The organism is Agromyces kandeliae, assembly GCF_009674665.1.
Classification (GTDB): domain Bacteria; phylum Actinomycetota; class Actinomycetes; order Actinomycetales; family Microbacteriaceae; genus Agromyces; species Agromyces kandeliae.
In genome coordinates, this window is record NZ_WKJD01000006.1 from 1 (window position 1) to 113,669 (window position 113,669).

111 protein-coding genes (1 of these 111 running past the window's edge) are annotated in these 113,669 nt (G+C 72.5%); 28 read left to right on the plus strand and 83 right to left on the minus strand.

Annotated elements, in window-relative coordinates; genetic code table 11:
• Positions 1–307: 307 nt before the first annotated feature.
• Entirely contained in the window at positions 308–1,672 is a 1,365-nt protein-coding gene (locus GJR97_RS02360) for a CoA transferase (protein WP_154344951.1), read from the minus strand.
• 6 nt (positions 1,673–1,678) lie between these two features.
• Positions 1,679–2,980: a tyrosine--tRNA ligase gene (gene tyrS / locus GJR97_RS02365; RefSeq protein ID WP_324613042.1), complete on the minus strand. Its 1,302-nt coding sequence runs from the start codon at positions 2,978–2,980 to the stop codon at positions 1,679–1,681.
• 125 nt (positions 2,981–3,105) lie between these two features.
• Between tyrS and GJR97_RS02370 the strand changes: the two genes are divergently transcribed.
• A complete protein-coding gene (locus tag GJR97_RS02370) occupies positions 3,106–3,753 on the plus strand; it encodes a DNA-binding protein (protein WP_154344953.1) in 648 nt (215 codons plus the stop codon).
• 179 nt (positions 3,754–3,932) lie between these two features.
• Positions 3,933–4,529: a hypothetical protein gene (locus GJR97_RS02375; RefSeq protein WP_324613043.1), complete on the plus strand. Its 597-nt coding sequence runs from the start codon at positions 3,933–3,935 to the stop codon at positions 4,527–4,529.
• 46 nt (positions 4,530–4,575) lie between these two features.
• Here GJR97_RS02375 and GJR97_RS02380 read toward each other — a convergent pair whose 3' ends face one another.
• The 18 genes from GJR97_RS02380 to infC all read right to left on the minus strand — a co-directional run bounded on the left by GJR97_RS02380 (position 4,576) and on the right by infC (position 22,127).
• On the minus strand, positions 4,576–5,226 hold the full coding sequence (locus GJR97_RS02380; RefSeq protein WP_229275937.1) for a DNA-3-methyladenine glycosylase: 651 nt from the start codon (positions 5,224–5,226) through the stop codon (positions 4,576–4,578).
• A 14-nt stretch (positions 5,227–5,240) separates the two neighbouring features.
• The gene (gene argH / locus GJR97_RS02385) at positions 5,241–6,674 is read right to left on the minus strand and encodes an argininosuccinate lyase (RefSeq protein ID WP_154344954.1); all 1,434 of its coding nucleotides are present in this window, start codon (positions 6,672–6,674) and stop codon (positions 5,241–5,243) included.
• Between the two features lie 2 nt (positions 6,675–6,676).
• Positions 6,677–7,606 (minus strand): ornithine carbamoyltransferase, encoded by a 930-nt coding sequence (argF, locus tag GJR97_RS02390; protein WP_154344955.1) that lies wholly within the window; start codon positions 7,604–7,606, stop codon positions 6,677–6,679.
• 60 nt (positions 7,607–7,666) lie between these two features.
• Positions 7,667–8,866 (minus strand): acetylornithine transaminase, encoded by a 1,200-nt coding sequence (locus GJR97_RS02395; RefSeq protein WP_324613044.1) that lies wholly within the window; start codon positions 8,864–8,866, stop codon positions 7,667–7,669.
• Positions 8,863–9,822, minus strand: coding sequence for an acetylglutamate kinase (gene argB / locus GJR97_RS02400; RefSeq protein WP_154344956.1), 960 nt, complete (start codon positions 9,820–9,822; stop codon positions 8,863–8,865). The genes GJR97_RS02395 and argB overlap by 4 nt, the downstream gene beginning before the upstream one ends.
• Before the next feature lie 17 nt (positions 9,823–9,839).
• Entirely contained in the window at positions 9,840–10,997 is a 1,158-nt protein-coding gene (gene argJ, locus GJR97_RS02405; protein ID WP_324613045.1) for a bifunctional glutamate N-acetyltransferase/amino-acid acetyltransferase ArgJ, read from the minus strand.
• Entirely contained in the window at positions 10,994–12,037 is a 1,044-nt protein-coding gene (gene argC / locus GJR97_RS02410; protein ID WP_154344957.1) for an N-acetyl-gamma-glutamyl-phosphate reductase, read from the minus strand. Before argC ends, argJ begins: the two co-directional genes overlap by 4 nt.
• Positions 12,038–12,290: 253 nt before the next feature.
• Positions 12,291–12,704: a DUF1801 domain-containing protein gene (locus tag GJR97_RS02415; protein ID WP_154344958.1), complete on the minus strand. Its 414-nt coding sequence runs from the start codon at positions 12,702–12,704 to the stop codon at positions 12,291–12,293.
• 139 nt (positions 12,705–12,843) lie between these two features.
• Positions 12,844–15,369 (minus strand): phenylalanine--tRNA ligase subunit beta, encoded by a 2,526-nt coding sequence (pheT, locus tag GJR97_RS02420; protein ID WP_154344959.1) that lies wholly within the window; start codon positions 15,367–15,369, stop codon positions 12,844–12,846.
• Between the two features lie 3 nt (positions 15,370–15,372).
• A complete protein-coding gene (gene pheS / locus GJR97_RS02425) occupies positions 15,373–16,413 on the minus strand; it encodes a phenylalanine--tRNA ligase subunit alpha (protein ID WP_324613046.1) in 1,041 nt (346 codons plus the stop codon).
• A gap of 41 nt (positions 16,414–16,454) precedes the next feature.
• A complete protein-coding gene (locus GJR97_RS02430; protein ID WP_154344960.1) occupies positions 16,455–17,363 on the minus strand; it encodes an amino acid ABC transporter permease in 909 nt (302 codons plus the stop codon).
• The gene (locus GJR97_RS02435; RefSeq protein ID WP_324613047.1) at positions 17,360–18,007 is read right to left on the minus strand and encodes an amino acid ABC transporter permease; all 648 of its coding nucleotides are present in this window, start codon (positions 18,005–18,007) and stop codon (positions 17,360–17,362) included. Before GJR97_RS02435 ends, GJR97_RS02430 begins: the two co-directional genes overlap by 4 nt.
• 78 nt (positions 18,008–18,085) lie before the next feature.
• Entirely contained in the window at positions 18,086–18,961 is an 876-nt protein-coding gene (locus tag GJR97_RS02440; RefSeq protein ID WP_154344961.1) for a glutamate ABC transporter substrate-binding protein, read from the minus strand.
• Between the two features lie 55 nt (positions 18,962–19,016).
• Positions 19,017–19,802: an amino acid ABC transporter ATP-binding protein gene (locus tag GJR97_RS02445; RefSeq protein ID WP_154344962.1), complete on the minus strand. Its 786-nt coding sequence runs from the start codon at positions 19,800–19,802 to the stop codon at positions 19,017–19,019.
• 53 nt (positions 19,803–19,855) lie between these two features.
• Positions 19,856–20,671 carry a TrmH family RNA methyltransferase gene (locus GJR97_RS02450; RefSeq protein WP_324613048.1) on the minus strand — a complete coding sequence of 272 codons (816 nt, stop codon included), beginning with the start codon at positions 20,669–20,671 and terminating at the stop codon, positions 19,856–19,858.
• A 167-nt stretch (positions 20,672–20,838) separates the two neighbouring features.
• Positions 20,839–21,225: a 50S ribosomal protein L20 gene (gene rplT, locus GJR97_RS02455; protein ID WP_129234085.1), complete on the minus strand. Its 387-nt coding sequence runs from the start codon at positions 21,223–21,225 to the stop codon at positions 20,839–20,841.
• Between the two features lie 32 nt (positions 21,226–21,257).
• On the minus strand, positions 21,258–21,452 hold the full coding sequence (gene rpmI, locus GJR97_RS02460; RefSeq protein ID WP_067949205.1) for a 50S ribosomal protein L35: 195 nt from the start codon (positions 21,450–21,452) through the stop codon (positions 21,258–21,260).
• A 57-nt stretch (positions 21,453–21,509) separates the two neighbouring features.
• On the minus strand, positions 21,510–22,127 hold the full coding sequence (gene infC / locus GJR97_RS02465) for a translation initiation factor IF-3 (RefSeq protein ID WP_324613138.1): 618 nt from the start codon (positions 22,125–22,127) through the stop codon (positions 21,510–21,512).
• Between the two features lie 267 nt (positions 22,128–22,394).
• Between infC and GJR97_RS02470 the strand changes: the two genes are divergently transcribed.
• Positions 22,395–22,802, plus strand: a complete 408-nt coding sequence (locus tag GJR97_RS02470) for a DUF1844 domain-containing protein (protein ID WP_324613050.1) — start codon at positions 22,395–22,397, stop codon at positions 22,800–22,802.
• 31 nt (positions 22,803–22,833) lie between these two features.
• On the opposite strand, the gene GJR97_RS02475 is transcribed toward GJR97_RS02470, so the two are convergent.
• The 9 genes from GJR97_RS02475 to GJR97_RS02515 all read right to left on the minus strand — a co-directional run bounded on the left by GJR97_RS02475 (position 22,834) and on the right by GJR97_RS02515 (position 34,383).
• A complete protein-coding gene (locus tag GJR97_RS02475) occupies positions 22,834–23,610 on the minus strand; it encodes a DNA-formamidopyrimidine glycosylase family protein (protein ID WP_154344963.1) in 777 nt (258 codons plus the stop codon).
• Positions 23,610–28,283 (minus strand): Lhr family ATP-dependent helicase, encoded by a 4,674-nt coding sequence (locus GJR97_RS02480; RefSeq protein WP_154344964.1) that lies wholly within the window; start codon positions 28,281–28,283, stop codon positions 23,610–23,612. The genes GJR97_RS02475 and GJR97_RS02480 overlap by 1 nt, the downstream gene beginning before the upstream one ends.
• A 49-nt stretch (positions 28,284–28,332) precedes the next feature.
• Positions 28,333–29,757, minus strand: coding sequence for a pyridoxal phosphate-dependent decarboxylase family protein (locus tag GJR97_RS02485; RefSeq protein WP_154344965.1), 1,425 nt, complete (start codon positions 29,755–29,757; stop codon positions 28,333–28,335).
• Positions 29,758–29,873: 116 nt separating this feature from the next.
• Positions 29,874–30,710 (minus strand): SseB family protein, encoded by an 837-nt coding sequence (locus GJR97_RS02490; RefSeq protein WP_154344966.1) that lies wholly within the window; start codon positions 30,708–30,710, stop codon positions 29,874–29,876.
• Positions 30,694–31,440: a bifunctional 1-(5-phosphoribosyl)-5-((5-phosphoribosylamino)methylideneamino)imidazole-4-carboxamide isomerase/phosphoribosylanthranilate isomerase PriA gene (priA, locus tag GJR97_RS02495; RefSeq protein ID WP_154344967.1), complete on the minus strand. Its 747-nt coding sequence runs from the start codon at positions 31,438–31,440 to the stop codon at positions 30,694–30,696. Before priA ends, GJR97_RS02490 begins: the two co-directional genes overlap by 17 nt.
• A gap of 112 nt (positions 31,441–31,552) precedes the next feature.
• Positions 31,553–32,191 (minus strand): imidazole glycerol phosphate synthase subunit HisH, encoded by a 639-nt coding sequence (gene hisH, locus GJR97_RS02500; RefSeq protein ID WP_324613052.1) that lies wholly within the window; start codon positions 32,189–32,191, stop codon positions 31,553–31,555.
• Complete coding sequence (gene hisB / locus GJR97_RS02505; protein WP_154344968.1) at positions 32,188–32,802, minus strand: imidazoleglycerol-phosphate dehydratase HisB; 615 nt, start codon at positions 32,800–32,802, stop codon at positions 32,188–32,190. The genes hisH and hisB overlap by 4 nt, the downstream gene beginning before the upstream one ends.
• 44 nt (positions 32,803–32,846) lie before the next feature.
• Positions 32,847–33,941, minus strand: coding sequence for a histidinol-phosphate transaminase (locus tag GJR97_RS02510; protein ID WP_324613053.1), 1,095 nt, complete (start codon positions 33,939–33,941; stop codon positions 32,847–32,849).
• A 61-nt stretch (positions 33,942–34,002) separates the two neighbouring features.
• Positions 34,003–34,383, minus strand: coding sequence for a LysM peptidoglycan-binding domain-containing protein (locus tag GJR97_RS02515; RefSeq protein ID WP_154344969.1), 381 nt, complete (start codon positions 34,381–34,383; stop codon positions 34,003–34,005).
• Between the two features lie 271 nt (positions 34,384–34,654).
• On the opposite strand from GJR97_RS02515, the gene lexA reads away from it, so the two are divergent.
• Positions 34,655–35,332, plus strand: coding sequence for a transcriptional repressor LexA (lexA, locus tag GJR97_RS02520; protein WP_324613139.1), 678 nt, complete (start codon positions 34,655–34,657; stop codon positions 35,330–35,332).
• A gap of 89 nt (positions 35,333–35,421) precedes the next feature.
• Here lexA and metE read toward each other — a convergent pair whose 3' ends face one another.
• From metE to hflX, 3 genes are all read right to left on the minus strand, one after another.
• Positions 35,422–37,761 (minus strand): 5-methyltetrahydropteroyltriglutamate--homocysteine S-methyltransferase, encoded by a 2,340-nt coding sequence (metE, locus tag GJR97_RS02525; protein ID WP_154344971.1) that lies wholly within the window; start codon positions 37,759–37,761, stop codon positions 35,422–35,424.
• Positions 37,758–38,750 (minus strand): methylenetetrahydrofolate reductase, encoded by a 993-nt coding sequence (locus GJR97_RS02530; RefSeq protein ID WP_154344972.1) that lies wholly within the window; start codon positions 38,748–38,750, stop codon positions 37,758–37,760. Before GJR97_RS02530 ends, metE begins: the two co-directional genes overlap by 4 nt.
• Positions 38,751–39,009: 259 nt before the next feature.
• The gene (gene hflX, locus GJR97_RS02535; protein WP_154344973.1) at positions 39,010–40,539 is read right to left on the minus strand and encodes a GTPase HflX; all 1,530 of its coding nucleotides are present in this window, start codon (positions 40,537–40,539) and stop codon (positions 39,010–39,012) included.
• 40 nt (positions 40,540–40,579) lie between these two features.
• On the opposite strand from hflX, the gene GJR97_RS02540 reads away from it, so the two are divergent.
• Positions 40,580–41,191: a class I SAM-dependent methyltransferase gene (locus GJR97_RS02540; RefSeq protein WP_154344974.1), complete on the plus strand. Its 612-nt coding sequence runs from the start codon at positions 40,580–40,582 to the stop codon at positions 41,189–41,191.
• Positions 41,192–41,245: 54 nt separating this feature from the next.
• Here GJR97_RS02540 and dapF read toward each other — a convergent pair whose 3' ends face one another.
• The 10 genes from dapF to GJR97_RS02590 all read right to left on the minus strand — a co-directional run bounded on the left by dapF (position 41,246) and on the right by GJR97_RS02590 (position 50,669).
• Positions 41,246–42,127 (minus strand): diaminopimelate epimerase, encoded by an 882-nt coding sequence (dapF, locus tag GJR97_RS02545; protein WP_154344975.1) that lies wholly within the window; start codon positions 42,125–42,127, stop codon positions 41,246–41,248.
• A 28-nt stretch (positions 42,128–42,155) separates the two neighbouring features.
• Complete coding sequence (miaA, locus tag GJR97_RS02550) at positions 42,156–43,076, minus strand: tRNA (adenosine(37)-N6)-dimethylallyltransferase MiaA (RefSeq protein WP_324613055.1); 921 nt, start codon at positions 43,074–43,076, stop codon at positions 42,156–42,158.
• Between the two features lies 1 nt (position 43,077).
• Positions 43,078–44,664, minus strand: a complete 1,587-nt coding sequence (gene miaB / locus GJR97_RS02555; protein WP_229275954.1) for a tRNA (N6-isopentenyl adenosine(37)-C2)-methylthiotransferase MiaB — start codon at positions 44,662–44,664, stop codon at positions 43,078–43,080.
• Positions 44,665–44,707: 43 nt separating this feature from the next.
• Positions 44,708–45,328 carry a regulatory protein RecX gene (locus GJR97_RS02560; RefSeq protein WP_154344977.1) on the minus strand — a complete coding sequence of 207 codons (621 nt, stop codon included), beginning with the start codon at positions 45,326–45,328 and terminating at the stop codon, positions 44,708–44,710.
• A 13-nt stretch (positions 45,329–45,341) separates the two neighbouring features.
• The gene (recA, locus tag GJR97_RS02565; RefSeq protein WP_154344978.1) at positions 45,342–46,409 is read right to left on the minus strand and encodes a recombinase RecA; all 1,068 of its coding nucleotides are present in this window, start codon (positions 46,407–46,409) and stop codon (positions 45,342–45,344) included.
• 267 nt (positions 46,410–46,676) lie between these two features.
• Entirely contained in the window at positions 46,677–46,913 is a 237-nt protein-coding gene (locus GJR97_RS02570) for a DUF3046 domain-containing protein (protein ID WP_324613056.1), read from the minus strand.
• A 64-nt stretch (positions 46,914–46,977) separates the two neighbouring features.
• Entirely contained in the window at positions 46,978–47,292 is a 315-nt protein-coding gene (locus GJR97_RS02575; RefSeq protein WP_129235233.1) for a helix-turn-helix domain-containing protein, read from the minus strand.
• A gap of 146 nt (positions 47,293–47,438) precedes the next feature.
• Positions 47,439–49,040 carry a tripartite tricarboxylate transporter permease gene (locus tag GJR97_RS02580; RefSeq protein ID WP_154344979.1) on the minus strand — a complete coding sequence of 534 codons (1,602 nt, stop codon included), beginning with the start codon at positions 49,038–49,040 and terminating at the stop codon, positions 47,439–47,441.
• On the minus strand, positions 49,033–49,599 hold the full coding sequence (locus GJR97_RS02585) for a tripartite tricarboxylate transporter TctB family protein (RefSeq protein WP_324613057.1): 567 nt from the start codon (positions 49,597–49,599) through the stop codon (positions 49,033–49,035). Before GJR97_RS02585 ends, GJR97_RS02580 begins: the two co-directional genes overlap by 8 nt.
• Positions 49,596–50,669: a Bug family tripartite tricarboxylate transporter substrate binding protein gene (locus GJR97_RS02590; protein ID WP_154344980.1), complete on the minus strand. Its 1,074-nt coding sequence runs from the start codon at positions 50,667–50,669 to the stop codon at positions 49,596–49,598. The genes GJR97_RS02585 and GJR97_RS02590 overlap by 4 nt, the downstream gene beginning before the upstream one ends.
• Before the next feature lie 185 nt (positions 50,670–50,854).
• Here GJR97_RS02590 and GJR97_RS02595 point away from each other — a divergent pair, with 185 nt between their 5' ends.
• Complete coding sequence (locus GJR97_RS02595) at positions 50,855–52,489, plus strand: sensor histidine kinase (RefSeq protein WP_324613058.1); 1,635 nt, start codon at positions 50,855–50,857, stop codon at positions 52,487–52,489.
• Entirely contained in the window at positions 52,486–53,166 is a 681-nt protein-coding gene (locus tag GJR97_RS02600; RefSeq protein ID WP_324613059.1) for a response regulator, read from the plus strand. The genes GJR97_RS02595 and GJR97_RS02600 overlap by 4 nt, the downstream gene beginning before the upstream one ends.
• Positions 53,167–53,190: 24 nt before the next feature.
• Here GJR97_RS02600 and GJR97_RS02605 read toward each other — a convergent pair whose 3' ends face one another.
• The 9 genes from GJR97_RS02605 to GJR97_RS02645 all read right to left on the minus strand — a co-directional run bounded on the left by GJR97_RS02605 (position 53,191) and on the right by GJR97_RS02645 (position 63,279).
• On the minus strand, positions 53,191–53,730 hold the full coding sequence (locus GJR97_RS02605; RefSeq protein ID WP_324613060.1) for a CinA family protein: 540 nt from the start codon (positions 53,728–53,730) through the stop codon (positions 53,191–53,193).
• Entirely contained in the window at positions 53,727–54,329 is a 603-nt protein-coding gene (gene pgsA, locus GJR97_RS02610) for a CDP-diacylglycerol--glycerol-3-phosphate 3-phosphatidyltransferase (RefSeq protein WP_154344982.1), read from the minus strand. The genes GJR97_RS02605 and pgsA overlap by 4 nt, the downstream gene beginning before the upstream one ends.
• Positions 54,330–54,406: 77 nt before the next feature.
• Positions 54,407–57,298, minus strand: coding sequence for an FtsK/SpoIIIE family DNA translocase (locus tag GJR97_RS02615; RefSeq protein WP_154344983.1), 2,892 nt, complete (start codon positions 57,296–57,298; stop codon positions 54,407–54,409).
• 86 nt (positions 57,299–57,384) lie between these two features.
• On the minus strand, positions 57,385–57,876 hold the full coding sequence (locus GJR97_RS02620; protein ID WP_154344984.1) for a GNAT family N-acetyltransferase: 492 nt from the start codon (positions 57,874–57,876) through the stop codon (positions 57,385–57,387).
• A gap of 68 nt (positions 57,877–57,944) precedes the next feature.
• Positions 57,945–59,621 (minus strand): ribonuclease J, encoded by a 1,677-nt coding sequence (locus GJR97_RS02625; protein WP_154344985.1) that lies wholly within the window; start codon positions 59,619–59,621, stop codon positions 57,945–57,947.
• A gap of 129 nt (positions 59,622–59,750) precedes the next feature.
• The gene (gene dapA / locus GJR97_RS02630; protein ID WP_324613061.1) at positions 59,751–60,725 is read right to left on the minus strand and encodes a 4-hydroxy-tetrahydrodipicolinate synthase; all 975 of its coding nucleotides are present in this window, start codon (positions 60,723–60,725) and stop codon (positions 59,751–59,753) included.
• 124 nt (positions 60,726–60,849) lie between these two features.
• Complete coding sequence (locus GJR97_RS02635) at positions 60,850–61,752, minus strand: endonuclease domain-containing protein (RefSeq protein WP_324613062.1); 903 nt, start codon at positions 61,750–61,752, stop codon at positions 60,850–60,852.
• Between the two features lie 193 nt (positions 61,753–61,945).
• Complete coding sequence (locus GJR97_RS02640; protein ID WP_154344987.1) at positions 61,946–62,473, minus strand: dihydrofolate reductase; 528 nt, start codon at positions 62,471–62,473, stop codon at positions 61,946–61,948.
• A complete protein-coding gene (locus GJR97_RS02645) occupies positions 62,470–63,279 on the minus strand; it encodes a thymidylate synthase (protein ID WP_324613063.1) in 810 nt (269 codons plus the stop codon). Before GJR97_RS02645 ends, GJR97_RS02640 begins: the two co-directional genes overlap by 4 nt.
• Before the next feature lie 132 nt (positions 63,280–63,411).
• Here GJR97_RS02645 and GJR97_RS02650 point away from each other — a divergent pair, with 132 nt between their 5' ends.
• The 4 genes from GJR97_RS02650 to GJR97_RS02665 all read left to right on the plus strand — a co-directional run bounded on the left by GJR97_RS02650 (position 63,412) and on the right by GJR97_RS02665 (position 65,802).
• Complete coding sequence (locus tag GJR97_RS02650) at positions 63,412–63,915, plus strand: thioredoxin family protein (protein WP_154344988.1); 504 nt, start codon at positions 63,412–63,414, stop codon at positions 63,913–63,915.
• Positions 63,896–64,381 (plus strand): DUF4395 domain-containing protein, encoded by a 486-nt coding sequence (locus GJR97_RS02655; protein WP_324613064.1) that lies wholly within the window; start codon positions 63,896–63,898, stop codon positions 64,379–64,381. The genes GJR97_RS02650 and GJR97_RS02655 overlap by 20 nt, the downstream gene beginning before the upstream one ends.
• Before the next feature lie 87 nt (positions 64,382–64,468).
• Positions 64,469–64,894 carry an OsmC family peroxiredoxin gene (locus GJR97_RS02660; protein ID WP_154344989.1) on the plus strand — a complete coding sequence of 142 codons (426 nt, stop codon included), beginning with the start codon at positions 64,469–64,471 and terminating at the stop codon, positions 64,892–64,894.
• A gap of 2 nt (positions 64,895–64,896) precedes the next feature.
• Positions 64,897–65,802 carry a TIGR01777 family oxidoreductase gene (locus GJR97_RS02665; protein ID WP_324613065.1) on the plus strand — a complete coding sequence of 302 codons (906 nt, stop codon included), beginning with the start codon at positions 64,897–64,899 and terminating at the stop codon, positions 65,800–65,802.
• Here the strand turns inward: GJR97_RS02665 and GJR97_RS02670 are convergent.
• Positions 65,774–66,217 (minus strand): tetratricopeptide repeat protein, encoded by a 444-nt coding sequence (locus GJR97_RS02670; RefSeq protein ID WP_154344991.1) that lies wholly within the window; start codon positions 66,215–66,217, stop codon positions 65,774–65,776. The two genes, GJR97_RS02665 and GJR97_RS02670, sit on opposite strands and share 29 nt — an antisense overlap.
• A complete protein-coding gene (gene dapB, locus GJR97_RS02675; RefSeq protein WP_324613066.1) occupies positions 66,214–66,963 on the minus strand; it encodes a 4-hydroxy-tetrahydrodipicolinate reductase in 750 nt (249 codons plus the stop codon). The genes GJR97_RS02670 and dapB overlap by 4 nt, the downstream gene beginning before the upstream one ends.
• Positions 66,964–67,025: 62 nt before the next feature.
• On the opposite strand from dapB, the gene GJR97_RS02680 reads away from it, so the two are divergent.
• On the plus strand, positions 67,026–67,517 hold the full coding sequence (locus GJR97_RS02680) for a GNAT family N-acetyltransferase (protein WP_154344992.1): 492 nt from the start codon (positions 67,026–67,028) through the stop codon (positions 67,515–67,517).
• Between the two features lie 45 nt (positions 67,518–67,562).
• Here GJR97_RS02680 and GJR97_RS02685 read toward each other — a convergent pair whose 3' ends face one another.
• The 3 genes from GJR97_RS02685 to GJR97_RS02695 all read right to left on the minus strand — a co-directional run bounded on the left by GJR97_RS02685 (position 67,563) and on the right by GJR97_RS02695 (position 70,746).
• A complete protein-coding gene (locus GJR97_RS02685) occupies positions 67,563–68,168 on the minus strand; it encodes a histidine phosphatase family protein (RefSeq protein ID WP_324613067.1) in 606 nt (201 codons plus the stop codon).
• 24 nt (positions 68,169–68,192) lie between these two features.
• Complete coding sequence (locus GJR97_RS02690) at positions 68,193–69,578, minus strand: M16 family metallopeptidase (protein ID WP_324613068.1); 1,386 nt, start codon at positions 69,576–69,578, stop codon at positions 68,193–68,195.
• 61 nt (positions 69,579–69,639) lie between these two features.
• Positions 69,640–70,746, minus strand: coding sequence for an aldo/keto reductase (locus GJR97_RS02695; protein ID WP_324613069.1), 1,107 nt, complete (start codon positions 70,744–70,746; stop codon positions 69,640–69,642).
• Between the two features lie 187 nt (positions 70,747–70,933).
• Here GJR97_RS02695 and GJR97_RS02700 point away from each other — a divergent pair, with 187 nt between their 5' ends.
• From GJR97_RS02700 to GJR97_RS02710, 3 genes are read left to right on the plus strand one after another with little or no spacing between them, the layout of a single operon-like run.
• Complete coding sequence (locus GJR97_RS02700) at positions 70,934–71,686, plus strand: TetR family transcriptional regulator (protein WP_154344994.1); 753 nt, start codon at positions 70,934–70,936, stop codon at positions 71,684–71,686.
• 43 nt (positions 71,687–71,729) lie between these two features.
• Positions 71,730–72,704, plus strand: a complete 975-nt coding sequence (locus tag GJR97_RS02705; RefSeq protein WP_154344995.1) for an ABC transporter ATP-binding protein — start codon at positions 71,730–71,732, stop codon at positions 72,702–72,704.
• Entirely contained in the window at positions 72,701–73,498 is a 798-nt protein-coding gene (locus GJR97_RS02710) for an ABC transporter permease subunit (protein WP_154344996.1), read from the plus strand. The genes GJR97_RS02705 and GJR97_RS02710 overlap by 4 nt, the downstream gene beginning before the upstream one ends.
• 60 nt (positions 73,499–73,558) lie before the next feature.
• Here GJR97_RS02710 and GJR97_RS02715 read toward each other — a convergent pair whose 3' ends face one another.
• The 9 genes from GJR97_RS02715 to GJR97_RS02755 all read right to left on the minus strand — a co-directional run bounded on the left by GJR97_RS02715 (position 73,559) and on the right by GJR97_RS02755 (position 83,956).
• Positions 73,559–75,322: a cytochrome b/b6 domain-containing protein gene (locus GJR97_RS02715; protein ID WP_324613070.1), complete on the minus strand. Its 1,764-nt coding sequence runs from the start codon at positions 75,320–75,322 to the stop codon at positions 73,559–73,561.
• Positions 75,323–75,325: 3 nt separating this feature from the next.
• Positions 75,326–76,312 carry an electron transfer flavoprotein subunit alpha/FixB family protein gene (locus GJR97_RS02720; RefSeq protein ID WP_154344997.1) on the minus strand — a complete coding sequence of 329 codons (987 nt, stop codon included), beginning with the start codon at positions 76,310–76,312 and terminating at the stop codon, positions 75,326–75,328.
• A 10-nt stretch (positions 76,313–76,322) separates the two neighbouring features.
• Positions 76,323–77,099, minus strand: coding sequence for an electron transfer flavoprotein subunit beta/FixA family protein (locus tag GJR97_RS02725; protein WP_154344998.1), 777 nt, complete (start codon positions 77,097–77,099; stop codon positions 76,323–76,325).
• Positions 77,099–77,950 carry an HpcH/HpaI aldolase/citrate lyase family protein gene (locus tag GJR97_RS02730; RefSeq protein WP_154344999.1) on the minus strand — a complete coding sequence of 284 codons (852 nt, stop codon included), beginning with the start codon at positions 77,948–77,950 and terminating at the stop codon, positions 77,099–77,101. Before GJR97_RS02730 ends, GJR97_RS02725 begins: the two co-directional genes overlap by 1 nt.
• Positions 77,947–78,468, minus strand: coding sequence for a MaoC family dehydratase (locus tag GJR97_RS02735; protein WP_154345000.1), 522 nt, complete (start codon positions 78,466–78,468; stop codon positions 77,947–77,949). Before GJR97_RS02735 ends, GJR97_RS02730 begins: the two co-directional genes overlap by 4 nt.
• Before the next feature lie 31 nt (positions 78,469–78,499).
• Positions 78,500–79,663 (minus strand): acyl-CoA dehydrogenase family protein, encoded by a 1,164-nt coding sequence (locus GJR97_RS02740; protein ID WP_154345001.1) that lies wholly within the window; start codon positions 79,661–79,663, stop codon positions 78,500–78,502.
• Between the two features lie 8 nt (positions 79,664–79,671).
• Positions 79,672–81,666, minus strand: a complete 1,995-nt coding sequence (locus GJR97_RS02745; RefSeq protein ID WP_407643564.1) for an acetyl/propionyl/methylcrotonyl-CoA carboxylase subunit alpha — start codon at positions 81,664–81,666, stop codon at positions 79,672–79,674.
• 5 nt (positions 81,667–81,671) lie between these two features.
• Complete coding sequence (locus GJR97_RS02750; protein ID WP_154345003.1) at positions 81,672–83,279, minus strand: carboxyl transferase domain-containing protein; 1,608 nt, start codon at positions 83,277–83,279, stop codon at positions 81,672–81,674.
• A 110-nt stretch (positions 83,280–83,389) separates the two neighbouring features.
• Positions 83,390–83,956: a TetR/AcrR family transcriptional regulator gene (locus tag GJR97_RS02755; protein WP_154345004.1), complete on the minus strand. Its 567-nt coding sequence runs from the start codon at positions 83,954–83,956 to the stop codon at positions 83,390–83,392.
• A gap of 57 nt (positions 83,957–84,013) precedes the next feature.
• On the opposite strand from GJR97_RS02755, the gene GJR97_RS02760 reads away from it, so the two are divergent.
• The 3 genes from GJR97_RS02760 (at position 84,014) to GJR97_RS02770 (ending at position 85,916) form a co-directional block, all read left to right on the plus strand.
• A complete protein-coding gene (locus tag GJR97_RS02760) occupies positions 84,014–84,745 on the plus strand; it encodes an MBL fold metallo-hydrolase (protein ID WP_154345005.1) in 732 nt (243 codons plus the stop codon).
• Positions 84,746–84,840: 95 nt separating this feature from the next.
• A complete protein-coding gene (locus GJR97_RS02765; RefSeq protein ID WP_195760589.1) occupies positions 84,841–85,455 on the plus strand; it encodes an SACE_7040 family transcriptional regulator in 615 nt (204 codons plus the stop codon).
• A complete protein-coding gene (locus GJR97_RS02770) occupies positions 85,434–85,916 on the plus strand; it encodes a GNAT family N-acetyltransferase (RefSeq protein WP_154345006.1) in 483 nt (160 codons plus the stop codon). Before GJR97_RS02765 ends, GJR97_RS02770 begins: the two co-directional genes overlap by 22 nt.
• A 41-nt stretch (positions 85,917–85,957) precedes the next feature.
• Here GJR97_RS02770 and GJR97_RS02775 read toward each other — a convergent pair whose 3' ends face one another.
• The 5 genes from GJR97_RS02775 to pdhA form a co-directional block, all read right to left on the minus strand.
• Entirely contained in the window at positions 85,958–86,281 is a 324-nt protein-coding gene (locus GJR97_RS02775; RefSeq protein ID WP_154345007.1) for a histone-like nucleoid-structuring protein Lsr2, read from the minus strand.
• Between the two features lie 215 nt (positions 86,282–86,496).
• Positions 86,497–86,901 (minus strand): 4a-hydroxytetrahydrobiopterin dehydratase, encoded by a 405-nt coding sequence (locus tag GJR97_RS02780; RefSeq protein WP_154345008.1) that lies wholly within the window; start codon positions 86,899–86,901, stop codon positions 86,497–86,499.
• Positions 86,902–86,984: 83 nt separating this feature from the next.
• The gene (locus tag GJR97_RS02785) at positions 86,985–88,430 is read right to left on the minus strand and encodes a dihydrolipoamide acetyltransferase family protein (protein ID WP_324613071.1); all 1,446 of its coding nucleotides are present in this window, start codon (positions 88,428–88,430) and stop codon (positions 86,985–86,987) included.
• Complete coding sequence (locus tag GJR97_RS02790) at positions 88,427–89,446, minus strand: alpha-ketoacid dehydrogenase subunit beta (RefSeq protein WP_154345009.1); 1,020 nt, start codon at positions 89,444–89,446, stop codon at positions 88,427–88,429. The genes GJR97_RS02785 and GJR97_RS02790 overlap by 4 nt, the downstream gene beginning before the upstream one ends.
• Positions 89,443–90,564, minus strand: a complete 1,122-nt coding sequence (gene pdhA, locus GJR97_RS02795) for a pyruvate dehydrogenase (acetyl-transferring) E1 component subunit alpha (protein ID WP_154345010.1) — start codon at positions 90,562–90,564, stop codon at positions 89,443–89,445. Before pdhA ends, GJR97_RS02790 begins: the two co-directional genes overlap by 4 nt.
• A gap of 166 nt (positions 90,565–90,730) precedes the next feature.
• On the opposite strand from pdhA, the gene GJR97_RS02800 reads away from it, so the two are divergent.
• The 4 genes from GJR97_RS02800 to GJR97_RS02815 all read left to right on the plus strand — a co-directional run bounded on the left by GJR97_RS02800 (position 90,731) and on the right by GJR97_RS02815 (position 93,084).
• Positions 90,731–91,189, plus strand: a complete 459-nt coding sequence (locus tag GJR97_RS02800) for an Lrp/AsnC family transcriptional regulator (protein ID WP_154345011.1) — start codon at positions 90,731–90,733, stop codon at positions 91,187–91,189.
• A gap of 79 nt (positions 91,190–91,268) precedes the next feature.
• Positions 91,269–91,925: an ArsR/SmtB family transcription factor gene (locus GJR97_RS02805; protein ID WP_154345012.1), complete on the plus strand. Its 657-nt coding sequence runs from the start codon at positions 91,269–91,271 to the stop codon at positions 91,923–91,925.
• Complete coding sequence (locus GJR97_RS02810) at positions 91,922–92,134, plus strand: hypothetical protein (RefSeq protein WP_154345013.1); 213 nt, start codon at positions 91,922–91,924, stop codon at positions 92,132–92,134. The genes GJR97_RS02805 and GJR97_RS02810 overlap by 4 nt, the downstream gene beginning before the upstream one ends.
• 101 nt (positions 92,135–92,235) lie before the next feature.
• Positions 92,236–93,084 (plus strand): SDR family NAD(P)-dependent oxidoreductase, encoded by an 849-nt coding sequence (locus GJR97_RS02815; protein ID WP_154345014.1) that lies wholly within the window; start codon positions 92,236–92,238, stop codon positions 93,082–93,084.
• 113 nt (positions 93,085–93,197) lie between these two features.
• Here GJR97_RS02815 and GJR97_RS02820 read toward each other — a convergent pair whose 3' ends face one another.
• Together GJR97_RS02820 and GJR97_RS02825 are read right to left on the minus strand one after the other, a co-directional pair.
• On the minus strand, positions 93,198–95,480 hold the full coding sequence (locus GJR97_RS02820; protein ID WP_154345015.1) for a polyribonucleotide nucleotidyltransferase: 2,283 nt from the start codon (positions 95,478–95,480) through the stop codon (positions 93,198–93,200).
• A gap of 321 nt (positions 95,481–95,801) precedes the next feature.
• A complete protein-coding gene (locus GJR97_RS02825) occupies positions 95,802–97,880 on the minus strand; it encodes a glycosyltransferase (protein ID WP_324613072.1) in 2,079 nt (692 codons plus the stop codon).
• Positions 97,881–98,076: 196 nt separating this feature from the next.
• On the opposite strand from GJR97_RS02825, the gene GJR97_RS02830 reads away from it, so the two are divergent.
• Positions 98,077–98,283 (plus strand): dodecin family protein, encoded by a 207-nt coding sequence (locus GJR97_RS02830; protein ID WP_129233525.1) that lies wholly within the window; start codon positions 98,077–98,079, stop codon positions 98,281–98,283.
• Between the two features lie 78 nt (positions 98,284–98,361).
• Here GJR97_RS02830 and GJR97_RS02835 read toward each other — a convergent pair whose 3' ends face one another.
• The 3 genes from GJR97_RS02835 to GJR97_RS02845 form a co-directional block, all read right to left on the minus strand.
• Entirely contained in the window at positions 98,362–98,850 is a 489-nt protein-coding gene (locus GJR97_RS02835; RefSeq protein ID WP_154345016.1) for a hypothetical protein, read from the minus strand.
• A 270-nt stretch (positions 98,851–99,120) separates the two neighbouring features.
• Positions 99,121–99,750: a CE1759 family FMN reductase gene (locus GJR97_RS02840; RefSeq protein ID WP_154345017.1), complete on the minus strand. Its 630-nt coding sequence runs from the start codon at positions 99,748–99,750 to the stop codon at positions 99,121–99,123.
• A complete protein-coding gene (locus tag GJR97_RS02845) occupies positions 99,747–100,973 on the minus strand; it encodes an LLM class flavin-dependent oxidoreductase (RefSeq protein WP_154345018.1) in 1,227 nt (408 codons plus the stop codon). Before GJR97_RS02845 ends, GJR97_RS02840 begins: the two co-directional genes overlap by 4 nt.
• A 113-nt stretch (positions 100,974–101,086) precedes the next feature.
• Here GJR97_RS02845 and GJR97_RS02850 point away from each other — a divergent pair, with 113 nt between their 5' ends.
• A complete protein-coding gene (locus tag GJR97_RS02850; RefSeq protein ID WP_154345019.1) occupies positions 101,087–101,839 on the plus strand; it encodes a glycosyltransferase family 2 protein in 753 nt (250 codons plus the stop codon).
• Here GJR97_RS02850 and GJR97_RS02855 read toward each other — a convergent pair.
• From GJR97_RS02855 to GJR97_RS02875, 5 genes are all read right to left on the minus strand, one after another.
• Complete coding sequence (locus GJR97_RS02855) at positions 101,829–102,791, minus strand: alpha/beta fold hydrolase (RefSeq protein WP_324613073.1); 963 nt, start codon at positions 102,789–102,791, stop codon at positions 101,829–101,831. The genes GJR97_RS02850 and GJR97_RS02855 overlap by 11 nt on opposite strands.
• A gap of 89 nt (positions 102,792–102,880) precedes the next feature.
• Positions 102,881–104,533 carry a M28 family peptidase gene (locus tag GJR97_RS02860; protein WP_154345020.1) on the minus strand — a complete coding sequence of 551 codons (1,653 nt, stop codon included), beginning with the start codon at positions 104,531–104,533 and terminating at the stop codon, positions 102,881–102,883.
• 121 nt (positions 104,534–104,654) lie between these two features.
• The gene (locus GJR97_RS02865) at positions 104,655–105,290 is read right to left on the minus strand and encodes a hypothetical protein (protein ID WP_154345021.1); all 636 of its coding nucleotides are present in this window, start codon (positions 105,288–105,290) and stop codon (positions 104,655–104,657) included.
• A gap of 30 nt (positions 105,291–105,320) precedes the next feature.
• Entirely contained in the window at positions 105,321–106,208 is an 888-nt protein-coding gene (locus tag GJR97_RS02870; protein WP_154345022.1) for an LLM class flavin-dependent oxidoreductase, read from the minus strand.
• A gap of 9 nt (positions 106,209–106,217) precedes the next feature.
• Entirely contained in the window at positions 106,218–107,180 is a 963-nt protein-coding gene (locus GJR97_RS02875) for an EamA family transporter (RefSeq protein ID WP_195760590.1), read from the minus strand.
• 93 nt (positions 107,181–107,273) lie between these two features.
• Here GJR97_RS02875 and GJR97_RS02880 point away from each other — a divergent pair, with 93 nt between their 5' ends.
• Positions 107,274–107,822, plus strand: coding sequence for a CGNR zinc finger domain-containing protein (locus tag GJR97_RS02880; RefSeq protein WP_154345024.1), 549 nt, complete (start codon positions 107,274–107,276; stop codon positions 107,820–107,822).
• 78 nt (positions 107,823–107,900) lie between these two features.
• Here GJR97_RS02880 and GJR97_RS02885 read toward each other — a convergent pair whose 3' ends face one another.
• Both GJR97_RS02885 and rpsO read right to left on the minus strand, forming a co-directional pair.
• A complete protein-coding gene (locus GJR97_RS02885; RefSeq protein ID WP_154345025.1) occupies positions 107,901–109,034 on the minus strand; it encodes a M24 family metallopeptidase in 1,134 nt (377 codons plus the stop codon).
• A 217-nt stretch (positions 109,035–109,251) separates the two neighbouring features.
• A complete protein-coding gene (gene rpsO, locus GJR97_RS02890; RefSeq protein WP_129233514.1) occupies positions 109,252–109,521 on the minus strand; it encodes a 30S ribosomal protein S15 in 270 nt (89 codons plus the stop codon).
• Between the two features lie 214 nt (positions 109,522–109,735).
• Between rpsO and GJR97_RS18025 the strand changes: the two genes are divergently transcribed.
• From GJR97_RS18025 to GJR97_RS02900, 3 genes are all read left to right on the plus strand, one after another.
• Positions 109,736–110,608, plus strand: coding sequence for a hypothetical protein (locus GJR97_RS18025; protein ID WP_229275939.1), 873 nt, complete (start codon positions 109,736–109,738; stop codon positions 110,606–110,608).
• Between the two features lie 70 nt (positions 110,609–110,678).
• Entirely contained in the window at positions 110,679–111,773 is a 1,095-nt protein-coding gene (locus GJR97_RS02895) for an NAD(P)-binding domain-containing protein (RefSeq protein ID WP_324613074.1), read from the plus strand.
• Positions 111,774–111,833: 60 nt separating this feature from the next.
• Positions 111,834–112,202, plus strand: coding sequence for a DUF488 domain-containing protein (locus GJR97_RS02900; protein WP_154345027.1), 369 nt, complete (start codon positions 111,834–111,836; stop codon positions 112,200–112,202).
• Between the two features lie 15 nt (positions 112,203–112,217).
• Here GJR97_RS02900 and GJR97_RS02905 read toward each other — a convergent pair whose 3' ends face one another.
• Positions 112,218–113,669, minus strand: the 3' end of a protein-coding gene (locus tag GJR97_RS02905) for a DEAD/DEAH box helicase family protein (RefSeq protein WP_324613075.1). Its footprint extends 1,980 nt past the window's final position; the window shows 1,452 of its 3,432 coding nt (coding positions 1,981–3,432); its start codon lies off the right edge, out of view; the stop codon is at positions 112,218–112,220.

The window sequence follows — 113,669 nt, forward strand, 5'->3', positions numbered from 1 at the left end:
TTCAAATAAATTGGCATTGAACATAGTGCACGCTGTTGAGTTCTCAAGGAACGGACGCACCCGGTTTCACGGACCCGCACGCGAGCCGATCATCCGAAGCGATGTTCGTCATTCATCCGGCGATCCCGAGGGACCGGTTCGGACGCTTCGAACCCGGGATCCTCGGTGAGGATCAGGGGTTCGGGATCGTGCCGCTTGAGGAGGCGAAGCTTCTCGCTTCACTCGCTCCTGTGGGGCAACGAATGAATACTTTACGGAGATCAGCGAGGTGCCGCAACTCGGCCTCGCATCCCGGGCGTGTCGCGCCTCATCCCGCCCAGGACGGCCGGTCCGAGCCCCACTCATGCGGCGCCGACGGCCACTCCACGGCACGTCGCGGGGCGGCGATGGCAGGGCGGGCGATGCGCTGCTCCCCCGCGGGCCCGGACAGGGTCACGGCGTGCGACTCGCGGGTCGCATCGTCGAGCCCGACCCCGTCCGCTTCGGCACGTCGCGGCAGGCCGAGCAGCTCCGCGGCCGTGCGGCGCAGCGACATGCGTGCGAGCCAGGAGCCGCCGACGGTCGAGCGCCGCCGGAGCAGCGCGACCATCGCCGCGGCGATGAGGTAACCCGTCGCGTGATCGAGCGCCTGGGCCGGCAGCGCGCCGGGCGCGTCCGGCCCGCCCTCGACGAGCGCGATGCCCGAGGACGCCTGGACGAGGCTGTCGAATCCGCCCCGCTCCCCCGTCGTTCCGCCGAACCCCCAGGCGGCGAGTTGCCCGACGACCAGGCCCGGACGTCGGGCGGCGAGGCTCTCCGGATCGAGGCCGAGGCGCGCGAGCGACGCCGGCCGGTAGCCGAGGACGATCGCATCGGCGCCCGCGAGCAGTTCGTCGAACCGCGCGGCGCCGCCCTCGGTGCGGAGGTCGAGCAGCGCCGACCGCTTGCCCGGTCCGCTGTCGAGATGCTGCCAGCCGAGCTCGGCCGGCACCGGCGGATCGATGCGCAGCACGTCGGCGCCGAGCAGTGCGAGGGTGCGCGTGGCGACGGGCCCGGCGATCACGCGCGTGAGGTCGAGCACGCGGGCGCCCGCGAGCGGCCGCTCCGCATCGACCGCGAGCACACCGGATGCCTCGGCCTCGCCGAGCCGGACCACGTCGACGAGCGGATGCCGCCTGAGCTCGTCGTCCACGCGCGGATCCTCGCCCGCGACGGCGACGCACATGCCGCCCTCCCTGGTCACCGCGTCGGCGAGCTCGACGGCCGACCACCGGGCGACGGCGGCCCCGATCGCCGCGTCGTCGGCCCCGCCGTCGAGCGCGAGCACCCGCTGCAGCGCGCGGGCGTGATGCGGGTAGTTGCCGTGCGTGCGCACCCAGCCGTCGCGTGCTCGCCGGAACCCGGAGAGCGGCGACCACACCCGGGGCGCCTCGCCGTCGAATCGGGCGACGCGCTCGCTCTGGAAGGCCGTCGCGATGCGGGCTCCGTCGAGGCGGATGGATCCGGGGGCGGCATCCTCCGACCACGCGGCGACGCTCGCAGCGGCGACGGATGCCGCGGCCAACGCGGACACGTCGAGGCGCGCGGGCAGCGGCACGTCGGGCAGCGGCGCGAGCGTCGCGAACGCGGCGGGATCGAGCCCGAGCTCCGCGCGGACTCGTGCGAGGAGCCGATCAGCCGCCTCGCGAGTCATGGGCGCCTACCGGACGAACACGCCCGCGAGCGTCTTCTTGCCGCGACGGAGGACGGCCATGCCGCCTGCGTCGACGCGGCCGCCGATGAGCGCCGCGTCGTCCTCGACGCGCACGTTGTCGATCGAGACTCCGCCCTGGGCGATCGCCCGGCGACCCTCGCTGAGGCTCGCGACGAGTCCGGTGTCGACGAGCACCTGCACGACCGTGGCATCCGCCCCGGTCTCGGTGTGGGGCAGCTCGCGGAGCGCGGCCTCGAGCGTGCCGCGGTCGAGGCCGGCGAGGTCGCCCTGCCCGAACAGCGCCTGCGAGGCGGCGACGACGGAGGCCGTGGCATCGGCACCGTGCACCAGGGTCGTGACCTCGTGCGCGAGCACTCGCTGCGCCTCGCGCCGGAAGGGCTCGGTGGCGACCTTCTCGGCCAGTTCCTCGATGCGGTCGCGACTGAGGAACGTGAAGACCTTGAGACGGTCGATCACGTCGGAGTCGTCGGTGTTGAGCCAGAACTGGTAGAAGCGGTACGGGCTGCACATGTCGGCGTCCAGCCAGATCGCGTTGCCCTCGCTCTTGCCGAACTTCGTGCCGTCGGAGTTGGTGATCAGCGGCGTGCCGATCGCGTGCACGTGCACGCCCTCCACGCGGTGGATGAGGTCGGTGCCGCTCGTCAGGTTGCCCCACTGGTCGCTGCCGCCGGTCTGCAGGACGCAGCCGTACTGGCGGTAGAGCTCGAGGTAGTCGAAGCCCTGGAGGATCTGGTAGCTGAACTCGGTGTAGCTGATCCCGGCGTCGGAGTTGAGGCGCGAGGCGACCGCGTCCTTCTTGAGCATCGTCCCGACGCGGTAGTGCTTGCCGATGTCGCGGAGGAAGTCGATCGCGGAGAGCCCGGCGGTCCAGTCGAGGTTGTTGACCATCCGTACGGCGTTCTCGCCCTCTGCGGAGAGGAAGCGTCGCACCTGCTCGTCGAGCCGGCCGACCCATTCGGCGACCGTCTCCTTCGTGTTCAGCGTGCGCTCGGCCGTCGGGCGAGGATCGCCGATGAGGCCGGTGGAGCCGCCGACGAGGCCGAGCGGCTTGTGACCGGCGAGCTGCAGGCGGCGGAGCGTGAGGATCTGGACCAGGTTCCCCAGGTGCAGGCTCGGCGCGGTCGGGTCGAAGCCGCAGTAGTAGGTGATCGGCTCGCCTGCGAGGAGTCGCTTGAGTGCCGCCTCGTCGGTCGAGACGTGGACGAGTCCGCGCCAGCGGAGCTCCTCCCAGACGTCGTCGAACGAGGGGTCGTTCTGCTGCGTGGCGAGGATCGCGGGGTCGGACACGACTGCAAGGGTAGCAGCGGCGAAGCCCTGCACCCGGTGAAGTCGAGAGGCTTGATCATGCCGCTTGAAGTCTCTATACTTAATGCCAGCCAGTCAAGGCTCCACACTTGAGACGGAGGGCGCCGATGTACGTCGTCACCGCCGACCAGGTCGGCAGCCGCGCGGACGTCGACCGCTCGGCCGCGATGCAGCAGGAGCTCCAGGAGCGCTTCGGCGACCGCCTGGACCTGCCCGTCGACCAGACCGCCGGCGACGAGCTGCAGGCGCTCACCGGCGAGGCCGAGGCCGCCGCCGACCTCGTGCTGCACCTCGCGCGCGACGGGCACTGGAGCATCGGACTCGGAATCGGCGACGTGCGCGAGCCGCTCCCCGACGCCGTCCGCAAGGCGACCGGCGGCGCGTTCTTCGCGGCGCGCGAAGCGGTCGAGGCCGCGAAGCGCGCAGAGGCGCGCTTCGCGCTCCGGACGGACGGCGACGAGAGGGGGTTGCTCCCGGCGAACGAGGTCGAGGCGATCGTCCGACTGCTCCTGCTCCTCCGCGACCGTCGGACCCCGCAGGGCTGGGAGGCGGTCGACCTCGTGCGTTCGGGTCGGTCCCAGAAGCACGCGGCCGAGCTGCTCGGGATCTCGGATGCCGCGGTCAGCCAGCGCCTCCGGACCGCCATGTGGTCCGCCGACGACGATGCGCGCCCGGCCGTCGTCCGGCTGATCGCCTCGCTCGGAGACCGCGATGCGGAGGCGAGCGAGGCACCGGACGAGGAGCCGGATGCCTGAGGGCTCCGACGGACGTCATCGACCCTGAAGGGTTCGGACGTCACGACCATCGAGGCGGCGAGCGCGGACTCGCGGTGCGGTCCTCGGCGGTGACCGAGGCCGTCGATATGCTCGACCCCGACCGGGACCCGAACGCCCGGACCCGAACCCGGCCCCGGATCCGGGAGAGCGGAGGACCCGTGAACGTCGTCGGTGCGATGTCGGCCATCGGATGGGCGGTGATCGTCGTCGCGCTCGGCGCGTCGGCGGTGCTCTCCGTCCTGGCCTACCTCCGCCCCAGGCCCATCCACCTCTGGCCGGCGGCCGGCGCACTCGCACTCGCGATCGTCGCGGCCTCGACCGTGCCCGACGACGTGCCCATGGTCGCCGCGCCGCTCGTGGGCCTGCTCGGCATGGTCGTCGCGGTCTTCGGCGGCAGCCCCGCCGCGGCGACCGCGCTGCAGCTCGCGATGGGCTCGAGCACGCCGCCCGGCGCGCACGGCGGCATCCTCGTCGCGGTTCGATCGGACGAGCCGGCCCGGCCCGGCATCGCGCCGGCCCGGCGCGAGGTCCTTCGCGGCGGCCTCACGATCGGCGTGCTCGAACGGCTGGCCTCGGCGGGCACCATCATCGCGGGCTTCCCCGAAGGGCTCGCGATCGTCGTGGCGGTCAAGGGCGTGGGGCGGTTCACCGAACTCGAGGCGCCCGAGGCGCGGGAGCGCTTCATCATCGGCACGTTCGCCAGCCTCATCTGGGCGTGCGCCGCAGCCCTCGCCGTGCACCTCGCGATCCGCTGAGCGGCGCGGCGGGGGCACGGCCGCCGCCATCCGGGCGGCTGCCGGGTCAGTGCGACTTCGGATGCCGCCGGTAGACCGAGACGCCCGGATCCCCCGGCAGCCAGAACCGCCACGGGTACGACGCGGCGCCGCCCGCGCCGCTGATGCCGGTGCGCGGGCCGGTCGCATGCGCGAGCGGGCCGACACGGACCTCGAGCGAGAACGGCGGCGCCAGCAGATCCGAGCCGTTCGCCGCGAGCGGCACGCCGAGCGCCTGCGCGAGGCGCGCCGGTCCACGCGCGAGGTCGCGGTCCGTGGAGCGCGAGCGCCGCGACCGCGCCAGGTCGAGTCCGTCCGCGACGGTCCCCCCGCGCAGGAGGATGCCCGCCGACGTGCCCGGGGCACCGGCCACGACGTTGAGGCACACGTGCATGCCGTAGGTGAAGTACGCGTAGAGATGCCCGCCGTCGCCGAACATCACGGCATTGCGGGGGGTCCGCCCGCGGAACGCGTGCGACCCCGGATCGACGCCGACCCCACGGTAGGCCTCGACCTCGGAGAGGCGGACGGCGACGCGCCCCGCCTCGGAGTCGTAGGCGAGCACCGCGCCGAGGAGCAGCGGCGCGAGCTCGACGGGGTCGCGCCGGAACCACGCGCGATCCGGTCGCACGAGCTCGACGTGCGACGCCGGTCGCGGCATCCGCTCGCCCGCGCCCATCGCCGGATCGCGGCTCAGTCGTCCCCGCCGGGGAGGACCGACACGAGGTGCCGCACCCGGTCGGCGAGCGACGCGAACTGGCCGTCGACGCGCGCCGGCGCGGTACCGCCGATGCCGTCACGGCTCGCGACCGAACCCTCGATGGTCAGCACCTCGCGCACCTCGGGGACGAGGTGCGCCGAGATCGACGCGAGCGCCTCGTCGTCGACGTCATGCAGGTCGAGCCCGTGCGTCTCGGCGTATCGCACGAGCGAACCGGTGATCTCATGCGCGTCGCGGAACGGCACCCGCCGCTTCACGAGCCACTCGGCGACGTCCGTCGCGAGCGAGAAGCCCGCCGGCGCGAGCTCGGCCATGCGGTCGGTGTGGAACGTCAGGGTCGCGATCATCCCCGTGAAGGCGGGGAGGAGCACCTCGAGCGTCTCGACCGAGTCGAAGACGGGCTCCTTGTCCTCCTGGAGGTCGCGGTTGTACGCGAGGGGCAGCGCCTTGAGCGTCGCCAGCAGCCCCGTGAGGTTGCCGACGAGCCGACCCGACTTGCCGCGCGCGAGCTCGGCGATGTCGGGGTTCTTCTTCTGCGGCATGATCGACGACCCCGTCGAGTAGGCGTCGTCGAGCGTGACGAAGCCGAACTCGCGCGTGTTCCAGAGGATGACCTCCTCCGAGATGCGCGAGAGGTCGATGCCGATCATCGCGGCGACGAACGCGAACTCAGCGACGACATCGCGACTCGCGGTGCCGTCGATCGAGTTCTCGGCCGGGCTCGCGAGCCCGAGGTCGCGGGCGACGGATGCCGCGTCGAGCCCGAGCGTCGAGCCGGCGAGCGCGCCGCCGCCGTACGGCGAGACGTCCGCCCGCTTCATCCAGTCGACCAGCCGCTCGAGATCGCGCGAGAGCGCCCAGCCGTGCGCGAGCAGGTGGTGCGCGAGCAGCACGGGCTGCGCGTGCTGCAGGTGCGTGCGCCCGGGCATGATCGCGGTGCGGTGCGCGTCGGCCTGCGCGGAGAGCGCGTCGATGAGGTGGACGAGCATGCGCCCGATCGTGACGGCGTGGTCCTTCAGGTAGAGGCGCACGAGCGTGGCGATCTGGTCGTTGCGACTGCGACCCGCGCGCAGCTTGCCGCCGAGTTCGGGTCCGACCTCGGAGATGAGGGCGGCCTCGAGCGCGCCGTGCACGTCCTCGTCGGAGTCGGCAGCGACGAGCTCCCCGTCGACCACCCGCTGCTCGAGCGCGTCGAGGCCCGCGACCATCCGCTCGAGTTCGTCGGCCTCGAGGTACCCCGCCGCGGCGAGCGCGCGGGCGTGCGCGCGCGACCCGGCGAGGTCGTAGTGGGCGAGCTGCCAGTCGAAGTGCGTCGACTTCGACAGGCGCTGCAGCTCGGGCGACGGTCCGCCCGCGAACCGGGCGCCCCAGAGGGAGCCCTCGTTGGTGCCGTGCTGCTCCGACATGCTCACGCGTCCTTCCCGGCGAGGAGCCAGACGAGCAGCGCCTTCTGCGCGTGCAGCCGGTTCTCCGCCTCGTCCCAGATGATCGACTGCGGGCCGTCGATGACGTCGGCGCTCACCTCGTAGCCGCGGTCGGCGGGCAGGCAGTGCATGAAGACGGCGTCGGGCTTCGCGAGCGACATCAGCTCGGCGTCGACCGTGTAGGCCCCGAACGTCGCGACCCGGTGCGCCTTCTCGTCCTCCTTGCCCATCGACACCCAGGTGTCGGTGACGATCACGTCGGCGCCGGCCGCCGCCTCGGCGGCGTCGGTGTGCAGCACGACCGATCCGCCGGTGACGGCGGCGATGCGGTCGGCGTCGGCGACGACGGATGCCGCGGGCGCGAACTCCTCGGGCGACGCGACGCGCACGTGCATGCCCGCCGTCGCGCCCGCGAGCACGTACGACTGGGCCATGTTCGACGCGCCGTCACCGAGGAAGGCCACCGTGAGCCCGGCGAGCTCGCCCTTGTGCTCGCGGATGGTGAGCAGGTCGGCGAGCAGCTGGCACGGGTGGAAGTCGTCGGACAGCGCGTTCACGACCGGGACCGTGGTGCCCTCGGCCATCTCGTCGAGGCCGGACTGCGCGTAGGTGCGCCAGACGATGGCGGACACCATCCGCTCGAGCACACGCGCCGTGTCGGACGGCGTCTCCTTGCCGCCGAGCTGGCTGTTCGCGGTCGAGATGATGAGCGGCGAGCCGCCGAGGTCGGCGATGCCGACGGCGAACGACACGCGCGTGCGCGTCGAGGACTTGTCGAAGATGACGGCGACGGTCTGCGGGCCGGCGAGCGGCGTCTCCGCCCAGCGGTCGGCCTTGAGGCGCACCGCGAGGTCGAGGATCTCGGACTGCTCCGCGGGCGTGATGTCGTCGTCGCGGAGGAAGTGGCGGGTCATGGATGCTCCGTTCTGCACGTGGCGAGCGGGGTGGTCTTCGGGTGGTCTGGGACGTCGGGGTCAGCGCGCCGCGGCGACGGCGTCGAGTGCTCGGCCGAAGCGCACGGCGAACTCGTCGAGCTCGGCGTCGCCGATGATGAGCGGCGGTGCGATCCGGATGGTCGAGTCGTTCGCGGCGTTGACGATGAGGCCGGCCCGCATCGCCGCGCCGGAGAGCTCGGATGCGACCGGTTCGGTGAGCGCGACGCCCGCGAGCAGCCCGCGGCCGCGCATTCCCGCGACGAGCGGCGAGCCGAGGCCGAGCACGCGCTCCCGGAGCTCGGCACCGCGGCGCGCGGCGTTCTCGACGAGACCGGCGCGCTCGATCTCGGAGAGCACGGCGTTCGCGACGGCCGTGGAGAGCGGATTGCCGCCGTAGGTGGAGCCGTGCTGGCCTCGTGAGAACAGGTCGGACGCATGGCCGAACGTCACGAGTCCGCCGATCGGGATTCCCCCGCCCATGCCCTTCGCGACCGTGATGGCGTCGGGCAGGATCCCGGCGTGCTGGAAGGCGAACCACTCACCCGTGCGGCCTGCGCCGGTCTGCACCTCGTCGATGATGAGGAGCGCGCCGTGCCGGCGCGTGAGATCGCGCGCGGCCTGCAGGTAGCCGTCGGGCAGTTCGAGCACACCCGCCTCGCCCTTGATGGGTTCGAGGACCAGTGCCGCGACGGACTCGTCGAGTTCGGCCTCGAGCGCCTCGATCGTCGAGGGGATGTGCGTGACGCCGCCCGGGAGCGGCTCGAACGCGTCGCGCATCGCGGGCTTGCCGGTCAGCGCGAGCGACCCCATCGTCCGCCCGTGGAAGGCGTCGACCAGGGCGAGGACCCGCGTGCGGGCACCGCCCGAGTTGTTGAGTCGTGCGAGCTTGAACGCGGCCTCGTTCGCCTCGGCACCGGAGTTGCCGAACCACACGCGGCCGGACTCGCCCGCCCCGGAGAGGCGCGTGAGCCGATCGGCGAGCGCGAGCGCCGGCTCGGTCGCGAAGTAGTTCGACACGTGCGCGAGCTTCGCCGCCTGCTGCGACACGGCCTCGACGAACACGGGGTGCGCGTGGCCGAGGGAGTTCACCGCGATGCCGGCGAGGAAGTCGAGGTACCAGGTGCCCGCCTCGTCCTGCACCCAGGCGCCCTCACCGCGCTCGAGCTTCGCGAGGGGCATCCCGAGCGTCTTCATCATGCGACGCGAGTAGTGCTCGCGCCAGTCGTCGGCGTCCGTCACGGGGTCACCCCCGCGGCATCCGTCACGCCACGGACGACCTCGGTGCCGATGCCCTGCTGCGTGAAGATCTCGAGCAGGATCGAGTGCGGGACCCGGCCGTCGATGATCGCGGCCTTCGGCACGCCGCCCTCGACCGCCTCGAGGCACGCCGTCATCTTCGGGATCATGCCCGACTCGAGCGACGGCAGCAGCGCCTCGAGCTCGGGCACGTCGATCTCGGAGACGAGCGAGTCGCGGTTGGGCCAGTCGCGGTACAGCCCCGCGACGTCGGTGAGGATGACGAGCTTCGCCGCGCCCAGCGCGACCGCGAGCGACGCCGCGGCCGAGTCGGCGTTCACGTTGAGCGATTGCCCGGGCTGGTCGAGGTCGGGCGCGATCGACGACACGACCGGGATGCGGCCCGCGTCGACCTGCGCGTGCACGGCCTCCGGATCGACCTCGACGACGTCGCCGACGAGCCCGAGGTCGACCTCGACGCCGTCGACGACCGCACCGCGGCGGCGGCCGCGGAACAACCCCGCGTCCTCCCCGGAGAGGCCGGCCGCGAGCGGCCCGTGCTCGTTGATGAGGCTCACCAGCTCGCGGTTCACCTGCCCCGACAGCACCATCCGGACGACGTCCATCGTCTCGGGCGTCGTCACGCGATAGCCGCCGCGGAACTCGCTCGGGATGCCGAGGCGGTCGAGCATCGACGAGATCTGCGGTCCGCCGCCGTGCACGACGACCGGTCGGATGCCGGCGTAGCGCAGGTACACCATGTCCTCCGCGAAGGCGCGCTGCAGCTCGGGGCTCACCATGGCGTTGCCGCCGAACTTCACCACGATCGTCTCGCCGTGGAACCGCTTCAACCACGGCAGTGCCTCGATCAGGGTCCCGGCCTTGCGCGCGGCCGTCGCCGCGTCACCGCGCACGTCGCCGGTCGCGGTCGTATCGGACGCGCCTGGGTCGGACGTCATCTGCTCCTCGCTCATGCTCAACTCGAGTACGCGCTGTTCTCGTGCACGTAGTCGTGCGTGAGGTCGTTGGTCCAGATCGTGGCGGATGCCTCTCCCGCGTGCAGCTCGACGAGCACGCTCGTCGCGCGCGGCGTGAGGTCCACGTCCTCGCGCGGGCGGTCGGGTCGGCCCGCGTGGCAGACGCGGACGCCGTTCATCGTGACGTCGACGAGGTAGGGATCGAACGGCGCCGACGTCGTGCCGATCGCCGCGAGCACGCGGCCCCAGTTCGGGTCGTTGCCGAAGATCGCGGCCTTGAAGAGGTTGTTCCGGGCGATCGAGCGCCCCACCTCGACGGCGTCGTCCTCGGTGACGGCGCCGCGGACCTCGATCGCGATGTCGTGGCTCGCGCCCTCGGCGTCGGCCTGCAGCTGCAGGGCGAGGTCGCGGCACGCGGTCGTCAGCGCCTCGGTGAACGTCTCGGGGTCGGGCTCGACGCCCGAGGCCCCGGACGCGAGCAGCGTGACCTGGTCGTTCGTCGACATGCAGCCGTCGGAGTCGAGCCGGTCGAACGTCACGCGCGTCGCCCACCGGAGCGCCGCGTCGAGGCCCGCCGCGTCGACGACCGCGTCGGTCGTGAGCACGACGAGCATGGTCGCGAGGCCCGGCGCGAGCATGCCCGCGCCCTTCGCCATGCCGCCGATGCGCCATCCGTCGACGACGACCTCGACCGCCTTCGGCCTCGAGTCCGTCGTCATGATCGCGCGCGCCGCGTCGGCGCCGGCGGCCTCGTCGCCGGCGAGGCGGCTCGTCGCCGAGAGCACGCCCTCCTCGAGCACCTCGCCGTCGAGCTGGTCGCCGATGAGGCCCGTCGAGCAGACCACCACGTCGCCCGCCGAGACGCCGAGCGCGGATGCCGCAGCCTCCGCCGTACGGTGCGTGACCTGGAACCCCTCGGGCCCGGTGAAGCAGTTCGCGCCACCGGAGTTCAGGACGATCGCGGCGACCGTGCCGTCCTGCACGACCTGCTCGGACCACAGGATCGGGTTCGCCTTCGCCCGGTTCGACGTGAAGACGGCGGCGCCCGCCTGCAGCGGGCCGCGGTTCACGATGACGGCGAGGTCGAGGGCGCCGGAGCGCTTGATGCCGGCCGCGATGCCGGCGGCGTCGAATCCCTGGGGTGCGGTCACGCTCACGGTGCGACTCCGTTCACGGGGAGGCCGGTCGCCTCGGCGAGGCCGAGTGCGATGTTGGCGGATTGGATGGCGGCGCCGGCGGTGCCCTTCACGAGGTTGTCGACGGCGGTCACGACGACGACGCGGCCGGCGGCCTCGTCGACCGCGAGGCCGATGAGCGCCGTGTTCGCGCCGAGGACGTCGGCAGTCCGCGGGAACTGCCCCTCGGGCAGGACCTGCACGAACCGCTCCGCCGCGTAGGCGTCCTCCCAGGCGGCCCGCACCGCCGAGGCGTCCGTTCCCGGGACGATCCTCGCGGTCGAGGTCGCGAGGATGCCGCGAGACATCGGCACGATCACGGGCGTGAAGGAGATCGTCGGCGCGGCCGCACCGGCCCAGCGCAGTGCCTGCTGGACCTCGGGGATGTGGCGATGCGTGCCGCCGACGGCATACGGATTCGCGGAGCCGAGGATCTCCGACCCGAGGAGGTGCGCCTTCAGCGCGCGCCCGGCCCCCGACGGACCGACGGCGAGCACCGACACGAGGTCGGCGTCCTCGATGACACCGGCTCGGATGCCGGGTGCGAGCGAGAGCGCGACCGTCGACGCGTTGCAGCCGGGCGCGGCGATGCGCCGGGTACGCGCGAGCCTGGTGCGCTGCGTGCCCGACAGTCGAGGCAGTTCGGGCACGCCGTACTCCCACGCGCCGTGGAACTCACCTCCGTAGAACGCCGCCCAATCGTCGGCCTCCTCGAGCCGGTGGTCGGCGCCGCAGTCGATCACGAGGGTCTCGGCGGGCAGTTCGGCCGCGATCGCACCCGACGCGCCGTGCGGCAGGGCGAGGAAGACGACGTCGTGGCCGGAGAGGGTCTCGGCCGAGGTCTCCTTCAGGGTGAGGTGCGTGTAGCTGCGCAGGTGCGGCTGGACCGCGGTGAGCGGCTGGCCGGCGTTCGAGTGCGCGGTCACGGTCCTCACGTCGAACTCGGGATGGTCGGCGAGGAGGCGCAGCAGCTCCCCGCCCGCATAGCCGGACGCGCCGGAGACGGCGACGGTAAACGTCATGGAATCCACCTTATGGGCTGAACGATCGGGGATGACGGCTCCGGCGACGCCCAGGGCGGCAGGGTCAGGCCGCCGCGGGAGTCGCCTGGATTCGGCGCTCGCCCCGACGTCGGCCGCGCAGCACGACGGCACGCAGGACGCGTGCGGTCGGGGCGGGCCGGGCGGTGGACATGCGGTGACCCTAGCCGCCCGGGCGGGTGCGGGGCAAATCGCGTGACGGCGCTGGCCGGCGGATGACCCGATCCGAGGCCGATCAGACGTCGTCGCCGCGCGTGCGCACCCATGCCCGGTCGACGAGCGCCTCGAGCACGGAGAGATCGACGGTCGAGAGGCGGCCGACCCAGAGGCATCCGGCCCCGACCTTCACCTTGCCCAGCCGATCGATGAGCTCGTCGGCGCCCGGGGTCTGCAGGCCGTACAGGGAGATCGAGGCCTTCCGGGGCGAGAATCCGACGACGGCCGTGTCGCCCTCGTGACCCGAGTCGTACCGGTAGTGGTGCAGGCCGTAGCCGACGATCGACGGGCCCCACATGACGGCGTCGGTGTCGGTCACGCGATCGAAGAGCTCGCGGAGCACGAAGCCGTCCTCGCGGCGACCCGCGGGCTCGACCGACTCGAGGAACTCCGACACCGAGGCCCCAGTGGGAACCGTCTTCGCTTCGGCCATGGTCAACGGTACCGCCGTCGGGACGGCGCGGCGAGGGTCCGATGCGCGGGTCGACGCGCCGGACCCGCCCGCGAAGCACGAGGGCGCCCCGCCGGTGACCGGCGGGGCGCCCTCGTGACGTCGGAGTCGGCGGATGCCGCTACTCGCGGATCGCCGCACCGGTCCGCTCCGCTGCGAGCGCGGCCCCCGCGAGCTTCGCGTCGCTCGCCTCGGCGGCGGTGAGGGTGCGGTCGCCGGCCCGGAAGCGCAGCGCGAACGTCAGGCTCTTCGACCCCTCGGGAACACCCTGCCCGCGGTAGTCGTCGACGAGCTGGAGGTGCTCGAGCAACTCCCCCGCACCCTCGCGCACGGCGGCCTCGACGACCGCGGCGGGCACCTCGGCCGCGACGACGAGCGAGAGGTCCTGCGTCGCGGCGGGAAGGGTGCCGATGGGCTGCGCCTCGACGGAATCGCTCGCGAGCGCGATGATCGCGTCGAGGTCGACCTCGGCGACGGCGACCACGCGAGGCAGGTCGGCCTCGGCGGTGAGCCTCGGGTGCAGTTCGCCCGCGTAGCCGACGAGCCGCCCTCCGACGCGGACCTCCGCGGTCCGGCCGGGGTGCATCGCCTGGTGGGCGCCCTGCGCGAACTCGACCTCCGCGCCCGCGGCGTGCGCGATGCGCCGGACCGCGTCGAGCGCATCGGCGATGCCGGCGGGCTCGGCGGCCCGGCCCGGCTGCTTGGGCAGGACGTCGCCGGTCAGCAGGACCGCGACGTGCCGGGGCTGTGCCGGGATGCCGTCGTTGAGCTCGGCGAGGACGGCGTCGGACGGCCGCTCCCAGCCGATGGGCAGCTCAGCAGAGCCGTAGGCGCGATCAGCCCGGGGCAGGAACACGAGGCCGAGCTCGTAGACGTCGAGGTCGGTGAACCCGCGCGACAGGTTGCGACGCGCCACCCCGACGAGGCCCGGGATGAGCGAGCGGCGGAGGAACGGCACGGTCGCGTCGAGCGCGTTCGCGAGCCTGACGCTCGCGACCGGCGCGCCGTCGGCCGAGCCGTACACGGCGTTCTCGGCCGCGGTCACGAAGGGGAACGCGAGCACCTCGGTCGCGCCTGCGGCGGCCAACGCGTCGGCGACGCCGCGGCGCGCGCGCTGCGATCGGGTGAGGCCGCGGCCGGGCGGGGCGACGGGCAGCACGGACGGGATCCGGTCGTAGCCGAGCAGGCGCGCGACCTCCTCCGCCAGGTCGACGTTCGCCGTGAGGTCGGGACGCCACGACGGCGGGACGACATCGACGCCGCCGTCCACGCGCGTCACCACACCGCCGACCTCGGCGAGTGCGTCGTGCACCTCCTCGGCGGTGTACTCGACGCCGATGAGGCCGGTGACGAACCCGTCCGGCAGGTGGATCGCCTCACGCGCGGGTGCCTCGTGGATGAGGGAGCCCCGCTCGTCGGCGATGCCGCCCGCGAGGTCCACGAGGAGCTGCGCGACACGAGCGGCCGCCGCACCCGCGACGGCGGGGTCGACGCCCCGTTCGAAGCGCTTGGAGGCCTCGCTGGGCAGCTTGTGCCGGCGCGCGGTCCTGGCGATCGAGACGGGGTCGAAGTTCGCCGCCTCGATGAGCACGTTCGTCGTCGCGTCGCCGATCTCGGTCGACGCGCCGCCCATGACGCCCGCGAGTCCGATCGCACCCCGGTCGTCGGTGATGAGCAGGTCCTCGGCGTGGAGGGAGCGCACCTTGCCGTCGAGCGTCTCGAGGGTCTCGCCGGGCGCGGCACGCCGCACGACGATGCCGCCCTGCAGCGCATCCAGGTCGTAGCCGTGGATCGGCTGGCCGAGTTCGAGCATCACGTAGTTGGTGATGTCGACCGGGAGCGAGAGGGAGCGGATGCCGGCGAGCTTCAGCCGCGCGACCATCCACGCCGGTGTCGGCCGGGTCGGGTCGATGCCGCGCACGATCCGCGTCGCGAACACGCTCGCGCCGACGCGGCCGCGGATCGGCGCCTCGTCTCGGACCTCGACGGGGAACGCGTCGGCGGATGCCGCCGCCGCCGGCACCTGCGCGGCGGGGTCGCGGTACACCGCGCCCGTCGCGTGGGCGTACTCCCGGGCCACGCCGCGGATCGAGAACGCGTACCCGCGGTCAGGGGTGACGTTGATCTCGACGGCGGCGTCGTCGAGTCCGAGCAGCGCGATCGCGTCGGTGCCGACGGGCGCGTCGATCCCGAGCGTCGACAGGCGCAGGATGCCGTCGTGGTCCTCGCCGAGCCCGAGCTCGCGAGCCGAGGCGATCATGCCGTCGGAGACGTGGCCGTAGGTCTTCCGAGCCGCGATCGGGAACGGGCCGGGCAGCACCGCCCCGGGGAGGGTCACCGCGACCTTGTCGCCGACGAAGAAGTTCCGGGCCCCGCACACGATGCCGTGCACGGCGTCGCCGCCGTCGGCGGCCCGCTCGCCCTCGGGCGCGACGCGCACCTGACACCAGCGGATGGTCTTGCCGTTGGTCTGCGGCTCCTCGATGAACTCGAGGACCTCGCCAACGACGATCGGGCCCTGGAGGTCGAACGTGTGCACGTCCTCCTCCTCGAGCCCGACGCGCACGAGCGCGGCGTGCACGTCGTCGAGCGACGTGCCCGGCGGGAGATCGACGTACTCGGCGAGCCAGCTGAGAGGCACTCGCATGTCCTAGACCACCATTCCGAACTGCTGGGAGAAGCGGATGTCGCCCTCGGCCATGTCGCGCATGTCCTGGACGTCGTTGCGGAGCATGAGCCCGCGCTCGATGCCCATGCCGAAGGCGAACCCGGTGTAGACCTCGGGGTCGATGCCCGCGGCGCGGAGCACGTTGGGGTGCACCATGCCGCAGCCGCCCCACTCGATCCAGCGCGGGCCGTCCTTGAAGGTCGGGTGCCAGAAGTCGAGCTCGGCCGACGGCTCCGTGAACGGGAAGAAGCTCGGGCGCAGACGCACCTTCGCCTCGTCGCCGAAGATGGACTTCACGAAGTGGTCGAGCGTGCCGCGCAGGTGCGCCATCGTCAGGCCCTTGTCGACGGCGAGGCCCTCGAACTGCATGAAGACCGGCAGGTGCGTGGCGTCGAACTCGTCGGTGCGGTACACGCGGCCGGGCGCGAGCACGTAGATGGGGACCTCGCGCTCGAGCATCGAGCGCACCTGCACGGGGCTCGTGTGCGTGCGCATGACGAGGTGCGCCTCGGGCGGGTCGACGAAGAACGTGTCCTGCATCGCGCGCGCCGGGTGGTCGGCGTCGAAGTTGAGTGCGTCGAAGTTGAACCACTCGCTCTCGACCTCGGGACCCTCGGCGATCTCCCATCCCATGCCCGTGAAGACGTCGCACACGCGGTCCTGCAGCAGGGCGAGCGGATGCCGCGCGCCGGGCGTGAATCGCGACGGCAGCGCGGTGACGTCCACCGCCTCGGCGGCGAGCTGCGCCTCCGCCTCGGCGGCGACGATCTCGGCCTCGCGAGAGGCGAACGCCTGGTTCACCCGGCCGCGGGCGGAACCGACGAGCTTGCCGAGGGCGGCCTTCTGGTCGTTCGGGACGGAGCGCAGTGAGGCGTTCAACCGCGCGAGCGTCGACTTCTCGCCGGTGTGCTCGCTGCGGACGGCCTTCAGCGCGGCGGAGTCGGCGGCTGCGGCGATCGCGGCGAGGGCCGCGTCGACCGCGGCAGCGACGGCCGGTTCGGTGATCTGGAGGGGCTCGGACACGAGAGTCGAGTCTAGTCGGGGCGCGTGGTCCCCCGCGTCGGCTAGATCGAGCCCTGGCCCGTCTGGCGCGACTCAGCGTTCGCCTTGGCGATCCCCTTCAGCAGTTCCTCGTTCTCCTCGTCCGGGTTCGGCGTGGGACGCCCCGTCTTGCTCGCGGTGCGCCGGGACACCCACCGCGCGATCCAGGACAGTGACAGGTTCATCGCGAGGTACAGCACGAGCGTCACGATGAAGAACGAGAAGAGGTAGTAGTTGCCGTAGAAGCTCGCGAGCTGGTTCATGTTCACGCGCAGCAGTTCGACGTAGCCGACGATGTAGCCCAGCGAGGTGTCCTTCAGGAGCACGACGAGTTGGGCGATGATGATCGGCAGCATCTGGCGGAACGCCTGCGGGAACTCGATCAGCATCTTCGACTGCATGGGACGCATCCCCAGGCTGAGACCCGCCTCGCGCTGCCCCTTCGGCAGCGACGCGAGTCCCGCGCGCAGGGCCTCGCCGATGAGCGCGCCGTTGTAGAGCGTGAGTGCGGCCACGACCGCCCAGAACGAGCCGGTGTTCAGCACGAGCAGGATGAACAGCATCATCAGCAGCACCGGCATGCCGCGCACGAACTCGAGCACGATCGCGGTCGGGATGCGGATCCAGCTCGTCCGCGCGCTGCGCAGCAGCGAGAAGACGATGCCGAGCGCGACCGCGAAGACCGCGGCCGTGAGTGCGGCGCGCAGGGTGCCCCAGACGCCCGCGACGAAGATGTAGCGCCACACCGTGGGGTCGGCGAAGACGTCCCAGCGCGACGGGTCGAAGTACCCGGGCAGGTCGCCGCGCGGTGCGTTCAGCGTGAAGAAGATCCACACGAGCCCGCCGAGGATGGCGATGCCGCCCGCGATCGAGGCGATCAGTGAGTTGCGCCGGGCGACGGGACCCGGGGCATCGAAGAGGACGTTCGTCATCGCTGCACCACCCAACGTCGTTCGAGTCGCGCCGCGAGCAGGCCCAGCGGCACCGTGATGAGCAGGTAGAAGGCGGCGACGCCCAGCAGGACCGGGATCACCTGGTCGCCGCGCGCGTTGGCGACCGTGCGGCCCACGGCGAAGAGCTCGACGACGAAGAAGCCGCCTGCGACCGAGGTGTTCTTCGTGAGCGCGATGAACACGTTGATCAACGGCGGGATGGTCATGCGGAAGGCCTGCGGCAGCACGACGAGGCCGACGGTCTGGCGGAAACCGAACCCGACGCTGCGTGCGGCCTCCGCCTGGCCGATCGGGACTCCGTTGACGCCGGAGCGCAGCGCCTCGGCGACGAACGGCGACGTGTACACCGACAGCCCGATGATGGCGCGCGTCACGAAGTCGAGCCGGACGTCGAGCAGGGGAAGGACGAAGATGCAGAAGAAGAGGACGAGGGTCAGCGGCGTGTTGCGCACGAACTCGGTGTACACCGTCGCGAACCAGCGCAGCGACGCCACCGGTGAGATGCGCATCGCCGCGATGAGGGTGCCGATCACGAGCGCAGCGAGCCCGGAGACCACCAGGAGCAGCAGCGTCGTCCCGAATCCCTCCAGGTACAACGGCAGGTTGTCGATGATCGCGTCCACGCGCGTCCTTTCCGTACGGTCGGGTCGACGGACCCGGGAGGTCCGGGCGCCGCGCGGGCGCCCGGACCTCCGTGGGGATCAGTACCGGTCGACTGCCGGCGGCTCGCGGAACTCGAGCACCGTGCCCGCCGTGGCGTCCCACGCCGCCTCGTAGGAGCCGTCCTCGTAGGACTGCTCGAGGACGTCGTTGATCCACGAACGGAACTCGTCGTCGCCGAGCATGACGCCGATGCCGTACGGCTCCTCGGTGAACGGCTCGCCGACGACCTTGAATTCGCCCGGGTTCTGGTCGACCAGGCCGGCCAGGATCACGTTGTCGGTCGAGACCGCGACCGCCTCGCCCTCACGGAGCGGCTGGAGGCAGTTGCTGTAGGTGTCGGTCTCGATGACGTCGGCGCCGATGTCGCGGAGGTTCGCTGCGGGGGTCGAGCCGGTGACCGAGCACACGGGCTGCCCGACGAGGTCCTCCTCGCTCGTGATGTCCTCGTTGTCGGCGAGCACGAGGATCGACTGACCGGCCTCGAAGTACGGCCCGGCGAAGTCGACGACCTCCTTGCGAGCGTCGTTGATCGTGTACGTCGCGACGACGAAGTCGACCTGGCCGTTCTCGATGAACGGCTCGCGGTTCGCCGAGACCGTCTCGACCCACTCGATGTCCTCCGGCGCGATGCCGAGCTCGCCGGCGATGATCTTCGCGATCTCGACGTCGAACCCGACCGGAACGCCGTCGGGGCCGACCAGGCCGAAGAGCGGCTGGTCGAACTTGGTGCCGACCGTGACGGTGCCCGCCTCGGCGAGCGCGGCCATCGTCGTGCCCTCCTCGAACTCGGGCGCCTCCTCGACGCTCGGCTCGGCGCCGTCGTCACCGGGCGTCCCTGCATCGCCGGCGCAGCCGGCGAAGAGGAGCGCGCTCGCGGCCGCCGCGGCGACCAGGGCGATTCTGCTGCGTCTCATGTCGTGCCTCATCTCTCGTGTCGTTCGGGTCCCCGCCGCTCGTGGCAGCGGAGGTCTAGTGCGCGAGGATCTTCGACAGGAAGTCCTTCGCGCGATCGGTCTTGGGGTGGTCGAAGAACTCGGCCGGGGTCGCCTCCTCGACGATGGCGCCGTCCGCCATGAAGAGCACGCGGTCGGCGGCCTTGCGGGCGAAGCCCATCTCGTGGGTGACGACGATCATCGTCATGCCCTGTTCGGCGAGGCCGACCATCACGTCGAGGACCTCGTTGATCATCTCGGGGTCGAGGGCGCTCGTCGGCTCGTCCATGAGGATGAGCTTGGGGTTCATCGCGAGCGATCGGGCGATCGCGACGCGCTGCTGCTGGCCGCCGGAGAGCTGCGCGGGCATCTTCTTCGCCTGGTCGGCGACGCCGACCCGTTCGAGGAGGTCCATGGCCTTCGCATCGGCCTCCTTGCGCGACATCCGCTTGACCCTGATCGGCGCGATCGTCACGTTCTCGAGCACGGTCTTGTGCGCGAACAGGTTGAACGACTGGAAGACCATGCCGACGTCGGCGCGGAGCTTCGCGAGTGCCGCGCCCTCCTCGGGGAGGACGGCGCCGTCGATCGTGATGGTGCCCGAGTCGATCGTCTCGAGCCGATTGATCGCACGGCACAACGTGGACTTGCCCGAGCCCGAGGGCCCGATCACGACCACGACCTCGCCTCGGTTGACGACCGTGTTGATGTCGTTCAGCACGTGCAGGTCGCCGAAGTGCTTCTCGACGTGGTCGATCACGACGAGGGGCTCGCCCCGACGGACCGAGATGTTCGACGTACGAGGAGCGGTGTCGGCCGGCATATCCCCCAAACTAGGGCTCGGGGAGGTCCGCGGCCACCGCCCGGACTGCGGGTTTACCGTTCCGTTACCTCACTGCGCTGGGCGAAGGCGCTCTCGTAGAGGCAGACGGATGCCGCGGTCGCGAGGTTCATCGACTCGGCGTGCCCGTAGATCGGCACCGTGACGACCCGGTCCGCGAGGGTCAGCATCTCGTCGGGCAGGCCTCGGGCCTCGTTGCCGAACAGCCAGGCCGTCGGCCGCGACAGGACGCCGTCGCGACGGGCCTCGAGCAGGTCCTCGCCCTTGACGTCGGCGGCCAGGATCGTGAGGCCCGCCTCGCGGGCGCGGGCGAGCACGTCCTCGAGCTCGGCCCCGACGGCGACGGGGAGGTGGAAGATCGATCCCGTCGACGAGCGGACGACCTTCGGGTTGTAGAGGTCGACCGCTCGGCCGGTGAAGACGACCGCGTCGGCGCCGGCCGCGTCGGCCGCGCGGACGATGGTGCCCGCATTGCCCGGGTCGCGCACCTCCTCGAGGATCGCGACGAGCTTCGGCTGCGCCGAGAACACGTCCTTCACGGCGGTCGGGAACTGGTGGCAGACGGCCACGAACCCCTGCGGCGTGACCGTGTCGGCCATCGCGCCCAGGACCTCCTCGGTGACGTACTCGACGTCGACCCCCGCGTCGATCGCCGTGTCGCCGATGTCGGCGTACCGCTCGAGCGCGGTCGGCGTCGCGTAGAGCTCGACGACGAGCTGCGGCCGGAAGGTCAGTGCCTCGGCGACGGCCTGCGGCCCCTCGAGGAGGAACATGCCCGTCTCGACGCGCGCGGGCTTCTTCGCGAGCTTCGCGACGGCCCGCACCCTGGGCGACCTCGGGTTCTCCAGCACGCGTCCAGCCTAGCGACGGATGCCGCGGCGCCGCCGCTCCCCCGCCGTGCAGCGGCATCCGCCCCGCGCCGTGCCCCCGCCGGCCCGGCTCCCGCGCATGCCCCGCCCGGAGACGCGGAACGGCCCGGCACCACGAGGGTGCCGGGCCGTTCGGGCCGAAGCGGCGATCAGGCCGCGTTCTTCGGAGCGTTCACGTCGCTCGGGAGCGCCTTCTTCGCGGCCTCGACGAGGCCGGCGAAGGTCGCCGGCTCGTTGACCGCGAGGTCGGCGAGGATGCGACGGTCGACCTCGATGCCGGCGAGGCCGAGGCCCTGGATGAGGCGGTTGTACGTGATGCCGTTCTGGCGCGCAGCGGCGTTGATCCGCTGGATCCAGAGGCGACGGAAATCGCCCTTCTTCTTGCGGCGATCGTTGTACGAGTAGACGAGCGAGTGGGTGACCTGCTCCTTCGCCTTGCGGTAGAGGCGCGACCGCTGCCCGCGGTAGCCCTCGGCGCGCTCGAGGATGACCCGACGCTTCTTGTGCGCGTTGACTGCGCGCTTGACTCTTGCCATGACTCTGTCTCTTCCTTACCGGGACTCGTCGCTCAGCGACCGAGCAGCTTCTTGATGACCTTGGTGTCGGGCGCCGAGGCGACCTTGTCCTGGTTCAGGCGGCGGGTGCGCACCGAGGACTTGCCCTCGAGGTTGTGGCGCATACCGGCCTGCTGCTTCTTGATCTTGCCGCTGCCGGTGACCTTGAAGCGCTTCTTGGACCCGGAGTGGGTCTTCTGCTTCGGCATCTCTCGTCTCTCTCCTTGGTTCTGCCGCCACCGAGGTGGCGGACGTGTGGTGCTGGCCTAGGCCTCGTCGGCCTCGGCCGTCTGCGGCCCGTCGCCCGCGGCATCCGCCGCCGGGCGCTGCTTCGCCGCAGCACGCTGTGCATTCGCCTCGGCCTTGGCCTCGGACTTGTTCTTGAGGGGCGCGATGACCATGACCATGTTGCGACCGTCGATGGTCGGGTTGTGCTCGACGGTGCCGTACTCGGCGACGTCCTCCGCGAAGCGCTGCAGCAGGCGGACGCCCATCTCGGGACGCGACTGCTCGCGACCGCGGAAGAGGATCATGGCCTTGACCTTGTCGCCGGACTTCAGGAAGCCGACGGCGCGCTTCATCTTGGTCTCGTAGTCGTGCTTGTCGATCTTGAGGCGGAACCGAACCTCCTTGAGGATCGTGTTCGCCTGGTTGCGCCGGGCTTCCTTCGCCTTCTGCGCAGCCTCGTACTTGTACTTGCCGTAGTCCATGATCTTGACGACCGGCGGACGGGAGTTGGGCGCGACCTCGACGAGATCGAGGTCGGCCTCCTGCGCGAGCCGCAGTGCCACCTCGATCTTCACGACGCCGACCTGCTCTCCGCCTGGGCCCACGAGACGGACCTCGGGAACGCGGATACGGTCATTGGTACGCGGATCGCTGATGCGAGTCTCCTCTACTCGAACGGTGTTCCAGCCCTTCGGGAGACGGATGCCGCCCGAAGACGAGAGCGGAAATCCACGCGATGACGCCCCGCGGAATCTCACCGCGGGCTCATGCGGCACCCTTGCTCCTCCCCCGTCGGAACGGGGAAGGGGAGTGCGAACGACCCGGTAACCTTGATGAAGCGGTATGCGCGGGTGGGAGTCTCTCCACTTTCGTACCGGGGACTGGCCCCGGAGCCCGCAGTAGTCTAGCAGAGGAATCCCCCGGTGAGCGACACTTCGCCCGAGCCCACGCGTGCGCCCGAGCACGACCACCCCGAGACCGGTGCGCAGGCCGGCACCGACCAGGCCGTCGCCGACGCGACCCGCGACATCGCCGAGGTCCCCGCGGTCGAGGTCATCACGACGGCGGCCGTGCACCTCATGAGCGCCGCGGCGGTCAAGGTCGGGCTCGCCGACGATCCCGAGTCGCAGACCGATCTCGACGAGGCCCGCAAGCTCATCAACGCGCTCGCCGGTCTCATCACCGCCGGCGCACCCGAGATCAGCGACATGCACGCTCGGTCGCTCCGCGACGGGCTCCGGTCGCTGCAGCTGGCGTTCCGCGAGGCGTCGACGATCCCCGACGAGCTCGGCAAGGGCCCGGGCGAGAAATGGACCGGGCCGGTCTCCTAGGCGGGATGACCGCCTGCCCGAGGGCAGGCGGTCAGGGCTGGCAGTGCGGGCACCAGTACGTGTCGCGGAGCTCGACGTCGTTGCGTCCGAACCGACCGTGCTCGATGCGCGTGCCGCAGCGACGGCAGGGCTCGCCCGCGCGCCCGTAGACCCAGAGCCGCCGGCCGGGTCGCGTGTCGCCCGTGGTCGTCCGCTCCATGCGATCGCGGTTGGCGACGATGACCCGGCGCGCGAGATCGATCGTCGGGCGGAGCTCGACGTCGCCGATCGGGCGATCCGGGCGGATGCCGCGGAGGAAGCACACCTCGTTGACGAGCACGTTGCCGAGCCCCGCGAGGTTCCGCTGGTCGGCGAGCGCGACGACCGCGTGCACCCCGGGCTCGGCGGCGAGGCGTCGCGCCGCCTCCGCGGCGTCCCAGTCGGGACCGAGCAGGTCGGGTCCGAGGTACGCGAGCCGATCGGCCTCCTCGGCCGACGGGAAGACCTCCACGACCCCGAGGTCGAAGCCGACCGCGGTCGCTTCCGCCGTCTCGATGATCACGCGTGCGCGATGGGCCGGGCGGGGCCAGCGCCGGCCGGGTGGGATGACGCGCCACTCCCCCTCCATCTTGAGGTGCGTGTGCAGCACCACGTCGCCGACGCGCATGAGCAGGTGCTTGCCTCGGCTGGCGACCGAGTGGATCGTCTCGCCCGAGAGGTCGGCCGTCGCGAACGCCGGCACCCGGATGTCGCTGCGGAGCACGGTGCGCCCGGAGAGCGCGTCGTCGAGCCGGCGCGCCACGCGGAAGACGGTGTCGCCCTCGGGCATCAGCTCCTCGCCTCGAAGCGGAGGCCCTGCGGCGTCTCGCGGAAGCCCGCGCCGCGGAGGGGCGCGTCGAGTGCTGAGCCGAAGACGCCCGCACCGTTCACGGTCTCGACGCGGAACCGCGCGCCGCGCGCACGGGCGAGCGCAGCGGCGCCCTGTGCGAGCACGGCGTCGTCGTCGGTGAAGACGAGCGCGGTGCGGCCGCCGCGCTCGAGGTAGAACGCGGCCTCGCCGTCGACGATCGCGACGACGGCGCCGGCCTTGCGGGCGGGGCGATGCGCGAGCTCGACGGTCGGGTCGGGCCAGTCCAGGGCCCCGCCGAACGGGTTCGCCGGGTCGGTCGCGGCGAGCGCGAACGCCCCGCCCTGCGGCGCCTGCCGGAGGCGGTCGACGGCCGCGCTCGTGGCGAACTGCGCGCCGCCCTGGCCGTCGACGAAGTAGCCGCGGCGCACCCGCCCCGTCTCCTCGAATCCGGCGAGCGTGCGGTACGCGAGCGCGAAGCCGCCGAGGTGGTCCTCGGCGACGACCGAGCCTCGCGTCACGACGCCGTAGCGTTCGAGGAGTGTCTCGCCGAGCGCGTGCGCGCGCGGCGTCGCGGCGTCGCTCGGGACCGGGAGGACCGACCAGCGGCCGGCGGCACGCGGGGGTGCCGCGCGCGGCGAGCGAGCGCCCTCCGCCGCTGCGGCGGCCTGGGCGAGCACCCGGCGCGAGACGGCGCGCCCTCGGATGCGCGCGCGCGGCGTCGTCGCGCGGGTCCTGTGGGCACCGCCGCCGGTCAGGAGTCCTCGGATGGGGGCGAACGTGTCGTTCGTGACCAGGCCGGCCCACGCGAGCCGCCACAGCGCGTCGAGCAGCGGCGCGTCCTCCGTGGCCCCGACGGACTCGGCCAGCTGACGGTAGAAGTACGCACCGCCTCCGCCGAGCACCGCCAGGAGTTCGGTCTCGATCGCGTCGAGCGGCTGGTCGACCGGTGCGGGCATGGTGAGCTTGGCGGTGTCGGCGAGGTGGAGGCTCACCCAGCCGTCGTCCCCCGCGAGCGCGCCCTGGCCCGCCCACAGCACCTCGCCGCTCGCCGTGAGCTCGTCGAGGAACTCTGGGCGGTAGTCGCCGACGCGTGCCGGCAGGACGAGGGACTCCCAGGCCGAGGCGGGGATCCTGACGCCCTCGAGCTGCTCGATCACGGCGGCGACGCCGTCGACGCCGCGCAGGCGCCCGCCGACGTGCTGCCAGTCCGGCAGGAACCGGCCGAACTCGCGCGGCGCGACCGGTTCGACCTCCTCGCGGAGCGCGGCGAGCGACCGTCGGCGGAGCCGCCGGAGCACTTCGGCGTCGCACCATTCCGCACCGCTCCCGTGCGGAAGGAACGCGCCCTCGACGAGGCGGCGCTCTCCCGCGAGCCGGGCGAGCGCGGTGTGCGCGACGGCGGCGCCGATGCCGAACCGCTCGGCGACGGCGGTCGTCGTGAACGGACCGTGCGTTCGTGCGAATCGGCTGACCAGGTCGCCGAGCGGGTCGCGGACGGCCTCGCCGAACGCGTCGGGCAGGCCGGGCGGGATCGGCACGCCGAGTGCGTCCCGGAGCCGGCTGAGGTCCTCCACGGCCGCGATCCATTCGGTGCCCGCGAACCGCACGCGGGCGACGCGCCTGGCGGCGACCAGCGCGGTGACGGATGCCGCGGCGTCCGTCGCCTCGTCGACCCGCTCGCCGATCTCGGCGCCGGTCAGCGGTCCGAGTTCGCGCAGCAGGTCGGCGACGCCCTCCTCGCCCCGGGCGAGTCGGTCCGGATGGCGCCGCTGCAGCATCCGCTCGGTCTCGTCGACGACGGCGGGGTCGAGCAGCTCGCGCAGCTCGACCGTGCCGAGCAGCTCCGCGAGGAGGCCCGGGTCGAGCGACAGCGCGGCCGCGCGCCGCTCGGCGAGCGGGGCGTCGCCCTCGTACATGAAGGCGCCGACGTAGCCGAACAGCAGGCTCGCCGCGAACGGGCTGGCGGTCTCGGTCGCCACGTCGACGAACCGGACCCGGCGGGCGCGGATGCGCTCGGCGAGGGCGGTGAGGGCGGGCAGGTCGTAGACGTCCTGGAGGCACTCGCGCACGGCCTCGAGCACGACCGGGAAGTCCGGGTAGTCGCGTGCGACCTCGAGCAGCTGCGACGCCTTCTGCCGCTGCTGCCAGAGCGGCGAGCGGCGCCCCGGGTTCTGCCTGGGCAGGAGCAGGGCACGCGCGGCGCACTCGCGGAATCGCGAGGCGAAGAGCGCCGAGTCGCCGACGCGCTCGGTCGCGAGCTGCGCGAGCTCCTCCGGGTCGAATTCGAACAGCTCGCTTCCGGGGGGTTCGTCGGCCGCGTCCGGGATGCGCAGCACGATCCCGTCGTCGCTCGCGACGGCGTGCGCCTCGACGCCGAGGCGCTCCTGCACGCGCGCGTCGACGGCGAGCGCCCACGGGGCGTGCACGCGCATGCCGTACGGCGAGTGCAGCACGATCCGCCAGTCGCCGAGCTCGTCGCGGAAGCGCTCGACGACGAGGTGCTCGGCGTCGGGGACGACGCGCGTCGCCTCGCGCTGGTCGGCGATGAAGCGCACGAGGTTCGCACCCGCGCGCCCGTCGAGGCCCGCCGCAGCGGTGCGGGCCAGCGCGGTCGGCTCGTCGGCGGCCGCGAGCTCGCCGATGAACGCGCCGATCGCGGCGCCGAGCTCGGCGGGGCGGCCGATGCCGTCGCCCTTCCAGAACGGCAGGCGACCCGGCTCGCCGAACGCCGGGGAGACGAGCACGCGGTCGTGCGTGATCTCCTGGATGCGCCAGCTCGTCGCACCGAGCGCGAAGACGTCGCCGACGCGCGACTCGTAGACCATCTCCTCGTCGAGTTCGCCGACGCGTCGGCCCGGTCCCGCGTCGCCGATCATGAACACCCCGAACAGGCCGCGGTCCGGGATGGTGCCGCCGCTCGTGACGGCCAGTCGCTGCGCTCCGCGCCGGCCCGTGATCGTGCCGGCGTCGCGATCCCACACGATGCGCGGCCGCAGTTCGCCGAACCGGTCGGACGGGTATCGCCCCGCGAGGAGGTCGAGCGTCGCGTCGAACGCCGAGCGCGGGAGCGACCCGAACGGCGCCGCGCGCCGGACGACGTCGAACCAGTGCTCGACCTCCCACTCGTCGATCGCGGATGCGGCGACCGTCTGCTGCGCGAGCACGTCGAGGGGGTTCGCCGGGATCCGCAAGGGCTCGATCGCACCCTCGACCATGCGCTCGGCGACCACCGCGGAGTGCAGCAGGTCGGCGCGATGCTTCGGGAAGAGCACGCCCTTCGACACCTCGCCGACCTGGTGGCCGGCTCGGCCGATGCGCTGCAGGCCGCTCGCGACCGACGGCGGCGACTCGACCTGCATCACGAGGTCGACCGCGCCCATGTCGATGCCGAGCTCGAGGCTCGAGGTCGCGACGACGCACTTCAGGCGCCCGGCCTTCAGGTCGGCCTCGACGAGCGAGCGCTCCTCCTTGCTCACCGACCCGTGGTGCGAGCGGGCGATGATCGGCTCCGCGCCGGCCGTGATGCCGGACGCGCCGGGCAGTTCGGCGGGCGGGCGGCGACCGGCGGCTGCCGGCGGCGCGGTGCGCACGACGGCGGATGCCTCGGCCGGGGCTTCGACGGCGGCCCCCACGACCGCGACCTCCCCGGCCGGCGCGTCGGTGCCGCCGTCGGCGCCGACGGCGTCGGCGACGGCATCGACCTCGTCGGGCGCCGTCCGCTCGACCCACAGCTCGTTGAGCCGGGCGGTCAGACGCTCGGCGAGTCGCCGGGAGTTCGCGAACACGATGGTCGACCGGTGCGCGAGCACCTCGTCGAGGATCGCCTCCTCGACGTGGGGCCATACGGATCCACCGGCCTCGCCCGCGAGGTCGCCGAGGTCGTCGACGGGCACCGTCACGCGGAGGTCGAACCGCTTGCCCGACGGCGGCGCGACGATCGAGACCGGGCGGGTGCCGGCGAGGAACCGCGCCACCTCCTCGTGCGGCCGGACGGTCGCCGACAGCCCGATGCGTTGGACGGGCCGGGCGACCAGCTCGTCGAGCCGCTCGAGCGAGAGTGCGAGATGCGCTCCGCGCTTCGTTCCGGCGAGCGCGTGGATCTCGTCGACGATGACCGTCTCGACGCCTGCGAGCGTCTCGCGGGCCTGCGAGGTGAGCATCAGGAACAGCGACTCGGGCGTCGTGATGAGGATGTCGGGCGGGCGCTTCACGAGCGCCCGGCGGTCGGTCGGCGACGTGTCGCCCGAGCGGACGCCGACCGTGACCTCGGGCACGTCGACGCCGAGGGTCGCTGCCGTGCGGGCGATGCCGACGAGCGGGGCTCGGAGGTTCCGCTCGACGTCGACGCCGAGGGCCTTGAGCGGCGAGAGGTAGAGCACGCGCGTGGCGCGCGCCGCGCCGTGCTCCGCCGACACGCCCGTCGTCACCTCGCCCGTCGTCGCATCGACGGCCGGGCCCTCGTGGTGCAGCCGGTCGATCGCCGACAGGAACGCGGCGAGCGTCTTGCCCGAGCCGGTGGGCGCGACCACGAGCGCGTGCTCGCCATCGGCGATCGCGCGCCACGCCGCCTCCTGCACGGGCGTCGGCTCGTGGAAGGACTCGGTGAACCACGCCCGCGTCGCGGGCGCGAAGGAGTCGAGCGCCCCGGTCATCCCTCCATTCAAGCGGATGCCACCGACGGCGTCGCCGATCCGGCCCCCGTCAGCGACCGGTGGCTCGCAGTCCGCCGAGCACGCGGGCGACGGCGTCGACCGTGCGGCGCGCCTGCGCGGCATCCGTGCCCCAGTTGCTCACGGAGAAGCGGACGACGGCCCGATCGTGCCAGCGCGAGGTCATCGCGAGCACCTCGCCGTCCTCCCAGAGCGCCGTGCTCAGCGCCTCGGTCGCCGAGTCGTCCTTGAGCGCGATGCACACCTGCGTGAACACCACCTCGTTCAGCACCTCGACCCCGGGCAGCCCGGCCAGCCCGTCGGCGATGATCCTCGCCGACCCGGCGAGCCGGTCGATGAGCTCCGCGATCCCCTCGCGGCCGAGGTGCCGCAGCACCGCCCAGGTCGGGATGCCGCGGGCTCGACGCGACAGTTCGGCCACCTTCTCGTGCGGATCGGCGCCGACGTCGGTGGCCTGGAGGTAGCTGGCGTGCATGCTGAGCGCGTGGCGCATCGCCGCCGAGTCGCGCACGATCGCAATGCCGCAGTCGTAGGGCACGCTCAGCGTCTTGTGCGCGTCGGTCGACCACGAGTCGGCGTCGGCGAGCCCGACCGTCAGGTGCCTGAGGCGCGGGGATGCCGCGGCCCACAGCCCGAACGCACCGTCGACGTGCACCCATGCGCCCGCGTCGTGCGCGACGCGGCACGCCTCGGCGAAGGGGTCGAACGCTCCCGAGTGGATGTTGCCGGCCTGCAGCGCCACGATGGCCGGGCCCTCGCCGCGCGCGAGCTCCTCGGCGAGCGCGTCGGCTCGGATGCGGCCCTGGTCGTCGCTGGCGACCGCCGTCGGCGAGCCGAGCCCCAGGTAGCGCGCTGCGAGGTCCATGGTGCCGTGCCGTTCGGCGCCGGCGATCCACCGGATGCGGGGCGCGCCGCCGAGCCCCTGCTCCTCGACGTCCCAGTCCACCCGGCGGAGGACCTCGTCGCGCGCCGCGGCGAGGCACGCGAACTGCGCGGTGGTCGCGCCCGTCGCGAAGCCCACGTCGCTGCCGGCCGGCAGGCCGAGCAGGTCGAGGAGCCACGAGGACGCGATCTCCTCGGCGGCGACCGCCCCCGGGGTGATCGTCCTGAGCCCGGAGTTCTGGTCCCAGGCCGACACCAACCAGTCCGCCGCGAGCGCCACCGGCTGCGTGCCGCCGATCACCCATCCGAAGAACCGCGGCGACCCGATGGCGATCAGACCGGGCTCCGCGCCCCCGGCGAGCCGGTCGATGACGGCATCGGCGGGCTCGCCGTGCTCGGGCAGCTCGCGCCCGAGCGCGTCCATCACCTCCTCGACGCCGGCACGCGGCGGGATCGGACGCTCGGGAAGCGTGCCGAGCCACGCCGCCGCGTGTCGATGGGCGAGATCGAGCAGGTCGTCGTCGAGCGGTCGGAGATCGGGAGCCGGGGTCGTTCGTGAGCGTGCGTCGGACATCGTTTCCACCTGGACTTCCGCGCGTCGTCGCGCAGTCCCGATCCTGCTCCCCCCGCGCGGGCGCGGTCAACGCCCGGCCCTGCAGGCGAGCGTTCGTCGTCCCGGAGGGCGGCCGCTCAGGCCTCGGGCGCGGAGTCCCCCGCGACGCCCGCGTCGCCCGCGTCGCCCGCGTCGCCCGCGTCGCCCGCGACGAGCTTCACCGCGAGCGAGTCCACCCCGGTCGCGATGGCGTCGTCCGCGGCCCAGCGTCGCGCGAGCCGCGCGGTCGTCGCATCGAGCTCGGTGCGCGTGAGGCCCGCGACGAGACGCAGCCTGACGACGAGCTCGGGACCCCGCAGCCGTGCGTCGGGGTCGCCCGCGACGAGGTCCACGCCGAGCACCGCGAGCTCGCCGCCGATCGAGCGCTCGAACGCGTTCCGGATCGCCTGGGACTCGACGGGCGGGTGCCACGGCTGCTGCTGCGCGACCGCCCAGACCGCGGGCCGGCGCAGCACGAACTCGGTCGGCGAGCCGGGGTCGAGGACGACGAGCTCGGTGCCGTCGTCGGCCGCGGCGAGCGCGACGCGCACGCCGTCGGCGGGCACGGGTCGGGCGACCGGATTCCATCGCGACATCGCCTCGACCGAACCGAACACGGGCAGCACCCGTCGCCCGTCGGGGCCCTCGACCGTGACGATCGAGAGCTCCTGGCTCTTGTCGACGGCGTGGCCGTGCGCGCCGACCTCGGTCCCGCCGTCGCCGAGTTCGGCGAGCAGCGGGATGAGCAGGCGCGATGCGCCGAATGCGGCGACGACGTCGGCCGGCCCGCCGTCACCGGACCGGAACCTGGCGAGGGCCGCTCCGAGCGCCTCGGGCATCCGCCCGTCGTCGGCGGCGTGCGGGTTCGACTGGAACGACCGGCCGGCCCACGGGCGCCCGGCGGAATCGGCCGCGGGGTCAGTGGGAAGCGACATCCAGCGCCTCGGGCAGCGTGAACGCGCCCGCGTAGAGGGCCTTGCCGATGATGGCGCCCTCGAGGCCCTGCGGTACGAGTTGGCGCAGCGCTGCGATGTCGTCGAGGCTCGACACCCCGCCCGACGCGATGACGGGACGGCGGGTGCGCTCCATGATCTGCCGCAGCAGGTCGACGTTCGGGCCCTGGAGCGTGCCGTCCTTCGTGACGTCCGTCACGACGTAGCGGGCTGCCCCGGCGTCCTCGAGGCGGTCCATGACCTGCCAGAGGTCGCCGCCGTCCTTCGTCCAGCCGCGCGCGGCGAGCGTCGTGCCGCGGACGTCGAGGCCGATCGCGATCGCCTCGCCGTACTGGGCGATGACGGATGCCGCCCACTCGGGGTTCTCGAGGGCCGCGGTACCGAGGTTGATGCGCTTCGCGCCGATCTCGAGGGCGTTCTCGAGTGAGCGGTCGTCGCGGATCCCGCCGGAGAGCTCGACGTTCACGCCGCGCACCTGGCGGATGACCTTCTTCAGGATCCCGGCGTTCGACCCGCGACCGAATGCGGCGTCGAGGTCGACCAGGTGGATCCACTCGGCCCCTTGGTCGGCCCAGTCGGCGGCCGCGTCGACGGGGTCGCCGTAGTTCGTCTCGGTCCCCGCCTCGCCCTGGGTCAGGCGGACCGCCTTGCCTCCCGCCACGTCGACTGCCGGAAGCAGCACCAGGCGGGGGGTCTTGCTGAACTCACTCATCACTGTCCTCAATCGGATGCCGCGAACGACGCGGCCTCGGCACAGTCACAGCATCCTAGTCCGCACCGGAACGCCGTGACGCATCGAAGGTCTCGGGAGGTCGTGCCCGGCCTCAGCCGAGCGACCGGATCCAGTTCGAGAGCAGGCGGATGCCGGCATCCGACGACTTCTCCGGGTGGAACTGGGTCGCCGACAGCGGGCCGTTCTCGACCGCGGCGAGGAAGCGCCCGCCGTGCTCGGACCAGGTCAGCTTCGGCTGCGGGAACGGCGGGATGACGTCGAGGCTCCACGCCTGCGCCCCGTAGGAGTGCACGAAGTAGAAGCGCTCGTCCTCGAGCCCCTCGAACAGCACCGATCCCGCGTCGGGCCGGACGGTGTTCCAGCCCATGTGCGGCAGCACGTCGCTCGGCAGTTCGGTGACGACCCCCGGCCATTCGCCGAGCCCCTCGGTGTCGACGCCGCGCTCGACGCCGTGCTCGAACATGACCTGCATGCCCACGCAGATCCCGAGCACCGGTCGCCCGCCGGCCAGGCGGCGGTCGATGAGCTCGTCACCGCGCACCGAACGCAACCCCTCCATGACGGCCGCGAAGGCCCCGACGCCCGGGACGACGAGCCCGTCCGCCTCCATGACGGCTCGGCGATCGGCGGTGAGCTCGACCTCCGCGCCGGCGCGCTCGAGCGCCTTGACCGCCGAGTGGACGTTGCCCGAACCGTAGTCGAGGACGGCGACGCGCCGCGCGGCGCTCACAGGGCGCCCTTCGTCGACGGGATGCCGGTGACGAGCGGGTCCCACGCCTTCGCCTGGCGGAACGCGCGCGCGAACGCCTTGAACTCCGCCTCGGCGATGTGGTGCGGGTCGCGCCCGCCGAGCACGGTGACGTGCACCGTGAGTCCCGCGTTGAAGGTGATCGCCTCGAACACGTGACGGACCATCGAGCCGGTGAAGTGCCCGCCGATGAGGTGGAACTCGAAGCCGGCGGGCTCGCCCGCGTGGACGAGGTACGGCCGACCGGAGATGTCGACGACGGCCTGCGCGAGCGCCTCGTCGAGCGGCACGAGCGCGTCGCCGTAGCGGGAGATGCCGCGCTTGTCGCCGAGCGCCTGCCGGATCGCCGTGCCGAGTACGATCCCGACGTCCTCGACGGTGTGGTGCACGTCGATCTCGATGTCGCCCTTCGCTCGCACGGTCAGGTCGGTGAGCGAGTGCTTCGCGAACGCGGTGAGCAGGTGGTCGTAGAACGGCACGCTCGTCTCGATGTCGCTCGTGCCGGTCCCGTCGAGGTCGATCGAGAGGTCGATGCTCGACTCGCTGGTCTCGCGCTGCACGCGCGCGGTGCGCGCGGGGCGGTCGGTGCTCATGGGGTCATCCTATTCGGGGAGGTCGGGAAGGATTCCGGGCTGGATCAGGCGTTCGCGGGGGTCGACGGCGCGAACGAGGCCATCGCCTCGAGGAAGGCCGTCGTCTCGGCCTCGGTTCCCGCGGTCACCCGCAGGCAGCCCGGCAGTCCGATCTCGCGGATCAGGATGCCGCGATCGAGGAGCGCTTCGAAGACCGCGTGCGGGTCGGCGACGCCGCCGAAGAGGACGAAGTTCGCGCCGCTGCGGTACGGGTGGAAGCCGAGCACGCGGAGTTCGCGCGTGATCCGCTCGCGTTGGGCGCGGATCTCGTCGACCATTGCGAGCATCTCGCCGGCGTGCGCGAGGGCGCCGAGCGCCGCCGCCTGGGTCAGTGCCGACAGGTGGTACGGCAGGCGCACGAGGCGCAGGGCGTCGATGACGGCGGGGTCGGCGGCGAGGTAGCCGACGCGAGCCCCGGCGAACGCGAACGCCTTGCTCATGGTCCGCGAGACGAGGAGCCTCGGCCGCCCCTCGAGGAGCGTCAATGCGCTCGGCGTGCCCGGGTCGGCGAACTCCTGGTACGCCTCGTCCACGACGACCACGCCGCGTGCGGCATCGGCGACCGCGGCGATCGTCTCGAGGGACAGCGGCGTGCCGGTGGGGTTGTTCGGCGAGCAGAGCAGCACGATGTCGGGATCGTGGCGCTCGATCGCCGCGACCGCGGTCTCGGGTGGGAGCTCGAAGTCGCCGTCGCGGTCGGCGGCGATCCACCCGGTGCCGGTGCCCGACGAGAGGAGTCCGTACATGGAGTACGTGGGCCCGAAGCCGAGCGCGGTGCGGCCGGGCCCGCCGAACGCCTGCAGCACGTGCTGCAGGACCTCGTTCGAGCCGTTCGCCGCCCAGAGCTGCTCGGGCACGAGGTCGTGGCCGAGGTAGCGCGCGAGCGCGGTGCGGAGTTCGGTGAACTCGCGATCGGGGTATCGGTTCAGCCCGATGATCGCGGCCGCGACGCGCGCGACGATGTCGTGCGCGACGTCATCGGGGATCGGATGCGTGTTCTCGTTGACGTTGAGCGCGACGGGCACGTGCTTCTGCGGGGCGCCGTAGGGGGACTTGCCGCGGAGGTCGTCGCGGATGGGCAGGTCGTCGAGACTCGTCACCGACCAATGCTATCCGCGTGCCTCGTCGTGTTTCGGCGTCGGCGTCGCAGGCTGCCGGCGGCTAGCCGACGGTGGGAAGCACGAGGCGCTGGCCGGGCTGGACGACGGCATCGTCGAGGCCGTTCAGGCGCATGATCTCGTAGATCACGTCGCGCGGGTCGGACGACGGCGCGATCGCCTCGGCGATGCCCCACAGCGTGTCTCCGGCACCGACCTCGACGGTCTCGAACGTCGTCCCGGCGCGACCGCCCTCGATCCCGGCGACCGCGCCGCCGCTCGAGAGCACGCCGACCAGGACGCCGACCACCAGCGGGAGTGCAGCGAGACCCGTGACGACGGCGCGGCCGCGCTTGGTGAGCCTCAGCCGGGTGCGCGGGGTCGTCGACCCGAACGCGGGCATCGCCGGTGCCGCACTCGCGGCCCCCATCACCACTGCACTCATTCCGCACCTCCCGGGCTTCCAGCTGCGCATCCGGCCCTCGGCCGGGAGGGCCGGATGCGAAGCTGTGTTCCGAATATATCTTCGAACAATCGAAGCTGCAAGCACCGGAGTGTGGGATTTCCGGCCCGGATTCCGCGACACACTCGAACGGATGTTTGTCGCGCGTGTGCGAGGCGGATACAGTTTCGAATGTCCGACGACAGTCGAACATCGACCACCGACATCCGGGCCGACGAGGTCCCGACGAGAGGCGAGGCACGTGAGCATCGACATCGACCAGGCACGCGGCGCGGGCGGCCGGTCGCGTCGGCGCAAGACGCTGAGCCCGAAGCAGCTCGCGATCCTCGACGTGATCCGAGGCTCGGTCGCCGACCGCGGCTACCCGCCGAGCATGCGCGAGATCGGCGACGCCGTCGGACTCTCCTCGCTCTCGAGCGTGACGCACCAGTTGAACCAGCTCGAGCTCGCCGGGTACCTGCGGCGCGACCCGAACCGCCCCCGTGCGCTCGAGATCCTCATCGACGTGCCCGGGGCGGAGCACCGGCCGGCGTCGGTCGAGCCCGCACCGGTCGGCGACGCGGCGATGGTCCCCCTGGTCGGGCGCATCGCCGCCGGCGTGCCCATCACCGCCGAGCAGCAGATCGAGGAGGTCTTCCCGCTCCCCCGCCAGCTCGTGGGCAAGGGCGAGCTGTTCATCCTGAAGGTGGTCGGCGACTCGATGATCGACGCCGCCATCTGCGACGGCGACTGGGTCGTGGTCCGCTCGCAGCGGACGGCCGAGAACGGCGAGATCGTCGCGGCGATGCTCGACGGCGAGGCCACCGTCAAGGTCTTCCGCCAGCGCGACGGCCACACCTGGCTGCTCCCCCGCAACTCGGCGTTCGAGCCCATCCTCGGCGACGAGTCCGAGGTGCTCGGCAAGGTCGTCGCCGTGCTCCGCACGGTCTAGCGAACCCGGGGCCGAACCCGGGCCCGTCACCGACGACGGGGGCGGATGCCTCGGGCTCGCCCCGCGGCATCCGCCCCCGCCCACTCGGATCAGGCCGTCGCGACCGCGACCCCCTCGCGCACCGAGCGCGTCGCCTCGACGATGTTCGCGAGCGACGCGACCGTCTCGTCGTAACCGCGGGTCTTCAGCCCGCAGTCGGGGTTCACCCAGAGCCTCCCGGCGGGCACGCCGTCGACCGCGCGCTCGAGGAGCGAGCGCACCTCGTCGACGCTCGGCACGCGCGGCGAGTGGATGTCGTAGACGCCCGGCCCGACGCCGTGGTCGAACCCGCTCGCCGCCAGGTCGCCGACGACCTCCATGCGGCTGCGCGCCGCCTCGATCGAGGTCACGTCGGCGTCGAGCTCGCGGATCGCGTCGATGACGACGCCGAACTCCGAGTAGCAGAGGTGCGTGTGCACCTGCGTGGCCGGGGCCGCGCCGCCCGTCGCGAGGCGGAAGGATCCCACCGACCAGTCGAGGTACGCGGGCTGGTCGGCGCGCTTCAGCGGCAGCAGCTCGCGGAGTGCGGGCTCGTCGACCTGGATCACGCGGATGCCGGCCGCCTCGAGGTCGCCGATCTCGTCGCGGAGCGCGAGCGCGACCTGTCGGGCGGTGTCGCCGAGCGGCTGGTCGTCGCGTACGAACGACCACGCGAGGATCGTGACCGGCCCCGTGAGCATGCCCTTGACGGGCTTCTCCGAGAGCGACTGCGCGTACGTCGACCACTCGACGGTCATCGGCGCGGGGCGCGACACGTCGCCCCACAGGATCGACGGACGCGTGCATCGCGAGCCGTACGACTGGACCCAGCCGTGCTGGGTGACGGCGAACCCGTCGAGGAGCTCGGCGAAGTACTGCACCATGTCGTTGCGCTCGGGCTCGCCGTGCACGAGCACGTCGAGGCCGAGGTCCTCCTGCAGGCGGATGACGCGAGCGATCTCCTCGCGCATGAGCTCGCGGTAGGCGGCGTCCGTGAGCTCGCCCTTCACGAGCCGTGCGCGGGCGCGGCGGATGTCGGCCGTCTGCGGGAACGAGCCGATCGTGGTGGTCGGGAGGGCCGGCAGCGCGAGGTCCTCCTGCGCGGCGACGCGATCGTCGTACCCGGCGCGCGTGAACGCGGTCGCGTCGAGGGCGGCCAGGCGGCCCCGCACGGCGGGCACGCGGACGCCCGGTGCCGAGGCACGGTCGGCGAGGGCGGCGGACGCCGCATCGAGGTCGGCCGCGATCGCGTCGCGCCCCTCGGACAGTCCGCGCGCGAGCGCGGCGACCTGGGCGACCTTCTGGTCGGCGAACGCGAGCCAGCTCAGGAGACGCGCATCGAGCGCGGTCTCCTCGTCGACGTCATGCGGGACGTGCAGGAGCGAGGTCGAGGTCGACACGGCGACCGAGCCCGAGACCGAGCGGAGCGCCTCGGCACGCGCGAACGCGTGGGCGAGGTCGCCGCGCCAGATGTTGTGACCGTCGACGACGCCGGCGACGAGCGTCTTCACGGCGAGGGCCTCCTCGGTCACCGGGTCGAGCTGCGCGGGCACGTCGCCGCGGACGAGGTCGAACCCGATGGCCTCGACCGGGGCCGCCGCGAGCACGGGCAGCGCCTCGGCGAGGTCGCCGTAGGGTGCCGCGACGAAGATCGCCGGACGTGCGTCGTCCGCACCCAGCGCGTCGTAGGCCCCGGCGACCGCTTCGAGCACGCGCTCGCGCGGCTCGTCGAGGCTCTCGCTCACGAGACCGGGCTCATCGAGCTGCACCCACTCGGCGCCGGCGGCCGCGAGCTCGGCGAGCAGCGTGCGGTAGACCGGCACGAGGTCCGCGAGTCGGTCGAGCGGGCGGAAGCCCTCCGGCGCGCCATCCGCCGCCTTCGCCAGCAGGAGGAACGTGACGGGGCCGACGAGGACCGGGCGCGTGACGAAGCCGGCCTCGCGCGCCTCGCGGACCTGCGCGACGAGTGCGTCGGCGTGCGCGGCGAATGCGGTCTCGGGGCCGATCTCGGGCACGAGGTAGTGGTAGTTCGAATCGAACCACTTCGTCATCTCGAGCGGTGCGTCGGCGCCCTCCCCGCGGGCGACGGTGAAGTACCCGGCGAGGTCGAGCCGGCCGTCCTCGTCGAGCAGGCGCTCGAACCGCGCGGGGACCGCGCCGACGGCGACCGCGGCGTCGAGGACCTGGTCGTAGTACGAGAACGACTCGGGGATCGCCGAGTCGGTGCGGCCGAGCCCGAGCTCGGCGAGGCGCTCGCGCGTCGCGGCGCGAAGCCCCGCCGCGGTGCGCCCGAGCTCGGCGGCGTCGATCCGACCGGCCCAGAACGCCTCGACGGCGCGCTTGAGCTCGCGGCGGCGCCCGATGCGCGGGTAGCCGAGGATCGTTCCGGTGGGGAATTCGGGTGCGGTCATCGTTCTCTCGTGTTCCTCTCGGTGCCCGCGTGGGCGTGGGCGGTGGCGAGGCCGAGCCGGTCGAGCACGGCGAGCACGGCCTCGTGGCGGTTGAAGGTGTACAGGTGGAGTCCGGGGGCGCCGCCCGCGAGCACGACGGCGGCCAGGTCCGCGGCGTACGCGACGCCGAGCTCGAACTGGGCGTCGGCGTCGGGCTCGATCTCGAGGTCGATCGCGAGCCCGGCGGGCGCGGGAACGCCGGTGAGCTGCTCGAGGCGGGCGAGCCGGGAGAGCGTCGTGACGGGCATGATGCCCGGGAGGATCGGGATGGTCACGCCGCCGGCCCGGGCGCGCTGCACGAATGCCAGGTAGTCGTCGGCGTGCCAGAACAGCTGCGTGATGGCCAGGTTCGCGCCCGCGACCTCCTTCGCGAGGAGCACGTCGACGTCCTGGTTCGACCCGCGCGAACGCGGGTGGCCGCTCGGGAAGGCCGCCACGGCGACGCGCTCGGGGCGGGGACGGTCCCGGATCGCGGTCACTCCGGGCATTCCGGGGATGCGCGACTGTCCGAACGGCTCGCGCTCCTCCTGGACGCGGTGGATCAGCTGCACGAGCTCGGCGGCGCTGTGCAGGTCGCCGATCGCGTCCTCCGCGTCAGCGGCCCCGGCCGGGGGGTCGCCGCGGAGCGCGAGGAAGCTCGTGATGCCCGCGTCGAGGAACTCGCGGACGAGCCGGTTCGCCTCCGCGTGGCTCGATCCGACGCACGTGAGGTGCGCCATCGGTTCGACGCTCGTGTGCTCGAGCATGTAGCGCAGCACCGTGAGCGAGCGGTCGCGGCTCGAGCCGCCGGCACCGAAGGTCACCGAGATGAACGCGGGGTCGACCTCGGCGAGCCGGTCGATGGTGCGGCCGAGCGCGATCGCCGCGGCGTCCGTCCGCGGCGGGAACAGCTCGAACGAGATCGGCACGCGCGGCCGGGCGGCGACGCCGTCGGGCTCGGTTCCGGTCATGTCGCTCCAGGTGGCGAGCAGCTCCGGGGAGGCCGAGTGCGCGGCACGCCGCGCCCGACCGGCCGGAACGGCAGGTGGGTCTCGCGGGCGGGTGCCGGGCTCGGCGGTCGCTCCAGGCGGGCGGCATCCGGCCGCTCGCCACGATCAGGTGCGACGATACGCCGGGTCGGGGGCATCCGCTGCCGGTGTTACGACGAGTGACTCGGATGGTCGTGCCGCGAGGCGCGGTGCGGTGCGGTGCCGGGTGGGGCCGCGGATGCTACGCCAGCGCCGCGGCGCGGAACTCCTCGAGCTGCGCGGCCTGCTCGGGCGATGCGAGCGCCCTGATGCGCGTTCCGTCCTCGAGGTAGTCGGTGGAGAGCACGCGGCCGCTCTCGTGCAGCGCGGACACGACGTCGCCGCGGTCGTACGGCACCAGGAGGTCGACCTCGACCGCGGGGTCGGGCAGCATGCGCCCGATCGCGGCGAGCACCGCGGCGACGCCCTCGCCCGTGCGCGCGGAGGCGAACACGGCGTTCGGCTCGAGGCCCTGCAGGACCAGCCGGTCCTCGGGCGTCACGAGGTCGGCCTTGTTGAAGACGACGAGCTCCGGGATGTCGCGGGCGCCGACCTCGCCGATGACGTCGCGCACGGTCGCGATCTGCTGGGCGGGGTCGGGGTGCGCGGCGTCGACGACGTGCACGATCAGGTCGGCGTCGCCGACCTCCTCGAGCGTCGACCGGAACGCCTCGACGAGCTGGTGCGGGAGGTTGCGCACGAAGCCGACCGTGTCGGCGATCGTGTACACGCGTCCGTCGGCGGTCGTGTTGCGGCGGACGGTCGCGTCGAGGGTCGCGAACAGCGCGTTCTCGACGAGCACGCCGGCGCCCGTGATGCGGTTGAGCAGGCTCGACTTGCCCGCGTTCGTGTATCCCGCGATGGCGACCGAAGGCACGGCGTTGCGCTTGCGGTTGGCACGCTTCGCCTCGCGAGCGGGCTTCATGCCGGCGATCTGCCGCCTGAGCTTCGCCATGCGCGAGTGGATGCGGCGACGGTCGAGCTCGATCTTCGTCTCACCGGGACCGCGGGAGCCCATGCCCGCGCCTGCGCCGCCGACCTGGCCACCGGCCTGGCGGGACATCGACTCACCCCAGCCGCGCAGGCGCGGCAGCAGGTATTCCAGCTGGGCCAGCTCGACCTGCGCCTTGCCCTCACGGCTCTTGGCGTGCTGGCTGAAGATGTCGAGGATGACGGCCGTGCGGTCGATCACCTTCACCTTGACCGCGTCCTCCAGCGCACGGCGCTGGCTCGGAGCGAGCTCGGTGTCGGCGACCACGGTGTCCGCGCCGAGCGCGGCGACCACGTGCCGGAGCTCCTCGGTCTTGCCGCGGCCGAGGTACGTGCTGGGGTCGGGGTGCGGTCGGCGCTGCAGGACGCCGTCGAGCACGCGGGCGCCGGCCGTCTCGGCGAGGGCGGCGAGCTCGCGGAGCGAGTTCTCGGCGTCCTCCAGCGAGCCCTGCGGGTAGACCCCGATGAGCACGACGTTCTCGAGTCGAAGCTGCCGGTACTCGACCTCGGTGACGTCCTCGAGCTCGGTCGAGAGGCCGCCGACGCGGCGGAGCGCCGCGCGGGCGTCGCGGTCGTACTGCTCGCCGTCGAAGCCGCCGTCGTCGCGCTCGGCGAGACCGGCGCGCTGGATGGACGCGGCGTCGGACCCGCCGAACCGGGACACGCCCGCTCGGGCGTCGGCGCTGCGCAGCACGCGCTCGACCGCGTCGTCGTGGGTCTCGGGTGCCGCGTCGTTCATCATGTCAAGCCTACTTCCGTTCGCCTGCGATAGGTTTCCCCGTATGCCGCAGGAGCACTACTTCTCGTCCAAGCCCGCCGACCGGGCGGCGCTCCGGACCGTCCAGGTGCGACTCGCCGGCCGCGACGTCGAGGTGCAGACCGCCGGCGGCGTCTTCAGCCCCGACCACGTCGACCTCGGCACCCGCGTACTCCTCGGCGAGGTCCCGACGGCTCCCGCCGCCGGCCACCTGCTCGACCTCGGCGCCGGCTGGGGCCCGATCGCGCTCACGCTCGGCCTCCAGTCGCCGGATGCCACGGTGTGGGCGGTCGACGTCAACGAGCGTGCACTGGACCTCGTCCGCCGGAACGTCCGGCGGCTCGGGCTCGACAACGTCAACGCCGCGATCCCAGCCGATGTTCCCGACGACCTCCGATTCTCGGTGATCTGGTCGAACCCGCCCATCCGGATCGGCAAGGCCGAGCTGCACGCCCTGCTGCGTCGATGGCTGCCACGCCTCGAGGCGGGCGCCACGGCGTGGCTCGTCGTGCAGAAGAACCTCGGCTCGGACTCGCTGCAGCGCTGGCTCGACGAGGAGTTCGGCGACGGATGGACCGTCGAGCGGGCGGCCACCTCGAAGGGATTCCGCGTGCTCACGGTGACGCGCGACGCCTGACGGCGACCCGCGATCCCGGTGGCCGCGATCCGTGCCGGCGCCGTGCCCGCCGGCTCAGGCCAGGGCCAGCACCCCGTCGAAGACGAGCTCGCCCGGCCCGGAGAGCAGCACGTGCTCCCCGTCGGGTCGCGACTCCATGCGCACGCCGAGCGCCCCGCCCGGAACCTGCACGACCCACGTGTCGGGGGCGTGCTCGCCCGCCCAGTACCGGACGGCGAGCGCCGCGGCGACCGCACCCGTGCCGCACGAGAGCGTCTCACCCGAACCGCGCTCGTGCACGCGCATGCGGATGCGCCCGCGCCCGCCCTCGACGAGCGGCTCGGCCGGGACGACGAACTCGACGTTCGCGCCCGCCTGCGGCTGCGGCTCCAGGATCGGCAGGTACGCCAGGTCGAGCCCGTCGAGCTCGTCGTCGTCGGCGAGCGCCACCACGACGTGGGGGTTGCCGACGTCGATGCCGAGGCCGGGGCGCGCGACGGGCAGGTTCTTGGCGCGCACCAGCGGCTCCCCGCCGTCGAGGCGCCACACGCCGAGGTCGGCCTCGAACCCGGCGCCGGTCACGCGGACCCGACGGACACCCGCCCGCGTGCCGATCGCGATCCACTCGTCGCCCGAGGGGGCGACGTGCCCCTGGTCGACGAGGTAGCGCACGAACACCCTGATGCCGTTGCCGCACATCTCGGACACGCTGCCGTCGGCGTTCCAGTAGTCCATGAACCACGTCGCCTGCGGGTCCTCCGCGAGCGCGCCGGCGCCGTCGGCGAGCCGATCCGAGCGGACGGCCCGGATCACGCCGTCGGCGCCGACGCCGAAGCGCCGGTCGCACACCGCCGCGATCTGCGTGGGCGACAGCTCGTGGTCACCCTCGGGGTCGCTGAACAGCACGAAGTCGTTGCCCGTGCCCTGGCCCTTGGTGAAGCGCAGATCGAACGCCATCGCACCAGTCTAGGGAGCGCGGAACGCCTCAGTCGCCGCTCGCCTGCCGCGTCACCTCGGCGGCCAACGCCGCCGGGTCTCCGGCGTCGACGACGGCTGCCGCGGCGTACCGCTTGAACCATCCGACCTGCCGCCGGGCGTAGGTCCGGGTGAGCGCCTGCGTCTCCGCGATCGCGTCGGCCTCGGTCATCCGCCCCTGCAGCTGAGCGAGCGCCTGCGCGTAGCCGATCGCCTTGCGAGCGGTCACGCCCCGCTCGAGACCCGCGGGGATGAGCCCGCGCACCTCGTCGAGGAGCCCGACCGCCCACATGCCCGCTGCGCGGGCGTCCAGCCGGGCGACGAGCTCGGCCCGGTCGGCGCGGAGGTGCACGATGCGGTGCGGCCGCCAGGCCACGGGCTCGTCCGGCAGCCGCGCGGCCTTCGGCTCGCCGGTGAGCTCGATGACCTCGAGTGCGCGGACGATCCGGCGTCCGTTCTGCGGGTCGACGCCGGCGGCCGTCTCGGCGTCGAGCTCGCGCAGCCGTCGATGCATGAGGCCGGGCCCGACCTCCTCGAGCTCGGCCTCGAGGCGCGCACGGATCGCCGCGTCCGTCCCGGGGAAGCGCAGGTCGTGGATGACGCTCGAGACGTACAGACCGGAGCCTCCGGTCAGGAGCGCGACGCCGCCGCGCGACGAGATCTCGTCGATGACGCGGCGAGCGTGGGCCTGGTAGGCGGCGACGGATGCCTCGTCGGTGACGTCGAGCACGTCGAGGAGGTGATGCGGGACCCCCTCGCGCTCGCCCTCCGAGAGCTTGGCGGTGCCGATGTCCATGCCACGGTAGAGCTGCATCGCATCGGCGTTGACGACCTCGGCGACGCCGCCCGTGGCGGCGATCGCGTGCGCGAGGTCGAGCGCGAAGCGCGACTTGCCGGTGCCCGTGGCGCCGACGACCGCGATCAGCGTCACGTCAGCGCTGGCCGTCGGCGGGGTCGTAGATCGGCATGGTGCCGACGCCCGGGCTCGTCAGCGGCTCGCCGGCCACGCGCAGCGACGGCAGCCCCAGCGAGACCCGCCCCGCCGCGGATGCCGCGGCTCCGGGCACCGCCGGCACGCCGCAGCTCTCGGCCTGCGCCCGGTCCCACGCGTCGCCCGCGCGCGTCCGCCGGATGCGCAGCGGCGCTCCGTCGATCGAGTCGGCGAGGAGGTGGAACGGCGCGGCCTGCGTGATCTCGACCGAGACGACGTCACCCGGTCGCGGGAGGTCGGAACCCTCGGGCACCTCGAAGTGCACGAGCCGGCTGTCCTCCGCGCGACCGCTCAGGCGGTGCGTCTCGGCGTCCTTCTTGCCCTCGCCGGTGGACACCAGCACCTCGACGGCGGTGCCGACGAGCTTCTGGTTCTCCTCCCACGAGATGCGCTCCTGCAGGGCGATGAGGCGTTCGTAGCGCTCCTGCACGACCTCCTTCGGGACCTGGTCCTCCATGGTCGCCGCGGGCGTACCGGGCCGGATGGAGTACTGGAACGTGAACGCGGAGGCGAAGCGCGCGGCCTCGACCACCCGGAGCGTCTCCCGGAAGTCCTCCTCGGTCTCGCCGGGGAAGCCGACGATGATGTCGGTGGAGATCGCGGCGTTCGGGATCTTGGCGCGCACGCGGTCGAGGATGCCGAGGAACTTCTCCGAGCGGTAGGACCGGCGCATGGCCTTGAGGATGCGGTCCGAGCCGGACTGCAGCGGCATGTGCAGCTGGGGCATCACGTTCGGCGTCTCGGCCATCGCATCGATGACGTCGTCGGTGAAGGCGGCCGGGTGCGGGCTGGTGAAGCGGATGCGCTCCAGGCCGTCGACCTCGCCGGCCGCACGGAGCAGCTTGCCGAACGCCTGGCGGTCGCCGAACTCGACCCCGTACGAGTTCACGTTCTGTCCGAGCAGGGTCACCTCGATCGCGCCGTCGTCGACGAGCGCCTGCACCTCGGCGAGGACGTCGCCCGGTCGGCGGTCCTTCTCCTTGCCGCGGAGTGCCGGCACGATGCAGAACGTGCAGGTGTTGTTGCAGCCGACCGAGATGGACACCCAGCCGGAGTAGGTCGAGTCCCGCTTGGTCGGCAGGGTCGAGGGGAAGACCTCGAGGGCATCGAGGATCTCGAGCTGCGCCTCGTCGTTGTGACGAGCGCGTTCGAGCAGGCTCGGCAGTGAACCCATGTTGTGCGTGCCGAAGACGACGTCGACCCACGGCGCCTTCTCGAGGATGACGTTCTTGTCCTTCTGGGCGAGGCACCCCCCGACCGCGATCTGCATGCCCGCGTGGCGGCGCTTCACGCCGGCGAGGTGGCCGAGGTTGCCGTAGAGCTTGTTGTCGGCGTTCTCTCGCACTGCGCAGGTGTTGATCACGACGACGTCGGGCTCCGCGCCGTCGGCGGGCACGTACCCCGCGGCCTCGAGCGAGCCGCTCAGTCGCTCCGAATCGTGCACGTTCATCTGGCACCCGAAGGTGCGGACCTCGTAGGTGCGGGGCGCGTCCGGATCGGCGGCGTCGGGCTCCGCGGTCGCGGGCATCGCCTCGTGAATGGTGCTCATGATCGCACCAGTCTACGATCCGTCACTCGGCGTCGTCGCCGTCGAGTGCGGCGGAGACCGCGCGCCGGACGAGCTCGCTTCCGTAGCCGCGCCGCATGAGGAATGCGGACAGTCGACGCTCGGCGACCCGGCGATCGAGACCGCCCAGCTGTCGCGCCCGGCGCTCGGCGATGAGGAGCGCATGCTCGAACTCCACGTCGGGGTCGAGCGTGTCGACTGCCTCGCGGGCGAGCTCGTCGTCGATGCCGCGGCGACCGAGCTCGTGCAGCACCGCGCCGCTCCCCCGCCCTCGCCGTACGCCGTGACTGTGCACCAGCTGTTCGGCGAGCCGACGGTCGTCGAGATAGCCGAGCCGCGCGTACCGCTCGACCCACTCCTCTACCTCGCCCTCGTCGAGCCCGTGCTCGACGAGGATCGCCCGGACCTCGGACACCGACAGCGACGAACGCCGAAGGCGCGAGACGATCAGCCGGTCGATGCGGTCGTCGCGCTCCAGGCCCGTCTCGTCGAGCCCGGCACCCGCGTCGGACGTGGTCCGCTGCTGCTCCGCCCCGCCCCGGGCGGCGCCCTCGGATCCCTCCGACGGTGCCGCCCACGGCAGGTAGGTGACCGGCGCGAGTCGCTCGTTCCCCTGCTCGGTCATCGGATCCGCCCGCTCAGGCGCCCTTGCGCTTCGAAGCGATCGACTCGACGTTCGCCGGCGCCGCGGCCGCCGGGGCACCGGCGGCCTGGCCGATGCCGAGCTTCGCGAGGATCTTCTTCTCGATGTCGGCGGCGATGTCGGGGTTCTGGAGGAGGAAGTTGCGGGCGTTCTCCTTGCCCTGGCCGAGCTGGTCGCCGTCGTACGTGTACCAGGCGCCGGACTTCTTCACGATGCCCTGGTCGACGCCGTAATCGATGAGGCTGCCCTCGCGCGAGATGCCCACGCCGTAGAGGATGTCGAACTCGGCCTGCTTGAACGGCGGGGCCATCTTGTTCTTCACGACCTTCACGCGCGTGCGGTTGCCGACCGCATCGGACCCGTCCTTCAGCGTCTCGATGCGACGGATGTCGAGCCGCACCGATGCGTAGAACTTCAGCGCCTTGCCGCCCGCCGTGGTCTCGGGGCTGCCGAAGAATACGCCGATCTTCTCGCGGAGCTGGTTGATGAAGATCGCCGTCGTCTTGGTCTGGTTGAGCCCACCGGTGAGCTTGCGCAGGGCCTGCGACATGAGTCGCGCTTGGAGGCCGACGTGCGAGTCGCCCATCTCGCCCTCGATCTCGGCCCGAGGCACGAGCGCCGCGACCGAGTCGATGACGACGAGGTCGATCGAGCCGGAGCGGATCAGCATGTCGGCGATCTCGAGCGCCTGCTCACCCGTGTCGGGCTGCGAGACGAGCAGCGAGTCGATGTCGACGCCGAGCTTCTTCGCGTAGTCGGGGTCGAGTGCGTGCTCCGCGTCGATGAACGCCGCGATGCCGCCCGCGCGCTGCACGTTCGCGATCGCGTGGAGCGTCAGGGTCGTCTTACCGGAGGACTCCGGCCCGTAGATCTCGATGATGCGGCCGCGCGGAAGGCCGCCGACGCCGAGCGCGACATCGAGTGCGATGGAACCGGTGGGGATGATCTCGACCGGTGCGCGCTCCTCGCTGCCGAGGCGCATCACCGATCCCTTGCCGAACTGGCGGTCGATCTGGGCGAGTGCGGTCTCGAGGGCCTTCTCGCGGTCTGCGGGTGATGGCATCGGTGCTCCTTCGTGGTGGTGACGGCTGCCTCTAGGCTGTCGTTCCGCGTGCCAGGCCGTGACCCGGCACGTCTCGCGACAAGGCGGTTGCGGTGTGTTCCGACGCCTCCGACCGTATGGTCGGCCACCGACATCCGGCGCCCGAGAGCGCTCGTCTGTGGATGGGTGCGTCATCCCTCCTGCTGTTGAGGAGCCTAACGCAGCATCCGAACGCATGTTCGATGCGCGCCCCGGCGTGTCGAACGCGTCTTCGGGCGCGTCCTTCGACTATCGCGAGGTCCGCTCGCCCGGGTCCGGACGCCCCACTCCGTGACGACGCGCCTCCGGGACATCCGTCGCCGCGCAGAGCGCGAACCAGACGTCGCGCGGAGCCAGGCCCGCGGCCAGCGCCTCGCGCGCGGTGCGATTGCCGAGCTCGACGAGCACGAGGTCGTTCACCACGACGTCCCCGTACCCGGGGCCGAACTCCTGCTCGACCGCCAGCGCGAACTCACTGCGTTTCACCGATGGACCTCCGGACGTGCGAACGGCCGGTCACGAGGACCGGCCGTTCGAGTGGATCTGTGGATCAGCGGACCATCATGTCCGCGTCGAACTCCGCCACCAGCTCGTCGGGGAGGCTGTCGGGCACCGACGGGGCGTTGAGCCCCTCGAGCACCGCGATGCGGTCGCCGACCTCGTGCATGATCACGGAGATGGGAGTGTCGAGCGCGTCCGCGACGGACGCGAGGATCTCGCTCGAGGCCTCCTTCTGGCCGCGCTCCACCTCGCTGAGGTAGCCGAGTGCGACGCTCGCCTTGCTGGCGACCTGGCGGAGGGTCCGGCCCTTCTGCAGGCGGAAGTCCCTCAGCACGTCGCCGATCTCCTGTCGAACCAGAACCATCGGAACCTCCCTCGTCTCACCTGCGACCCCCGACCGGGGCCGGTACGGGGAGGTCAGTCTAGCGCCTCTTCCCGTTCACCGAGCCTACCCGTGGTCACTGGTGTTTTGCTCTGAACCCGACACCTGTAACAGGGAGTTCACGCGACCTATTCCCCCGTCTCCCGACGGTGGGGCCCACGATCGGGTGCGGATGCCGTGGGCGCCTCCACCGCAGGCAGGGCACCGGTCGGGACGGGCGCCGGCGACGACTCCAGGCGTGCACGGCGTCGCTTCAACCAGACACCGGTCGCCACGATGACCGCGAGCGTGCCGTACGCGACGATCGCGAACGGGCTGTGCACGAGGTACAGCACGTCCCCCTGGCTGATCGCCATCGACTTGCGCAACTGCTCCTCGGCCATCGGTCCGAGGATCCCGCCGACGACCATCGGCGCGACCGGATAGCCGTATCGGCGCATGAGGAACCCGACGAGCCCGACGGCCAGGAGCGTCACGGTGTCGATGACGTTGAAGTGCAGGGCGTAGGCCCCGAGACCCGCGAACGCGAGGATGCCTCCGTAGAGGTAGGGGCGCGGGATGCGGAGCACCTTGACCCACATGCCCACGAGGGGGAGGTTCAGGACGATGAGGAGCACGTTGCCGATGTAGAGGCTCGCGATGAGCGCCCAGACCAGGCCCGACTGGTTCTCGAAGAGGAGGGGGCCGGGGCGGATCCCGTAGGACTGGAAGGCGGAGATGATGATCGCGGCCGTCGCGGTCGTCGGCAGGCCGAGCGTCAGCAGCGGCACGAGCACGCCCGCCGCGGCGGCGTTGTTCGCCGACTCCGGACCCGCGACGCCCTCGATGGCGCCGCGGCCGAACTCGGCCCGCGCCTCGCCCTTCGCCAGCCGCCGCTCGGTGGCGTAGGACAGGAACGTCGCGACGTCGGCCCCGCCCGCGGGGATCGTGCCGATGGGGAATCCGATGGCGGTCCCGCGGAGCCACGGCTTCCAGGAGCGTCGGAGGTCGTCGCGCGTCAGCCAGGTGCGCCACCCCCGATCGACCGGGATGACGCGGACGGAGCCGTGGCGGAGCCGGGAGGCCACGTACAGCGTCTCCCCCACCGCGAACAGGCCGACGGCGATGAGCACCACGTCGATCCCGTCCGCGAGGCTCCGGATGCCGAACGTGTACCGCTGCTGGCCAGAGAGCACCTCCGTGCCGACGAGGCCGAGGACGAGGCCGAGGCCGAGCGAGACGAGCCCGCGGGGGACGCTCGAGCCCAGCAGTGCGCCCACGGTGAGGAACGCGACCACGATGAGCGCGAAGTAGTCGGCCGGGCCGAGCTGCACGGCGAGCCGCGCGATGCCCGGCGCCAGGAAGGTGAGCAGCACGGTCGCGACGGTGCCGGCGACGAACGAACCGATGGCGGCGGTGGCGAGCGCCGCGGCGCCGCGGCCGGCCTTGGCCATCCGGTTGCCCTCGAGCGCAGTGACGATCGACGCGGACTCACCCGGCGTGTTCAGCAGGATCGACGTCGTCGAGCCGCCGTACATGCCGCCGTAGTAGATCCCCGCGAAGAGGATGAGCGCGCCGGTCGGGTCGAGCGTGTAGGTCAGCGGCAGCAGCAGCGCGACGGTCATGGCCGGCCCGATGCCCGGCAGCACGCCGACGGCCGTGCCGATGAACACGCCGAAGAGCGCGGTGAGCAGGTACTGCGGCTGCAGAGCGGTCGAGAAGCCCTCGAGCAGGGCGGTGAGGCTATCCATGGAAGATGGGGATCCAGTTCAGGGCGGGTCCGGCCGGGAGCGAGAGCCCGAGCCAGGTGCCGAAGACGAATTGGGTGACGAGCCCGAGCGCGAGCCCGATGCCCAACGCCGCCCACCGACCCTTCGCGCCGAGCGCGATCGCCGCGCCGCCGAAGACGACGGCGACGGCCACGGGCCATCCGGCGAGGTCGATGAGGACGAGCTGCGAGAGGAAGACGACGACCAGCTTCGCCACCGTCGTCCAGTCGGTCCTGGCATCCGGGTCGACGTCCTCGCCGTCGTCGGGGAGGCCGCGGCGGCCGCGCAGCAGCCCGATGAGGACGGCCAGCGCGGCGAGCACCAGGAGCACGCCGACCGCGTACGGGAACGCCCGCGGGCCGAGCACGCTCGCCGAACCCGGCGGAACGCGGATCGCGCCCGCACCGGCGATCGTGCCGATGCCCACGAGGAGGCCCGCACCGGCGAAGACGTACTCGCCTGCCGACCGCACCGGGCTCCGGGGCGGGAGGGTCCCCTCCGGCGCGGATGCGCCGGAGGGGACCGGGGCGACGTCGGTCACGACGAGACCAGGCCGATCGTCTGCAGCGTCTGCGAGACCTCGTCGATGTTGCCGTCGAGGAAGCTCGAGAACTCGTCGCCGACGAGGAAGGCGTCCGCCCACCCCTTCTGCTCGAGCGTGTCGGTCCATGCCCCGGTGCCGTGCAGGTCGGTCACCAGCGTGCGGAGCGCGTCGGACTCGTCGTCCGAGAGCCCACCCGGCGCGAGCAGCCCCCGCCAGTTCGTCAGCTCGACGTCGTAGCCCTCCTCGGCGAGGGTCGGGGTGTCCGGAAGCAGGTCGACGCGCTCGGGCGACGAGACCGCCAGCGCGCGGAGCTCGCCGGCCTCGATCTGCTCGACGAACTCGCCGACGCCCGAGATGCCCGCCTGCACGGTGTTGCCGAGCAGCATCGTCACCGCCTCGCCGCCGCCCGAGTTCGGGATGTAGTTGAGCGTCGATGGGATGTCGGCGGGGTCGACGCCCGCCTCCGTCAGCAGCATCCCGGCGAGGATGTGGTCGGCACCGCCCGCCGAGCCGCCCGTGACCGAGATCGCGGCGCCCTGCTCGACGATCGCGTCGACCAGGTCCTCGGTCGTGGTGTACGGCGACGAAGCCGGCACGACGAGCACGAGCGCCTCCTCGGTGAGCCGGGCGATCGGCGTCATGTCCTCGATGCGGACCTCCGACGCGTTCGTCTCGACCGCGCCGACCATCACGAGGCCCGTGATCATGAGCGTCGCGGGATCCGTCTCGTTCGCGAGCGACGCGAGGCCGACGGTGCCGCCCGCACCGCCGATGTTCTGGACGGGCGCGGACGACACGATGCCCTCGTCGGTCAGGACCTGCGCGATCGCCCGCGCGGTCTGGTCCCAACCGCCACCGGGATCGGCGGGGGCGATGACGTTGACGCTCCGGATGGCGGCGGCCTCCGAGCCGCCGCCATCCGAGGACGCGGCCGGCGAGGCGCACGCGGCCAGGCCGAGCGCGGCCGCGAGGCCGAGGCCGACGGCGACGGTGCGCGTGGTGCGCGAACGGACGGGGGTCCGGGCGGGGCTGGCGGCCGCGGGGGACGGCCGATTCGATGATCGCAAAGCTCCTCCTTGAGTTCCCGGCTTCCTCGCCGGGGGGACGATCGGTGGGTTCCGACGGTAGGCCCGCACCGATCCGCCGGGCGGCTTGCGGTCGTAAGGGTGGTATCGGTCGTTGCGGCCGTTTCGGTCGTATCGGTCGCGACCGACCGTGCGGCGACGCGTCAGGCATGCGGCAGACTTGTGCGGTGGGCCGGTCGATGACGCTGGGGATGCAGCTGCTGCTGCTCCAGGTCGCGATCGTGCTCGTCACGGTCGTCGGCACCGGCGTCACGGCGATGCTCATCCAGGAGCACCAGCTCCGCGAGGCGTACCAGGACCGCATGATCGCGGTCGCGCAGTCCGTCGCCCGCCTCCCGGTCATCCTCGGCGCCTTCGACGACGACGACCCCTCGGCCGCGATCCAGCCCGTCGCCGAGGTCGTGCGGAACGCCTCCGACGTGACCTACGTCGTGGTGACGGATGCCGCGGGAATCCGCTACTCCCACCCGAACCCCGAGCGGATCGGCGAGCGCGTCTCGACCGACCCGGCGATCCCCCTGTCCGGGCAGGTCTACGTCGGCACGCAGACCGGGACGCTCGGCGAGTCCTGGCGCGTGAAGGTGCCGATCTTCGGCGACGAGGGCGAGGTCATCGGCCAGGTCTCGGTCGGGATCCTCGAGTCGGAGCTGCGCGCCGATTTCCTCGGCGGCCTCGGCGGCCTGCTCGCCGCGCTGGCGGTCGCCGCGCTGGCCGGCGTCGTCGGGTCGGCGTGGATCGGACGAGTCATCCGTCGCCGCATCTACGGACTCGAACCCGACGAGATCCGCGCCATGCTCGAGACCCGGCAGGCGATGCTGCACGGCATCCGCGAGGGCATCGTCGCCGTGGACGACCGCGACCGCGTGGTGCTGATGAACGACGCGGCGGCGCGGCTGCTCGGCGTGGCGGAGCCGGAGTCCGTGCTCGGGCGGCCCGTGGCCGACGTGCTCGATGCGGAGCTCGCGCACGTCGTCGCATCCGCCGAGGAGCAGGAAACGCTCGTGCTCTCCGGCGAGCGCGTCCTGCTGGTGCACGGCGACCGCGTCCGCGTCGACGGCCGCGAGGTGGGCTCGATCGCGATCCTCCGCGACCGCACCGAGCTCGAGGCGGTGCTCCGCGAGCTGCAGGGCGCGCAGGGGCTCGCCGAAGGGCTGCGCGCGCAGTCTCACGAGTTCTCCAACACGCTCCACGTCGTGAGCGGCCTGCTCGAGCTTGGCGACGTCGACGCCGCGATCGCCTACATCCAGCGCGTCGGCGGCGGCGGCGCCCTCTCGTCGCTCGCCGACCGGGGCGGCATCGGCGATGTCGAGACCGCGGCCCTCGTGCTGGCGAAGCGGTCGCGGGCGCACGAGCTCGCGATCGAACTGGAGCTCGCGCCCGACTCGCACCTGTCGCCGATAGAGGACGCCGGGTTCCGCACCGACCTGGTGACGGTGGTGGGCAACCTGCTCGACAACGCCATTGAGGCGTGCGTACTCGGCGGGCGCGTCCGCATCGGCATCCGGGACGATCGGGAGCCGGGCGTCGTGGTCGTCCGCGTCGACGACGACGGCCCCGGCGTGCCGGAGGATCGCCGTGCCGAGATCTTCGAGCCGGACGTGACGGGCAAGGGGCCCACGGACGGCAAGGCGCGGCGCGGCATCGGCCTCACCATCGTGCGCCGCGTCGCGGCACGCCTCGGCGGCGACGCCACCGTGGATCGCGCCCCGTCGGGCGGCGCCCGGTTCACGGTGCACCTGCCCGCGCCGGAGTCGGCCGTCGAGGCCACCGGGACGGCCGCGCGCACCGTGGAGCCCGCGTGAACCCGGTCAGCGTGCTCATCGTCGATGACGACCCCGCCGTTGCGCGCATCAACCGTGCATTCGTCGACGCCGTGCCCGGGTTCGCCGTCGTGGCCGAGGCGCACACCGGCGCCGAGGCCCTGCGCGCCGTCGCGCGGCACCGTCCCGACCTCGTCCTGCTCGACGTGTACCTGCCGGACCTCGGCGGGCTCGACGTGTTGCGGCGGATCCGCGCGGCGGGCGACGAGGTCGAGGTCGTCGCCGTGACCGCGGCGCGCGACCTCGAGACGGTCCGACGCGCCCGGCTCCTCGGCGTGCGTCATTACCTCGTGAAGCCGTTCTCGCGCACGAGCCTCGTGAAGCGGCTCGACGAGGTGCGTCGCGGGCTCATCGCCGATCGGGCGGGACACGCCGGCGAGCTCGACCAGGGCGCCGTCGACCGGATCCTCGGCTCGGTGCTCGACGCGGATGTGCTGCCCAAGGGGCTGTCGGCGATCACGCTCGAGCGCGTCGAGGCCGACCTGTCCTCGCGCGAGGACGACGCGTCGGCGGCCGAGATCGCGGAGGCGCTCGGCATGGCGCGGGTGAGCGCGCGCCGCTACCTCGAGCACCTCGTGGCCGTCGGGGCCGCCCAGGTCGCGCCGCGGTACGGGAGCGCGGGGCGCCCGGAGCACCGATACCGGATGGCGCGTCGCTGAGGTCGTGACGCGCCCCGGTCACCGTCAGCCGGAGTCGCCGGCGTCGAGCCCGTCGGTCGCGTCGAGCGCGTCACCCGAGTCGAGCGCGTCGAGCTCGACGGCCGCCTCGGCGAGGGCGCGCTCGACCGCGGCAAGGCGCACCGTCGGCCGGTCCCCCTGCACGCGGAGCTCGACCGAGCGGATGCCGCGCGGAGACGCCACGCCGATGTACGCCAGCCCCGGCGGCTTCCCGCCCTGCGGGTCCGGGCCCGCGACGCCCGTCGTGGCGAGTCCGAGGTCGGCGGGTCGTCCGTCGACCGCGCAGACGGCGCGGATCCGATCCGCGAGCTCCTCGGCGACCTCGGGGTCGACCGGCCCGCGCTCCTCGAGCAGGTGCGCGTCGACGCCGACGAGCGCGCGCTTGAGCTCGGTCGCGTAGGCCACGACGCCGCCGACGAACACGTCCGACGCGCCGGGCACGTCGACGATCGCGGCGGACAGCAGGCCGCCCGTGAGCGACTCGGCGCAGGCCACCGTGCGCCCCGTGGCCCGGAGTCGTGCGACGAGTTCCGCCGGTTCGCTCACCGCGACTCGGCCCGGTGCTCGCGGCCGAGCCTGATGGCGTCGCGCACGTAGAGCAGGCCGGACCAGACGGTGAGCACGAGCGCCACGGCCATCGCCGCCCAGTTCACCCAGATGATCCAGTCGCCCACGAGCGTCCAGAGCGGGGTGAGGAAGAGCGAGATCGCGATCGCCTGCGCGAAGGTCTTCGCCTTGCCGCCCGAGGAGGCCGGCACCACCGTGCCACGACCCAGCTCGACGAACCGCCATACGGTGATGCCGACCTCGCGGACGACGATGAGGATCGTGACCCACCACCACAGCTCGCCGAGTATCGACAGGCAGACGAGCGCGCCGCTCGTGAGCAGCTTGTCGGCGATGGGATCGAGGAGCTTGCCGAGGTCGGTCACGAGACCGCGCGAGCGCGCAAGGTGGCCGTCGACCCAGTCCGTCGAGATCGCGACGATGAAGATGACCGCGGCCCACCACCGCATGGGGCCGTCGGCTCCGCCATCGGCGAGGAGGAGCCAGAAGAAGATCGGCGCCATGACGATCCGGAGGATCGTGATCGCGTTCGGGAGGTTCCAGTTCGAGATGCGATCACGGCCATCGGGAGCGGTCATGCACCCAGCCTAGCCTCGGCGCCCCGGCCGCCCGGATGCCGATGGTCCCGCTCGTGACGGCCCTCGCAGGACCCGACTCAGTCGCGGCCCGTGAGGCCCCAGGCGTCCTCGTCGTCGTCGGCCTCGACCTCCTCGAGTCCCTCGGGGATGCGCCCGACCGGGTCGTCGTAGCGGTCGTCGACCGGTGCGGCCGGCGCCGGCGCGGCAGCGGGCGGGGCGGCCGGCGTCGCCGGTGCGGACGCCGCGGGCGCGGCAGGTGCGGCCGGCTCCTCGCCGCGCAGCTTGGCGAGGACGCCCGGCAGCTGCTCGGGTGTCACGAGCACGTCGCGCGCCTTCGAGCCCTCGGAGGGACCGACGATCTCGCGCGACTCGAGGAGGTCCATGAGGCGGCCGGCCTTGGCGAAGCCCACGCGGAGCTTGCGCTGCAGCATCGAGGTGGACCCGAACTGGGTGGAGACCACGAGCTCGGCGGCCGCGAGCAGCAGCTCGAGGTCGTCGCCGATGTCGGAGTCGATCTCCTTCCTCTCGACCGCGGCCTCGACGTCCTTCCGGTACTCGGGGCGCGCCTGGCGCGTGACGTGCTTCACGACGCGGTCGATCTCGGTCTCGGTGACCCACGCGCCCTGCACGCGGATCGGCTTCGACGCGCCCATGGGCAGGAACAGCGCGTCGCCCTGGCCGATGAGCTTGTCGGCGCCGGGCTGGTCGAGGATGACTCGGGAGTCGGTGACGCTCGTGACCGCGAACGCGAGACGCGACGGCACGTTGGCCTTGATGAGGCCCGTGACGACGTCGACCGACGGCCGCTGGGTGGCGAGCACGAGGTGGATGCCGGACGCGCGGGCCAGCTGCGTGATGCGCACGATCGAGTCCTCGACGTCGCGCGGGGCGACCATCATCAGGTCGGCGAGCTCGTCGACCACGACGAGCAGGTACGGGTAGGGCTTGAGCTTGCGCTCGCTGCCGGCCGGCAGCTTGATCTCGTCGGCCACCACGGCCGCGTTGAAGTCGTCGATGTGGCGGAACCCGAACGACGCGAGGTCGTCGTACCGCATGTCCATCTCCTTCACGACCCACTGCAGCGCCTCGGCCGCCTTCTTCGGGTTCGTGATGATCGGCGTGATGAGGTGGGGCACGCCCGCATACGGCGCCAGCTCGACGCGCTTGGGGTCGATCAGCACCATCCGCACCTCGGACGGCTTCGCCCGCATCAGCAGGCTCGTGATCATCGAGTTCACGAAGCTCGACTTGCCCGAACCGGTGGAGCCGGCCACGAGCAGGTGCGGCATCTTGGCGAGGTTCGCGACGACGTAGCCGCCGCCGACGTCCTTGCCGACGCCGATCGTCATCGGGTGCTTGGCGTTCACCGCGGCGCCGGAGCGCAGCACGTCGCCGAGCGTGACCGTCTCGCGGTCGGCGTTCGGGATCTCGACGCCGATCGCCGACTTGCCGGGGATCGGCGAGAGGATGCGGACCTCGTTGGAGGCGACCGCGTACGAGAGGTTCTTCGACAGCGCGGTCACGCGCTCGACCTTGACGCCCGGCCCGAGCTCGATCTCGTACTGCGTCACCGTCGGGCCGCGGGAGAAACCCGTGACCTTCGCGTCGACGCCGAACTGCTCGAGCACGCCGGTGATCTGCCGCACGACCTCGTCGTTCACCGCGGAACGCGTCTTCGCGGGCGCGCCCGCCGCGAGCGTCGAGGACGCCGGCAGGTGGTACGGCCGGTCGGGCAGGTCGTGGTGCTCGTCGGCGGATGCCGCGGGGTCGGCGGTCGCGGCGGCATCGCCGACCGCTGCGCCCGCGACCGGCCCGGCCGCGGCAGCCGCGGGCGCGAGGACCTCGGTCGCTCCGGCATCGTCGCCCCGGAGGCCCGTTCCGTCGCCGGCCACCTCGCCGGTGAAGCGCTGCAGCGCGGACTCGGCCCGTTCGAGGTCGTCGATGACGCCCGCGCCGTACGGGTCGGCGGGTCGGACCCCCTCGAGCGGCGTGTCGAAGCTGCCTGCGGCGGAGCCCTCGCCGAACACCTCCGTGATGCCGTCGGCGCCCGCGTCGGCGAACTCGGGGTCCTCCTCGCGGTTCGACGCGTTGCGGCGCCACCAGGGCAGCAGCCCGCCCGAGGGCGCCTCGTCGTCGATGCCGTCGAGCTCGACCTGCTCGGAGCGGCCCGCCTTGGACCGGCGCTTCGGCTTCGCCTCCGCCGCGGCCTTCTCCGCCGAACCCTCGTCGTCGCCCTCGATCGCGCCGAAGAGCCACGCGTACAGCTCACGGAAGCGCTGCGGGATCCGGTTCGGCGGCGTCTTCGTGAGGATCAGGAGCGAGAGCACCACCAGGACCGCGAGCACGATTCCGGCGCCGACGTCGGTGATGAGGAGGATCATCGGCTCGGCGAGCATCCAGCCGAGGATGCCGCCCGCACCGGCCAGCACGGGCATCCCCTCGCTCGGCGACGGCTGGCCGCCGAACAGGTGGCAGAGCCCGGAGACGGTGATGAGCAGCATCCCGAGGCCGATGCCGATGCGCGTGTTGTCGTGCACCGAGCTCGGGTGCCGGAACAGCCACACGGCGAACATGAGCATCACGACGGGGAGCGCGAACGCCACGCGTCCGAAGAGCCCGCCGAACGTGTACGCGTCGAGCGTCTGGGCCACGGGGTCGTTGATGAAGAACCACTCGACGATGGCGCCCGACACCGCGAGCAGCACCAGGAAGAAGGGAAGGCCGTCGCGGCGCTCCTCCTTCGCGAGCGTCTCGGGGCCGAGCGCCCGCGCGGCGCCGCCGGTCAGGTGGGCGAGCCCCATCCAGGCGCGGACGACGATCCCCGGTCGATCGGACTTCGGGGGTGCGCTGCGCGCCGCGCGCGTCGACGTGCGCTGCGCCGGCAGCTTCTTCGTGGGCGCGTTGCGCGTCGACGAGCCGCGCCCGGACGCGCCCGAGGCGCGACCGTTCGACCTGGTGCTCGTAGCCATGCGTTCCACGTTACGGCCCGCCGACGACGCAGGCGCGCAGGCCGGACGAGTGTCGGGCAGTCGACGCCGCTCCGCGTGCCCCTGCGTCAGCGCAGCCGGCGGACCATGGTGTCGCGGCCGTTCGCCGAGGCGATCACCGCGAATCCCTCCGAGCGGTAGAGCTCGTGCGCGAAGTTGCCGTGCTCGACCGACAGCGCGAGCCTGGCGTAGCCGCCGGATCGCGCATCCTCGGTGAGCGCGCGGAGCAGTGCCCGGCCGACGCCCTGGGCGCGCCACAGCGGGCGCACGCCGATGATGAGCTCGGGCACGCCGGTCGCCACGAAGCCCTGCGACGGACGGTCCGCACCGAAGAGCCGGTACCACGCCGCTCCGACCGGGCGCCCTTCGGGATCGACGGCGACGACGCCGCGATCCGCGGGTCGCTGCCATCCGGCGACATAGGCCGCGTGGCTCGCATCGCCGAGCACGACGTGCCGAGGTCGCGTCGCCCCGGCGCGCCAGTTCGCAGCCTCGACGAGCATGTCGGCGAGGAAGCCGCCGTCCGCGGAATCCGCTGGCCGGATGGAGAAGCCCACCATGCACGGAGCGTACGCGGGCGCTGTTTCGGGGGTGTTTCGCGAACCGGGGGCCGCGGCACCCCTTCGACCTATGCCTCGATCACGAGCGGCACCAGCATCGGGCGGCGGCGCAGGCGCCGGTTCACCCAGCCGCCCACGGTGCGGCGGACCGTCTGCTGCAGCGCGTGCGGGTCGCGCACCCCGTGGTGTGCGGCGTCCGCGAGCGCGGCGACGATCTTCGGCTTGACGTCCTCGAACACGGCGTCGTCCTCGGCGAAGCCGCGCGCGTGGATCTCGGGGCCGACGATCACACGGCCGGTCGAGGCATCCACCACGACGATCACCGAGATGAACCCCTCCTCGCCGAGGATCCGGCGGTCCTTCAGGTCGGCGTCCGTGATCTCGCCGACCGTCGAGCCGTCGACGTAGACGAAGCCCAGGTCGAGCTGGCCGGCGAGGCTGACCTCGCCGTCTCGCAGGTCGAGCACGGTGCCGTTCTCGGCGAGGAACGTGCGTTCCGCGGGGATGCCCGTGTCCTGGGCGAGGCGCGCGTTCGCGACCAGGTGCCGGTACTCGCCGTGCACCGGAAGCACGTTGCGCGGCTGCAGGATGTTGTAGCAGTAGAGCAGTTCACCCGCCGCAGCGTGACCGGAGACGTGCACCTTCGCGTTGCCCTTGTGCACGACGTTCGCACCGAGCTTCGTGAGCCCGTCGATCACGCGGTACACCGCGTTCTCGTTGCCGGGGATCAGGCTCGACGCGAGGATGACGGTGTCGCCCTCGCCGATCTCGATCTGGTGGTCGCGGTTCGCCATGCGGCTGAGCACGGCCATGGGCTCGCCCTGCGAGCCGGTCGACATGTAGACGATCCGGTCGTCGGGGATGTCGCCGGCCTTCTTGAAGTCGACCAGCACGCCCTCGGGGACGTCGAGGTACCCGAGGTCGGCCGCGATGGTCATGTTCCGCACCATGGAGCGGCCGAGGAGCGCCACGCGGCGGCCGTTCTGGTGCGCCGCGTGCAGCACCTGCTGCACCCGGTGGACGTGGCTCGAGAAGCTCGCGACGATGACGCGCCGCGGGGAGCGTGCGATGACCTCGTCGAGCACCGGCCCGATCGAGCGCTCGAGCGGCGTGAAGCCGGGCACGTCGGCGTTCGTCGAGTCGACGAGGAAGAGGTCCACGCCCGCCTTGCCGAGCCGCGCGAACTCGCGGAGGTCGGTCAGCCGGCCGTCGAGCGGCAGCTGGTCCATCTTGAAGTCGCCCGTCGCGAGGACGGTCCCGGCGTCGGTGCGGATCGCGACCGCGAGCGCGTCGGGGATCGAGTGGTTCACCGCGACGAACTCGAGCTCGAACGGGCCGAGCCGCTCGGTCTGCCCCTCCTTCACCGTGAGGCTGTACGGCGCGATGCGGTGCTCCTTGAGCTTCGCCTCGACGAGCGCGAGCGTGAGTTGCGAGCCCACGAGCGGGATGTCGGCGCGCAGCTTCAGAAGGTAGGGCACGGCGCCGATGTGGTCCTCGTGGCCGTGCGTGAGCACGACGGCGACCACGTCGTCGAGGCGCTCCCGGAGGAAGCCGAAGTCGGGCAGGATCAGGTCGACGCCGGGCTGGTGCTCCTCGGGGAACAGCACGCCGCAGTCGACGATCAGCAGCTTCCCGTCGATCTCGAAGCACGTCATGTTGCGGCCGACCTCGCCGAGGCCGCCGATGGGGATGACCCGGAGCGTGCCCGGTTCGAGCGGCTCGGGGTCGATGATCTCGTCGGGCATGTGCCCTCCTCACGTTGCGGTGTTCAGTTCGGTGCGACCCACTCGGTCGCGGATGTCTCGGTCGGGTTCCCCTGGTCGGATGCCTCGTGGCGCGTGCGTGCGGCGGCGCGACTCGGCATCCGTCGCCCGTCAGCGCGTCGTGCCGGCCACCTTGGGCAGCGCGCCGCCCGCGGCGGCGTTGCGGTCGGGGCGGAAGTTGCGGAAGTCGACGCCGGGGATGCCCTGCACGAGGTCGATCTCGTCCTCGATGAGCGCGGCCTCCCACTCCTCGGGACCGACGAGCGGCAGGCGCACGCGCGGGCTGCCGATGCGGCCGAGGCCGTGGAGGATGTACTTCGCGGCGACGGTGCCCGGCACGTGCGTCATGACGGCCCGGACGAGCGGTTCGAGCCGTTGGTGCTCGGCGGTCGCGGCCTTCAGGTCGCCGCGGTTCACGGCGTCGACGATGGTGCGGTACGGGGCGGGGGCGATGTTCGCGGTCACGCCGATGAGGCCCGTCGCGCCGATCGCGAGGTGCGGGAGCACGTTCGCGTCATCACCCGAGAAGTACATGAGGTCGGTCTGGTTGAGCACCCGGCTGACCTCGCTGAAGTCGCCCTTGGCGTCCTTGATGGCGAGGATGTTCGGGTGCTTGGCGAGCCGCAGGATCGTCTCGTACTTGATCGGCACGCCGGTTCGGCCCGGGATGTCGTAGAGGATCACGGGCAGGTCGGTGGCATCCGCGACGAGGCGGAAGTGCGTGAGGATGCCGGCCTGCGTGGGCTTGTTGTAGTACGGCGTGACGATCATGATGCCGTCGGCGCCCGCCTGCTCGCTGTGCTTGTACAGCTCGATGGCGTGGGCGGTCTCGTTCGACCCGCCGCCGGTGATGATCTTCGCGCGACCGGCGGCGACGTCCTTGCCGACCTCCACGAGGCGGATCTTCTCGGGGTCGGTGAGGGTCGAGGTCTCGCCCGTGGTGCCGGTGACGACGATGCCGTCGGCGCCCGCCGAGATGACGTCGTCGATGTGCTTCTCGACGGCCGGCCAATCGACCTCGCCGTCCGCCGTCATCGGCGTGACGAGCGCGACGAGCACCTGACCGAAGGGATTGACTGCACTCACGCCCTACAGGCTATCGGCTCGCGCCCCGCCGGGCCGCCCCATCTCACCGCTGCTCCGTGGTCTCGGCCGCAGGCCGTGCATCCCGAAGGAGAATCCACTCGACGCGCCGGGCGCGGATGTCGCGTCACGTCGAATCTCCTTCATCGTGCAGCACGACCGGCGTGCCCTGGGGTCGGCGGCGGGCCAGATGCAGGCCGCGATCGAGCTTCGAGAGGATGGCCGCCTCGACGAGTTCCCACTCGTGCACCACCATCGCGTAGTCGAACCGGAGCGTGTCGAATCCGTGCGCGGCCGCGACGGCGTCGCGCACCAGGTCCTTGTGGCGCATCGCGGGTCCGTCGTGATTCTGCTTCCCGTCGACCTCGAGGATGAGGCGGTCGCCGAGCACGAAGTCGACCGTGCCGACGCCCGGAACGGCAACCTGGGAGGCCAGGCCGATGCCCAGACCCCACAGGCGCAGGCGCAGGAGCGACTCGAGCCCGCTGTCGGCGTTCCACCGCGCGAAATCCACCAGCCGACGTCGGTCGAGCGGGAGCCGAGCGCGAAGCGATGCGAGACCGGCCCGAGTGATGAGGCGCCTGCGCATCGCGGATTCGAGCGCGACGAAGAACTCCTCGACCCCGAGGCAGCCGAGCACCTGGGCCAGTGCGGCGACGAGCGATACCCGCCCCGCCGATTGCGGCATGTCGTTCCAGTGCACGACGCAGCTGCACGCGGAGTGCGGGAGGCCTCGACCGTTCGGACGCATGGCGACATGGACCCGCGTGTGATCGCCGAGCAGCCACAGCCCCTCGAGCTGCAGGCGCGACACGCAGCCGACCGCGCCGCCGTGTCGCACCGCGGTCGCGACCGACACGCCCGCCTCCGGGGCAGCGACCCACCCTGGCCTGAGCCTGACGAGCGCGCCGGCGCGCACGGCGCGGTCGAGGTCGCGTCGTGTGGCGTCGGCGGAGCGGAGCACGTCGCGCACGCGGGCGACGTCGCCGAGGTCGGTGCACGCGCGATGCAGCAGGTGGGGCTCGGTCACGCACCGAGCCTGCTCCTCGCTCGCGGACCCGGGCTCGGATGGCAGCCGAGGGACGCATCGTCGCGCGCCCATCGCGCTGTGGAGGGGGAGCTGCCCGCACGCGTCGAAGGAGGTCCTGGGCGACGCCCCGATTCGCGCCGGCGTGTCGCCCCGGTTCTCCTTCGCTTCGACGGCCGCGGCCGTGCGACGCGGGTCAGCGTGCGTAGGTGAGGAAGCGGTGACGGATGCCGGAACGCGAGTCGTGCCATCCGTGCGCAGGATCGGCGGTGACGACGCGCCAGCCCGTCCGGTCGGGCGCGAACGTGTCGCCGTCGACCTCGAGGTCGAGCTCGGTCACCACGAGCCGATCGGCGAGGGCGATCGTGCGCGCGAAGAGCTCTGCGCCGCCGATCACCCAGATGCGGTCGTCGGCGTCGGATGCCGCGAGCGCGAGCGCCTCGTCGACCGAGGCCGCGCGGACCGCTCCGTCGGCGCGCCAGTCGGCCTGCCGGGTGACGACGATGTTCGCCCGGCCCGGGAGCGGCCGGAACCGCTCCGGCAGCGAGTCCCAGGTGCGGCGCCCCATCACGACCGGCGCGCCGTGCGTGGTCCGCTTGAAGTGCGCGAGGTCCTCGGGCACGTGCCACGGCATGCCGCCGCCCGCCCCGATCACTCCCCCGCGCGCTTCCGCCCAGATCAGCCCGATCCGCGGGGCGCCGTCGTCGTCGAACCCGTCGCTCATACGGCGACGGCCGCGCGGATCGCGGGGTGGTGCTCGTAGCCGACGACCTCGAAGTCCTCGAACCGGTAGTCGTCGATCGAGTCCGGGCGGCGGGCGATGCGCAGCGTCGGGTACGCGAACGGCTCCCGTTCGAGCTGGAGGCGCACCTGCTCGACGTGGTTGTCGTAGATGTGGCAGTCGCCGCCCGTCCACACGAAGTCGCCGACCTCGAGCCCGACCTGCTGGGCGACCATGTGGGTGAGCAGTGCGTAGGAGGCGATGTTGAACGGCACGCCGAGGAAGAGGTCGGCGCTGCGCTGGTAGAGCTGGCACGACAGGCGCCCGTCGGCGACGTGGAACTGGAACAGCGCGTGGCACGGCGCGAGCGCCATGTCGGGGATGTCGGCCGGGTTCCACGCCGAGACGATGTGTCGACGGGAATCGGGGTTCGTGCGGATCTGCTCGATGACCTGCGCGACCTGGTCGACCTGGTCGCCCGACGGGGTCGGCCAGCTGCGCCACTGCACCCCGTAGACGGGACCGAGCTCGCCCGAGGCATCCGCCCACTCGTCCCAGATGGTGACGCCGTGCTCCTGCAGCCAGCCCACGTTCGACTCGCCGCGGAGGAACCAGAGCAGCTCGTAGGCGATCGACTTGAAGTGCACGCGCTTGGTCGTGACGAGCGGGAACCCCTGGGACAGGTCGAACCGGATCTGCCGGCCGAACACGCTCCGCGTCCCCGTGCCGGTCCGGTCGGACTTCGGCGTGCCGTGCTCGAGCACGTCGCGGAGCAGGTCTTCGTACGGGGTCGGGATCGCGCTGGCCACGGCGTCAAGGCTACGCCGCCGGGTGGGCACGGCGGGCACGACAGGCGGGCGGATGCCGCGAGCGCCGCCTTCGCGCGTCACCCGGCGTCACACGGCGTGACCGCGTCCTCCCGCCGGACGTAGCCTGCATGGATGGACCTCGCGCCCGCCCTCGTCGTCGGCCTGGGCCTGCCCGCGGTCGCACTCCTGGTCGGACTCGCCTGGCGGGCGCGCGACGGGCGCGTCCGCCGCATCCGGGGCCGGGGCGATGTTCCCGCAGCGGCCGCGTCGGCGATCCACCCGGGCGCGACGGCGTCGGCACCCGAGGCCGAACGGCTCGGACTCGCGGGCGACGCGCTCGGCGCCGGGGCCACCCTCGTTCAGTTCTCGACCGAGTTCTGCAGTCGCTGCCCGGGCACGGCCCGCGTGCTCGCGGAGCTCGCGTCGGAGTACGGCGACGTGCGTCACGTCGACATCGACCTGACCCACCGAGGCGACCTCGCCGACGCGTTCCGCGTGACGCAGACCCCGACCGTCCTCGTGCTCGGTGCCGACGGACGGGCGACGGCGCGCGTGGCCGGCGTGCCCCGCATCGACGAGCTTCGCGACGAACTCGACACCACCACCGGGAGGTCCCGTGTCCGCCACCACGCCTGAGTCCGGCGCCGCATCCGCGGGCCGCCCCGGCATCGACCCGCGCGGGCCGCGCTTCTCGGCGGCGATCACCTCGGTCCTGCTGCTCGCGGTCGTCGTGCTCGGCGTCGGCGGGCTCGACGCGGCGGCGCTCGTGCTCCTCGCCGTCCTCGCGGCGCTCTTCGCCTGGGGAGCGATCGCCGGGGTCGCACGGCACCCGTTCGGCCTGCTGTACCGCGCGCTCGTCCGCCCTCGGCTCGCCCCGCCGACCGAGCTCGAGGACCCGCGCCCGCCGACGTTCGCCCAGCTCGTCGGGTTGGTCGTCACGGCGACGGGACTCGTGCTGGGGATGTTCGGCGTCGGGGCTGCCGTGCCGATCGCGGCGGCCGCGGCGTTCTTCGCGGCCTTCCTCAACGCGGCGTTCGGCTACTGCCTGGGATGCCAGCTCTACCTGCTCCTCGTCCGCGCCCGCGTCATCAGGCCGGCATGACCGCCCGCGCGACGCGCACTCGACCCCGAGTGCCGGACGCGGCATCCGCTCGATAGGCTGGGAGCCCGGCTCGAGGAGGAGGACCAATTGGCACTGACGAGCGAATCGACCACGGTCTGGACCGGCAGCCTCTTCGAGGGGTCGGGCACCACGCGCCTCGACTCGTCGAAGGTCGCCGAGTTCCCGGTCAACTGGAAGGCACGCGCCGAGGGCGAGGCGGGCACGACGAATCCCGAGGAGCTGCTCGGCGCGGCCCACTCGGCTTGCTTCTCGATGGCGCTGTCGAACATCCTCACGCAGGCGGGTCACACGCCCGAGAGCATCCAGACCACCGCCGCGGTGACCTTCCAGCCCGGTGAGGGCGTGACGGGGAGCCACCTGCTCGTGAGCGCGCGCGTGCCCGGGCTCGGCGAGGCCGAGTTCGAGGCGTTCGCCGAGGACGCCAAGGTGAACTGCCCCATCTCGCAGGCGCTCACCGGCATCCCGATCACGATCGAGGCGGAGCTCGCGTAGCGGTGCGCGTCCTCGTCGCCGGCGCCTCCGGTTTCATCGGCACGGCCGTCCGTGACCGACTCGTGGCCGACGGCCACGACGTCGTGCGGCTCGTGCGGCGGCGCGCCCAGTCGGCGGACGAGGTCAGCTGGTCGCCGTCGTCGGGCATCATCGACTTCACGGTCATGGACCGCGTCGACGCCGTCCTCAACCTGTCGGGCGCCTCGCTCGCACGGCTGCCCTGGACGCGACGCTACCGCGACGAGATCCTCGAGTCGCGCATCGCGGCCACCAGGACCCTCGCGGACGCGATGCGGAAGGCGCGCACGCCGCCCGCGACCTTCCTCAGCGCGTCGGCCGTGGGCTACTACGGCGACCGGCCCGGCGAGCTCCTGACCGAGCACTCCGCCGCGGGCACCGGGTTCCTCGCCGAGGTCGTCGGCCGCTGGGAGGCCGCGGCGCAGCTGGCCCCGCACGAGACCCGGACGGTCGTCTTCCGGACCGGGATCGTCGTGGGTCGCGGCGGTGCGATGCAGCGCATCCGTGCGCTCACCACGCTCGGCGTCTCCGGGCGCCTCGGCACCGGCGGCCAGCACTGGCCCTGGATCGCGCTCGAGGACGAGGTCGATGCGATCGTGCACCTGCTGGACTCGCACCTCTCGGGCCCGGTGAACCTCGTCGGGCCGACGCCCGCGACCGCCGATCGCGTGATGGCGGCGCTCGCCGAGCGGATGCACCGCCCCTACGTCATCCCGGTGCCCGAGAAGCTCCTCGAGGCGGCCCTCGGCAAGGCCGCAGACGACCTGCTGCTGTCGAGCCAGAAGGTCCGGCCGCAGCGCCTCATCGACGACGGCTACCGGTTCCGGCACCCGAGCATCGAGTCGGCGATCGAGGCGATGCTCAGTCCCGAGCCCGTTCGAGCTCGATAGCCCGGCGCACCGCACGACGCGCACGGCGTCGATCCCCCGCGGCGTCGTACGCGAGCCCGAGTCGCAGCCACGCCCGCCACGAATCGGGCTCGGACTCGACGGCGGCGCGGAACTCCGGGAACGCGGCATCCGCCGCACCGCGCTCGGGACGCCCGCTCGCCCGGACCGGGATGCCCAGGTCGAGCGCTCCCTCGGACTCGAGCTGCTCGACGAGCCGCTGCGACCTGATCCCGAACGAGAGCTCCCGCCAGATCGCCCAGACGGCGACGATCGGCAGCACGATGAGCGCCACCCCCATCGCGACGGCGACCGGCTCGCCCGTGAGGACGAACTGCACCGCGCGCCATCCGACGAGCGCGACGTAGAGCACCACGAGCGCCGCCATGACGACGGCGCCGACCTTCGCGCCGCTCATCGACCGTCGGGAAGCTCGAGGCCGAGGAGCGCGTCGAGTCCCACGGTGACCCCCTCGGCCGACGGCGCGCGACGCAGGGCGAGCAGGATGCCGGCCTCGTACGCCGTCGGCGCGATCGTCGAGTGGGTGATCTGCAGGCTCTCTCCCGGGGCGCCGAGCACGACGCGCTGGTCGGCGAGGATGCCGTCCATGCGGAGGCTGTGGATCGGGACTCCCGAGACGAGCTGGCCGCGCGCGCGCTGGTCTGCATGCGGCGCCGAGACGGGGCCGAGCTCGCCGCGCGAGGCGGCGATGAGTTCGGCCGTCCTCACCGCCGTGCCGGACGGGGAGTCGACCTTGCCCGCGTGATGCGCCTCGACGATCTCGATGGAGTCGAAGTGCCGTGCCGCGAACGCCGCGAATGCCGAGCCGAGCACGCTGCCGATCGAGAAGTTGGGCACGAAGATCACGCCGGACGTGGCGTCGGCCTCGCGCAGGCGCGTCTCGACCTCGGCGATGCGCTCGCGCGACCACCCGGACGTGCCGACGACGACCGCGGCGCCCGCCTCGATCGCGGCCTCCACGATCCCAGCGCTCGCCGCGGGATGCGTGACGTCGAGGACGACGTCGGCCCCGGCGAGCTCGTCGAGGCTGGAGGACGAGTCGAGCCCGGCGTGGAGCTCGAGGTCGTCGGCCTCGTCGATCAGTCGGGTCGCGAGGCGCCCCATCTTCCCCGTCGCGCCAGCGACCGCCACCGTGATCGTCACGACGTTCACCCTAGCAACCGGGGCTCGGGGGCCCGGTATCGCGCGCGCCGTAGGCTTGGCGCATGCTCCGCTTCCGCGACGCCGCCGTGACCGACCCCGACGCGAATCGGATGCTCGGCGAGTACTTCGCCGAGCGGGCGGCGGGCTTCCCGCCCGAGCAGGGCGAGTACCGCCCGACCTGGCCCGAGCCCGCGCAGTTCACTCCCCCGGCGGGCGTGTTCCTCGTGGTCGAGGACGAGACGGGCGGTGCGGTCGGATGCGGCGGCGTCCGCCGGATCCCATCGGACGGCGGCGGACTCGTGCGATACGAGGTGAAGCACCTGTGGCTGGCGCCGGCGGCGCGTGGGCGGGGCGGCGGGCGGGCGCTGCTGGAGGTGCTCGAGCGGCGCGCCGTCGCGTTCGGCGCCGAGGAGCTCGTGCTCGACACGAACGCGAGCCTCGCCGCCGCGGGCGGCCTCTACGCGGCGAGCGGGTACGTCGCGATCACGCCGTACAACGACAACCCGAACGCGACGAACTGGTACGGCAAGCGGGTCCAGCCTGCCGCCGGCTGAGCCGGGCTCGGCAGGAGCGGCGCCGCACGCGCCGACCGGGGATGCTCAGAGTGCGAACGGCTCCGGCAGTCCGGTGCGGAGCTCGGGGGGCAGGTGCGCGAGGTCGTTGTGCACGACGAGGTTCCACGGCCTGCCGGGTGCGCGCTGCGTCAGCACCGTGAGCCCGCAGTTGGCCTGGTTGATCGTCGCCCAGCGCCACTCGGGTGCGCCGAGCACCTCCCGCACGAACCAGCCGATCACGAAGTTGTGCGTGATGAGCAGGTCGTGGCGGTCCTCTCGGTGCGACCGGAGGAACTCGGCGTTCGCGTCGGCCATCTGCGCGCGACCGGCCTCGAAGTCGAGCTCGGTGAAGGAGCCGAAGAACGGCGCGTAGGCGGCCGGCGTCTCGGGCGCAGGCCCGGACGGAACGCAGTCGAACAGCAGCGGCGAGGGCTCGGGCTTCAGCGAGGGCAGCTTCGACGCGATGATGTCGGCCGTCTCCGCGGCGCGCTGGAGGGGCGAGTGGTAGGCGGCGTCGAAGGGGATGCCGCCGAGGCGCTCCGCGAGGAGCTCCGCCTGGCGGCGTCCGCGCGGGGAGAGCGGGCCGTCGGGGAGGCCGTGCTCGGCGTCGAGCTGCTCGCCGTGTCGGACGAGGTAGAGGTGGTGGGGCACGTCTGATCCTGTGGTCGGACGTCGCTAGGCGACGTCGGGTCGGGTTTCGGGCTGGTCGACGATCGAGCGGAAGGCCTGCTCGTCGACGGGGCCGACGGCGACGAGCGAGAACGGCCGGGCGGCCAGCTCTCCGGCGAGCGCGCGGACGTCGTCGGCGGTGACGCGTCCGACGCGGCGCAGCGCCTCGTCGAGGTCGGCGAATTCCCCCAGTGCGAGCTCGGCGCGGCCGAGTCGCGACATCCGCGTGTCGGAGTCCTCGAGCGCGAGCGCCGAGGCGCCGCCGAGGTAGCCGATCGCGCGGGTGAGCTCGTCATCGGTGACTCCGTGGTGGGCGAGCCGTTCGAGCTCGGTGCGCATGAGCGCGGCCACGGTCGCGGCGTTCTTCGGCGCACATCCGGCGTACATGCCGAACACCCCCGCGTCGGAATACCCCGGTGCGAACGAGTAGACGGCGTAGGCGAGCCCGCGGCGCTCCCGGATCTGCTGGAACAGCCGCGACGACATTCCGCCGCCGAAGACGGTGTTGAGCACGCTCAGCACCGCGCGACGCTCGTCCGTCGCGACGAGGCCGGGCACGCCGAGCACGAGGTTGACCTGCTCGCCGGGACGCTCGACCACGGCGAGCGGCGAACGGCCGTCGACGAGGGCGAGCTCGGACGGGCGACGGTCGACGGGTGCGGCCGCCTCGGCGAGGTTCCACCCTGCCGCCTCGAGTGCGGCGGCGAGGCGCGCGACGAGGTCGTCGTGGTCGACGGCGCCCGCTGCGGTGACGACGAGATCGCGTGGGCGGTAGCTCGCGCGGTAGTGCTCGAGGACGGCATCGCGGGTGGCGACGCCGATCGTCTCGGGGTCCCCGCCGATCGGGCGGGCGAGCGGATGCGTGCCGAGCACGGCCTCGAAGAACCGTTCGTTCGCGACGTCGGCCGGATCGTCGCCGGCCATCGCGAGTTCCTCGAGGATGACGCGGCGCTCGCTCTCGAAGTCCTCCGGGTCGAGGACCGACGACGTGAACATGTCGGCGAGGACGTCGACCGCCATGGGCAGGTCGCGGTCCTGCACCTTGGCGTAGTAGCAGGTGTACTCCTTCGCGGTGACGGCGTTGTGCTCGCCGCCCACGGCGTCGAAGGAGATCGCGATGTCGAGGGCGCTCCGCGTCTCGGTGCCCTTGAACAGGAGGTGCTCGAGGAAGTGCGTCGAACCGAACGTGGCGGGATGGCCGCTCTCCGCCGGGTGTTCGTCGCGCGATCCGACGGCGACCCAGAATCCGATGGTCGCGCTCCGGCTCCCCGGCACCTGTTCGCTGAGCACGCGGATGCCGGACGGGAGGACCGATCGACGCACGAGCGTCTCGCCGGCGGCGGGGAAGGCCAGTTCGGGCTCACCAAGCGGGAGTTCGACGGCGCCGTTCACGCCCCCCAGCCTATGTCACCCGCGCGGGACGGGCCTGCCTGCCCCCGCGCGCCGCGGCGGGCTACGCCGACGCCCGGTCGAGCTCGACGAGTTCGGACCGATGCAGTTCGAGCGACGCGGCGCCGAGCAGCGCATCGACCTGTTCGGGCCGACTGACGCCCGTGACGGGGGCGACGACCGTCGGCCGCGCGAGCAGCCAGGCGATGGCGATCGCGGCCGGAACGGTGCCGTGGGCGGCTGCGACCTCGTCGAGTGCGCGGAGCACGCGGAGCCCGCGTCGTCCGAGATGGCGACCCTGCCGTTCGCCGCGCGCGTCGCGCCGCACGTCGGCGCGACGTCGGATGGCGCCGCCGAGGAACCCGTCGGCGAGTGCGAAGTCCGGCATCACCGGCAGGCCCTGTGCGTGCGCGACGAGTTCGGTGGCGCCCTCGAACGCGCGCCGTTCCATGAGGTTGTAGCGCGTCGTCAGCGCCTGGAACCTGGGCAGTCCGTTGGCGGCCAGCACGCGGGCCTCGATGAGGCGTTCGGGCGACAGGTCGGAGGCGCCGACCGCGAGCACCTTGCCTGAGGAGATGAGCGCGTCGACGGCGCCGAGGCTCTCCTCGAGCGGGACCTCCGGGTCGTCGCCATGGAAGCAGAGCAGGTCGATGCGGTCGGTGCCGAGTCGGTCGAGCGAGGCGTCGACGGCGCGACTGATCGCGTCGGGTGCGAGGCCGGCGTGGTCGGGGTGACGCCCCACCCGCGTGGCGATGCGGACCCGGTCGCGGGTGCCCCGTCCGGCCAGCCACTCGCCGATGATCGTCTCACTGCGCCCCGCGGCGTAGCTGTCCGCCGTGTCGATCAACGTGCCGCCGAGTCCGACGAACCGGTCGAGGATGTCGCCGCTCGCCTCCGCGTCGAGGGTCCACCCGAACGTGCTCGCGCCCAGCGCGAGCGGATGCACCTCGAAGCCGGTCTCGCCGATCGTCACGCGCCGCGGCACCGTGATCGGACCCGAGTCCGCGTTCGTCGTGATCTGCTCGGTCCCGAGCACCATGCTCCTGGTGGCCGGCTCGCCGAGATGGCGGGACTGACTCGCGTGCTCCGGATCCTGCGCGTCGGGTTCGTCGACGAACCCCGGTGCGCTTCCGGCACGTCTGCCTCCCTGCAGTGCGTGTCGTCGTGCCACTCGGTCCTCCTCCCCAGGATTGAAGACGAGCGTATGTCAGGAATGAACCGGGTGGTTGAACATGACGGAGAAGCGTTACGAAACCGTTGGTGAACACCCGGTGACCTCGGCGGCATTGCCGGCACGCACAACGGCGCGTCGCGAAAGGTCTTGAACTGACACTGAACACTCGTTTAGGATACTGAACATGCGTTCAGTGCGTCCCGAGGATGCCACGACCGCCGCTCGCATCCGCGACGCCGCGATCGCCCGCTTCGGCGCGCACGGCTACGCCGGCACGAGCCTGCGCGAGGTCGCCGCCGACGTCGGCGTCAGCGCCGGGCTCGTCATCCACCACTACGGCTCGAAGGAGAGCCTCCGTCGCGCCTGCGACGACTGGCTCGTGCAGGAGCTCATGGGCGAGAAGGACCGACTCGGCGAGGCATCCGTCGCCGCGACCATCCGCGAATGGCTCGACGACCCGGCTCGGTTCGGCACGTCCATCGCCTACCTCGCCGTCATGCTCGCCGACGGGTCCCCGGGCGCCGACCGCCTCTTCGACCTCCTGCTCGCCGAGACCGGCGCGATGCTCGAGCGCGGCGTCGCCGACGGCAGCATGAACGCGTCCAGCGACCCCGACCTGCGCGCCCTGCTCATCACCGCCTACGGGCTCGCGCCGCTGCTCCTCCGCGCCCAGTTCGCGCGCGTGCTCGGCGCCCCGCTCGACTCCCCCGCGGTCGTGCGACGGATGACCCTGCCGACCCTCGAGTTCTACACCGAGGGGCTCTACGCCGACACCCGCCTGCTCGACGCCGCGCGCGACGCGATCGCCGCCGCATCCGACGCCCACGCGCCCGAGTCCCGCCGGGCGGACCCGGCGCCTCGGGTCCGCTCCGACAAGGGACCCGGGAACCCCGTCCAGGACCCCGACCCGCCGGTCGAGGATTCCGCGCGCGAGTGACGCGCCGCGGCATCCCACGCCATCGACCGACGAGAGGACCCACATGACCACCGACACCGAGGCCGCCGTCAGCACGCGCGGCCTGACCAAGCGCTACGGCGCGACCACGGCCCTGCACGGCCTCGACCTCGACATCCCCCGCGGCAGCGTCTTCGGGATGATCGGGCCGAACGGCGCGGGCAAGACGACCACCATGCGGCTGCTGCTCGACATCATCCGCCCCACCGGCGGCGACCTGACGGTGCTCGGCCGCTCGCCGCGCGGCGGCGGGGCGGAGCTGCGACGACGGATCGGCTACCTGCCCGGCGAACTGCACCTCGGCACGCGCGTGAAGGGCCGCGAGTTCCTGGCGCACTACGCCGAGATCTCCGGCCCCGTGCGGAAGGGCGCGGTCGACGACCTCGCCGACCGGCTCGGCGTCGACCTCGGCCGGCCGGTGCGCAGCCTCTCCAAGGGCAACAAGCAGAAGGTCGGGCTCATCCAGGCGTTCATGCACGAGCCGGAACTGCTCGTGCTCGACGAACCGACCAGTGGGCTCGACCCGCTCGTGCAGCAGGAGTTCCACGCGATGCTCCACGAGGCGAAGGCGAAGGGCCAGACCGTGTTCCTCAGTTCGCACGTGCTGAGCGAGGTCCAGCAGACCGCGCACGAGATCGCGATCCTCAAGCAGGGGCGCATCGTCGAGCGGTCCACGGTCGCCGCGCTCCGCGAGAACGCGGTGAGGCACGTCAAGCTCGTGGTCGCCGAGGCGGATGCCGCCTCGGCGCGGTCCACGCTCGACGCGCTCCCCGGCGTCGCCGACGCGGCGTCCGTCCCCAACGGGCCGGGCACGGTCGCGCTCACCGCGACGCTCGACTCGCACGTCGACGCGTTCGTCAAGGCGGTCGCGCTCCTCGACCTCGTCGACCTGACCATGGAGGAACCCGACCTCGAGGAGATGGTGCTCGCGTACTACGGCACCGACCTCTCATCGACGGCGGAACCCGTCGACGCCGACCGGAAGCCGGTGAAGCGATGAACCGCCCGCTCCCCCTCTTCCGCCGTTCGATGCTCGACGGCTGGCGCGGCCTGCTCGGCTGGACGATCGGCATCCTCGCGGCGCTCTTCCTCTACCTGCCGCTGTACCCGTCGTTCGGCGGCAACGGCCAGATGCAGCAGATCATCGACACGCTTCCGCCGGAGCTGGTCAGGTCGCTCAACTACGACCAGATCGGGTCGGGACCGGGATACGCGCAGGCGACGTTCTACGGGCTCATCGGCTTCGTGCTCCTCACGATCGCCGCAGTGGGATGGGGCACCGAAGCGATCGCGAACGACGAGGAGAACGGCCAGCTCGAACTGACGCTCGCGCACGGCGTGCTCCGGGGCCAGGTCCTCGCCGAGCGCAGTGCCGCGGTGCTCGTCAAGCTCGCCTGGCTGGCGATCGTGAGCGTGGTGGTCGTCATGGCCCTGAACGAACCCGCCGAGCTCGGCATCGAGTTCGGCAACCTCGTCGCGACCGCCGTCGCCTTCCTCGGGCTGGTGTCGCTGGCCGCGACGGCGGCGATCGGCGTCGGCGCCGCGACGGGGCGCCGGACCTGGGCGGTCAGTGCCGGTTCGGGCATCGCGGTGGTCGCCTACGCGCTCAACGCCCTCGGCAACCAGAGCGACGAGCTGTCCTGGCTGCACGACTGGTCGCCCTACAGCTGGGCGTACGGCGACTCGCCGATCCTGAACGGCTGGAACGGGACGATCTGGCTGAACTACGCCGTCATCGCCGTGCTGCTCCTCGTCGGCTGGCTCGTGTTCCGGCGTCGCGACGTCGCGGTCTGACCGAGCGGATGCCGCGGCCGGCGCCACGTCGTGGGGCGCCGCGCCGCGGCATCCGCTCGCCTATCGGCCGACCCTGCCGAACAGTCCGGCGATCGGCGCGAGCAACGTCGGGCGCGCCGCGACCCACGCCGCCGCGATGACGACGATCGACGCGACGAAGATCCAGAAGCCCAACCAGCCGTCGCCGTCCTGCGCTGCGTACATGTGGTTGAGGTTGCGGAGCGCGCCGGTCAGGAGGACCAGCGCGACGTGCACGACGATGAATCCGACGAAGTAGAGCATGACCGGGAAGTGCACGGCGCGGGCCCACTCCACCGGGTAGATCCGGCTCAGCCGCACGGCCTTCTTCGGCCACAGGCCCGACATCCGCACCCCGGTCACCGCGGCGAGGGGGGCCGCGATGAAGATGGTCGCGAAGTACGCGAGCACCTGGAGGCTGTTGTAGTTGACCCAGCCGTCCTCGAGCGGCCAGTCGAGCGAGAGGTACTGCAGACCGGCCGACACCGCGTTCGGGACGACCTCCCAGCTCGTCGGCACGACGCGCATCCACTGCCCCGTCGCGAACAGGAGCACGACGAAGACCAGGCCGTTCGCGAGCCACAGGACGTCGAGCGACTGGTGGAACCACAGGGTGAGGCTGATCCGGCCCTGGCCGCCCTTCGACCAGCGCGGCGTCCAGGACGCCGGCGGCCGCCGCTCGGTGCGCACCTGGAGGCCCGAACGGATGATCAGCACGATGAGGAAGACGTTGAAGAAGTGCTGCCAGCCGAGCCACGCCGGGAACCCGACGGGCGCACCCTCGGGCAGCGGCGTCTCACCGGGATAGGTCGCGATGAAGTCCTGCATGGACTCCAGCCCGAGGAACCACCTGGTGAGCTGGACGACGATGGTCGCGGCGCCGACGATCGCGAGGATGCCGACGACGGATGCCCCGACCCACTGCTTCAATGTCAGCGCGCCGTACCGCGTCGGGCCGGGCTGGGCGGCGGGGTCCGATGCAGGTGGCGTGGCGGCGGGCGGGGCGGGCGCGGTCGACGCCGCAGGCGCGGCGGCCCGGCCGGGCGTCTCGGGCGCCGTCGCCGCGGAGGCTGAGGTGGGCGGAGCGGTGGGCGGAGCGACGACGGCCTCGGCGGGCGCCGCAGGGGCCGCAGGCGGCGCCGCGGCCGCGGGCGGCTCCGCCGGCGCGGTGCCGCCTGCGGATGCCGCGGCCGGCGTCGCTTCGACGGATTCGACGGGCGGAGCGGCGGTGCCGGCGAGGGGCTTCGGCGCGACCTCGGCACGCGATGCGACCGAGGGCGACGGCCAGGGTTCTCCCCCGGCGATCCGAGGGAGCCCGCGCCGGAGCCCGGCGCCGGTCGCCGCGGAAGGCGCGCCGGCCTCGGGCATCGGTGCGGATGACGGCGGGACGGCCGGCCCGGCGATGGGCTCACGGGTGGGTTCGGGAGTCGCGGCGGGCGACGGCGCGGCCGCGGCATCCGTCGCCTCGGCGCTCGCAGCGCGCGGGGCGTCGCCGACGTCGGGCCACGGCCGACCGCCGGGGACGCGCGGAAGCCCGCTGCGGAGCCGGCGACCGGACGCGCCGGCGCCCGAGTCGACGACGGTGGCCACCGGTGGCGATGCGGCCGGCGCGGTCGCCGTCGCGACCTGAGCCGGGTGGACGGATGGCTCCGACGGCGCGATGACCGGCGTGGCGGGCGCGGCGGAATCCCCGGGCGCATCGACCGACCCGGCGAGGAGGTCGCCCGCCGCGACGCCGGCGGGCGGCCAGGGCTCACCGCCGCGGCGGCGAGGCAGTCCCCTGCGCAGGTTCCCTGCAGCGGCCACCGGTCACCGCTTCCGCTCGGCGAGGGCGCTGATCAGCTGCGGGACCACGGTGAAGACGTCGCCGACGACGCCGAAGTCGGCGACGTCGAAGATCGGCGCGTCGGGGTCCTTGTTGACGGCGATGATGTTCTTGGCCGTCTGCATGCCGGCGCGATGCTGGATCGCACCCGAGATGCCGAGGGCGACGTACAGCTGCGGCGAGACGGCGACGCCGGTCTGGCCGACCTGGTGGCTCGCCGGGATGTAGCCGGCGTCGACCGCAGCGCGCGACGCGCCCACGGCGGCGCCGAGTGCATCGGCGAGCTCCTCGACGAGCGCGAACTTCTCGGCCGACCCGAGGCCGCGACCGCCCGAGACGACCCGCTTCGCACCGCGCAGCTCCGGACGGCTCGAGCTCTCGGTCACGGCCTCGATCGACTCGATGGCGGCCGACGCCGCGCCCGACGCCGGCACCTCGAGCGACTCGAGCGCGACGGGCCGTGCCTCGGCGCGCGCGTCGACGGAGCCCTGCCGGACGGTGACGACGAGGGGCCCGAAGGTCGCCGCCGAGTCGAGCGTGTACGCGGCCCCGTAGACCGAGTGGTGGGCGAGGACGCCCTCGTCGTCGCGGGAGACGCCGATCGCATCCACGGCGATGGGCGCCCCGGTGCGGGCGGCGAATCGGCCGGCGATGTCACGGCCGTCGATCGAGTTCGAGATGAGCACGGCGTCGGGTGCGACGACCGCCGCGGCCGCGGCCAGCGCGTCGACGTGCGGGACCGTGAGCTCGGACTGCGTCGAGGTCGTCTCCACCGCGAGCACGCGCTCGGCCCCGAGCGCGGCAGCCCCATCGGCGAGCGACTGCGCCCGGCCGGGCGAGGTGACGGCGAGGGCGACGGGCGTGCCGATGCCCGAGGCGGCGGCGATCAGGCCGGCGGCGCTCGAGGCGAGCTCGCCGTTCGGCGTCGTCTCGAGCACGACGAGGATGGCGTCGGCGGGATGGTCGGTCATCATCGTCCTCTCAGACCAGGCGGTTCTCGATCAGGAACTCCGCGATCTTCGTGCCCGCGTCGCCCTCGTCGGTGATCTTGGTCCCCGCAGTGCGGGGCGGCTTCTCGGCGACGGCCGTCATGATCGACACGGGCACGGAGAGATCCTCGGGCTCGATGCCCAGGTCGGCGGCGCCGAGCGTCTCGAACGGCTTCTTCTTCGCGGCCATGATGCCCTTGAAGTTCGGGAATCGGGCGTCGGGGAGCGCCTCGGTGATCGAGATCACCGCCGGCAGCGGCGCGCTCACGCGCATGGTGCCGCCGTCGACGTTCCGCGTTCCCGACACCGAGCCGCCGGTGATCTCGACGGAGGCGAGGGCGGTCGCGTTCGGCACCTCGAGCAGCTCCGCGAGCATGGCGGGGAGCACGCCGCCGCTGCCGTCGGTCGAGAGGTTTCCGGTGATCACGAGGTCGAACCCGGTGCGCCGGATCGCCGCGGCGAGGGTGCGCGCGGTGAGGCCCAGGTCCGCTCCGGCCAGGCCGGGGTCGGCGATGTGCACGGCCGATGCGGCTCCCATCGCCAGGCCCTTGCGGATCGTGGTCGCGGCGCTCTCGGGCGCCATCGACATGACCACCACCTCGGTGTCGCCGTGCGCATCGGCGTGGGCGAGCGCCACCTCGAGCGCCCGCTCGCCGATCTCGTCGAGCACCGCCTCGCTCGCGGCGCGATCGGCGAGACCCGTCTCCAGGTCGAGCTTGCGTTCCCCGTACGTGTCGGGGACCTCCTTCACGAGGACGATGATCTTCATCAGGCCCCTGTCCTTTCATCCGACCCGCCCACGCTACCCGCCCGCCGCACGACCGCCTCGGCCTGGCGCAGGAGCGGCGCGTCGACCATCTGCCCGCGGAAGGAGAACACGCCGTCGCGCTCGCGCACGGCGGCCTCGGCGAGCAGCGCGCGCGCCCACTCGAGCCGATCGGCGCCGGGTGCGTACGCCGCCCTGACGACCTCGACCTGACTCGGATGGACGCACGCCGTGGCGGCGAAGCCGAGCGCGGACGCGTCCTCGGCCTCCGCGCGGAGGCCGTCCGCGTCGGCGAGGTCGAGGTGGACCGCGTCGACCGCCGCCACGCCATGCGCGCCCGCCGCGAGCAGCGCCTGGGACCTGGCGTGTCGCGCGACGTCACGGTATCGACCGTCGGGGAATCGACTCGAGCCGCCGCCGAGCGAGGCGACGAGGTCCTCCGCACCCCACATGAGCGCGGAGACGATCGGCACGGCCGCGATGTCGGGCGCGGCGAGCACCCCGCGCGCGGTCTCGCACAGCGCGATCACGTCGAAGTCCTCGAGCGACACGAGGTCGGCCGTGCCCTCGCACTTGGCGAGCATGACCGTGCGATAGGGGGTCCGCCGCACCGCGGCGAGGTCCTCGGCGAGGTGCGGCGTGGATGCCGGGTTCACCCGTACGATGACGCGCGCTGGGTCGACCGGGTTCGCCACGAGCGACTCGCGCGCCGCCGACTTCGCGACCTCGGCCACGGCGTCCTCCAGGTCGAGGATCACCGCGTCGGCGCGCTCCGCCGCCTTGGCGTACCGGTCGGGCCGATCGGCCGGGCAGAAGAGCAGGGCGGGACCGAACGGGAAGGGCGGGTGCGTCATCCGCTCACCTCGCCATCGCGGTTCGACCGCCCTTCGCCCGCCTCGCGGGTCCAGACGAGCATGGTGCGCGACGCCGTGGCGACCACGGCGCCGTCCTGGTTCCGGGCGGTGTGCGCGAGCACCACGACGCCCTCCCCGGGGCGGGACGACGACAGCCGCTTCGACTCGACGACGCTCTCGCCGTACAGGGTGTCGCCCACGAACACCGGGTTCGGGAACGCGACGGCCCCGAACCCGAGGTTGGCGACGAGCGTGCCCTGCGTGAGCTGCCCCACCGACTGGCCGACGAGGGTCGACAGCGTGAAGAGCGAGTTCACCAGGACGCGGCCGAACGGCTGGCGCGCCGACCACGCGGCGTCGAGGTGCAGCGGCTGCGGGTTCATGGTGAGCGTCGTGAACAGGACGTTGTCGGCCTCCGTCACCGTGCGACCGGGACGGTGGAGATAGCGCACGCCCTCCTCGAACTCCTCGAACCAGAGCCCGCGCTGGACGACCTCGCGCATCTCGGCATCCGTCATGACGCTCCCTCCTCCCGGCGGTCGAACCGCCCTACGCCGCGAGCCCGAGCTCGCGCGCGATGACCATGAGCTGCACCTCGTTCGTGCCCTCGCCGATCTCGAGGATCTTCGAGTCACGGTAGTGCCGCGCCACGGTCGTCTCGTTCATGAACCCCATGCCGCCGAAGATCTGCGTCGCGTCGCGGGCGTTCAGCATGGCCGCGTCGCTCGCGACGAGCTTCGCGATCGCCGCCTCCTTCTTGAACGGCAGTCCGGCGTCGGCGCGCCGCGCCGCGTCGTGCCAGGCGAGGCGGGCGGTGTGCACGCGAGCCTGCATGCCGGCGATGGTGAACGCGATGTACTGGTGGCTCGCGATGGGCACGCCGAAGACGTTGCGGGTCTTCGCGTAGGCCATGGCCTCGTCGAGGCAGCCCTGCGCCGCGCCGGTCGCCAGGGCGGCGATCGCGATGCGGCCCTCGTCGAGCGCCCGGAGGAAGTTGGCGAAGCCACGACCGCGCTCGCCGAGCAGGTTCGCGGCCGGAACCCGGACGTCGTCGAAGGTCAGCGGGTGGGTGTCGGAGGCGCGCCATCCGGACTTGTCGTAGCCCGGGCCGACGGTGAACCCGGGCGTGCCGTTCGGCACGATGATCGTGGAGAGCTCCTTCGAGGTGGAGCCGTCGGGGCGCGTGCGCTCCCCCGTCACCGCCGTGACCGTGACGAACGAGGTGATCGGCGTACCCGAGTTGGTGATGAACTGCTTGGAGCCGTTGACCACCCACTCGTCGCCGCCCAGCACGGCCGTCGTCCGGGTCGCGCCGGCGTCGGACCCGGCCTCGGGCTCGGTGAGTCCGAACCCGGCGAGCGCGCGTCCCGCCACGAGGTCGGGAAGGAACTCGGCCTTCTGCTCCTCGGTCCCATGGCGGAAGATCGGCATGGCGCCGAGGCCGACGCCGGCCTCGAGGGTGATCGCGACCGACTGGTCGACGCGGGCGAGCGCCTCGATCGCGAGGCACAGCGCCATGTAGTCGCCGCCCTGTCCTCCGACCTCCTCCGGGAACGGCAGGCCGAAGAGCCCGAGCTCGCCCATCTGCGCGACGACGTCCATCGAGAGCTCGTGGGTGCGGTCGGCCTCGTAGGCCTGCGGGGCGACGACGGTGTCGGCGAACTCGCAGACCATGTCGTACAGCTGCTGTTCCTCGTCGGTCAGGTCGTGCATGGTGCTCCTCATTCCTGGTGGGATGCGTTCGGGACGGCGGCGTCGTGGGCGTCGTCCCGGGGTCGGTCGTCGGATGCCGCGGGGCCGGCCTCGTCACGCTCGGCGGCGGGCTCGACGCGCGCCACGACTTGGTCGCGGGCGACCTGCTCGCCGACGGCGACGCGGATGCGGGCCACGCCCGCGACGGTCGCGGTGACGCGGTGCTCCATCTTCATGGCCTCGATCGCGAGCACGGCCTGTCCGGCCGCGACGGGGTCGCCGTCCGCGACGAGCAGCGTCGTGACGCTGCCGGGCATGGGGGCGCGGAGTTCGGGGTCGGCGCTGCCGCCGCGCTCGAGCAGGGCGAGGCGCGCGTCGAGCGCCGCCCGGCGGTCGAGGCGCGCGAACGCTCCGGTGCGGCCGTCGAGATGCACCCACACCGTGCCGTCGGCGGCGGTCGCGACGGTGGACCGGTCTCCGTCGCCGGACTCGGACCCCGGCGATCCGGCGTCGCTCACTGCGATCCGCCAGCCGCGCGCGCTCCGCCACGCGTGGTCGCCGGCCGCGGCGGCACGGGCGTCCCGTTCGCGCGCGGCGCGGGCGACCCGCTCGAGCGGGTCGGATGCCGGATCGGCTGACGCGTCGGTCGCGGCATCCGCCGGCGCACCCGCTGCAGCCGCCTCGGGAAGGCGGTCGATCAGCCCGGTGTCGAGGTGTCCGGCGCGGACGTCGGGGTGGGCGAGCAGCGTCCGGAGGAACGCGATGTTCGTCTCGACGCCGAGCAGCACCGTGGCGGCGAGCGCGGCGTCGAGCCGGTCGAGCGCCTCCGCGCGGTCGCTCCCGTGCGCGATGACCTTCGCGATCATCGGGTCGTAGTCGGCGGTGATGCGCTGCCCCTCGCGGATGCCGGCGTCGACGCGCACGCCCTCGCCGGACGGCGCCCGCCAGGCGATCACGTCGCCCGTCGACGGGAGGAACCCGCGTTCGGGGCTCTCCGCGTACACGCGGGCTTCGATCGCGTGTCCGGTCATGCGCACGTCGTCCTGCGCGATCGCGAGCGTCTCGCCCGCCGCGATGCGCAGTTGCTGCTCGACGAGGTCCACGCCCGTGACGAGCTCGGTCACCGGGTGCTCGACCTGGAGCCGCGTGTTCATCTCGATGAAGAAGAACTCGTCGGGGGCGGCGTCCGAGACGAGGAACTCGACGGTGCCGGCGCCGAGGTACTCGACGCTCCGCGCCGCATCGCACGCCGCGGCGCCGATGCGCGCGCGGGTCGCGGCGTCGAGCAGCGGCGACGGCGCCTCCTCGACGACCTTCTGGTGGCGGCGCTGCAGCGAGCACTCGCGCTCGCCCAGGTGGATGACGTTCCCGTGCGCGTCGGCGAGCACCTGCACCTCGATGTGCCGCGGGCGCTCGACGAAGCGCTCGAGCAGGAGCGTGTCGTCGCCGAACGCGGCCCGGGCCACGCGGCGCGCCGCCGGCAGGGCGTGCTCGAGCTCGGACTGGTCGCGTGCGACCTGCATGCCCTTGCCGCCGCCGCCGGCCGACGGCTTGACGAGGATCGGGAACCCGACGTGCGGCGCCGCGTCGAGCAGTTCGTCGTCGGTCGCGTCGGGCTCGCTCACGCCGGGCACGACGGGCACGCCGGAGGCCTCGACGTGGCGCTTCGCACGGATCTTGTCGCCCATGACCTCGAGCGCCAGCGCTCCGGGCCCGACGAACACGATGCCGGCGTCGGCGCACGCGCGGCCGAACGCCGCGTTCTCGCTGAGGAAGCCGTAGCCGGGGTGGATCGCCTGGGCTCCCGTCTCGAGCGCGGCGCGCACGATACGCGTCGGGTCGAGGTAGCTCTCCGATGCCGCTGCCGGGCCGATGCGCACCGCCTCGTCGGCGAGTGCGACATGGGGTGCATCGGCGTCGGCGTCGGAGTACACGGCGATCGCGTGGACGCCGAGGCGCTTCAGCGTGCGGATAACCCGGACGGCGATCTCGCCGCGGTTGGCCACGAGGACACGGTCGAACATTCCCATCACATCCTGAAGAGGCCGAAGCGGGGTTCGGGCAGCGGGGTGCGGCTCGCGAGCTCGAGGGCGAGCGCCAGCACGGTGCGGGTGTCGCCGGGCGCGATGACGCCGTCGTCCCAGAGCCGCGAGGTCGAGTGGTAGGGGCTTCCCTGTGCCTCGTACTGCGCGCGCACCGGGGCCTTGAAGGCCTCCTCGGCGTCGGCCGACCACTGCTCGCCGCGCACGGCCATCTGGTCGCGCTTGACGGTCGAGAGCACGGATGCCGCCTGCTCGCCGCCCATCACCGAGATCCGCGCGTTGGGCCACATCCAGAGGAAGCGGGGCGAGTACGCCCGGCCGCACATCGAGTAGTTGCCGGCGCCGAAGGAGCCGCCGATGACGACGGTGAACTTCGGCACGCGGGTCGTGGCCACCGCGGTGACCATCTTGGCGCCGTGCTTGGCGATGCCGCCCGCCTCGGCGTCGCGGCCGACCATGAAGCCCGAGATGTTCTGGAGGAACACCAGGGGGATGCCCCGCTGGTCGCAGAGCTCGATGAAGTGCGCGCCCTTCATGGCGGACTCGCTGAAGAGCACCCCGTTGTTCGCGACGATGCCGACGGGGTGCCCGTCGATCCAGGCGAAGCCGGTGACGAGCGTGTCGCCGTATTCCTTCTTGAACTCGTGGAACTCGCTGCCGTCGACGAGTCGCGCGATGACCTCGCGCACGTCGTAGGGCTGCTGCACGTCGACGGGAACGGCCGCCGTGAGGGTCGACGGGTCGACCGCGGGCTCGCGCGGTTCGCGCACGGCCCAGGCCCGTTCGGGCAGCGGCGGCAGCGTGGTGAGGATGTCGCGGACGAGCTCGAGCGCGTGCTCGTCGTCCTCCGCGAGGTGGTCGGTGACGCCGGACGTGCGGGCGTGCAGTTCGCCGCCGCCGAGCTCCTCGGGGGTCACGACCTCGCCGATCGCGGCCTTCACGAGCGGCGGACCGCCGAGGAAGATCGTGCCCTGGTCGCGGACGATCACGGTCTCGTCGCTCATCGCGGGGACGTACGCGCCGCCGGCCGTGCACGAGCCCAGGACCGCGGCGACCTGCGGGATGCGCCGCGCCGAGAGGTTCGCCTGGTTGTAGAAGATGCGGCCGAAGTGGTCGCGGTCGGGGAAGACCTCGTCCTGCTTCGGCAGGAACGCACCGCCCGAGTCGACGAGGTAGATGCACGGCAGGCGGTTCTCGAGGGCGACCTCCTGCGCTCGCAGGTGCTTCTTGACGGTCATCGGGTAGTAGGTGCCGCCCTTGACCGTCGCATCGTTGCAGACGACCATCACGGGGCGCCCGTGCACGAGGCCGACGCCGGCGATCACGCCGGCGGCCGGCGTGTCGTCGTCGTAGAGGTCGCCGGCGGCGAGCGGCGCGAGCTCGAGGAACGGGCTGCCCTCGTCGAGGAGTCGTTCCACGCGATCGCGCGGCAGGAGCTTGCCGCGGGCGACGTGGCGGTCGCGCGACGCCTCGGGGCCGCCGAGGGCGGCGACGCGGAGCTTCTCGCGCAGCTCGTCGACCAGTGCCGCGTGCGCGTCGGCGTTGGCGCGGGCGGCATCGGATGCCGCGTCGATCGCGCTCGTGATGGTGTGCATCCGCTCCCGTTCCGCCTCTCCATCGTGGCGTGCGCGCGAGCACTTCGGTGAACGCTCGCTAACCGGGATTCATGTTAGCGATGATTCACCGAGTTCCGCAAGCCGCGCCCTCATGCGGGTGCGGCGAGGCCGTGGACGAGGTGGTCGAGCCCGTACGACCAGGCGTCGTCGACCGAGCCGCCGAGGCGGAACGCCCCCGCGAGCTCCATGCTCGTGAAGCCGTGCATCCACGCCGTGATCGTGCGCGCCGACTCGAGCGCGCGCGCCTCGCCCGAGAGCCGGCGAGCCGCCTCGAGGATCGCCGCGCTCGACCGCTCCATGGCCGACCCGCGTGCCCTCGCCGCTTCGGGCAACGGCCCGAAGATCAGGCCGTACCCGTGCGGGTGCTCGCGCGCGTACCGGCGGGCGGATGCCGCGATCGCGCGCACCGCGTCGGCCGCATCGGCCTCGTCGGCGAGCACGCGGGCCATCAGCTCGCCGATCTCGACCGCGATGTCCTCCGCGACGAGTCGCACGAGCGCGTCACGGTCGCGCAGGTGCTTGTAGAGCGATGGCGCCCGCACGCCGAGCTCGGTGGCGACGGCCTGCATCGTGAGGCCCTGCTGGCCGTCGCGCTCGAGGACCCGACGCGCCGCGGCGCGCAGCGAGTCGGGCGAGACCTTCGCGGGTGCCGGCATGTCCGCCTCCTTCATGGCTATTGACACTAGCCATCATAGCTATGTATCGTAGCCATCATGCAACTCTCACCGGGACTCCGGCGCGTCGGCAACGAGATCGTCGCGTCCTACCTCTTCATCGACGATCGCGGCGTCACCGTCGTCGACGCTGGCCTCGCCGGGCACTACCGCGAGCTGGTCGCCGAGCTCGCCGACGCCGGCCTGACGATCGACGACGTGCGCGCGATCATCCTCACGCACGGCGATGCCGACCACCTCGGCTTCGCCGAGCGCCTCCGCCGCGACCACGGCGTATCCGTCTACGTGCACGCCGCCGACCTCGAACGCGCGAAGGGCGGCGACAAGCCCGCGACCTCGCTCGGCCGCGGCATCCGCCCCTGGCCCGTCGTGCGCTTCTTCGCCTACGCGCTCGGCAAGGGCGGCGCGACGACCGAGTACCTCACCGATGCCCGCACGCTCGAGGGCGGCGAGCGCCTCGCCGACCTCCCCGGGTCACCCGAGATCATCGCCATGCCCGGCCACTCGCCGGGGAGCATCGCAGTCCACTCCCCCGCACTCGACGCGGTCGCCGTCGGCGATGCGCTCACGACTCGCCACGTGCTCACCGGCCGCCGCGGCCCGCAGCCCGCGCCCTTCACCGATGCGCCCGACGTCGCACTCGATTCGCTCGAGCGACTCGCGGCGACCGACGCCACCTGGGTGCTGCCCGGCCACGGAACGCCGTGGAACCACGGGGCCGCGGAGGCCGCGCGGCTCGTCCGGGAGGCCGCGGCGGCGACGGCGCGCTGACCGCCCGCCGGTCGGCATCCGGCTCGGCCGAGGCCTCGCCGAGCCCGCACCCCGCTTGCCGCCCGGCGACAGGTCGGTTAGTGTGCATTCACCGAATGCCCCGGAGGTGCCCCCTGACCGAGACGCTCACCGAGCGCGGCCGCGCCAAGGCCGATCGCCGCGCGGCGCTGCTCACCGCAGCCGCGCGGCTCTTCGCCGAGCGGGGCTACCCCGGCGTGACGCTCGAAGAGCTGGGGCAGGCAGCCGGAGTCTCCGGGCCCGCCGTCTACCGCCACTTCCCGGGCAAGGCCGCCGTGCTCGCGGCGATCCTCGTCGACGCCAGCCGGGGCCTGCTCGACGGCGGCCGCCGCACGGTCGACGAGGTCGCCGCGCCCGACGAGGCGCTCCGCGCCCTCATCCGCTTCCACGTCGACTTCGCGCTCGCGAACGCCGACGTCATCCGCGTGCAGGATCGCGACCTCGACAGCCTCGGCGACGCCGACGCGCACGACGTCCGCCGCCTGCAGCGCTCCTACGTCGAACTGTGGGTGGGCGTGCTCGCCCGCCTCAGGCCCGACCGGGCCGAATCCGAGTTGCGCATCCGGGCACACGCCGCCTTCGGACTGATCAACTCGACCCCCCACAGCGCCCGCATCCATGGGCGCCGACCCGCGGACAGAGTCGTCCGCAGCATCCTGGAGGACATGGCATGGTCGAGCCTCACGTCGTGACCCTGCGCGCGACCCGCGCGGGCGACCTCGATGAGCTGTTCCGCATCCGGCAGGACGAGGAGGCCGTCACGATGGCCGCCTTCACCCCGGAGGACATCGCCGATCGCGAGGCGTTCGACGCCCGGTGGGAGCGACTGCGCGCGACTCCCGGAGCCCGTCTCGCCACCATCCGGGCGGACGGCGTGGTCGTGGGCGACGCCGGGAGTTGGAGCGATCCCGACGACGGGCGCATGATCACCTACTGGGTCGACCGCTCCCACTGGCGGCGTGGGATCGCGACTCGTGCAATGCGCCTCTTCCTCGATACCGAACCACGACCCGTGCGGGCGCACGCCGCCGCCGACAACGCGGCTTCGATCGCGGTGCTCGGCAAGCTCGGCTTCGTCGAGGTCGGCCGCGACCGGGGGTACGCGAACGCGCGCGGCGCCGAGATCGAGGAGATCGTGCTCGAACTGCGCTGACGCCGGCGCGCCGACGGGGCGGCCGAGCGCCCGATGGCGCGTCAGCGGTTGCGGTAGAGCTCCATGAGCGGCGCCGGGATACGACCGCGGTCGGAGACCTGGTGGCCGTTCGCGCGCAGCCACTCGCGTGCGTCCTTGGTGTCGCCGGCGCCGGCCGAGGCGCCGCGTCGACGTGGCGCGCCGCCGCGCGCCGAGGTCTTGCGGGCCGCGCCGATGTACGGCGCGAGGGCCGCCTCGAGCTTGTCGATGTTCGCCGAGGAGAGGTCGATGGAGTACTGGTCGCCGTCGAATGCGAACGACAGGGTCCGATCGGCGTCGCTGCCGTCGAGATCGTCGATGAGCGTCTCGACCACGCGCTTTGCCATTGTGCACTTCCGTTTCTGCGGCGGGTTCCGCGGGATTCTCTGGGTGACGGGCTATTCCGAGCATAAGGACGAATGCATTGGAATTGCGCGAATTCCCGCCGGATGTGGAGAATTCTCCATCGACTTGACAATTCGCCGCATTCGCGGCAAAGGATCGTTTCCACGCGACACGCGCAATCACGGAGCGTCGCCGGCGTACGGCGCCCGAGCGCCCCTCAGTTCGCCACAGCGCCCTGCTCGCGCACGATCTCGCCGATCCGCCGCGCGAGTGCGACATCACGGGCGGTGACGCCGCCGACATCGTGCGACAGGAGGTCGAATTCGATTCGGCCCCATCCGAGATGGACATCCGGATGGTGGTTCATCGAATCCGCCTCGACCGCGACGGTATCGAGCAGCCGCACGGCGCTCGCGAAATCCGCGGTGCGGAATTCGCCCGTCAGCCGCTCGCCATCGTGTCGGAATCCGGAGCCCACGAGGTCGGTCGCGACATCCTCGCGGGACAGCAGCGTGTGACGGTCCATCCGGCCATGCTGCTCGCCCGCCGGGCCGCGCGCCACCCCCTCACCCGAGAACGGGAGGAACTTCCTCGCCCACCTCGGCGCGTCGCGCAGCGACACGCCGGACCGGCCTGAGAAGTTCCTCCCGTCGGGGACGGGGCCACCCGTCGGGGACGGGGCCACCCGTCCGGCGACGGCGTGCCTCACGCCATGGTGAGCGCGAGTCCCGGGTCACGCAGGATCCGACCGACGTCGGCCAGGAATCGCGAGCCCTGCTCGCCGTCGACCAGGCGATGGTCGAACGAGAGCGAGAGCGTCATCACGTCGCGGAGCGCCACCTCGCCGCGGTGCTCCCACGGCGTGCGGCGCACCGCGCCCATCGCGAGGATCGCGGCCTCGCCCGGGTTGAGGATCGGCGTTCCCGCGTCGATCCCGAACACGCCGATGTTCGTGATCGAGATGGTTCCGCCGGAGAGGTCGGCCGGCGCCGTCCGACCCGCGCGGGCGGTCTCGGCGAGCCGGGAGATGGCGTCGGCGAGCTCGATGAGCGTCATCCGCTCGGCGCCCTTGACGTTCGGGACGACGAGCCCGCGCTCGGTCGCCGCCGCGATGCCCAGGTTCACACCGCCGAAGCGCACGATCTCCTGCGCCTCCTCGTCCCACCGCGAGTTGACCTCGGGCGTGCGGCCCGCCGCGATGCAGAGCGCCTTGGCGACGACCGTCAGCGGCGTGACCTTGTGCCCCGCGTAGGCGCGGTCTGCACGGATGCCCGCGAGCAGCTCCATGGTCGCCGTCACGTCGACCGTGAGGAACTCGGTGACGTGCGGCGCCGTGAACGCGCTGCGGACCATCGCGGCCGCAGTGTGCTTGCGGACGCCCTTGATCGGGATGCGCGTCTCGGCGGGTGCGGCCTCGCGCGCGGCGCGCGTCGGCTCCGACTCGGTTGCCTCCGGGGCGCCCGTCGCCGCGGATGCCGCGGCCTCGACGTCCGACCTGGTGATGAGTCCGCGTTCGCCCGTGCCGACGACCCGTTCGAGGTCGATGCCGAGGTCGCGTGCGAGCTTCCGCACGGGTGGGGTCGACCTCGGTCGCTCGCCGCGGCCCGCGTCGTGCCCGCCGGCGGAACCGCCCGCGTGCGTCGCCGTGTCGGGCTCGAGGCGATCGTGCTCGGGCGGGGCCGGCACGAGGTCGTCGCGGAGCGCCGCGCCGCCGAGCCGCCGGGCGCGGCGCTTCGGCCCGCGCTCGGCGCCCGCGCCGTAGCCGACCAGGGTGGGCTCGCGCGTCTCAGCGGGCTCGTCGGACGCGTCGGCGACCTCCGGTGCCGGCGCGACGTCCGCGGCGGGCGCCGACGCGGAGGTCGCCGCCACGGCCTCGGTCGTCGGCTCGACGGGTGCCGGAGCGTCGCCGCCCGTGTCGCACGAGAACAGCTTCTCGCCGACGTTCACGGTCTCGCCCTCGGCCGCGTGTAACGCGGTCACGGTGCCCTCGAAGGGCGAGGGCAGCTCGACGACGGCCTTCGCGGTCTCGACGTCGGCGATGATCTGGTTGAGTTCGACGTGGTCGCCGACCTGGACGCGCCACGCCACGATCTCGGACTCGGTGAGTCCCTCGCCGAGGTCGGGCAGCGCGAAGTCGCGGATGGTGCTCACGCGTCCACCTCCGACACGTCCGAGAGCGAGTTCGGCCGGCCGAGGGCGCGGTCGACGCCGTCGAGGATCCGGTCGAGGTCTGGCAGGTGGTGCTGCTCGAGCTTGGCGGGCGGATACGGGATGTCGTGGCCGGTCACGCGCACCGGAGCGGCCTCGAGGTACTCGAAGCAGCGCTCGGTGATCGCGGCGGCGATCTCGGCACCGACGCCGCCCTGCTCCCCGGCCTCGTGCGCGACGACGAGCCGGCCGGTTCGCCGGACGGATGCCTCGATCGTGGCGTAGTCGACGGGCGCGAGCGAGCGCAGGTCGATGACCTCGATCGCGACGCCCTCCTCCGCGGCGGCGGTCGCGGCATCCTTCGCGGTCTGCACGAGCGCGCCGTACGTGACGAGCGTCACGTCGTCGCCGGTGGCGACCGTCGTCGCGACGCCCATGGGTCGTGCGTCGGCCAGGTTCGCGTCGAGGTCGACCTCGCCCTTGACGTGGTACCGGCGCTTGGGCTCGAGGAAGATCACGGGATCGTCGCTCGCGATCGCCTGCTGGATCATCACGTACGCGTCGGCGGGGTTCGAGCACGCCACGACGCGGAGCCCGGCGGTGTGCGTGAAGTACGCCTCGGGCGACTCGGAGTGATGCTCCGCCGCGCCGATGCCTCCGCCGAACGGGATGCGGATGACGATCGGCATCCGCACCGTGCCCCTCGAGCGGTAGTGCAGCTTGGCGACCTGGGCGACGATCTGGTCGAACGAGGGGTAGACGAACCCGTCGAACTGGATCTCGACGACGGGTCGGAACCCGCGATACGCCAGGCCCACGGCGGTGCCGACGATGCCGGCCTCGGAGAGGGGCGTGTCCACGACGCGGCGTTCCCCGAACTCGGCCTTGAGGCCGTCGGTGATGCGGAACACGCCGCCGAGCGTGCCGATGTCCTCGCCCATGAGCACGACCTTGTCGTCCTCGGCCAGCGCACGGCGGAGCCCCTCGTTGATGGCCTTGCCGAAGGTGATGGTCGTCATCGCGCCCCCTCCTCGTCGAACATGGCCAGGTAGCGCGCGTAGCGCTCGCGCTGGCGCTCGAGGTGGCTGTTCGGCTCCGCGTAGACGTGGTCGAACACGCTCATGGGCTCCGGGTCGGGGATCGTGGTGAGTCCGGCGCGGAGATCCGCGGCGGCGCGGTCCGCAGCGGCCTTCGCGTCGGCGTCCACGGCGTCGATGTCGGCACCGGATGCCGCGATGAACGCGTGCAGGCGCGTGATCGGATCGCGCTCTCGCCACTCGGCGAGGTCGTCGTCGGTGCGGTAGCGCTTGGGGTCGTCCGCCGTGGTGTGCGGGCCCATGCGGTAGGTCACGGCCTCGATGAAAGCCGGTCCCTCGCCGCGGCGCGCGCGGTCGAGCGCCCATCGGGTGACCGCGAGGACGGCGAGCACGTCGTTGCCGTCGACGCGGATGCCGGGCATGCCGAAGCCGTCGGCGCGACGCGCCAGCGGCTGCTTCGACTGCAGGCCCACGGGCTCGGAGATCGCCCAGCCGTTGTTCTGGCAGAAGAACACGACGGGTGCGTCGAAGCTCGACGCGAACACGAGCGCCTCGTTGACGTCGCCCTCGCTCGTCGCTCCGTCGCCGAAGTAGGCGATCGAGGCGGCGCTCGAGTCCTCCCACTTCGCGCCCATGGCCCAGCCGACGGCGTGCAGCGACTGCGCGCCGATGATGATCTGCGGCACCGCCATCCGCTTCTCGAAGGGGTTCCAGCCGGATGCCGCCGTCCCGCGCCAGACGCTGAGCAACTCGTCGGGTCGGACGCCGCGCAGCCACGCCACGGCGTGCTCGCGGTAGCTGGAGAACACGAAGTCGTCGTCGTGCAGGGCGCGGGCGGAGCCGATCTGCGCGGCCTCCTGGCCCGCGAGCGGCGGCCAGAGGCCGAGCTCGCCCTGGCGCTGCAGCGCAGTGGCCTCGGAGTCGAGCCGGCGGATCACGACCATGTCGCGGTGCAGCCCGATGAGCGCATCGACGTCGACGTCGGCGACCCACGGATCGAACTCGGGGTTCGCGTGGCGACCGCCGGTCGCGTCGAGGAGTCGGACGAGGTCGTCGGGGCGGGTGAGCAGCCCGGTCGCCTCTCGGTCGGAAGGGGTCATCGTCGAACCTCCGTGTCGGCTCGGCCGCCTTGTGGGCAGCCTCGCACCGGCGCCGATGCCGGGTACTCGCAGGGTACGACGATCTGGCAATCGGCTCAAGCAACGACGCTCGGATTGAGCATGTTGCATAGTGCCGGGACCGATGCGGGTGCTAACGTGTGGCGATATGACCGGCTACGACCCCGTCGACCGAGCACTGCTCAGCGCCCTCGCCACCGACCCGCGGGCGACGGTCGTCGCGCTCGCCGAACGGCTCCGGATGAGCCGGAACACCGTCCAGGCGCGAATGGCCCGCCTGGAGTCATCCGGCGCGTTCCTCTCCTTCGAGCGGAGCATCGATCCGAGCCCGCTCGGCTATCCGCTCGAGGCGTTCGTGGCGGTGCACGCGCGGCAGAAGGTGCTCGCAGACGTCGTCGAGGCGCTCTCCGAGATCCCCGAGGTGATCCAGGCGCACGGGCTCTCTGGTCAGATCGACCTGCTCGTGCGGGTCGTCTGCCGCGACGCCCACGACCTGTTCCGCATCGACGAGGCGATCCTCGCGATCGAGGGGGTCGAGCGGACGGAGACCTCGCTCGCGATGGGCGAGCTCATCCCCTACCGATTGGGGCCGCTGCTCGACCTCTGACGCGTGCAGGACGGATATGCAAAGAAACTTCTGCAAAGACATGCTTGCAAAGCTTTCTTTGCAGAGGTACCTTTGCGACATGGACGAGCAGACGAACGACCCCGAGTCGTGGCCGAGCAGCACACGGCACCCCGGCATCGACCACGTGCTCTCCTCCGAGAGCCTGAAGAGCCTCGCGCATCCGCTCCGAGTGCAGATCTACGACGAGCTCTCGACGTACGGGCCGCTCACCGCGAGCGGGCTGGCCGAGCGGCTGGGCGAATCGAGCGGTGCGACCAGCTACCACCTCCGGCAGCTCGCGAAGGCCGGCCTCGTGCAGGAGGTCACCGACCGGGGCAAGGGTCGCGAACGCTGGTGGGAGCGCCGGCCGGGGTCGATCGCGATCCCCGACGCCCGCAGCCTGCCGCGGGGCAGCGCCGAACGGCTCGCGGTCAGGCTCGTGGAGGACGAGTGGTTCCGCTCACGGGACCAGAACTTCCGCGAGTTCCTGACCACCGGCGAAGAGGTCTTCGGCAGCGACTGGCTCGACATCGCGACCTCCGACACCATCAACCTCAGGCTCACGCCCGACCAGCTGCACGGGCTCGTGACCGACATCGACGTCGTGCTGAAGAAGTACATCGACGCGTACAAGCGCACGCCGTCGCCAGGGTCGCGCCCCGTGCAGATCCACGTCAACGCCTTCCCGCTCGTCCGCGGCGAGGCGTCCGGGGCGGATGGAACGGAACGGCCATGAACACGCTCACCCTCTCCCCCGCATCGGGCCTGCTCTCCCTGCTGGCCGTGCGCGCGGGCCTCGCGCTCGCGAGGTGGGGGCGCCGCCGCACCGTCCGCCGCACCGATCGAGAACGGATGCTCCGCGCCCTCGCCGAGCGGTCCGCCGCGCGCGACGCCGCCGAGGAACGCGCCCGCATCGGCGCCGCCGCACGCCTGACGCTCATGTAGCGGGCGGCGCGACCCCTCCGATCGCGCACGGCGCTCGGGTTTGGATCGGCACGCCTCCCGTGTCAGGGTGTACTTCCCGAACACCCCCGCGAAGGAGCACCATGTCCCGCCGACGCCCCCTGCAGCTCGACGGACGACTCGCCGTCGTCACCGGAGCCGGAAGCGGCATGGGCCGGGCATCGGCCGAGCTGCTCGCCGCTCGCGGGTGCTCCCTCGCGGTGGTGGACCGCGACCCGGACGCACTCCGGTCGCTCGCGTCCGAGCTGGGCGGCCGCGGTGTCGCCGTCAGCGCCCACACGATCGACCTCGCCGACCTCGCGGCCGTCGCGTCCCTGCCGGACGCGGTCGCCGCAGCGCACGAGCAGGCGCCGAGCATCCTGCTGAACTGCGCGGGCGTGTCGATGCTCGGGCGCTTCGACCAGGCGACGCTCGACGAGTTCCGCTGGGTCGTCGACGTCAACCTCTGGGGCACGGTCGCGATGACGAAGGCCTTCCTGCCGGCGCTCTCGGGTGCAGGCGATGCGCACATCGCCAACGTGTCGAGCCTGTACGGCCTCGCCGCACCGTCGGGCCGCGTCCCGTACGTGACCTCGAAGTTCGCGGTGCGCGGCTTCACCGATGCGCTCCGCCACGAGCTCGAGGCGACGTCGGTCACGGTGTCGGCGATCTACCCCGGCGGCGTGCAGACCGGGATCATCCACCACGCCCGCGTCGCCGCTGCCGTCGCGCCGGGCGCTGCGGCGCGCGCCGCCGACGCGCAGTCCGCGCTCTACCGCACGACCCCGGCCCAGGCCGCCGAGCGCATCGTCGACGGCATCGTGCGACGCCGCCCGCGCGTATTCATCGGCCGCGATTCGCGCCTGAGCGACCTCGTCACGCGCGTCGCACCCGTCGGCTACTGGAACCTCATGCGCGGCATCGTCGCGGCCGCGGGCGACACGCGCGGCTGACGCGGGATCCCCGCAGCCGGGCCCTCGGCCGCTCGGGGCCCGTCGCCGGCCCGGGACGACGGATGCCCGCCCCGACGGTTCGGGACGGGCATCCGGTGACGCCGGGCGAGCGCTTACGCGTCGACGCCCTCGGCGGGAGCCTCGGCGTGCTCGCCGGTCGCGCCGCGGCCGTTGGTGTCGGCCTCCTCGGCGATGACGGGAGCGAGCGAGAGCTTGCCGCGGTCGTCGATCTTCGTGATCTCGACGAGGATCTTCTGGCCGACGCCGAGCACGTCGTCGACGTTCTCGACGCGCTTGCCGCCGGCGAGCTTGCGCACCTCGGAGATGTGCAGCAGGCCGTCCTTGCCGGGCAGCAGCGAGATGAAGGCGCCGAAGGCGGCGATCTTCACGACGGTGCCGAGGAACTGCTCGCCGACCTCGGGGTTGGTCGGGTTGGCGATGGCGTTCACGGCGGCGCGGGCCGCCTCGGCCGAGGGGCCGTCGGTCGCGCCGATGTAGACGGTGCCGTCCTCCTCGATCGAGATCTCGGCACCGGTCTCGTCCTGGATGCCGTTGATCGTCTTGCCCTTGGGGCCGATCAGCTCGCCGATCTTGTCGACCGGGATCTGCACGCTGATGACGCGCGGCGCGGTGGGCGCCATCTCGTCGGGGCCGTCGATGGCGGCGTTCAGCACCTGCAGGATCGTGGTGCGCGCCTCCTTCGCCTGGGTCAGCGCGCCCGCGAGCACCGACGCCGGGATGCCGTCGAGCTTGGTGTCGAGCTGGATCGCGGTGACGAACTCGGAGGTGCCGGCGACCTTGAAGTCCATGTCGCCGAGCGCGTCCTCCGCACCGAGGATGTCGGTGAGCGCCGCGTAGCGGGTCTCGCCGTCGACGGTGTCGGAGATGAGGCCCATCGCGATGCCCGCGACCGGCGCCTTCAGCGGCACGCCCGCGTTCAGCAGCGACAGCGTCGAGGCGCAGACCGAGCCCATCGAGGTCGAGCCGTTCGAGCCGAGCGCCTCGGAGACCTGGCGGATGGCGTACGGGAACTCCTCGCGGGTCGGCAGCACCGGCACGAGCGCACGCTCGGCGAGCGCGCCGTGGCCGATCTCGCGACGCTTCGGCGAACCCACACGACCGGTCTCACCCGTCGAGTACGGCGGGAAGTTGTAGTTGTGCATGTAGCGCTTCTTCGTGACCGGGCTCAGCGAGTCGATCTGCTGCTCGAGCTTCAGCATGTTCAGCGTGGTCACGCCGAGGATCTGGGTCTCGCCGCGCTGGAAGATGGCCGAACCGTGCACGCGCGGGATGACCTGCACCTCGGCGTCGAGCGGGCGGATGTCGGCCAGGCCGCGGCCGTCGATGCGCACGCCGTCGGCGAGCACACGCGAGCGGACCACGAGCTTCGTGACCGACTTGTAGGCGGCGGACACCTCGCCGATGGCCGACTCGGGCAGCTCGCCCGCCTCGACCTTGGCGGCGATAGCCTCCTTGACGCGCGCCTTCAGCGCGTCGTCGGCGTCCTGGCGCTCCACCTTGCCGGCGATCTGGTAGATGCCCTTGAGCTCGTCGTAGGCGAGGGCGGCGACGGCGTCGTAGGTCTCGCTCTGGTAGGGCGGGAACGTCGGGTAGTCGGCGGTGGGCTTCGCGGCGGTCGACGCGACCGACTGCTGCGCCTCGACGAGCTGCTTGATGAAGGGCTTCGACGCCTCGATGCCCTGCGCGATGACGGTCTCGTCGGGCTTCACGGCGCCGGCCTTGATGAGGTTCCACGCGTTGTCGGTGGCCTCGGCCTCGATCATCATGATCGCGACGTCCTGCGAGCCGTCGGCCTCGGTCACGACACGGCCGGCGACGACCATGCTGAAGACCGCGTCCTCGAGCTGCGAGTGCTTCGGGAACGCGACCCACTGGCCGTCGATGAGGGCGACGCGCACGCCGCCGACCGGGCCCGAGAAGGGCAGGCCCGACAGCTGCGTCGAGAGCGACGCCGCGTTGATGGCGAGCACGTCGTAGAGCTCGTCGGGCTCGATGGCGAGCACCGTGACGACGACCTGCACCTCGTTGCGGAGGCCCTCGACGAACGAGGGGCGCAGCGGGCGGTCGATCAGGCGGCAGGTGAGGATCGCCTCGGTCGAGGGGCGGCCCTCGCGACGGAAGAACGAGCCGGGGATCCGGCCCGCGGCGTACATGCGCTCCTCGACGTCGATCGTGAGCGGGAAGAAGTCGAAGTGCTCCTTGGGCTGCTTCGACACCGACGTGGCCGAGAGCAGCATGGTCTCGTCGTCGATGTATGCCGCCGCGGAGCCCTGCGCCTGCTGGGCGAGGCGGCCCGTCTCGAATCGGACGGTGCGGGTGCCGAATCGACCGTTGTCGATGATCGTCTCGGCGAACGTGATCTCAGGACCTTCCAAGAGGTCTCTCTCCTTTGTTTCGGCTCGCACGCCCGTGTGGCGCGCGAGGTGAACAAGGAGCAGGAACAGGCAGATCTCAGGACATCGCGTGATGCCGCCAGCGCTGGCCACCAGTAGAAGTCCACCAAGCTCTCGATTGGTAAGCCACCACAGGGGACCAGCTTCCTGCCGGCCTGCTCCAGCGCGCCCGATGCGGGCGCAAGCTCATGTTGAATTGAGCGGATGCCCCGTGGGCATCCTCACCGAGCCTATCAGCCCGGCGTGTCGCGACCTAGCCGGACCCCGGCGGCACGGGCGAACGGATGCCGCGGCACGGCCCGGTCACGCGCGGATTCCGCGACGCTCGCGCTCGTCGCTCCGACCCCGGAGGTGGACGATCGCGTCGTGCTTGGCGACGCGCCCGTCGCCCGCCGTCCGGCCGAGGAGCCGTCGACCCGCCCAGGGCATCGCGTGCCGCAGCAGCCACTCGGCGTTCGGCAGCGGCGGCGCGTCGGGCTCGTCCGCGTCGTCGTGGAGCACCGCGTCGAGTCCGGCGAGCGCTGCGGCATCCGGCACGCCCAGGACGTCGGCCGCCGCGTACGCCAGCGCCCGATGGCCCGAGGAGTTCAGGTGCACGCGATCCTCGGCCCACATGCCGCGGGCAGTGAGCCCGCCGTGCGTCGACGCGTCGAGGACCATCGCGCGGGCCTCGTCGGCGCGGGCGACGAGGCGCTCGGCGAACCGCTCGAACGCGATCCGTACCGAGCCGAGCCGCGCGTGCGCGGGCAGGAACGGCGTCACGACGAGCACGTCGCATCCGCTTCCCCTGAGCCCGTCGACGGCGTCGCCGACGCGATCCGCGAGCACCTCGGCGCGCGCGCCGACGCGCACGAGGTCGTTGCCGCCGATGAGCACCGTGACGAGGTCGGCACCGAGCTCGAGGGCGCGCGGCAGCTGGACGTCGACGGCGTCGGCGATGCGCCGGCTGCGGACGGCGAGGTTCGCGTAGCCGATGCCGTCGGCCGACTGCGCGAGCAGCATCGCCAGCCGGTCCGCCCAGCCGCGGTACTCCCCCGCGGCCATCCGCGACGAGTCGCAGAGGCCCTCCGTGACCGAGTCGCCGACGGCGACGAACCTGCGCCAGGTCGGACGGACGCGGTCCGCGGACGGCTCGCGCCGAGGCATCCGCTCGTCGCCCGGGGTGCCGGACCCCGGCTCGCCGGGACCGGACGCGAGCGTCGCCGCGGTCGACGGGCGGACCCGCTCGACCGCCGAGCCCGTCGCGCCGACGGGGGCGGCCGCTCGCCGGCCGCGGTGGAGGGACCGCGCGTGCTCGTAGTGGCCGAGGAGCTCGTCGCCGAGCGCGGACCAGCTCCGACCGGCGACGCCCTCGCGCGCGGCGCGTCCGAATGCGCGGCGCTTGGCGTCGTCGCCGGCCAGGTCGCGCACCCGGGCAGCCAGCTCGTCGAGGTCGCCCGGCCGGTACAGCCAGCCGTCGCGACTCGAGTTCACGAGGTCGAGCGGACCGCCGCGACCGGTCGCCACGACCGGGACCCCGCTCGCGAGCGCCTCCTGGACGGTCTGGCAGAAGGTCTCGCTCTCGCCGGGGTGGACGAACACGTCGAGGCTCGCCATCGCCTCGCCGAGCGCGTCCCCGCCGAGGAAGCCCGTGAACGCGGCATCCGGGAGCATCGACTCGAGCGCCGGACGGGACGGGCCGTCGCCGATCACGATGAGTCGGACGCCGTCGATCGCGGACACCGCTCGGAGGTCCTCCACCTGCTTCTCCGGTGCGAGCCTGCCGACGTAGCCGACCAGGACCTCGTCGTCGGCCGCGTGCCTGCGGCGCCACTCGAGGGAGCGTCGCTCCGGGCGGAAGCGGTCGGTGTCGACCCCGCGCGCCCAGCGGCGCAGTCGCTCGACGCCGTATCCCTCGAGCTGCGCCTCGGCGGCCGAGGACGGTGCGAGGGTGAGGGTTGCTCGCCGGTGCAGCCGCCCGACGTGGTTGGCGAGCATCGGCGCGGCGCCGGGCAGCCGGTAGCGCTCGGCGTAGGCCGGGACATCCGTCTGGTAGACCGCGACGCTCGGCGCACCGATGCGCTCGGCGGCGACCACGCCCTGCCAGCCGAGCACGAACGGCGACGCGAGGTGGACGACGTCGGGGGCGAAGTCCGCGAGCGTGCCTGCGAGCCGGCGTGCGCCCGCGAACGTGACCCGGACCTCTGGGTAACCGGGCATCGGCACGGAGCGGAGGAACTCCGCGCGTGCGCCGTGCAGGCCGTGGTCGACGGGGCCGGACCGCGGGGCCAGGACGAGCGCCTCGTGGCCCTGCCGCTCGAGGTGCCCGAGCACCTGGAGCAGGGAGTGCGTGACGCCGTTCATGTGGGGGAGGAACGACTCGGCGAGCAGTGCGACTCTCACGCGGCCAGCATGGGCCGATGCGGCGCCGCGACACGAGCCGAGACGCCGCCGTCCGCCGAGGGTTCACCGAGGCGACGGATGCCGTTCGCGCACCGGTCGCGAACGGGTCAACCCCTCGCGGCGTCCGCCCGCCCGGCGCATGATGGAAGTCGGGCGCATGCTCCGATGCGTCCGGAATCGTTCGAGGGGGAACGACATGTCATCGGTCGCACGAGTCACCACCATCACCGCCTTCTCCGAGACGAGCTTCGAGGACGCGGTGGCGGTCGGCATCGCCCGCTCCGCGGAGACGCTTCGCGGCGTCAAGGGCGCGTGGGTGAAGGAGCAGAAGGTCAAGGTCGAGGGCGGCAGCGTCGTCGAGTGGTCGGTCACGCTGGAAGTCACGTTCGTGCTCGACGACTGACGCGACGGCGTCGCCGGACGCGAGGGGCCGGGGCGGACGGCGTACGCCGTTCGCCCCGGCCCGTCGCATGCGATGCGATCAGGGCGCGCTGAAGGTGCCCTTGACCGCGAGGAAGGCGCCGCTGTCGAGGTCCTCGACGGTCACGTTCGACCAGACGACGGACAACAGCGTCGCGGTCTGGCCGTTCGGGCAGTCGAGCGCAACGTCGGCCGGCGTGGGCATGAGCGTCAGCGAGCCGATGATGTTGCCGTTCTTGGCGGCGGTGAACTCGCCGCTCTCGGAGATCCTGGAGTCGATGGTCGTCTTCTTGGGATCGGACGGCACGTTGCCGCCTCCGTTCACGCACGAGTACGTGGCGCTGAGGTCCGCGCTCGCGACGACGGTCTCGACCGCGCCGGAGGGCAGCCCGGCCTCCTTGAAGTCGACGACGAGGTTCACGCCGTCGAGGTGCGCGGAGGTGGCGTTCTTGATGAAGTGCGGGTTGCCCGCCATGGCGGGTCCGGCCGCGCCGACCAGGACGAGCGCGGCGGCCGCGGCGAGCGCGGCGAGTGCACGACGGATGGACATGATCTTCTTCTCTCGGGTTGTGATCGATGGCAGCGGTTGCGACCGCGGCCCGCTCGCGTCGGTTGACCCGGTAGGGCGAGAGAAGAGGCGTGTGCGGCCGAAGCCGCGCTCCCGGTGTCGACGCTACTCCCGACCCGGTCCCGCGTGAAGACTTATGTGAGGAATTCTCGCTTTTACTTCGTCGCGGGACCGCGGACGGCCACCGTGACCGACGGATGCCGCGGGCGGGACCCGAGTCCCGCCGCGGCATCCGTCATCCGAAGGTTTCGCCTACTCCCCCGCCAGGCCTCCGAGCAGGTGGCCCATCGGGCGATCGAGCGCGAAGGGGTCGCTCACGAGTTCGCTCCGGTCCGTCCGTTCGACGAGGTCGGCGAACTCGGTCGCACCGCGGAAGATGCGGTCGGGCAGCGATCGCACGCCGTCGCCTCCGCCGCCCCAGTCGCCCGTCGCGGCGAAGACACCGGTGGTGGTCGGAATGGCGTGCAGGTAGGTGAACAGCGGCCGGATCGCGTAGTCGATCGCGAGCGAATGCCGCGGCGTGCCGCCCGTGGCGCCGATCAGCACCGGGAGGTCGGTCAGCGCCTGCGGGTCGACCACGTCGATGAACGACTTGAACAGCCCGGCGTAGCTCGTCGTGAAGATCGGCGTGACGACGATGAGGCCGTCGGCCGACGCCACCGCGTCCAGCGCCTCCTCGAGCTTCGGCGGCGCGAAGCCCATGAGCAGGTGGTTGGTGATGTCGTGCGCGAGGTCGCGCAGCTCGAACACCTTCGCCTCGACCTCCACGCCGCGCTCCTGCAGCAGCCCCGCACTGTCGGCCAGGAGCCGGTCGGCGAGCTGGCGGCTCGAGCTGGGCGTCGAGAGGCCGGCCGAGACGACGGCGATCCTCTTGGTGGTCATCGCGCACCCGCCGTCCGAGTCGCGGCCGGGCCGAAGGCCGAGCCGGTCGAGGTCGCCGCGACCGGAGCGGCGCCGTCCTGGTACGGCGAGCCGAGGGTGAGGTTGTCGCCGCGGTTCGCGTTCGGCGTCGCCTGGCGCGGGGTGCCGTCGCCGTAGGCCGCGCGCACGAGCGATGCGTGCGTCGGCGCGTCGGGCACGTCGGCGGGGCGGTCCTTCGCGAACTCGCGACGCAGCACCGGCACGACCTCCTCGCCCAGCAGGTCGAGCTGCTCGAGCACGGTCTTCAGCGGCAGGCCGGCGTGGTCCATGAGCCAGAGCTGGCGCTGGTAGTCGCCGACGTAGTCGCGGTAGGCGAGGGTGCGGTCGATGACCTGCTGCGGGCTGCCCACGGTGAGCGGGGTCTGCTGCGTGAACTCCTCCATGCTCGGGCCGTGGCCGTACACGGGCGCGTTGTCGAAGTACGGCCGGAACTCGTCCACGGCGTCCTGCGAGTTCTTCCGCATGAACGCCTGGCCGCCGAGGCCGACGATCGCCTGCGCGGCGGTGCCGTGGCCGTGGTGCTCGAACCGCTGGCGGTACAGCGCGATCATGCGCTGGGTGTGCGACGCGGGCCAGAAGATGTGGTTGGCGAAGAACCCGTCGCCGTAGAACGCGGCCTGCTCGGCGACCTCGGGGGTGCGGATCGAGCCGTGCCAGACGAACGGGGGCACGCCGTCGAGCGGACGCGGGGTCGAGGTGAAGCCCTGCAGCGGGGTGCGGAACTTGCCCTCCCAGTCGACGACGTCCTCGCGCCACAGGCGGTGCAGGAGCTCGTAGCTCTCGATCGCGATGGGCAGCCCCTGGCGGATGTCCTTGCCGAACCACGGGTACACCGGGCCGGTGTTGCCGCGGCCGAGCATGAGGTCGGCGCGCCCGCCCGAGACGTGCTGGAGCATCGCGTAGTCCTCGGCGAGCTTCACCGGGTCGTTCGTGGTGATGAGCGTGGTCGCGGTGGAGAGCTGCAGCGTGCTCGTCTGGCCGGCGATGTACGCGAGCGTCGTGGTGGGCGACGAGGACCAGAACGGCGGGTTGTGGTGCTCGCCGAGCGCGAAGACGTCGAGCCCGACCTCCTCCGCGTGCTTGGCGATGGTCAGCGTCGCCTGGATCCGCTCGGCCTCGCTCGGCGTACGGCCGGTCGTCGGGTCCTGCGTGATGTCGCTGACGGTGAAGATTCCGAACTGCATGTCGCCCTCCTGGGCTCCTTCTCTCGTTCCATGCGTTTGCATGCACTTGACCAGAACGGATGCCCCGCCCGAAGTATTCCCGCTCCCGGACGACGTCACTAGACTTCGGCTCGATGGGCACCATCTCGGTCGTCATCCCGTGCCGGAACGATGCATCGTACTTGGCGGTGTGCCTCCAGGCCCTCGGCCGGCAGAGCCGCACACCGGACGAGGTCGTCGTCGTCGACGACGGCTCCACGGACGAGTCGGCGACGATCGCCCGGACCGCCGGCGCCCGCGTGCTCGTTCAGCCGCATCTGGGCATCTGGCCGGCGACCGCCGCCGGATTCGACGCGGCCACGGGTGAGATCCTCGCGCGCCTCGATGCCGACTCCATCCCGGCGCCGGACTGGCTCGAGCGGGTCGAGCTGCGAATGGGATCCGAGGACCGTCCCACGGCGCTCACCGGGACCGGCACCTTCTACGGCGGCACCCGCACCCGGCGATGGATCGCACGTCGTCTCTACCTCGGCGGCTACTTCACGGTCATCGGCTCGGTGCTGGGACATCCGCCCCTCTTCGGTTCGAACTCGGCACTGCGGCGCGACGCGTGGGCCGTCCTGCGGACGCTCGTGCATCGCGATCGGGCCGACGTGCACGACGACCTCGATCTGTCGTGGTGGATGCGGCCCGGGATGACGGTCGCGTACGACCCCTCGCTCCTCGTCGGCGTCTCGGTTCGACCCCTCGGGAGCGTGGAGCAGCTGGGCCGACGGTTGGCCATGGCCTACCGGACGCTCCTGCTCGACTGGCGAGCCTGGCCTGCGCGTCGACGACGACGCGAGCGTCGGCATGCCGACGAGACGACGGGAGCCGTCACGAGCTGAGCCCCGCCTCGGCGAACAGGGCCAACATGTCCCGCGCGAGTTGATTGGGCGACTGCTCGCAGGGACTGTGTCCGGCCCGATAGACCGCGAGGCGGGCGCCGATCTCACTCGCGAACCGTTCGTGGAGCGATCGCGGCCAGAGGTCGTGCTCGCCCACCGCCACGAGCTTGGGGATCGCCGAGCGCGCCGTGGGCCCGGTCAGGTCGGGAGTGCGCATCATCAGGCCGATGATGTCCGTGACGCTGTCGCGGCGCGTGAGCGCGAAGCGCTCGCGGACGAACGCGAGCCGACCGGGCGGAACGCGGTTCAGGTTGTTCCGGATGCCCCAGACCATGAGCCCCGCGCCGCTCGCCGCCGATGCCGCACCGGCGAACGGACCGATCCGCTTCAGGCCCCGGAACGCCTGGCCCGAGATGGGGGGCGCGCTGAGCAGCGTCAGGCTCGTGAACCGGTCCGGGCGCTCGCTCAGCGCCCGTTGCGCGACGGTCCCGGCGAAGCTGTAGCCGAGGACGTGCGCCGGAGCGTCCCGGCTCTCGAGCACCGCGATCAGGTCCTCCACGAACAACCGTTCGTCGTAGCGCGCGCGTGGCGGATCGAGGTTCCATGGCCCTGCCTCCGCGGACTCGTACTGCCCCGCGAGGTCGAACGACTCGACGCGGAACCCCGCGCGGACGAGCGGAGGGGCGAGCAGCAGGAAGTCCTCCTTCGACCCCGTGGCGCCCGGCACCAGCAGCACCCTCGGCCCATCCGCGGGACCGAGCGCGACGCTCGCGAGTTCACCGCTCGGCGCAGGGGACCGTAGATGCTCGGTGCCGGAGGGCCAGCGGCGCCAGTCGACGTCGGGGATGGCGGCGTCGAGCAGCATCGCCTGGTCGTCGACCGAGATCATCGCTCGGTCTGCGACGACGCCGCGCCGTCGCCGTGGGTCGTGCCTTCCGCGGGAGTCGAGCACGCCCTCACGGTACCGCGTGCCGAGGCGGCACGACGAGGAGCGGGGCCCGCCGCTTCCGCGACGGGCCCCGCTGATCGGTCGGATCGAGATCAGTCGGTCTCGGTCGAGCCGTGGTGGTGGTCGTGGTCGTGACCGCCGACGAGGTCGGGGTCGAGGCCGCCGGCGTTGCCGCCGATGGTGCCCTCCGGACCGGCCGGTGCGGGCAGCTTGAGGCCGCCGGGCACGTTGACCCCCATGACGCCGTTGACCGACTCCGTCGAGTACGAGTACGCCAGCACGGCAGTGGCGATCGCGTCCACGTTCACGTCGAACGCGTGCTCGTTCACGTTGGCGATCGTGTCGCAGGCCTGGTGGTAGCACTGGTCGTACGACTCGCCGGCGACGCCGCCCCAGATCGACACCTGCTCCTCGGTCTTCTGGACCTCGGCGCCCGTGAACAGACCGCCCGCCGGGATGCCGACGCGGATGAACGCGTCGTAGTCGCTGCGACCGCTGAACTGCGCGTCGTCGTACGGCTCGCCGACCGAGGTGTAGTAGCTCTCGAACAGCTTCTCGATCGCGACCGAGCCGTCGGGGATGGGAACGCCCGCAGGCGCCAGCCAGCCGGACTCGTCGCCGTCGTACACCATGAAGATGTAGTTCGGCGAGGCGACCATGTCGAAGTTCAGGTACAGCGCGATGCGGTCCTGCTCCTCCTGGCTGAGACCCGCCACGTAGGCCTCCGAACCGAGCAGGCCGTCCTCCTCGGCGGCCCACCATGCGAGGCGGATCGTGTTCTGCGGCTCGAGCTTGCTGAGGTTCTGCGCGATCTCGATCAGCGCGGCGGAACCGCTGCCGTTGTCGTTGATGCCCGGTCCCGCCTCGACGGAGTCGAGGTGGGCGCCTGCCATCACGACGTTGTCGTCGTTGACGCCGGTCTTCTCGGCGATCACGTTCTTCTGCGGACGCAGCTCGGGCGCCGGCACGAACACGTGAGCGGTCGACCCCGCCTGCGACAGGGCCACGCCGTCGTCGTAGCTCGCACCCACGACGGGGATGCCGTGCGTGATCGGCGTGCCGTCGTTCAGCGTGCCTGCGTTGGCGACGATGAGCGCGGTCCGCTCGGCCGTGTTGCCCTGGTTGAAGATCACCACGGCCTCGGCGCCGGCGGTCTCGGCGTTGAGCGCCTTGTTGCCGAAGTTGCACGCACCGCGCTGGATGAGGGCGATGTCGTTCGGGCCGGAGAAGTCGAGGCCGGCGAAGTCCTCCGGCTCGCATCCGCTCGTGCTCGCGTTGCCGAGCCCGAGGTCGAGGTCGACCGGCACGACGTTGCCGGTGACGTCACCGGCGCCCGTTCCGGAGAACCCGCCGGTGGCGTAGTCCGCCTGGATGGGGGTGAGCTGGGAGAGCGACGCCGGACCGAAGAACGTGTAGTCGAACTCGTCGATCGACACGTCCCACCCGGCGGCCTCGAGCGTCTCGACGACGTACTCGACGCTCTGCTCGTAGCCCTCGGTGCCGGCCGCGCGGTTGCCGCCGTTGGCATCCGCGATCGCCTGGAACGCCTCGAGGTGCTCCATCGCACCGTCGGCGTCGACGCACTGCAGCAGCTTGGCCATGGTGTTGTTGTTCTGGTTGTCGCAGGACTTGCCGCCGGGCGCGCCCATCGCGGCTCCGGCCGGCACCAGGGCCAATGCCGCGACCGTCGCTGTGCTGGTCGCGAGCACGGCTGCGCGGCGGGAAAGCCTCGTAGTTCGATACATCGTCTCTCCTTCTCGGAGGGCGTCCTCATCGATGCCCTTCCTGCGAGAGACTACGTGGCGCGACACCGGCGGTAACAGTCTTGACTTCGCGCGAACGCCCGACTATGCGAACGACGATTCCTCAGGATGGACGGTCGGCAGCGGTCCCGTCGCCGCCGTCGAGCGCCGCGCCGAGCCCGCTGAGATCGAGGTCGACGCGATAGGGCCGCGCGTCGCCGTCGATGACCGCCGGGACCCGGACGTACGCGCCTTCCGAGGTCCGCAGCGCGTCGAGCGCGTCGCGCCAGCGGGTGTCCGCCGCCTCGCCGAGGAAGCCCGCGTGCCGCGGCCGGTCGCCGCCGACGAGCTGCACGCCGATCCGGTACCTCGGCGACAGCCAGCGACGTGCCCTCGGCACGAGGATCGCCGACTGGGACGCGCCCCCGTGGAGACGGGCGAGGTCGATCGCGGGCTGGTGGCGGTGGACGTCGACCACGGGGACGACGGTGCGGACCTCCGCACCGACCGGTGCCGCCTCGACGACCTCGATCCCCTCGAGGCTCCGGAGATCGCCCATCGGGTCGGGGTTGCGCATGCGTCGCTCGCGCAGCAGCGCCATGACGCCCCATGCCGCGGTCACCGCGATCGCCGCGACCAGCGCCACGAGCCAGAGGCCGCTCTCGGGTCGGACGACCCCGGTGAGCAGCAGGAGGCCGACGAGCACGAGGTACGGGAGCGGCTCCCAGCGGAGCGGATGGACGAAGCGGGGCGCGGACACCACGTCAGGCTACCGGCGTGATCGCCGCGCTCAGCGCAACGCGGGCAGCAGTGACGCGATCTCCTCGAGCACCGCCTGGTGGCCGGCGTAGAGCCCGTGCTCGCGTGGCCCGTGCGACACGACGTCCGTGAAGCCGTGTTCGCGAGCCCGCCCGACGGCGTCCTCGAACGCAGCCGCGCTCGTCATCGAGTACCGGGCGTCGCCGTCCAGAGAGAGCACCCGGTCGAACTCCTCGGGTGCCCGGCCCTCCGCCACGAGGGCGTCGTCGAGGCGCGCCGCGAGCTCGGCGAGGCGCGCCCACCACGCGGCATGCGATTCGACCTCGCCGCCGGTGGTGACCCAGCCGGAGCCGTAGCGCGCGGCCAGCCGCATCGCACGCGGCCCGTTCGCGGCCATGAGGAACGGCATGCGCGGCTCCTGCGCCGGCGCGCCGACCATGCGCGCCGCGACCGCGGAGAAGTGGTCTCCGGAATAGGAGATGCCCTCGTCCGAGCCGCGCTCGAAGCGCAGCAGGCGGTCGAGCGCCTCGGTGAACTCGTGGAACCGGTCGAACCGCTCGCGAGCGGAGAGCTCGGACTGCCCGAGCACGTGAGCGTCGAATCCCGTGCCCCCCGAGCCGAGGCCGAGGATCAGTCGGCCGCCGGAGACCTGGTCGAGCGTCGCGACGTCCTTCGCGAACGGGACCGGGTGGCGGTAGTTGGGGCTCGCGACGAACGTCCCGAGGCGGATCCGCTCCGTGACCATCGCCGCGGCCGTGAGCGTCGGGACGGTGGCGTGCCACCGCTCCCCCGCGAGGCCGCGCCAGGAGAGGTGATCGTAGGTCCAGGCGTGGTCGAACCCGAGCTCCTCCGCCTGCCGCCAGCGCCGTCCGGCCTCCGGCCATTCGTACTGCGGGAGGATGACGAGGCCGAATCGCATGCCCAGAGCCTACGCGGCGGTGGAGACGGGCATGGGCTCCGGAACCGCCTCGACGGTCGCCGGGTCCCGCGGGGCCCGCTCGAGCTTGACGAGCACGATCCCGCCGAGGATCAGGGCGCCGCCGAGGATCTGCAGCGGTCCGAGCGCCTCGCCGAGGAGGACCCAGCCGACGATGCCGGCGAAGATGACCTCGGAGAGGCCGAGGAACGAGGACAGGCGCGACCCGAGCAGGCGGATGGCGGCGATGCCCGCCGCGTACGCGAACGCCGTCGAGACCGCGCCCACGGTGAGGAGCGGAACCCACCAGGGGGCGGTGCCGCCGAGGAAGGCGACGTCGACGAGTGCCACCTCCATGGGCATGAGGCCCGCGAGCCCGGCGATGCCGAGGGCGATCGCGCCGACGACGAACCCCGCTGCGATGAGCGCGACGGGCGGCACCTGCTCCGACGCCCGCTCCCCGATGGCGTAGTAGACGCAGACGCCGATCATGGCGATCGCGGCGAATGCGAGGCCGAGCGGGTCGAGGTCGCCGCCGCCGGGGCCGATGACGAGCCAGAGGCCGGCGAGCGCGAGCGCGGAGCCGCCGAGCACGATGAGCTGGGGCATCCGCCTCGTGCTCGCCCAGGCGAACAGGACGAGCGCGATCGGCGCGAGGTACTCGATGAGGAGCGTCATCGACACCGGGATGCGCTCGAGGGAGGCGTAGAAGGCGAACTGCACGCCTGCGACGGCGACGACGCCGAAGAGCAGGACCGTCCAACGGGCGCGCCAGAGCGGCCGGAGGTCGAACCGCAGTGCGATGAGCCCGGGGACGACGAGCAGGACGGCCGCGATCGAGATCCGGGCGAGCACGGCCGCGCCGGGCGACCAGCCCGCCTCGAGCAGCGGCTTGACGAACACGCCGCCCACGCCGAACGCCAGGCCGGCAGCGAGCCCGAGCGCGATGCCGACGATCCCCCGTGATGCACGCACGGCCACCTCCTCCACAGTCCGCACGCCGTCGGACCCGTAAGGACCGAACGACGTTATGGTGGTTACGCTAGTGAAGCGGATGTCAGGAGTCAAATGATTTTCACCGATGACACGGTCGCGGCCCTCGGGTTCATGGCCGCAGTCGCCGACACGGTGCCCGGCGCGTCGGAATCCGGCGACGACGAGCTCGCCACGACGGGCGAACTCGCCGGCCTCCTCGACGTGTGGGGCTTCTCGGGTCGCCGCGACGGCGACGCGCGCGAACTGGAGGAGGTCCGCGCGGTGCGCGGCCGCCTCCGCGAGATCTGGACGCTCGAGCGCGATCCCATGGCGGGCGCCGTCAACGCGATCCTCGAGGAGTCGCACGCGATCCCCCGCCTCGTGCGGCACGACGAGCTCGACTGGCACATCCACGCCGTCTCGCAGGACCGCCCGCTCGCCGAGCGCATGCTCGTCGAGGCCGCCATGGCGCTCGTCGACGTCATCCGCGCCGACGGCATCGACCGACTCGCCCGCTGCCAGGCCGACGACTGCACCGGCGTGTTCGTCGACCTCTCGAAGAACGCCTCGAAGCGGTACTGCAGCACGCGATGCGGCAACCGCATGGCGACCCGCGCGTACCGGGCGCGGAGCGCCGACTGACGCGCGAGGCCGGATGCCGCTCGCCCGGCGGTCATCCGCGCGACGCCGCCGCGCGGCATCCGTCGCCCGACCGGCGATTCAGTGCACGATCGCCATCTCGTGCGGCGTGGTGTTCAACCGCCGCCCGCCGTCGGCCGTGACTGTGACGATGTCCTCGATGCGGACGCCGAAGCGGCCCGGCAGGTAGACGCCCGGCTCGATCGAGAAGCACATCCCGGGTTCGAGCGGCGTCTCCTCGCCCTCCACCATGTACGGCGGCTCGTGCGTCGTGAGCCCGATGCCGTGGCCGACGCGATGGATGAAGTACTCGCCGTAGCCGGCCTCCGTGATGACCGCGCGGGCGACGCGGTCGATCTCCTGGCACGGAACACCGGGGCGCACCGCCTCGAAGCCCGCCTGCTGGGCTCGGACGACGAGCTCGTGCACCGCACGCTCCTCGTCGGTCGGCTCGCCGACGTGCACGGTGCGGGTCGTGTCGGAGCCGTAGCCGTGCATGAGCCCGCCGAAGTCGAGCACGACCATGTCGCCGTCCTCGACGACCCGGTCGCCCTGCTCGTGGTGCGGGCTCGCCCCGTTCGGACCCGACCCCACGACCGTGAAGTCGACCTGGGCATGGCCGTGCGCGCGCAGGAACGCCGCGAGGTCGGCGGCCACGTCGGCCTCGGTCCTCCCCGCGAAGCGCACGCCGAGGATGTCGCGGTAGGCCGCGTCGGCCGCGGCGGCCGCGTCGGCGAGACGGTCGAGCTCCCACGCGTCCTTGACCGCCCGGAGCATCGGCAGGGCCGTCGACATCGACACGTAGGTCGCCTCCCCCGGGAGGCCCTGGAGCCCGAGGAGGTGCGACGCCCACGTCGAGTCCGACACCGCGTGCCGCCCGGGCTCGAGCAGCGGCGCGGCGGCCGCGTAGGGATCCTCGCCGTCCGTCCAGTCGACGATCCGGAGGATCCGCGCCGATGCCGCGCGCTCGGCATCGGGGCGCTCGAGTTTGGGCACGATGAGGGACGGGGCCGCGTCGACCGGGATCACGAGCATCGTGAGCCGCTCGGTCGCGACCGGCACGTAGCCCGTCAGGTAGCGCAGTTCGGGGCCGGGCGTCACGACGATTCCCGCGAGCCCGGCGTCGGAGGCGGCGCGTGCGGCACGTCGCAGCCGGGCGGCGAAGACGCCCCCCGTGACGGGTGCCGGATCCGCCGGTGCACCGGGTGCGGACATCGGCGTCCTCCTCCCTCGTCACCGCGGCGTCTGGACGCGGCAGCTCTGAGGCTACCGGCGTCCGGCCCGGTGACGACGGGCCATCCGACCCGCGCGGGGGTGCTTCGGAACGACGAAGGCCCCCGGCGGGCTCGTGATGAGCCGGCGGGGGGCCTTCGCAAGAAGTTCGCGGTGTCGTCGAGAGCCGCGCGGGCCGCCTTGCGGCGGCGAGGTGCGCTTAGCGGCGCAGCCCGAGACGCTCGATGAGCGAGCGGTAGCGGTTGATGTCGACGTCGGCGAGGTAGCCGAGCAGACGACGACGCTGACCGACGAGGAGCAGCAGGCCACGACGCGAGTGGTGGTCGTGCTTGTGCTCCTTCAGGTGCTCGGTGAGGTCCTTGATCCGCTTGGTGAGGATCGCGACCTGGACCTCGGGGGATCCAGTGTCACCGGGGTGGGTCGCGTACTCGTCGATGATCGCCTTCTTGATGTCTGCATCCAGTGCCATAGATGGGATCCCTTCTTCTCGTTGCGCGCTGCCCGGGGCCTGATGCCTGGGCTCTCTTGATGCGCGGCCGATTCACGGCAACCTCAAGAGTCTAGCAGAGCGGATGCCGCCGGGCGGACGCCTGTACGCACCCGACGGCGCCCGCCGAGACGGTGCATCGACTCGGCCGCGAGGCGCCGTCGGGCCTAGGCTGATGGCGACGGGATGTTCGAGCATGGCCACCCAGCAGGAACGCGCGGCGCTCGAGGCACGGGTCTACTCCCGCGCCGGAGCCGACGACCCGCGCGTCGAGCGCATCGACCCGGCGACGGGGCGCACCCTGCTCGTCACCGAGAGCGAGTGGCGCCTGCTCGAACTCGATCGCCCGACGGGCGGGAACGCGTCGGCCGGCGCGCCGCGGGGCCGCGCCGCTCCCGGTGGCGCACCCCGGAGCACGCGGTCGGATGCGGCGTCACCGGCTCCGCATCCGGGCCACCGCGCCTCGGCTCCCCCGCGACGGCGCGCCGCCGGCGTCGCCGCCATCGCCGCCGGGCTCCTCGCGGTGGCCGCCATCGCGGCGAACGCCGCCGGTCCGTCGCACGGGACGCCGGACGGCGCGACGCCGGCACCGACCCACGAACCCGAGGTGACCGTGCTGGTGGTTCCGGCGGCGCCACCGGCCGGCGGTGCGATCGCGGGGACGGCGGATCGCGTCAGGGGCCTCGGCACGATGGCCGCGTTCCACGATCCGGACCTCGTGCCGGAGGTGCGCGACGGGTGGCTCGAGGCGGCATATCCGTCCGCGCGCTCCGCCCTGATCCTCGACCGGGACGGTCCGATCGCCGGCGTCGCCGTCTACGCGGTCTCGAAGCCGAACGGCGTCGGCTGCCTCGTCGCCCGGATGGGGACGTCGGGCATGGCGTCGAACTGCGCGGCGCTCAGGATGCTGGCCTCTGACGGCCTCTCGCTGCAGACGCGGGTCCCGGTCGGGCTCGCCGCCGACGGCGTGCTCGGCGACGGCATCGCCGCGGAGGCCGCGGACTCCGACCTGCTCGTCGCCGAGTGGCACGCGGACGGCACCTTCCTCGTCGCGCGCGTGCCCGACTGAGCCCCGGCCGGCGCGCCGACCCCGGCCCGCCGGTCGGAATACCCGGGGGGCCGCCGCGGTTCCGGCATGCGTGGATGCAGTGCCAGTGGACGTCGCCGTGATCGGCGCGGGACAGGCCGGGCTCTCGGCCGCCCACCACCTCCGTCGACGCGGGTTCGTGCCCGTCGGGCACGGCCCGGCAGCCGACACGTTCGTCGTGCTCGACGCGAACCCCGCTCCCGGCGGCGCCTGGCAGCACCGTTGGGCGTCGCTGCGCATGGGCACCGTCAACGGCATCCACGAGCTGCCCGGGCACCCCGTCCCGCCGGCGGACCCGGCGGCCCCGAGCCGCGAGGCGCTTCCTCCGTACTTCGCGGAGTACGAACGCCGGTTCGACCTCGACGTGCAGCGCCCGGTGCGTGTGCGGGCGATCCGGCGCGCGGACGAGGACCCGCACGGCCGGCTCCTCGTCGAGACGGACCGCGGCGCCTGGGCAGCGCGCCACGTCATCAACGCCACGGGCACCTGGACGCGCCCGTTCCGCCCGTACTACCCCGGCATCGAGCGGTTCCGGGGCCGGCAGCTCCACGTCGCCGACTACGTCTCTGCCGAGGAGTTCGCCGGGAAGCGCGTGATCATCGTGGGCGCGGGCGTCTCGGCGGTGCAGCTCCTCGACGAGATCTCGCACGTCGCCGAGACGACGTGGATGACCAGGCGCGAGCCGCAGTGGATCGAGGAGGACTTCGACCTGCCCGCTCGGACCGCCGCGATCGCGGGCGTCGAGGCTCGGGTCCGCGAGGGCCTCCCGCCGGGCAGCGTCATCGCGGTGACCGGCATGCACTGGACGCCGTGGGCCCGCGCCGCGCAGGCGCGCGGCGTGCTCGTGCGGCATCCGATGTTCGCCGCGATCGAGGAGGACGGCGTGCGCATGCCCGACGGGTCGCTCCGGCCGGCCGACGTGATCCTCTGGGCGACGGGGTTCCGGCCCGCGCTGGACCACCTCGCTCCGCTCGGCCTGCGCACGCGGGAGGGCGGGTTCCGGGTCGCCGACACCCGCTCGCTCGACGATCCCCGGATCTTCCTCATCGGCTACGGACCGTCGCAGTCGACCGTCGGCGCGAATCGCGCCGGCCGGGCGGCCGTGCAGCAGATCGTGCGGGAACGGCGGGCGGCCGTCGCCGCGTAGGCGGCGTGCGGTCCCGCGCCGCCGTTGCCGACCGGGTCGCGCCGGGAGCACACTGGCCGCATGGCCATCGTGATCAAGCGCGTCCACGACGCGCCCGACGCATCCGACGGCGTCCGGATCCTCGTCGACCGGCTCTGGCCCCGCGGCATCTCGAAGGAGCGCGCCGAACTCGACGACTGGGCGAAGGATGCCGCACCCTCCCCGGGGTTGCGCACCGAGTGGCACCGGGCCGACGCCGATCGGTTCGACGAGTTCGCGGCGCGGTACCGCGTGGAGCTCGACGCGAACGCGGCGGCGCAGGCCCTGCTCGGGGTCGCGCACGAGCACGATCGGGTCACGCTGGTCTACGGCGCGCGCGACGCGGTGCACAACCACGCCGCGGTGCTGCGCGACTGGCTCGGCGAGCACGGCGCGGACGTGGAGCGCTGAGGCGGCTGCCTCGGCTCAGGCCGTGCGCGACTCCCCCGCCGGCTCCGCCGCGGCGTCCACCGAGTTGAGCACGTGCTCGAGCTCGACGATCTCCGCCTCGGTGAACAGTTCCTCCGGGCCGCCCGGCGCCTTGTCGGAGAAGGGCGGGTCGTAGAGCGCGGCGATCGGCACCGATCCGCTCTGCGCGAGTCGATTCACAATGAGGTCGACGAACGAGATCTGCCGTGAGCCGAGCCTGTGCTCCGACACGAAGTCGGCGAGCGCCTCCTGCGCTGCGGAGCGTTCGAGGCCGACGATCGACCGGATGAATCGTCCCAGACCATGCGCGGCCTCGGCGCCGGCGGCGAGTTCTGCGGCATCGAACTCGTCGCGATCGGCGAGCATGCGCTCGAGCTCCGCGACATCGGTCGCGGTCAGCTGTCGCCCGGTGCGGAGCTTCCGGAGTACGACGTGGTCCTGGTGGGCACGCAGGTAGGCGAAGAGCTTCGCGCGGAATCGGTCGCGATCGACCCCGGGCGTGGCGATCGATATCTCGCCTGCGCCCGAGCGGACGACGTCGTCGAAGTCGGTGTATACGGGTGAGCGCGGCGTGACCTCGATGAGCTTGACGAGCTCGCGCAGCCGCATTCGCGCGAGTTCGAGGAGCGGCAGCGTGACATCCTGCCACCACTCCTCCCCCGCGATCGCATCGATCAGCTCAAGGTGTTTCGCCACGGCGGGGATCGTGCGGTGCTCGCCGAGCGCCGCCGCGATCGCACGGATCCGGTCGCGCGCGTTCGCGAACCCGCCGTCGGCGGTGAGCACTCCGAGCTGAGCGCGCAGCACGAGCAGGTCGAATCGCTTCGCCCGCTCGTCGGTGTCGGCGACGAGTGCCGCCGATGGCAGGTCGGCGAGCGCGGATGCCTCGGCCAGCGCGTCTGCGCTCGCACGCGCGTCCGTCCCCGCCTGCCACGCCTCCCCGCTCGCGAAGCGTTCGATGAGCCGCCGATGCGGCCTCACCAGCACGTTGTGCTCGTTCATGCCGGCGACGATGCCCTGGAGGCGTTCGGCGAGCGCGGCCCGAAGCTCGCGGTCGGCGTCGGTCGCGCCGAGCCCGTGCGGCGCCGTCGCGCGGTCGATCTCGGTGATGAGTGCGAGCCGCGCGTCGAAGAGGCGGCCGTGGAGCGACCGCCCCGACGACGTCGCGACCTCGGGGACGTCTCCGTTGAAATACTCGATGTTGCCGCCGACGTCGAAGACGATGAAGTCCTGCTTATCGTCGCCCGGACCGTAGAGGTCGGGGCGAAGCCTCGTGCCGCGGCCGATCATCTGCCAGTACTTCGACTTCGAGAAGACGGCCTTGAAGAAGACGAGGTTCACGACGTCGGGCACGTCGATGCCGGTGTCGAGCATGTCGACCGAGATCGCGATGTGCGGCGCCTTCTCGGACTGCGAGAACTGCTCGATGAGGTGCTGGGCTCGATCGTC

Coding starts and splice junctions, on each gene's coding strand:
- GJR97_RS02360 (WP_154344951.1), bottom strand. CDS start 1,672: ATGACTCGCGAGGCGGCTGATCGGCTCCTCGCACGAGTCCGCGCGGAG.
- GJR97_RS02370 (WP_154344953.1), top strand. CDS start 3,106: ATGTACGTCGTCACCGCCGACCAGGTCGGCAGCCGCGCGGACGTCGAC.
- GJR97_RS02380 (WP_229275937.1), bottom strand. CDS start 5,226: ATGGGCGCGGGCGAGCGGATGCCGCGACCGGCGTCGCACGTCGAGCTC.
- argH (WP_154344954.1), bottom strand. CDS start 6,674: ATGTCGGAGCAGCACGGCACCAACGAGGGCTCCCTCTGGGGCGCCCGG.
- argF (WP_154344955.1), bottom strand. CDS start 7,606: ATGACCCGCCACTTCCTCCGCGACGACGACATCACGCCCGCGGAGCAG.
- argB (WP_154344956.1), bottom strand. CDS start 9,822: ATGACGTCCGACCCAGGCGCGTCCGATACGACCGCGACCGGCGACGTG.
- argC (WP_154344957.1), bottom strand. CDS start 12,037: ATGACGTTTACCGTCGCCGTCTCCGGCGCGTCCGGCTATGCGGGCGGG.
- GJR97_RS02415 (WP_154344958.1), bottom strand. CDS start 12,704: ATGGCCGAAGCGAAGACGGTTCCCACTGGGGCCTCGGTGTCGGAGTTC.
- pheT (WP_154344959.1), bottom strand. CDS start 15,369: ATGCGAGTGCCTCTCAGCTGGCTCGCCGAGTACGTCGATCTCCCGCCG.
- GJR97_RS02430 (WP_154344960.1), bottom strand. CDS start 17,363: ATGACGAACGTCCTCTTCGATGCCCCGGGTCCCGTCGCCCGGCGCAAC.
- GJR97_RS02440 (WP_154344961.1), bottom strand. CDS start 18,961: ATGAGACGCAGCAGAATCGCCCTGGTCGCCGCGGCGGCCGCGAGCGCG.
- GJR97_RS02445 (WP_154344962.1), bottom strand. CDS start 19,802: ATGCCGGCCGACACCGCTCCTCGTACGTCGAACATCTCGGTCCGTCGG.
- rplT (WP_129234085.1), bottom strand. CDS start 21,225: ATGGCAAGAGTCAAGCGCGCAGTCAACGCGCACAAGAAGCGTCGGGTC.
- rpmI (WP_067949205.1), bottom strand. CDS start 21,452: ATGCCGAAGCAGAAGACCCACTCCGGGTCCAAGAAGCGCTTCAAGGTC.
- GJR97_RS02475 (WP_154344963.1), bottom strand. CDS start 23,610: ATGCCCGAGGGCGACACCGTCTTCCGCGTGGCGCGCCGGCTCGACGAC.
- GJR97_RS02480 (WP_154344964.1), bottom strand. CDS start 28,283: ATGACCGGGGCGCTCGACTCCTTCGCGCCCGCGACGCGGGCGTGGTTC.
- GJR97_RS02485 (WP_154344965.1), bottom strand. CDS start 29,757: ATGTCCGACGCACGCTCACGAACGACCCCGGCTCCCGATCTCCGACCG.
- GJR97_RS02490 (WP_154344966.1), bottom strand. CDS start 30,710: ATGTCGCTTCCCACTGACCCCGCGGCCGATTCCGCCGGGCGCCCGTGG.
- priA (WP_154344967.1), bottom strand. CDS start 31,440: ATGAGTGAGTTCAGCAAGACCCCCCGCCTGGTGCTGCTTCCGGCAGTC.
- hisB (WP_154344968.1), bottom strand. CDS start 32,802: ATGAGCACCGACCGCCCCGCGCGCACCGCGCGCGTGCAGCGCGAGACC.
- GJR97_RS02515 (WP_154344969.1), bottom strand. CDS start 34,383: ATGAGTGCAGTGGTGATGGGGGCCGCGAGTGCGGCACCGGCGATGCCC.
- metE (WP_154344971.1), bottom strand. CDS start 37,761: ATGACCGCACCCGAATTCCCCACCGGAACGATCCTCGGCTACCCGCGC.
- GJR97_RS02530 (WP_154344972.1), bottom strand. CDS start 38,750: ATGACCGGAACCGAGCCCGACGGCGTCGCCGCCCGGCCGCGCGTGCCG.
- hflX (WP_154344973.1), bottom strand. CDS start 40,539: ATGATGAACGACGCGGCACCCGAGACCCACGACGACGCGGTCGAGCGC.
- GJR97_RS02540 (WP_154344974.1), top strand. CDS start 40,580: ATGCCGCAGGAGCACTACTTCTCGTCCAAGCCCGCCGACCGGGCGGCG.
- dapF (WP_154344975.1), bottom strand. CDS start 42,127: ATGGCGTTCGATCTGCGCTTCACCAAGGGCCAGGGCACGGGCAACGAC.
- miaB (WP_229275954.1), bottom strand. CDS start 44,664: ATGCCCGCGACCGCGGAGCCCGACGCCGCCGATCCGGACGCGCCCCGC.
- GJR97_RS02560 (WP_154344977.1), bottom strand. CDS start 45,328: ATGACCGAGCAGGGGAACGAGCGACTCGCGCCGGTCACCTACCTGCCG.
- recA (WP_154344978.1), bottom strand. CDS start 46,409: ATGCCATCACCCGCAGACCGCGAGAAGGCCCTCGAGACCGCACTCGCC.
- GJR97_RS02575 (WP_129235233.1), bottom strand. CDS start 47,292: ATGGTTCTGGTTCGACAGGAGATCGGCGACGTGCTGAGGGACTTCCGC.
- GJR97_RS02580 (WP_154344979.1), bottom strand. CDS start 49,040: ATGGATAGCCTCACCGCCCTGCTCGAGGGCTTCTCGACCGCTCTGCAG.
- pgsA (WP_154344982.1), bottom strand. CDS start 54,329: ATGACCGCTCCCGATGGCCGTGATCGCATCTCGAACTGGAACCTCCCG.
- GJR97_RS02615 (WP_154344983.1), bottom strand. CDS start 57,298: ATGGCTACGAGCACCAGGTCGAACGGTCGCGCCTCGGGCGCGTCCGGG.
- GJR97_RS02620 (WP_154344984.1), bottom strand. CDS start 57,876: ATGGTGGGCTTCTCCATCCGGCCAGCGGATTCCGCGGACGGCGGCTTC.
- GJR97_RS02625 (WP_154344985.1), bottom strand. CDS start 59,621: ATGCCCGACGAGATCATCGACCCCGAGCCGCTCGAACCGGGCACGCTC.
- GJR97_RS02640 (WP_154344987.1), bottom strand. CDS start 62,473: ATGAGCGACGGGTTCGACGACGACGGCGCCCCGCGGATCGGGCTGATC.
- GJR97_RS02650 (WP_154344988.1), top strand. CDS start 63,412: ATGGACCTCGCGCCCGCCCTCGTCGTCGGCCTGGGCCTGCCCGCGGTC.
- GJR97_RS02670 (WP_154344991.1), bottom strand. CDS start 66,217: ATGAGCGGCGCGAAGGTCGGCGCCGTCGTCATGGCGGCGCTCGTGGTG.
- GJR97_RS02680 (WP_154344992.1), top strand. CDS start 67,026: ATGCTCCGCTTCCGCGACGCCGCCGTGACCGACCCCGACGCGAATCGG.
- GJR97_RS02700 (WP_154344994.1), top strand. CDS start 70,934: ATGCGTTCAGTGCGTCCCGAGGATGCCACGACCGCCGCTCGCATCCGC.
- GJR97_RS02705 (WP_154344995.1), top strand. CDS start 71,730: ATGACCACCGACACCGAGGCCGCCGTCAGCACGCGCGGCCTGACCAAG.
- GJR97_RS02710 (WP_154344996.1), top strand. CDS start 72,701: ATGAACCGCCCGCTCCCCCTCTTCCGCCGTTCGATGCTCGACGGCTGG.
- GJR97_RS02720 (WP_154344997.1), bottom strand. CDS start 76,312: ATGACCGACCATCCCGCCGACGCCATCCTCGTCGTGCTCGAGACGACG.
- GJR97_RS02725 (WP_154344998.1), bottom strand. CDS start 77,099: ATGAAGATCATCGTCCTCGTGAAGGAGGTCCCCGACACGTACGGGGAA.
- GJR97_RS02730 (WP_154344999.1), bottom strand. CDS start 77,950: ATGACGCACCCGCCCTTCCCGTTCGGTCCCGCCCTGCTCTTCTGCCCG.
- GJR97_RS02735 (WP_154345000.1), bottom strand. CDS start 78,468: ATGACGGATGCCGAGATGCGCGAGGTCGTCCAGCGCGGGCTCTGGTTC.
- GJR97_RS02740 (WP_154345001.1), bottom strand. CDS start 79,663: ATGCACGACCTGACCGACGAGGAACAGCAGCTGTACGACATGGTCTGC.
- GJR97_RS02745 (WP_407643564.1), bottom strand. CDS start 81,666: ATGTTCGACCGTGTCCTCGTGGCCAACCGCGGCGAGATCGCCGTCCGG.
- GJR97_RS02750 (WP_154345003.1), bottom strand. CDS start 83,279: ATGCACACCATCACGAGCGCGATCGACGCGGCATCCGATGCCGCCCGC.
- GJR97_RS02755 (WP_154345004.1), bottom strand. CDS start 83,956: ATGCCGGCACCCGCGAAGGTCTCGCCCGACTCGCTGCGCGCCGCGGCG.
- GJR97_RS02760 (WP_154345005.1), top strand. CDS start 84,014: ATGCAACTCTCACCGGGACTCCGGCGCGTCGGCAACGAGATCGTCGCG.
- GJR97_RS02765 (WP_195760589.1), top strand. CDS start 84,841: ATGCCCCGGAGGTGCCCCCTGACCGAGACGCTCACCGAGCGCGGCCGC.
- GJR97_RS02770 (WP_154345006.1), top strand. CDS start 85,434: ATGGTCGAGCCTCACGTCGTGACCCTGCGCGCGACCCGCGCGGGCGAC.
- GJR97_RS02775 (WP_154345007.1), bottom strand. CDS start 86,281: ATGGCAAAGCGCGTGGTCGAGACGCTCATCGACGATCTCGACGGCAGC.
- GJR97_RS02790 (WP_154345009.1), bottom strand. CDS start 89,446: ATGACGACCATCACCTTCGGCAAGGCCATCAACGAGGGGCTCCGCCGT.
- pdhA (WP_154345010.1), bottom strand. CDS start 90,564: ATGACCCCTTCCGACCGAGAGGCGACCGGGCTGCTCACCCGCCCCGAC.
- GJR97_RS02800 (WP_154345011.1), top strand. CDS start 90,731: ATGACCGGCTACGACCCCGTCGACCGAGCACTGCTCAGCGCCCTCGCC.
- GJR97_RS02805 (WP_154345012.1), top strand. CDS start 91,269: ATGGACGAGCAGACGAACGACCCCGAGTCGTGGCCGAGCAGCACACGG.
- GJR97_RS02810 (WP_154345013.1), top strand. CDS start 91,922: ATGAACACGCTCACCCTCTCCCCCGCATCGGGCCTGCTCTCCCTGCTG.
- GJR97_RS02815 (WP_154345014.1), top strand. CDS start 92,236: ATGTCCCGCCGACGCCCCCTGCAGCTCGACGGACGACTCGCCGTCGTC.
- GJR97_RS02830 (WP_129233525.1), top strand. CDS start 98,077: ATGTCATCGGTCGCACGAGTCACCACCATCACCGCCTTCTCCGAGACG.
- GJR97_RS02835 (WP_154345016.1), bottom strand. CDS start 98,850: ATGTCCATCCGTCGTGCACTCGCCGCGCTCGCCGCGGCCGCCGCGCTC.
- GJR97_RS02840 (WP_154345017.1), bottom strand. CDS start 99,750: ATGACCACCAAGAGGATCGCCGTCGTCTCGGCCGGCCTCTCGACGCCC.
- GJR97_RS02845 (WP_154345018.1), bottom strand. CDS start 100,973: ATGCAGTTCGGAATCTTCACCGTCAGCGACATCACGCAGGACCCGACG.
- GJR97_RS02850 (WP_154345019.1), top strand. CDS start 101,087: ATGGGCACCATCTCGGTCGTCATCCCGTGCCGGAACGATGCATCGTAC.
- GJR97_RS02860 (WP_154345020.1), bottom strand. CDS start 104,533: ATGTATCGAACTACGAGGCTTTCCCGCCGCGCAGCCGTGCTCGCGACC.
- GJR97_RS02870 (WP_154345022.1), bottom strand. CDS start 106,208: ATGCGATTCGGCCTCGTCATCCTCCCGCAGTACGAATGGCCGGAGGCC.
- GJR97_RS02880 (WP_154345024.1), top strand. CDS start 107,274: ATGATTTTCACCGATGACACGGTCGCGGCCCTCGGGTTCATGGCCGCA.
- GJR97_RS02885 (WP_154345025.1), bottom strand. CDS start 109,034: ATGTCCGCACCCGGTGCACCGGCGGATCCGGCACCCGTCACGGGGGGC.
- rpsO (WP_129233514.1), bottom strand. CDS start 109,521: ATGGCACTGGATGCAGACATCAAGAAGGCGATCATCGACGAGTACGCG.
- GJR97_RS18025 (WP_229275939.1), top strand. CDS start 109,736: ATGGCCACCCAGCAGGAACGCGCGGCGCTCGAGGCACGGGTCTACTCC.
- GJR97_RS02900 (WP_154345027.1), top strand. CDS start 111,834: ATGGCCATCGTGATCAAGCGCGTCCACGACGCGCCCGACGCATCCGAC.